Source organism: Acrocarpospora corrugata, assembly GCF_009687845.1.
GTDB lineage: Bacteria > Actinomycetota > Actinomycetes > Streptosporangiales > Streptosporangiaceae > Acrocarpospora > Acrocarpospora corrugata.
In genome coordinates, this window is record NZ_BLAD01000036.1 from 1 (window position 1) to 113,337 (window position 113,337).

108 protein-coding genes and 1 riboswitch (1 of these 109 only partly in view) are annotated in these 113,337 nt (G+C 70.0%); of the genes, 36 read left to right on the forward strand and 72 right to left on the reverse strand.

The annotated features are described in order from the left end of the window. Both Acor_RS46095 and Acor_RS01790 read right to left on the reverse strand, forming a co-directional pair. A partial coding sequence (locus tag Acor_RS46095) for an arsenate reductase/protein-tyrosine-phosphatase family protein (RefSeq protein WP_479688455.1) occupies positions 1–103 on the reverse strand: 103 nt, incomplete at its 3' end. Positions 104–348: 245 nt separating this feature from the next. Beyond that, the gene (locus Acor_RS01790; RefSeq protein ID WP_155334729.1) at positions 349–1,569 is read right to left on the reverse strand and encodes an ABC transporter ATP-binding protein; all 1,221 of its coding nucleotides are present in this window, start codon (positions 1,567–1,569) and stop codon (positions 349–351) included. 201 nt (positions 1,570–1,770) lie between these two features. Between Acor_RS01790 and Acor_RS01795 the strand changes: the two genes are divergently transcribed. Beyond that, positions 1,771–2,784, forward strand: coding sequence for a LacI family DNA-binding transcriptional regulator (locus Acor_RS01795; protein WP_155334730.1), 1,014 nt, complete (start codon positions 1,771–1,773; stop codon positions 2,782–2,784). On the opposite strand, the gene Acor_RS01800 is transcribed toward Acor_RS01795, so the two are convergent. The 3 genes from Acor_RS01800 to Acor_RS01810 all read right to left on the reverse strand — a co-directional run bounded on the left by Acor_RS01800 (position 2,756) and on the right by Acor_RS01810 (position 6,116). Beyond that, positions 2,756–4,567 (reverse strand): DUF4012 domain-containing protein, encoded by a 1,812-nt coding sequence (locus tag Acor_RS01800; RefSeq protein ID WP_155334731.1) that lies wholly within the window; start codon positions 4,565–4,567, stop codon positions 2,756–2,758. The two genes, Acor_RS01795 and Acor_RS01800, sit on opposite strands and share 29 nt — an antisense overlap. Positions 4,568–4,572: 5 nt before the next feature. Next, on the reverse strand, positions 4,573–5,475 hold the full coding sequence (locus tag Acor_RS01805; protein ID WP_155334732.1) for a hypothetical protein: 903 nt from the start codon (positions 5,473–5,475) through the stop codon (positions 4,573–4,575). Positions 5,476–5,648: 173 nt separating this feature from the next. Then, a complete protein-coding gene (locus Acor_RS01810; RefSeq protein WP_155334733.1) occupies positions 5,649–6,116 on the reverse strand; it encodes a glutathione peroxidase in 468 nt (155 codons plus the stop codon). Positions 6,117–6,504: 388 nt separating this feature from the next. Between Acor_RS01810 and Acor_RS43030 the strand changes: the two genes are divergently transcribed. After that, positions 6,505–7,008: an aggregation-promoting factor C-terminal-like domain-containing protein gene (locus Acor_RS43030; protein ID WP_218034086.1), complete on the forward strand. Its 504-nt coding sequence runs from the start codon at positions 6,505–6,507 to the stop codon at positions 7,006–7,008. A gap of 81 nt (positions 7,009–7,089) precedes the next feature. Here the strand turns inward: Acor_RS43030 and Acor_RS01820 are convergent, their stop codons facing one another. The 10 genes from Acor_RS01820 to Acor_RS01865 form a co-directional block, all read right to left on the reverse strand. Next, entirely contained in the window at positions 7,090–7,485 is a 396-nt protein-coding gene (locus Acor_RS01820) for a hypothetical protein (protein ID WP_155334734.1), read from the reverse strand. Positions 7,486–7,560: 75 nt separating this feature from the next. Next, a complete protein-coding gene (locus Acor_RS01825; protein WP_155334735.1) occupies positions 7,561–7,881 on the reverse strand; it encodes a DUF202 domain-containing protein in 321 nt (106 codons plus the stop codon). Then, complete coding sequence (locus Acor_RS01830; protein ID WP_155334736.1) at positions 7,878–8,213, reverse strand: YidH family protein; 336 nt, start codon at positions 8,211–8,213, stop codon at positions 7,878–7,880. The genes Acor_RS01825 and Acor_RS01830 overlap by 4 nt, the downstream gene beginning before the upstream one ends. Positions 8,214–8,250: 37 nt before the next feature. Further along, positions 8,251–8,634 (reverse strand): hypothetical protein, encoded by a 384-nt coding sequence (locus Acor_RS01835; protein ID WP_155334737.1) that lies wholly within the window; start codon positions 8,632–8,634, stop codon positions 8,251–8,253. A 70-nt stretch (positions 8,635–8,704) separates the two neighbouring features. Then, complete coding sequence (locus Acor_RS01840) at positions 8,705–9,991, reverse strand: ABC transporter substrate-binding protein (RefSeq protein ID WP_155334738.1); 1,287 nt, start codon at positions 9,989–9,991, stop codon at positions 8,705–8,707. A gap of 10 nt (positions 9,992–10,001) precedes the next feature. Then, the gene (locus tag Acor_RS01845) at positions 10,002–11,132 is read right to left on the reverse strand and encodes a branched-chain amino acid ABC transporter permease (protein WP_218034087.1); all 1,131 of its coding nucleotides are present in this window, start codon (positions 11,130–11,132) and stop codon (positions 10,002–10,004) included. Beyond that, positions 11,129–12,007 carry a branched-chain amino acid ABC transporter permease gene (locus Acor_RS01850; protein ID WP_155334739.1) on the reverse strand — a complete coding sequence of 293 codons (879 nt, stop codon included), beginning with the start codon at positions 12,005–12,007 and terminating at the stop codon, positions 11,129–11,131. The genes Acor_RS01845 and Acor_RS01850 overlap by 4 nt, the downstream gene beginning before the upstream one ends. After that, entirely contained in the window at positions 12,004–13,836 is a 1,833-nt protein-coding gene (locus Acor_RS01855) for an AMP-dependent synthetase/ligase (protein WP_155334740.1), read from the reverse strand. The genes Acor_RS01850 and Acor_RS01855 overlap by 4 nt, the downstream gene beginning before the upstream one ends. Then, on the reverse strand, positions 13,833–14,594 hold the full coding sequence (locus Acor_RS01860; protein ID WP_155334741.1) for an ABC transporter ATP-binding protein: 762 nt from the start codon (positions 14,592–14,594) through the stop codon (positions 13,833–13,835). Before Acor_RS01860 ends, Acor_RS01855 begins: the two co-directional genes overlap by 4 nt. After that, positions 14,591–15,376: an ABC transporter ATP-binding protein gene (locus Acor_RS01865; RefSeq protein WP_155334742.1), complete on the reverse strand. Its 786-nt coding sequence runs from the start codon at positions 15,374–15,376 to the stop codon at positions 14,591–14,593. Before Acor_RS01865 ends, Acor_RS01860 begins: the two co-directional genes overlap by 4 nt. 101 nt (positions 15,377–15,477) lie before the next feature. Between Acor_RS01865 and Acor_RS01870 the strand changes: the two genes are divergently transcribed. Continuing rightward, positions 15,478–15,735 (forward strand): ubiquitin carboxyl-terminal hydrolase 14, encoded by a 258-nt coding sequence (locus Acor_RS01870; protein WP_155334743.1) that lies wholly within the window; start codon positions 15,478–15,480, stop codon positions 15,733–15,735. Here the strand turns inward: Acor_RS01870 and Acor_RS01875 are convergent. After that, a complete protein-coding gene (locus Acor_RS01875; RefSeq protein ID WP_155334744.1) occupies positions 15,732–17,321 on the reverse strand; it encodes a Na+/H+ antiporter in 1,590 nt (529 codons plus the stop codon). The two genes, Acor_RS01870 and Acor_RS01875, sit on opposite strands and share 4 nt — an antisense overlap. 47 nt (positions 17,322–17,368) lie before the next feature. Beyond that, a complete protein-coding gene (locus Acor_RS01880) occupies positions 17,369–18,247 on the reverse strand; it encodes a hypothetical protein (RefSeq protein ID WP_155334745.1) in 879 nt (292 codons plus the stop codon). A gap of 317 nt (positions 18,248–18,564) precedes the next feature. Here Acor_RS01880 and Acor_RS01885 point away from each other — a divergent pair, with 317 nt between their 5' ends. Continuing rightward, entirely contained in the window at positions 18,565–20,559 is a 1,995-nt protein-coding gene (locus Acor_RS01885) for an ATP-dependent DNA helicase (protein WP_155334746.1), read from the forward strand. 7 nt (positions 20,560–20,566) lie between these two features. On the opposite strand, the gene Acor_RS01890 is transcribed toward Acor_RS01885, so the two are convergent. The 15 genes from Acor_RS01890 to Acor_RS01955 all read right to left on the reverse strand — a co-directional run bounded on the left by Acor_RS01890 (position 20,567) and on the right by Acor_RS01955 (position 34,001). After that, entirely contained in the window at positions 20,567–21,391 is an 825-nt protein-coding gene (locus Acor_RS01890) for an MOSC domain-containing protein (RefSeq protein WP_155334747.1), read from the reverse strand. Between the two features lie 112 nt (positions 21,392–21,503). Further along, positions 21,504–22,292 carry an SGNH/GDSL hydrolase family protein gene (locus Acor_RS01895; protein ID WP_155334748.1) on the reverse strand — a complete coding sequence of 263 codons (789 nt, stop codon included), beginning with the start codon at positions 22,290–22,292 and terminating at the stop codon, positions 21,504–21,506. Between the two features lie 51 nt (positions 22,293–22,343). Further along, positions 22,344–22,778: a type II 3-dehydroquinate dehydratase gene (gene aroQ, locus Acor_RS01900; RefSeq protein ID WP_155334749.1), complete on the reverse strand. Its 435-nt coding sequence runs from the start codon at positions 22,776–22,778 to the stop codon at positions 22,344–22,346. 255 nt (positions 22,779–23,033) lie between these two features. Continuing rightward, positions 23,034–23,168: a hypothetical protein gene (locus Acor_RS45310; RefSeq protein WP_281353132.1), complete on the reverse strand. Its 135-nt coding sequence runs from the start codon at positions 23,166–23,168 to the stop codon at positions 23,034–23,036. A 442-nt stretch (positions 23,169–23,610) separates the two neighbouring features. After that, the gene (locus tag Acor_RS01905) at positions 23,611–24,837 is read right to left on the reverse strand and encodes an epoxide hydrolase family protein (RefSeq protein ID WP_155334750.1); all 1,227 of its coding nucleotides are present in this window, start codon (positions 24,835–24,837) and stop codon (positions 23,611–23,613) included. A gap of 82 nt (positions 24,838–24,919) precedes the next feature. Further along, positions 24,920–25,996, reverse strand: a complete 1,077-nt coding sequence (gene aroB / locus Acor_RS01910) for a 3-dehydroquinate synthase (protein WP_155334751.1) — start codon at positions 25,994–25,996, stop codon at positions 24,920–24,922. A gap of 179 nt (positions 25,997–26,175) precedes the next feature. Further along, complete coding sequence (locus Acor_RS01915) at positions 26,176–26,703, reverse strand: shikimate kinase (RefSeq protein ID WP_155334752.1); 528 nt, start codon at positions 26,701–26,703, stop codon at positions 26,176–26,178. Positions 26,704–26,714: 11 nt separating this feature from the next. Next, a complete protein-coding gene (aroC, locus tag Acor_RS01920) occupies positions 26,715–27,893 on the reverse strand; it encodes a chorismate synthase (RefSeq protein ID WP_155334753.1) in 1,179 nt (392 codons plus the stop codon). Between the two features lie 72 nt (positions 27,894–27,965). Beyond that, positions 27,966–28,628: a prepilin peptidase gene (locus Acor_RS01925; protein WP_155334754.1), complete on the reverse strand. Its 663-nt coding sequence runs from the start codon at positions 28,626–28,628 to the stop codon at positions 27,966–27,968. A gap of 104 nt (positions 28,629–28,732) precedes the next feature. Further along, positions 28,733–29,389 (reverse strand): hypothetical protein, encoded by a 657-nt coding sequence (locus tag Acor_RS01930; protein WP_155334755.1) that lies wholly within the window; start codon positions 29,387–29,389, stop codon positions 28,733–28,735. A gap of 69 nt (positions 29,390–29,458) precedes the next feature. Beyond that, on the reverse strand, positions 29,459–30,016 hold the full coding sequence (locus Acor_RS01935; RefSeq protein WP_155334756.1) for an SseB family protein: 558 nt from the start codon (positions 30,014–30,016) through the stop codon (positions 29,459–29,461). 85 nt (positions 30,017–30,101) lie between these two features. Beyond that, positions 30,102–31,199, reverse strand: a complete 1,098-nt coding sequence (gene bar / locus Acor_RS01940; RefSeq protein ID WP_155334757.1) for a barbiturase — start codon at positions 31,197–31,199, stop codon at positions 30,102–30,104. Continuing rightward, on the reverse strand, positions 31,200–32,114 hold the full coding sequence (locus Acor_RS01945; protein ID WP_246238353.1) for a carbamate kinase: 915 nt from the start codon (positions 32,112–32,114) through the stop codon (positions 31,200–31,202). Between the two features lie 76 nt (positions 32,115–32,190). Then, positions 32,191–33,264: a C45 family autoproteolytic acyltransferase/hydrolase gene (locus Acor_RS01950; RefSeq protein WP_155334758.1), complete on the reverse strand. Its 1,074-nt coding sequence runs from the start codon at positions 33,262–33,264 to the stop codon at positions 32,191–32,193. A 56-nt stretch (positions 33,265–33,320) separates the two neighbouring features. Beyond that, positions 33,321–34,001, reverse strand: a complete 681-nt coding sequence (locus Acor_RS01955; protein WP_155334759.1) for a hypothetical protein — start codon at positions 33,999–34,001, stop codon at positions 33,321–33,323. 170 nt (positions 34,002–34,171) lie between these two features. Here Acor_RS01955 and Acor_RS01960 point away from each other — a divergent pair, with 170 nt between their 5' ends. Further along, on the forward strand, positions 34,172–34,960 hold the full coding sequence (locus Acor_RS01960; RefSeq protein WP_155334760.1) for an SAM-dependent methyltransferase: 789 nt from the start codon (positions 34,172–34,174) through the stop codon (positions 34,958–34,960). Here Acor_RS01960 and Acor_RS01965 read toward each other — a convergent pair. Together Acor_RS01965 and Acor_RS01970 are read right to left on the reverse strand one after the other, a co-directional pair. After that, a complete protein-coding gene (locus Acor_RS01965; RefSeq protein ID WP_155334761.1) occupies positions 34,957–35,508 on the reverse strand; it encodes a peroxiredoxin in 552 nt (183 codons plus the stop codon). The two genes, Acor_RS01960 and Acor_RS01965, sit on opposite strands and share 4 nt — an antisense overlap. A gap of 59 nt (positions 35,509–35,567) precedes the next feature. Next, the gene (locus tag Acor_RS01970; RefSeq protein ID WP_155334762.1) at positions 35,568–36,707 is read right to left on the reverse strand and encodes a pyridoxal phosphate-dependent aminotransferase; all 1,140 of its coding nucleotides are present in this window, start codon (positions 36,705–36,707) and stop codon (positions 35,568–35,570) included. A gap of 37 nt (positions 36,708–36,744) precedes the next feature. Here Acor_RS01970 and Acor_RS01975 point away from each other — a divergent pair, with 37 nt between their 5' ends. From Acor_RS01975 to Acor_RS01990, 4 genes are read left to right on the forward strand one after another with little or no spacing between them, the layout of a single operon-like run. After that, on the forward strand, positions 36,745–37,644 hold the full coding sequence (locus Acor_RS01975) for a DUF418 domain-containing protein (RefSeq protein WP_155334763.1): 900 nt from the start codon (positions 36,745–36,747) through the stop codon (positions 37,642–37,644). Next, positions 37,574–38,353 carry a carbon-nitrogen hydrolase family protein gene (locus Acor_RS01980; protein WP_155334764.1) on the forward strand — a complete coding sequence of 260 codons (780 nt, stop codon included), beginning with the start codon at positions 37,574–37,576 and terminating at the stop codon, positions 38,351–38,353. Before Acor_RS01975 ends, Acor_RS01980 begins: the two co-directional genes overlap by 71 nt. Positions 38,354–38,363: 10 nt before the next feature. Continuing rightward, positions 38,364–38,822: a hypothetical protein gene (locus Acor_RS01985; RefSeq protein WP_246238354.1), complete on the forward strand. Its 459-nt coding sequence runs from the start codon at positions 38,364–38,366 to the stop codon at positions 38,820–38,822. Then, positions 38,819–39,235, forward strand: a complete 417-nt coding sequence (locus tag Acor_RS01990) for a hypothetical protein (protein ID WP_155334765.1) — start codon at positions 38,819–38,821, stop codon at positions 39,233–39,235. Before Acor_RS01985 ends, Acor_RS01990 begins: the two co-directional genes overlap by 4 nt. A gap of 4 nt (positions 39,236–39,239) precedes the next feature. Here the strand turns inward: Acor_RS01990 and Acor_RS01995 are convergent, their stop codons facing one another. Together Acor_RS01995 and Acor_RS02000 are read right to left on the reverse strand one after the other, a co-directional pair. Beyond that, entirely contained in the window at positions 39,240–40,763 is a 1,524-nt protein-coding gene (locus tag Acor_RS01995; protein WP_246238355.1) for a carboxyl transferase domain-containing protein, read from the reverse strand. Then, positions 40,760–41,938 (reverse strand): CaiB/BaiF CoA transferase family protein, encoded by a 1,179-nt coding sequence (locus Acor_RS02000; RefSeq protein WP_155334766.1) that lies wholly within the window; start codon positions 41,936–41,938, stop codon positions 40,760–40,762. Before Acor_RS02000 ends, Acor_RS01995 begins: the two co-directional genes overlap by 4 nt. Before the next feature lie 92 nt (positions 41,939–42,030). Here Acor_RS02000 and Acor_RS02005 point away from each other — a divergent pair, with 92 nt between their 5' ends. After that, a complete protein-coding gene (locus tag Acor_RS02005; protein ID WP_155334767.1) occupies positions 42,031–42,621 on the forward strand; it encodes a uridine kinase family protein in 591 nt (196 codons plus the stop codon). On the opposite strand, the gene Acor_RS02010 is transcribed toward Acor_RS02005, so the two are convergent. The 7 genes from Acor_RS02010 to Acor_RS02040 all read right to left on the reverse strand — a co-directional run bounded on the left by Acor_RS02010 (position 42,616) and on the right by Acor_RS02040 (position 49,262). After that, positions 42,616–42,801 (reverse strand): DUF397 domain-containing protein, encoded by a 186-nt coding sequence (locus Acor_RS02010; RefSeq protein ID WP_155334768.1) that lies wholly within the window; start codon positions 42,799–42,801, stop codon positions 42,616–42,618. The two genes, Acor_RS02005 and Acor_RS02010, sit on opposite strands and share 6 nt — an antisense overlap. Next, entirely contained in the window at positions 42,798–43,640 is an 843-nt protein-coding gene (locus Acor_RS02015; RefSeq protein WP_246238356.1) for an SAM-dependent methyltransferase, read from the reverse strand. Before Acor_RS02015 ends, Acor_RS02010 begins: the two co-directional genes overlap by 4 nt. A gap of 32 nt (positions 43,641–43,672) precedes the next feature. Continuing rightward, positions 43,673–44,536, reverse strand: coding sequence for a helix-turn-helix domain-containing protein (locus Acor_RS02020; protein WP_155334769.1), 864 nt, complete (start codon positions 44,534–44,536; stop codon positions 43,673–43,675). A gap of 1 nt (position 44,537) precedes the next feature. Then, a complete protein-coding gene (locus Acor_RS02025; protein WP_155334770.1) occupies positions 44,538–44,729 on the reverse strand; it encodes a hypothetical protein in 192 nt (63 codons plus the stop codon). A gap of 148 nt (positions 44,730–44,877) precedes the next feature. Continuing rightward, complete coding sequence (locus Acor_RS02030) at positions 44,878–46,695, reverse strand: hydantoinase B/oxoprolinase family protein (protein ID WP_218034088.1); 1,818 nt, start codon at positions 46,693–46,695, stop codon at positions 44,878–44,880. Beyond that, a complete protein-coding gene (locus Acor_RS02035; protein WP_155334772.1) occupies positions 46,682–48,727 on the reverse strand; it encodes a hydantoinase/oxoprolinase family protein in 2,046 nt (681 codons plus the stop codon). Before Acor_RS02035 ends, Acor_RS02030 begins: the two co-directional genes overlap by 14 nt. A 157-nt stretch (positions 48,728–48,884) precedes the next feature. Beyond that, positions 48,885–49,262, reverse strand: coding sequence for a hypothetical protein (locus Acor_RS02040; RefSeq protein ID WP_246238357.1), 378 nt, complete (start codon positions 49,260–49,262; stop codon positions 48,885–48,887). Positions 49,263–50,103: 841 nt separating this feature from the next. Between Acor_RS02040 and Acor_RS02045 the strand changes: the two genes are divergently transcribed. Both Acor_RS02045 and Acor_RS02050 read left to right on the forward strand, forming a co-directional pair. Next, positions 50,104–52,977 (forward strand): ATP-binding protein, encoded by a 2,874-nt coding sequence (locus Acor_RS02045; protein ID WP_170316758.1) that lies wholly within the window; start codon positions 50,104–50,106, stop codon positions 52,975–52,977. A 75-nt stretch (positions 52,978–53,052) separates the two neighbouring features. After that, positions 53,053–54,993: a vWA domain-containing protein gene (locus Acor_RS02050; protein WP_155334774.1), complete on the forward strand. Its 1,941-nt coding sequence runs from the start codon at positions 53,053–53,055 to the stop codon at positions 54,991–54,993. Here the strand turns inward: Acor_RS02050 and Acor_RS02055 are convergent, their stop codons facing one another. The 6 genes from Acor_RS02055 to Acor_RS02080 all read right to left on the reverse strand — a co-directional run bounded on the left by Acor_RS02055 (position 54,994) and on the right by Acor_RS02080 (position 61,201). Next, positions 54,994–55,893, reverse strand: a complete 900-nt coding sequence (locus Acor_RS02055) for a hypothetical protein (RefSeq protein ID WP_155334775.1) — start codon at positions 55,891–55,893, stop codon at positions 54,994–54,996. A gap of 59 nt (positions 55,894–55,952) precedes the next feature. Then, on the reverse strand, positions 55,953–56,603 hold the full coding sequence (locus Acor_RS02060) for an SRPBCC family protein (RefSeq protein ID WP_155334776.1): 651 nt from the start codon (positions 56,601–56,603) through the stop codon (positions 55,953–55,955). A 96-nt stretch (positions 56,604–56,699) separates the two neighbouring features. Beyond that, entirely contained in the window at positions 56,700–57,476 is a 777-nt protein-coding gene (locus tag Acor_RS02065; RefSeq protein WP_218034089.1) for an XdhC family protein, read from the reverse strand. Positions 57,477–57,504: 28 nt separating this feature from the next. Further along, entirely contained in the window at positions 57,505–59,874 is a 2,370-nt protein-coding gene (locus Acor_RS02070; RefSeq protein ID WP_155334777.1) for an aerobic carbon-monoxide dehydrogenase large subunit, read from the reverse strand. Continuing rightward, positions 59,871–60,338, reverse strand: a complete 468-nt coding sequence (locus tag Acor_RS02075) for a (2Fe-2S)-binding protein (protein WP_155334778.1) — start codon at positions 60,336–60,338, stop codon at positions 59,871–59,873. Before Acor_RS02075 ends, Acor_RS02070 begins: the two co-directional genes overlap by 4 nt. Next, positions 60,335–61,201 carry an FAD binding domain-containing protein gene (locus Acor_RS02080; RefSeq protein ID WP_155334779.1) on the reverse strand — a complete coding sequence of 289 codons (867 nt, stop codon included), beginning with the start codon at positions 61,199–61,201 and terminating at the stop codon, positions 60,335–60,337. Before Acor_RS02080 ends, Acor_RS02075 begins: the two co-directional genes overlap by 4 nt. 142 nt (positions 61,202–61,343) lie before the next feature. On the opposite strand from Acor_RS02080, the gene Acor_RS02085 reads away from it, so the two are divergent. Then, positions 61,344–62,309, forward strand: coding sequence for a LysR family transcriptional regulator (locus Acor_RS02085; RefSeq protein WP_155334780.1), 966 nt, complete (start codon positions 61,344–61,346; stop codon positions 62,307–62,309). Here the strand turns inward: Acor_RS02085 and Acor_RS02090 are convergent. Continuing rightward, positions 62,295–62,822 (reverse strand): creatininase family protein, encoded by a 528-nt coding sequence (locus Acor_RS02090; RefSeq protein ID WP_155334781.1) that lies wholly within the window; start codon positions 62,820–62,822, stop codon positions 62,295–62,297. The genes Acor_RS02085 and Acor_RS02090 overlap by 15 nt on opposite strands. A 236-nt stretch (positions 62,823–63,058) precedes the next feature. Here Acor_RS02090 and Acor_RS02095 point away from each other — a divergent pair, with 236 nt between their 5' ends. Further along, on the forward strand, positions 63,059–63,904 hold the full coding sequence (locus Acor_RS02095; protein ID WP_155334782.1) for a polysaccharide deacetylase family protein: 846 nt from the start codon (positions 63,059–63,061) through the stop codon (positions 63,902–63,904). Positions 63,905–63,907: 3 nt separating this feature from the next. Here the strand turns inward: Acor_RS02095 and Acor_RS02100 are convergent, their stop codons facing one another. Next, positions 63,908–64,234, reverse strand: coding sequence for an FG-GAP repeat domain-containing protein (locus Acor_RS02100; RefSeq protein ID WP_155334783.1), 327 nt, complete (start codon positions 64,232–64,234; stop codon positions 63,908–63,910). A 574-nt stretch (positions 64,235–64,808) separates the two neighbouring features. On the opposite strand from Acor_RS02100, the gene Acor_RS02105 reads away from it, so the two are divergent. The 7 genes from Acor_RS02105 to Acor_RS02135 all read left to right on the forward strand — a co-directional run bounded on the left by Acor_RS02105 (position 64,809) and on the right by Acor_RS02135 (position 72,581). Then, positions 64,809–66,269, forward strand: coding sequence for a cytochrome ubiquinol oxidase subunit I (locus Acor_RS02105; protein WP_155334784.1), 1,461 nt, complete (start codon positions 64,809–64,811; stop codon positions 66,267–66,269). 10 nt (positions 66,270–66,279) lie between these two features. Beyond that, complete coding sequence (gene cydB, locus Acor_RS02110; RefSeq protein WP_155334785.1) at positions 66,280–67,188, forward strand: cytochrome d ubiquinol oxidase subunit II; 909 nt, start codon at positions 66,280–66,282, stop codon at positions 67,186–67,188. A gap of 91 nt (positions 67,189–67,279) precedes the next feature. Further along, the gene (locus tag Acor_RS02115) at positions 67,280–68,245 is read left to right on the forward strand and encodes an acyl-CoA desaturase (RefSeq protein WP_246238359.1); all 966 of its coding nucleotides are present in this window, start codon (positions 67,280–67,282) and stop codon (positions 68,243–68,245) included. After that, on the forward strand, positions 68,242–69,471 hold the full coding sequence (locus tag Acor_RS02120) for a cytochrome P450 (protein ID WP_155334786.1): 1,230 nt from the start codon (positions 68,242–68,244) through the stop codon (positions 69,469–69,471). Before Acor_RS02115 ends, Acor_RS02120 begins: the two co-directional genes overlap by 4 nt. Next, complete coding sequence (locus Acor_RS02125) at positions 69,468–71,015, forward strand: peroxidase family protein (RefSeq protein WP_155334787.1); 1,548 nt, start codon at positions 69,468–69,470, stop codon at positions 71,013–71,015. The genes Acor_RS02120 and Acor_RS02125 overlap by 4 nt, the downstream gene beginning before the upstream one ends. Next, on the forward strand, positions 71,002–72,381 hold the full coding sequence (locus Acor_RS02130; protein ID WP_155334788.1) for a hypothetical protein: 1,380 nt from the start codon (positions 71,002–71,004) through the stop codon (positions 72,379–72,381). The genes Acor_RS02125 and Acor_RS02130 overlap by 14 nt, the downstream gene beginning before the upstream one ends. After that, the gene (locus Acor_RS02135; RefSeq protein WP_155334789.1) at positions 72,378–72,581 is read left to right on the forward strand and encodes a hypothetical protein; all 204 of its coding nucleotides are present in this window, start codon (positions 72,378–72,380) and stop codon (positions 72,579–72,581) included. Before Acor_RS02130 ends, Acor_RS02135 begins: the two co-directional genes overlap by 4 nt. A 34-nt stretch (positions 72,582–72,615) precedes the next feature. Here Acor_RS02135 and Acor_RS02140 read toward each other — a convergent pair whose 3' ends face one another. The 6 genes from Acor_RS02140 to Acor_RS02165 form a co-directional block, all read right to left on the reverse strand. Beyond that, positions 72,616–72,825: a hypothetical protein gene (locus Acor_RS02140; RefSeq protein WP_155334790.1), complete on the reverse strand. Its 210-nt coding sequence runs from the start codon at positions 72,823–72,825 to the stop codon at positions 72,616–72,618. A 455-nt stretch (positions 72,826–73,280) separates the two neighbouring features. Further along, positions 73,281–75,671 (reverse strand): aerobic carbon-monoxide dehydrogenase large subunit, encoded by a 2,391-nt coding sequence (gene cutA / locus Acor_RS02145; RefSeq protein ID WP_155334791.1) that lies wholly within the window; start codon positions 75,669–75,671, stop codon positions 73,281–73,283. Next, positions 75,668–76,144 (reverse strand): (2Fe-2S)-binding protein, encoded by a 477-nt coding sequence (locus tag Acor_RS02150; protein ID WP_155334792.1) that lies wholly within the window; start codon positions 76,142–76,144, stop codon positions 75,668–75,670. The genes cutA and Acor_RS02150 overlap by 4 nt, the downstream gene beginning before the upstream one ends. Next, positions 76,137–76,985, reverse strand: coding sequence for an FAD binding domain-containing protein (locus tag Acor_RS02155; RefSeq protein ID WP_155334793.1), 849 nt, complete (start codon positions 76,983–76,985; stop codon positions 76,137–76,139). Before Acor_RS02155 ends, Acor_RS02150 begins: the two co-directional genes overlap by 8 nt. 38 nt (positions 76,986–77,023) lie before the next feature. Next, on the reverse strand, positions 77,024–78,361 hold the full coding sequence (locus Acor_RS02160; RefSeq protein WP_155334794.1) for a uracil-xanthine permease family protein: 1,338 nt from the start codon (positions 78,359–78,361) through the stop codon (positions 77,024–77,026). Positions 78,362–78,518: 157 nt separating this feature from the next. Beyond that, a complete protein-coding gene (locus tag Acor_RS02165; protein ID WP_155334795.1) occupies positions 78,519–80,150 on the reverse strand; it encodes a PucR family transcriptional regulator in 1,632 nt (543 codons plus the stop codon). A 151-nt stretch (positions 80,151–80,301) separates the two neighbouring features. On the opposite strand from Acor_RS02165, the gene Acor_RS02170 reads away from it, so the two are divergent. The 4 genes from Acor_RS02170 (at position 80,302) to Acor_RS02185 (ending at position 88,047) form a co-directional block, all read left to right on the forward strand. Next, positions 80,302–81,198 (forward strand): oxamate carbamoyltransferase subunit AllH family protein, encoded by an 897-nt coding sequence (locus Acor_RS02170; protein WP_155334796.1) that lies wholly within the window; start codon positions 80,302–80,304, stop codon positions 81,196–81,198. A 28-nt stretch (positions 81,199–81,226) separates the two neighbouring features. Then, positions 81,227–84,031 carry a bifunctional FdrA/YlbE family protein gene (locus tag Acor_RS43955; protein WP_246238360.1) on the forward strand — a complete coding sequence of 935 codons (2,805 nt, stop codon included), beginning with the start codon at positions 81,227–81,229 and terminating at the stop codon, positions 84,029–84,031. A 202-nt stretch (positions 84,032–84,233) separates the two neighbouring features. Then, entirely contained in the window at positions 84,234–86,591 is a 2,358-nt protein-coding gene (locus Acor_RS45315) for a serine/threonine-protein kinase (RefSeq protein ID WP_281353135.1), read from the forward strand. Between the two features lie 85 nt (positions 86,592–86,676). Then, positions 86,677–88,047 carry an MFS transporter gene (locus Acor_RS02185; RefSeq protein ID WP_155334797.1) on the forward strand — a complete coding sequence of 457 codons (1,371 nt, stop codon included), beginning with the start codon at positions 86,677–86,679 and terminating at the stop codon, positions 88,045–88,047. A 43-nt stretch (positions 88,048–88,090) separates the two neighbouring features. Here Acor_RS02185 and Acor_RS02190 read toward each other — a convergent pair whose 3' ends face one another. From Acor_RS02190 to Acor_RS02200, 3 genes are all read right to left on the reverse strand, one after another. Beyond that, positions 88,091–89,716: a bifunctional 3'-5' exonuclease/DNA polymerase gene (locus Acor_RS02190; RefSeq protein WP_155334798.1), complete on the reverse strand. Its 1,626-nt coding sequence runs from the start codon at positions 89,714–89,716 to the stop codon at positions 88,091–88,093. Positions 89,717–89,865: 149 nt separating this feature from the next. Continuing rightward, positions 89,866–91,374, reverse strand: coding sequence for a metallophosphoesterase family protein (locus Acor_RS02195; RefSeq protein ID WP_155334799.1), 1,509 nt, complete (start codon positions 91,372–91,374; stop codon positions 89,866–89,868). Between the two features lie 19 nt (positions 91,375–91,393). Then, on the reverse strand, positions 91,394–92,959 hold the full coding sequence (locus Acor_RS02200; RefSeq protein WP_155334998.1) for an FAD-binding oxidoreductase: 1,566 nt from the start codon (positions 92,957–92,959) through the stop codon (positions 91,394–91,396). A gap of 83 nt (positions 92,960–93,042) precedes the next feature. On the opposite strand from Acor_RS02200, the gene Acor_RS02205 reads away from it, so the two are divergent. The 3 genes from Acor_RS02205 to Acor_RS02215 all read left to right on the forward strand — a co-directional run bounded on the left by Acor_RS02205 (position 93,043) and on the right by Acor_RS02215 (position 95,972). Beyond that, positions 93,043–94,542, forward strand: coding sequence for a glycerol-3-phosphate dehydrogenase/oxidase (locus Acor_RS02205; RefSeq protein WP_155334800.1), 1,500 nt, complete (start codon positions 93,043–93,045; stop codon positions 94,540–94,542). Positions 94,543–94,637: 95 nt separating this feature from the next. Next, positions 94,638–95,543 (forward strand): sucrase ferredoxin, encoded by a 906-nt coding sequence (locus Acor_RS02210; protein WP_155334801.1) that lies wholly within the window; start codon positions 94,638–94,640, stop codon positions 95,541–95,543. A 114-nt stretch (positions 95,544–95,657) separates the two neighbouring features. Beyond that, positions 95,658–95,972 carry a WhiB family transcriptional regulator gene (locus tag Acor_RS02215; RefSeq protein ID WP_081898622.1) on the forward strand — a complete coding sequence of 105 codons (315 nt, stop codon included), beginning with the start codon at positions 95,658–95,660 and terminating at the stop codon, positions 95,970–95,972. Positions 95,973–96,015: 43 nt separating this feature from the next. Here Acor_RS02215 and cydB (Acor_RS02220) read toward each other — a convergent pair whose 3' ends face one another. Beyond that, positions 96,016–97,014, reverse strand: a complete 999-nt coding sequence (gene cydB, locus Acor_RS02220; RefSeq protein WP_155334802.1) for a cytochrome d ubiquinol oxidase subunit II — start codon at positions 97,012–97,014, stop codon at positions 96,016–96,018. Positions 97,015–97,021: 7 nt separating this feature from the next. Then, entirely contained in the window at positions 97,022–98,401 is a 1,380-nt protein-coding gene (locus Acor_RS02225; protein WP_155334803.1) for a cytochrome ubiquinol oxidase subunit I, read from the reverse strand. A 63-nt stretch (positions 98,402–98,464) separates the two neighbouring features. Between Acor_RS02225 and Acor_RS02230 the strand changes: the two genes are divergently transcribed. After that, entirely contained in the window at positions 98,465–98,818 is a 354-nt protein-coding gene (locus tag Acor_RS02230; RefSeq protein ID WP_155334804.1) for a DUF1304 domain-containing protein, read from the forward strand. On the opposite strand, the gene Acor_RS02235 is transcribed toward Acor_RS02230, so the two are convergent. From Acor_RS02235 to Acor_RS02255, 5 genes are all read right to left on the reverse strand, one after another. Continuing rightward, positions 98,796–99,437: a phosphoribosyltransferase gene (locus Acor_RS02235; protein WP_246238361.1), complete on the reverse strand. Its 642-nt coding sequence runs from the start codon at positions 99,435–99,437 to the stop codon at positions 98,796–98,798. The genes Acor_RS02230 and Acor_RS02235 overlap by 23 nt on opposite strands. Before the next feature lie 67 nt (positions 99,438–99,504). Then, complete coding sequence (gene rsgA / locus Acor_RS02240) at positions 99,505–100,611, reverse strand: ribosome small subunit-dependent GTPase A (protein ID WP_155334806.1); 1,107 nt, start codon at positions 100,609–100,611, stop codon at positions 99,505–99,507. Between the two features lie 231 nt (positions 100,612–100,842). Continuing rightward, entirely contained in the window at positions 100,843–102,108 is a 1,266-nt protein-coding gene (glyA, locus tag Acor_RS02245; protein ID WP_155334807.1) for a serine hydroxymethyltransferase, read from the reverse strand. A gap of 27 nt (positions 102,109–102,135) precedes the next feature. Beyond that, a riboswitch (ZMP/ZTP riboswitch) is annotated at positions 102,136–102,238 on the reverse strand. Positions 102,239–102,267: 29 nt separating this feature from the next. After that, positions 102,268–103,239, reverse strand: coding sequence for a YihY/virulence factor BrkB family protein (locus Acor_RS02250; protein WP_246238362.1), 972 nt, complete (start codon positions 103,237–103,239; stop codon positions 102,268–102,270). Positions 103,240–103,378: 139 nt separating this feature from the next. Beyond that, entirely contained in the window at positions 103,379–103,780 is a 402-nt protein-coding gene (locus Acor_RS02255) for a YccF domain-containing protein (protein ID WP_155334809.1), read from the reverse strand. Positions 103,781–104,311: 531 nt separating this feature from the next. On the opposite strand from Acor_RS02255, the gene Acor_RS45320 reads away from it, so the two are divergent. The 6 genes from Acor_RS45320 to Acor_RS02275 all read left to right on the forward strand — a co-directional run bounded on the left by Acor_RS45320 (position 104,312) and on the right by Acor_RS02275 (position 108,158). Then, positions 104,312–104,446 (forward strand): hypothetical protein, encoded by a 135-nt coding sequence (locus Acor_RS45320; protein WP_281353137.1) that lies wholly within the window; start codon positions 104,312–104,314, stop codon positions 104,444–104,446. 177 nt (positions 104,447–104,623) lie between these two features. After that, entirely contained in the window at positions 104,624–104,707 is an 84-nt protein-coding gene (locus tag Acor_RS46100) for a putative leader peptide (protein WP_372453654.1), read from the forward strand. A 134-nt stretch (positions 104,708–104,841) separates the two neighbouring features. Further along, complete coding sequence (locus tag Acor_RS02260) at positions 104,842–106,524, forward strand: nitrite/sulfite reductase (protein ID WP_155334810.1); 1,683 nt, start codon at positions 104,842–104,844, stop codon at positions 106,522–106,524. Next, positions 106,521–106,673 (forward strand): Insertion element protein, encoded by a 153-nt coding sequence (locus Acor_RS02265; RefSeq protein WP_155334811.1) that lies wholly within the window; start codon positions 106,521–106,523, stop codon positions 106,671–106,673. The genes Acor_RS02260 and Acor_RS02265 overlap by 4 nt, the downstream gene beginning before the upstream one ends. Before the next feature lie 28 nt (positions 106,674–106,701). Continuing rightward, positions 106,702–107,430: a phosphoadenylyl-sulfate reductase gene (locus tag Acor_RS02270; RefSeq protein WP_155334812.1), complete on the forward strand. Its 729-nt coding sequence runs from the start codon at positions 106,702–106,704 to the stop codon at positions 107,428–107,430. Next, the gene (locus tag Acor_RS02275; protein WP_155334813.1) at positions 107,412–108,158 is read left to right on the forward strand and encodes a sirohydrochlorin chelatase; all 747 of its coding nucleotides are present in this window, start codon (positions 107,412–107,414) and stop codon (positions 108,156–108,158) included. Before Acor_RS02270 ends, Acor_RS02275 begins: the two co-directional genes overlap by 19 nt. Positions 108,159–108,289: 131 nt before the next feature. Here Acor_RS02275 and Acor_RS02280 read toward each other — a convergent pair whose 3' ends face one another. Continuing rightward, the gene (locus Acor_RS02280; RefSeq protein ID WP_155334814.1) at positions 108,290–109,081 is read right to left on the reverse strand and encodes a DUF1707 SHOCT-like domain-containing protein; all 792 of its coding nucleotides are present in this window, start codon (positions 109,079–109,081) and stop codon (positions 108,290–108,292) included. A 110-nt stretch (positions 109,082–109,191) separates the two neighbouring features. Between Acor_RS02280 and Acor_RS02285 the strand changes: the two genes are divergently transcribed. Continuing rightward, complete coding sequence (locus Acor_RS02285; RefSeq protein ID WP_246238363.1) at positions 109,192–110,778, forward strand: ankyrin repeat domain-containing protein; 1,587 nt, start codon at positions 109,192–109,194, stop codon at positions 110,776–110,778. A gap of 51 nt (positions 110,779–110,829) precedes the next feature. Here Acor_RS02285 and Acor_RS02290 read toward each other — a convergent pair whose 3' ends face one another. The 4 genes from Acor_RS02290 to Acor_RS02305 all read right to left on the reverse strand — a co-directional run. Next, complete coding sequence (locus Acor_RS02290) at positions 110,830–111,297, reverse strand: SRPBCC family protein (protein WP_218034090.1); 468 nt, start codon at positions 111,295–111,297, stop codon at positions 110,830–110,832. A 4-nt stretch (positions 111,298–111,301) separates the two neighbouring features. Beyond that, on the reverse strand, positions 111,302–111,883 hold the full coding sequence (locus tag Acor_RS02295; RefSeq protein WP_218034091.1) for an ArsR/SmtB family transcription factor: 582 nt from the start codon (positions 111,881–111,883) through the stop codon (positions 111,302–111,304). Between the two features lie 75 nt (positions 111,884–111,958). Next, entirely contained in the window at positions 111,959–112,843 is an 885-nt protein-coding gene (locus tag Acor_RS02300) for a maleylpyruvate isomerase N-terminal domain-containing protein (RefSeq protein ID WP_155334815.1), read from the reverse strand. A gap of 10 nt (positions 112,844–112,853) precedes the next feature. Further along, positions 112,854–113,337, reverse strand: partial view of a sigma-70 family RNA polymerase sigma factor gene (locus Acor_RS02305; protein WP_218034092.1) — the 3' portion only. Its footprint extends 68 nt past the window's final position; 484 of the gene's 552 nt are visible here — the last part of the coding sequence; its start codon lies beyond the right edge, outside the window — the gene reads right to left on this strand; the stop codon is at positions 112,854–112,856.

Below are 113,337 nucleotides of genomic sequence, written 5' to 3' on the forward strand. Positions count from 1 at the left end.
CCTCCACCCCCGGCACAGCCCCCAACGCCGCCCTCGCCAAACACTCCGCAATAGGCGACCGACAAATATTCCCCGTACAAACAAACAAAACCCGAAACCCCATCCGGCACCCCCACCGAAAAGATTACGAGCCCCACCCCGCCACCCCCGCCCCATAAGTCATATGTCCCGGCTTGGCCGCGCCTGTGTCTGGACTGACGAACGCAGGGAGCGCAGCGACCGGAGAGAGGAGGGAAGACACAGGCTCCCCAGCGGCCAAGCCCGCCGAGCCGGAGGCGCGGCCATAAGCACAGAACCCTCGCCGTCGGAGGGGGGAGACGGCGAGGGTTCGTTCTGAGGAGCTGGTCTTTAGCGGCCGATGTTCGCTTCGTGGCCGATCGAAAGGCCCGACTCGACGTCGAAGAAGTGCAGGTTGTGGGTGTCCACCACGAGTTCGATGTTCTGGCCGGGGCGGACGTGGCTGCGGGCGTTGACGCGGGCGGTCCAGAGGGACTTGTCGCCGGTCAGCGGGAGGGTGACCTCTTCCTCGTCGCCGTCGTTGGCGGCGGCGACGGTGTCCTTGTGCTCGACCGGCGGGGCGTCGATGGTGAACAGGACGTTGATCTCGGAGCCGAGTTCCTCGGTCACGTTGGCGCGGACGGGGATGCGCACCCAGCCGGTGGAGTTGCCGTTGGCGGCGACCGAGTCCTCGAAGTCGGACGGGCGGATGCCGAGGATGATGCGCTTGCCGATGTAGCGGTCGAGGCCGGGCTTCTCGGCGAAGGTGGAGTCCGGGACCGGCAGCTTGTAGCCGGCGAAGGACACGGCGGCGCCGTTGGCGTCCCTGACCATCTCGGCGGTGACGAAGTTCATGGACGGCGAGCCCATGAAGCCGGCCACGAACAGGTTGACCGGGGCGTCGAACAGGTTCTGCGGGGTGTCGACCTGCTGGAGCAGGCCGTCGCGCAGCACGCAGACGCGGTCGCCGAGGGTCATCGCCTCGACCTGGTCGTGGGTGACGTAGACGGTGGTGACGCCGAGGCGCTCGTGCAGCTGGTTGAGCGAGGCGCGCATGGAGACGCGGAGCTTGGCGTCCAGGTTGGAGAGCGGCTCGTCCATTAGGAAGGCCTGCGGCTCGCGGACGATGGCGCGGCCCATCGCGACACGCTGGCGCTGACCGCCGGAGAGGGCGGCCGGCTTGCGCTTGAGGTACTGCTCCAGGCCCAGCATCTTGGCGGCCTCGTTGACCCGCTTGGCGATCTCGGCCTTGGGCATCTTGCGGAGCTTGAGACCGAAGGCGAGGTTCTCCTCGACGGTCATGTGCGGGTACAGGGCGTAGTTCTGGAACACCATCGCGATGTCCCGGTCCTTCGGGGGCAGGTGGTTGACCACCCGGTCGCCGATCGAGATCTCGCCGCCGCTGATGTCCTCAAGACCGGCGATCATCCGCAGGGCGGTGGACTTGCCACATCCCGACGGGCCGACGAGGACCATGAACTCGCCGTCCTTGATCTCAAGGTTGAGGCCGTTCACGGCCTTCACGCCGCCCGCGTAGATCTTGTCGACGTTGCTCAGAACGATAGATGCCATGCCAGTCCTTAACGCTGCCCGAGGACCGGCACGGAACCCCCGAAGCCGGTCTCCACTAGGGGAAAAGTGGATACGTTTTCATGCATCTCACCCGAACCGGACATCCCTGTCAAGCGATTCCCCTAGTTTGCGCCTGTCATGACATTCCCGTTATCGAGTTGAGACTGGCGGTAACGATGGAATCCTGATGGAATCGTTTCCATGGGAAGTCCAGTGCAGCGCCGTATCACCATCAAGGACGTCGCGGAGATGGCCGGGGTCGGGGTGGCGACGGTGTCGCGGGTCCTGTCGGGCGGATCGGCGAGCGCCGAGACCCGGGAACGGGTGCTGGACGCGGCCACCAAACTCGACTACCGGCCGAGCGCGCTCGGCCGGAACCTGCGCCAGCAGCGGAGTGGCGGGATCGCGCTGCTGGTGCCGGACATCACCGACAGCTTCTACGCGCGCCTCACCGACGGCGTGCTCTCCTGCGCCCGTTCCTACCGTGAGCCGGTCACCATCGGCGTCACCGGCGACGACCCCGAGCAGGAGGCCGACCTGGTCGGCGCGCTGCTGGAGCAGAGCATGGACCGGGTGATCGCGGTGCCGTCGGGGGACGGCGAGATGTGGGCGCCCGCGCTCCGGGCCGGGCTGAGCGTGGTCTTCGCCGACCGGCGGGTCTGGCGCGACCCCGCCCCCGGCCAGCGCCGGGTGCTGGACGAGGTCCCGGCCGTGCTCGCCGACGACCGGGCCGGGGTCCGTACGGCGGTCGAATACCTGACCGGCCTCGGCCACCGCAAGATCGGTTTCCTGGCCCGGCACGGCCAGTCGTACCGCATGGAGGCGTTCCGCGCCGCCGTCGGGGACGCGCTGGACGAGGAGCTGGTGGCGCCCGCGCGGGCCAGCCGGGACTCCGCGTACGCCGCCGCGGCCGGGCTGCTCCAGCGGCGGCCGGACATCACGGCCGTGCTGACCGGCGACAACATGCTGGGCGAGGCCGCGGTGCTGGCCGCCAGGGAACTGGACGTGCGGATCCCGCGCGACCTGTCCCTGGTCATGTTCGACGACGTGCCGTGGGCCGAGCTGTGCGCGCCCCCGCTGACGGTGGTCGCGCAGCCGGCCCAGGACATCGGCTACCGGGCGGCGGAGCTGGTGATGCGCCAGGGCCGCCGCCCGCGCACGGTCACCCTGCCGACCCAGCTGATCATCAGGGGCAGCTGCGGCCCGCGCAGGTGACGGTGGAACGCTGCGGGCGCACCAGCGGCTGGACCGGGATGTTCGGCCGGGCCTCGCTGTAGGGCTCGCGCAGCTCGAACTCGATGGTCACGCTCTTGCGCGGGCCGATCTCGATCAGCTTGGAGTAGACGGGGTGGGTCCGCTCCGTCTCCATGATCATCTCGGCGGGCGCGCCGTCGATCCTGGCCGCCTGGAGGCTGGCGCCGACGGGCGCGTAGTAGGAGACCCAGAGCCGGTTCGTGCCGACGGGCGGCTGATTCTCCTTGGCGTCCATCCGGTAGGTCACGTATTTCGGCAGATCGCCGCCCGGCACGTCGTTGGTGAGCTTGATCCGGACCCGGCTGGTGCGCGCGTCGCCCTCCCGCGCGCCGAGGTCGTAATGGAGCTCGCGGTCCAAGTAGTAGTCGAGCTTGGTGCCGCCGGAATTGTTGACCACCAGACCGGCGTACGGGCCCCGGAACGGCGGCAGCGTCCCGCCCAGCGGGGTCGCGGCGAGCCGGGCCTGCTGGGCCTCGTGCCGGCTCCAGATCCGCAGCCGTCCCTCGTCCACCAGCTGGAAGAGCACCGGCAGGGCGTCGGCCCCGGACAGGTTGGTCAGCGCGTCGCTCACCGTCCGCGCGATGGTGACCAGGAATCGCTTGCGCTCGATCGGGTCCGGATAGCGGGCGTAGGCCGCCCGTTCGGTGAGATCGACGACGTTGGCGGCGGTGACCTGCTCACCGCCGGGCAGCGTGACCGGTCCGGCCAGGCCGAGCAGCCGGGCCAGGCCGACCGGGTCGGTCGCGATCGCGCCGTCCAGGCGGCGCCCGGTCTGCCGCTGCCACAGCCGGGTCCACGTCTCGGCCGCGTACGGGAAGTGCGGCGACAGGTTGGAGTTGGACAGCAGCTCCAGCGCGCTCGGGCCGTACCGGGCCAGGAAGGCGTGCCCGTGATCGGTCACCGGCGTGGTCGTGTTGGCCAGCCCCGTGTTGGCCGCCAGCTTCTCGATCGAAAGCTTGCCGCCACCGGCCGACAGGATGCCGAAGGCGCCGACCAGCCCGCCGGTCCCCCGGGCCTCGGCGTTGGTCTGGAACGCCAGGAAGTAGCGGCTGGGCTCGGTCCGCCCGAACAGCGCGGGAATCGTGGCGACGACGGCCGCCTTGTCGACCCACCGGCGCAGCTGGTCGATCTCCAGGATCGCGTTCGCCCGCGCGGAGTCGATCGACCCGATCCCGGTGCTCGGCACCCGGGCCAGTTCGGCCCGCGCCCTGGCCAGCCGGATCCTGGCCCGGTCCACCACCCGGCCGACGTCGATGCCGGTCAGCTTCGTCAGCAGCTCCGACAGGCCGCGGATGCCGCTCGCGTCCACGCCCTTCATGGCCACCAGGACGTGCTGCAGCTCGTCCAGGGCGGCGGTCAGCTCGTCGGCCGCCCGGGAGATCCCCCGGACCGCCGCCGCCTGGTCCCCCACCAGCGGCAGATGGGTGAGCAGATCCCAGTCGGCGCCGCCGGTGTGCTGCCGGGCCGCCGCCGCGTGCGCCCGCGCGTCCGCGAGCGCCGCGGCGAGGGCCGGCAGCGACTCCGCCAGCGCCCGCGACAGTGAACCCAGCGACGACACCCGCCCGGCGCTCGGCCGGGCGGGAGTCAGCGCCGCCGAGAGGTCCTCGTGGGCCCCGGCGAGCGCCGATCGGGTCTGGGTGAGGTGGTGCCAGGTGGTCAGCCCCAGGTAGGCCGACCACCCGGTGGCCAGGGCGGGCACCGCGCCGATGATCGCGATGCCCGCCAGCAGGCGGCGTTTGTTCACTGGTCTTACTCAGCTGCGGTCGTCCGGCGGCGGCGGACCGCGATCAGGGTGCCGGTGACGCCGGCGGCGAGCAGGCCGCCGCCGATCGCGGCCACGGCGCCGACGGGCGCGCCGGTCCACGGCAGCTGCGGCCCGGACGGGCCGGTGCCGACCCCGCCCGCGTGACCCCGGCCACCGGGTCCGATGAAGGGCCCGGAGTCACGGAAGTCCATGATGTCGCCGTAGTCGCCGCCGCCGTCGACGAAGTCACGGGGATCCAGGTCGTGGTAGTCACCGTGGTTGTGGTGATCGCCCAGGTCGTGGTGGTCCACGTCATGGTGGCGGCCACGACCGCCCTGGTCGCCGTGGTCGCCGTGGTCGCCGTGGTCGCCGTGGTCGCCACGGTCCCCGCGGGGACCGAAGTCGCCGTTCAGGACTACCGGCCGCACCACGGCGGCGGCGGCGCCGCGGTCGCGATCCTCGGCGTCGTTTTCGTTTTCGTTCTTGTTTTCGTTTTCGTTCTTGTTGTCGTTCTTGTTTTCTTTGTCTTTGTAGTCACAGGGCTTCGCGGGTTGGCAGGTCGACTTGGGGTTCGGGTCGCGGCCCAAGAGGCCGTCCCGGAAGCCGGCCGCGGCACCGTCCCGCCAGCCCAGCAGCCAGCCGGCGACGTAACTGCCCGGGCGGCCGGCCGCGGCTCCGGCCGCGGCTCCGGCCGTCGCGGCGGTCGCCCCCGCCTCCGCGTCACCGTCGGAGTAGCCCGAGGCGTATCCGGCGGCGTAGCCGTCGGAGTAGCCCTCGATGAAGGTGCCCCCTGGCGGCGGCGTGGGCGGGTACGGCTGGGCGATCGCTGCCGCCAGGTACCCGGTGGTGGGTAGTGCCGCCGCGTTCGCCGCGGCGGTGATGGTAAATCCGCTCAGAGCGACGCCCACGGCCGCTCCGAGTAGAATGGTGATCTTATTTTGTGCGGCCATGTCCGACTCCCCGGCGCCTTATGTGCTGAGCCCCGCATTCGGGTCACATGGCCTATTCCACGGTGAAGTCAGCGGAAGAATCCGGCGGGACGCGCCCGCTTCACCTAAAGATCACTAACAGTTGACCCAGGTCAGAGGGTCTTCTCCAGGGCCGACACGAGCTCGGGGTCGTCCGGCTGGACCTTCGGCGCGAACCGGGCCACCACCTCGCCGTCCGCGTTCACCAGGAACTTCTCGAAGTTCCACTGGATGTCGCCGCCGTCGCCGACCAGCTCCAGGTAGAGCGGGTGCCGGTCCGCGCCGTTGACGTCGGTCTTGGCCAGCAGCGGGAAGTCCACGCCGTAGGTGGTGGAGCAGAACTCCTGGATCTCCGCCGCGGAGCCGGGCTCCTGGCCCATGAACTGGTTGCACGGCACGCCGACGACGGTGAAGCCGCGCTCGCCGTAGGCGCCCTGAAGCTGGACCAGACCGCCGTACTGGGGGGTGAGGCCGCAGCGGGAGGCGACGTTCACCACCAGGGCGGCCTTGCCGCCGAGTAGCTCGCCGAGGGTCGTCGGGACGCCGGCCAGAGTGGTCACAGGAATGCCAAGGATGCTCATAGGCCGACTCTACCCAGAACATGATTCGGCCTTCGCTTCCGGAGGCGTGTCCCGTGCTCGTCCCCGGGCCCGGATCTCAAACCCCATGGGCGGATCATCTTCCGGTCGGCCAGTGCCTTGATCGTCTTCGGGCCTCGCCTGGCAGGCCCCGCGAGACGGCACGTGTTCGGCCTCTGCTCGGCAAACATCCGCCCGCAGCGTGTCGAACTCGGCCCGGGAGGCCGGGTCGGCGTACTTCAATCCGCGCTATGGACCCGTCGCGGAGCCGCCGGAAGAAGGAGTCCGGCGCATGGCCGAGCGGACGGCCACGCCCACGCCATGGGCGCGGTCCGCGTACGGGCGCACCTGTGCGCCCGGCTCCGCACGCGACCCGGAGAAGAGGAGCGTCTTGGACAGACAGCGCGCCATGCGCACCACCACGGCCGCGGCGGTACTCGCGGTGGCGGCTCTAGGTTCGACCGCGGCGCACGCCGGGAGTAGATCCGAGCGGACCGGGGCAGATCACTACGGGGAGTGGAGGATCCACCAGCGCACCTGGCAGACCACCGCCCGGCTGGGCGTGAAACGGCTCAGCCACCCGGTGTCGATGCGGGTCCGCAGCCGGGCCTTCGCGTCGCGGCTGGTCAGCCGGCGGCTCTGGTCGAGCGACCAGTTCCGCTGCCTGGACAGCCTGTGGACCCGGGAGAGCAACTGGAACCATCTGGCCTACAACCGCTGGTCCGGCGCGTACGGCATCCCGCAGGCGCTGCCCGGCGACAAGATGGGCCTGGTCGGCTGGGACTGGCGGTCCAACCCGCGGACCCAGATTCGCTGGGGGCTGAAATACATTAAGGGCCGATATGGCTCACCATGTGGTGCGTGGGGCCACTTTAGGTCGCACAATTGGTACTAGAAGAGAACCCAGGGGAAGGGGTCACTCTTCGGTGAAACGCCCGGGGCACCGCAGCCCCGGGCGTTTTGCGTACGGCCGGCGCTAGACGCAGACCTTCGCCACCTTCTCCATGCTGCCCGTGCCGCCCGCGATCGCGGTCTGGGTGGCGGCCACCGCCGACGCGCGGTCGGTCACCTCGATCTTCTTCAGCTCGTCGGCGAAAGTCTGCACGGCTTCCTTGATGGTGGCGTCCTCGATGCCCGCGACCTTCGCCGCGACCTCGGTGGCCGCGCCGGCGATGCTGGCCTTGAGCTCCTTGGGCTTCTCCGCCAGGGCGCTGAACTCCGACAGCTTGCCGCCGATCAGGATCGGCACCTCCGAGCACTCCTTGGGCAGGTCGGCGCGCGGCTGGGCGGGCGCGGTCACCGGGGTGGCGCAACCCGCGACCAGGACGGCCGCGAGCAGCGTCAGGGGGAGCGCCAGGGAGAGGGTTCGCATGGGCGGCACCCTAGCGACGGGCTCGGGGAACCCACACGTCCGCGGCGTATCGCCGCAGGACAGCTCCTGAAATATTCAGAAAAGCGTGACGACCAGCGACCCGGATCCGGCGACCACGGCCAGCGTGCCCGCCCAGGCCAGCAGCGCGTCGAAGGTGTCGTGCAGCGGCAGGCCGTCCCGCAGCGCGCGCTGCACCCGCTGGAACCTGAGGCCGGTCCTGGCCAGCAGCACGGCTCCGGTCAGCGCGGCCAGCAGGAAGAGCACGCCGGTCACCGGGCCGGCGTCGTGGCGGAGGGCCGCGCCGCCGCCGCCCAGGCCGAGGGTGGCCAGCGCGGTCGCGGTGCGGACCCAGGCCAGCCGGGTGCGTTCGCTCTGGAGGCCGGGACCGCCGATCATGCGCTGACGACGATCAACACCAGGGCGAGGAGGGCGACCAGCGCGACGCCGTACCCGAAGACGGGGGCGAGGCGGGGCGGCGGGAGGGGTTCGGCGCGGCGCAGGGCGCGCTGGATCTGGCGCCAGCGCGGGTAGGCGGCCAGGGCGGCGAACGCGGCGAGGGTGACGAGCACCAGCGCGAGCATGGTGCGCACCCAGGGCACGAACAGGTTCTCGGGGAGGGCAGCGATGGCGACCCCGCCCGCGCAGAGCGCGAGCGAGGTGCTCAGCCAGGTCAGGAACGTGCGTTCGTTGGCGAGAGTGAAGCGGGGGTCAGGCTCATTGCCTTCCATGGGAAATAGGATATTTCACCACATTTCCCCTAGGTATTCAGGCGCATGCCTTCGTGAGGGTGTCCACCCACGCGATCGAGTCCGTCGCCACCTTCTGCAGCGTGTCGACCGCGTCGTTGGCGTCCTGGACGTTGTATCCGTCCAGTTTCGCGGCCACGCCGTCGGCGGCCTCCTTGAGCGAGGTGTTGGCCGCGTCGTCGGCCAGGGTGGTCAGCTTGGTCGCGCCGTCGTTGAGTGCCTTCTCCACCGCGGCCGGATCGGAGGCCACGCTGGTGATCTTGGAGACCGTCTCGGTGACGATGCCGGCGGCCTCGATGCACTGCTGGGTCTTCTGAGCGGCTCCGGTGACTTCCTCGATCGCGCCACAGCCAGTGACCAGAATTCCTGCCAGAGAGAGCGTGAAGACGGGGAGAAGTCGCATGCCCGCGACTCTAATGCACGGATCCCGATGGCGGCGGGCCCGCCATTACGGCCGGCCCGCCGCCGGCCGGTCAGAGTTTCGTGAAGCAGGGCCCGTCCAGCGTGTACGCCTGGGCGGTCGGTCCGGTGTAGAAGTCCTTGCTGGTGGTGACGCCGGTCGGGGCGGCCTGGTCCACCTTGTTGATCAGGGTCTGCCGGAACACCGCCGAATTCGGGTCACCGGAGTAGTTTCCGGCCTCCGGCGGCAGCATGCCCTCGTAGTCGACGGTGGTCAGCGACTTGACGGCGGCCAGCAGGCCCGCCCGGCTGATGTCACCGCCCGCCACCATCTTCTCCAGCGCGGCCTTCATCGGGTACGACCAGGCCCAGCCGGAGGTGTACCCGTCGTTGGGAGTGACCGCCCCGAGTGCGTCCCGCATCGCCTTGTGGCCCGGCGTGTCGGAACCCCAGGGCTTGCCGGGGGCGGACTGCTCGTACAGTGCCGTGAGCGCGGGCCCGGCCGGGCTCTGCGCCAGGGCCACGTTCCAGGTCGGCCCGGTGCCGATGAACCGGCCCTTGAATCCGGCGGCGGCGCTCTGGCCGACGATCGCGGCCAGGTCGGCGGGGCCGGTGGTGACGATCACCACGTCCGGCTTCTCCTTGGTGATCGCGGTGATCGCGCCGCCCTGCGCGGTCGCCCCTGACGGCGTCTCCACCGCCTTGAACGCCACGCCGTTCTTCTCGGCGGCGATCTTCGCGCCCGCCGCGGCGTCCGCGCCGTAGTCGCCTGGATAGTAGACGGCCATGATCGCCTTCGGTTGGTACGTCTCCACCGCGTAGTCGACCGCGTTCATCGCCTCGATGCAGTACGGCGCGCCGCTCTCCAGGATCACGTCCTCGAACTCCCACGCCGACGTCCAGGAGGCCGGCGCGGCCACGATGCTGTTGGCCTTGAGATCGTCCAGGATCGCGGCCGTGGTCGGCGAGCCGAGGGTCTGGGCCAGGCCCAGCACCTTGTCCTTGATCTCGTTGTAGACCTGCCGGTGCGTCTCCGGGTTGTACTTGTTGTCGCGGACGTAGGTGTCCACGTCGACCTCGTACTTGCCGCCGACGCCGCCGGCCTGGTTGACCCGGGCCCAGAACACCGACTGGGCCTTGGTGATCGGCACGGCCTGGGCGGCGAAGGGCCCGGCCGTGAGGTCGGAGACGGTGCCCAGGTAGATGCAGCCCTTGGCCTGGTCGACCGCCTTCGGGCACGGCTCGCGGGTGACTCCCGCCGTGACCGGGCCGCCGGTGGCCTCCTCCTCGTTCCCCCGGACGACTCCACACGAGGTCAGCAGCAGCACGGCTACCGCCCCGATCGCGATGTACCTGTTCATGTCGCCCCTTTCAGTAGGAGAACGGCCAGGATTTCCAGTAGGTGCGGACGCGCAGCCAGAGGCCGAACAGGCCGCGCGGTTCGAAGACCAGGAACACGATGATCAGGAGGCCGTAGAGCACGGTCTCGACCTGGAAGACGTTGGGGGTCTGGGTGGAGTCGCCGCTGATGAACGGCAGCAGCGCGGGCAGCTCCCGGGTGACCGGGGAGAGCAGGGTGATGAACAGCGCGCCGGCGATCGACCCGGAGACCGTGGCCACGCCGCCGATCAGCACCATCGCGATGTACTGCACCGACAGCAGCAGGCTGAACGAGCCCGCCTCGAAGTAGCCGCCGCTCACCGTGTACAGCAGGGCCCCGGCGCAGCCGGCGTAGAACGAGGACACGCCGAACGCGAGCACCTTGTACCTGGTCAGTGGCACGCCCATGACTTCGGCGGCGATGTCCCTGTCCCGGATCGCGGCGAACCCCCGGCCGATCCTGGACCTGGCCAGGTTCCTGGCGCCGACCGCGAAGACCACCAGCACGACCAGGACCAGCAGGTAGAGCTGCTGCTCCCGGGACCCGAGCGGCCCCGGCCGGTCCAGCCGCCAGCCGAACAGCTCCGGCGCCGCCGCCGGACGGCCCACCCCGGGCCCGCCGGTCAGGTCGTCCCACTCCTTGAAGACGTGCTCTCCCAGGAAGACCAGGCCGAGCGTGACGATGGCCAGGTAGAGCCCGCGCAGCCGGGTGGCCAGCGGCGCCACCAGCACCCCGGCCAGCGCGGCCACCAGCCCGGCCGCGGGGAGCCAGATCAGCAGGTTGGTGACGCCGAAGCCGAGCGTGCGGCCGGCCGGATCGCCGGACAGGGCCGCCGCCGTGTACGCGCCGATGGCCAGGAAGAACGCGTGCCCGAGCGAGACCTGCCCCGCGTAGCCGGTGACCAGATTGAGCCCGATCGCGCCGATCGCCGCCACCAGCGCGGTGGCCAGCAGCTCCAGCGTGTGGTCCACCAGCACCTGGGACAGGGCCAGCGCGAACAGCACCAGGCCGCCGCACCACAGCTTCTTGGCCCGGGTGTCGAACAGGGCCATGTCCTGCGCGTAGGAGGTGTAGAGCAGCGGCCTCCCCCAGATCCGTACCTTCCGGTCGGTATGTGTCATACCCGCTCAACCTCCGGGGTGCCGAACAGTCCGTACGGCCGCACGAGCAGAACCACCAGCATCACCGCGTACGGCGTCACGACCGCGAAGTTCTGCCCCAGCCAGGGCGCCACCTCGCCCTGGTAGGACTGGGCCAGCGACTCCACCACCCCGATCGCCAGCCCGCCGAGCACCGCGCCGCCGAGCGAGTCGAGCCCGCCGACGATGATCGCGGGGAGCGCTTTCAGGGCGATGATCCAGGTCAGCTGGTCCACGCCCTGGCCGGTGCCGACGAAGGTGCCGGCGATCGCGGCCAGCCCGCCGGCCAGCCCCCAGGAGAGCGCGAACACCATGCCGACCGAGACGCCCTGGGCCAGCGCGGTCTCCTGGTCGTAGGCGGCGGCGCGCATGGCCAGGCCGTACCGGGTGTGCCGGAAGAACAGGAACAGCAGGCCGACCAGGACGGCGGCGGTCAGGAACATCGCGATCCAGCGCTGCTGGACGGCGACCCCGGCCACGGTGACCAGCGAGAACCCCCACGGGTCGCCGACCTGGCGCACGTCGGTGCCGATGAAGCCGTTGGCGACGACGCGGACCACCACGTCGATGCCGAGGCTGATGATCGCGATGACGAAGACCGGGCGGCCCACCATCGGCCGGATCGCGATCCGCTCGATGACCAGGGCTATCCCGGCGACCAGCAGCGCGGCGCAGAGCACGGCCAGGTAGAAGCCGGTGAGCTCGGCCAGGTAGCTGACCGCGACGGCTCCGGCGATCATGAAGGCGGGCTGAGCGAAGCTGATCACCCGGGTGGCCTTGTAGATGATCACGAAGCCGAGCGCGAGCAGCGCGTAGACCGAGCCGTTGCCCAGGCCGCGGACCAGCGTCTCGATCATCGGTACAGCCCTTCGACGAGGTCCGCGAACAGCGCGGCGACCGCGCCGCGCCTGACCTTCTGGGTGGCGGTGAGCTCGCCGTCCTCGTGGCCGAGTTCCTTCGGCAGGAAGGCGAAGCGTTTGATCCGCTCGGCGCGGGCGAAGCGGGTGTTGACCGCGTCGACGACGCCCTGCACGAGTTCCCGCACCTCGGCCTTGCCGGACAGGTCCCGGTAGGTCGTGTAGGGGAGGCCGCGGCGGCGGGCCCACTCCCCCACCGTCTCCAGCTCGATCCCGATCAGCGCGGCCAGGTAGGGCCGCCGGTCGCCGACGACCACGGCCTCCTTGACGTACGGCGAGGCCTTGAGCGCGTTCTCCAGCTCCGACGGCGCGACGTTCTTGCCGCCGCCGGTGATCAGGATGTCCTTCATCCGGTCGGTGATCTTGATGTGGGTGTCCTCGACCCAGACCCCGACGTCGCCGGTGTGCAGCCAGCCGTCCTCGTCGAGCACGGCGGCCGTGGCCCGGGGGTCGCGCCAGTAGCCGGCGAAGTTGCCGGGGTGCCGGGTGAGGATCTCGCCGGTGAACTCGTCCAGCCGGAGTTCGACGCCCTCGTGCGGTTCGCCGACCGTGCCCAGGCGGACCCGGCCGGGACGGTTGCCGGTGGCCACGGCGGAGTTCTCGGTCATGCCGTACACCTCGTGCATGGGCACGCCGATCCCCATGAAGAACTTCAGCACGGCGGGGGCGATGGGCGCGGCGCCGGAGGCCGCGTAGCGGACCCGGCGCAGGCCGAGGCGCTCCCGCAGCGAGCGGTAGCAGAACAGCCAGCCGATCGCGTACGCCGTGCGGGTGGCCGTGGTGTGCCGCCCTCCGGTGCGGGTCAGCGTGTCGCCGATCCGGTCCGCGACCCGCAGCCAGAAGCCCAGCACCAGCCGTTTGACCGGCGACGCCGAGTCGAGCCTGGCGTTCACCCCGGCCAGGACCTTCTCCCAGATCCTGGGCACGCCGAACAGGATGGTCGGCTGGACCTCGCGCAGGTTGGCGGGCACCGTCTCGATCGACTCGGCGAAGTTCACCTGGACACCGGCGGCGGCGTTGAACCAGACGGTGAACGCGCGTTCGGCGACGTGGCAGAGCGGCAGGTAGGACAGGACCAGGTCGCGCGGGGACGGCGGCGGTTCCGCGACGCCGACCAGGGTGGTGACGGCGAACTCGACGTTGGCGATGGTGAGCATCGCGCCCTTGGGCGGGCCGGTGGTGCCGGAGGTGTAGATCAGGGTCATCAGGTCGCCGGGGCGGGATCCGGCCATCCGGCGTTCGACGGCGCCGGGGTGGTCGTCGCGGTGGCTACGCCCGAGTTCGAGGAAGTCCCGCCAGAAGATCAGCCGATGGTCGTGGTAGCTGGTGATCCCGCGAGGCTGGATATAGACGATGTGCTCAAGTTCCGGGCATTCGTCCAGGACGGCGAGGGCTTTGTCGACTTGTTCCTGATCCTCGGCGATGAGGATCTTCGCTCCGGAATGCACGAGCAGGTAGGAGACCTCCGCCGCCGGATTTGTCGGATATAGGCCGACAGTGACGGCGCGGACGGCGACGATGCCGAGGTCGGAGTACAGCCATTCGCGCCGGTTCTCCGCGTGCACCGCCACCCGGTCGCCCGGCTCCACGCCCAGCGCCAGCAGCGCGTGCCCGACCAGCTCGACCTGCTCCCAGTACTGCGCCCAGCCGACCTCCTGCCAGATCCCGAACGCCTTCTCGCGCAGCGCCACCCGGCCGGGCGTGGCCAGCGCGCGATCCCGGACCCGGGTCACCACCGAGGTGGTGGCCGTCCGCGTGGCAACCGTCATGTCTCCCCCAGATACGCCTCGATTACCTTGGGATCGCGCTGCACCTGCGCCGGGGTGCCGAGCGCCACCTGCCGCCCGAAGTCGAGCACCAGCACCCGGTCGGCCAGATCCATCACCAGGCCCATGTCGTGATCCACCAGCACCAGCGGAATGCCCAGCTCGTCCCGGATGTCGAGGACGAACCTGGCCATGTCCTCGGTCTCCTCCAGGTTCATCCCGGCCACCGGCTCGTCCAGCAGGAGCAGCCTCGGCTCCATCGCCAGGGCCCGGCCCAGCTCCACCCGCTTCTGGATCCCGTACGGCAGGAGCCGGACCGGGTGGCGGCGCCAGGCGGCCAGCTCCAGGAAGTCGATGATGTCCTCGACCTTGGCGCGGGCCGCGAGCTCCTCCCGGCGGGCGCGGCCCAGCCACAGGAGGGCGGCCGGCGTGCCGTACCGGAAATGGCAGTGCCGGCCGAGCATCAGGTTGTCCAGGACGGTCAGGTTGTGGAACAGCTCGACGTTCTGGAAAGTCCTGGCCAGGCCCATGGCGGCGATGCGGTGCGGCCGGAGCCCCAGGATCGGCTGGCCGAGGAAGCGCACCGAGCCGCGCTGCGGCCGGTACACGCCGGACAGCACGTTGAAGATCGAGGTCTTGCCCGCGCCGTTCGGCCCAATCACCGCCAGCAGCTCGGCCGGGCCGACGTCGAAGGAGACGCCGTCGATGGCCGTCACCCCGGCGAAGGAGAGCCCGACGTCGCGGACCGAGAGCACGCTCACGACAGCCACCGCTTCCGCCGCCGGTAGTGCTTGACGTCGCGGAACGACCGGGCCGCGCCCTCCGCGCCGAGGCCCAGGTAGAACTCCCTGATGTCCTCGTCGGCGAGCAGCTCGGCGGCCGGCTTGTCCATGACGACCTTGCCGGTCTCCAGCACGTACCCGTGCGCGGCGATGGACAGCGCCATCCGGGCGTTCTGCTCGACCAGCAGCACCGTCACGCCCTGCTTGTTGATCTCCGCGATCAGGTCCCTGATCTGCCGGACCAGGGTCGGGGCCAGGCCCAGGCTCGGCTCGTCCAGCAGCAGGTAGCGCGGGCCGGACATCAGCGCCCTGCCCAGCGCCAGCATCTGCTGCTCGCCGCCGGACAGATAGCCGGAGACGCCTTTGCGGCGGGTCTTCAGCACCGGGAACAGCCCGTATACCCGGTCCAGGTTGGCGGCCAGGTCGCGGCGCGCGGTGTGGCCGCCGACCCGGAGGTTCTCCTCCACGGTCAGCTCGGCCAGGATCCGCCGCCCCTCCATCACCTGGCCGATCCCGCGCCGGACCACCTGGGCCGGGCGCAGCCCGTGGATCGGCTCGCCGTCCAGGAGCACGGAACCCTTGGCGATCACGCCGTCGTGCACGTCCAGCAGGCCCGACAGGGCCCGCAGCAGCGTCGTCTTGCCGGCGCCGTTCGCGCCAAGCAACGCCACGACGGAACCCTCCGGCACGCGCAGGCTGACGCCGCGCAGGACCTGCATCACATCGTCGTAGACAACTTCGAGGTTGCGGACTTCCAACATGGAGGCTCCTCACCCTGTGAAGCGAGAGTCTCCCGGGGGTCCCGCCGCATCAATAGGTGGTTGCCAAATCGGAATAATGCTCTGGACGTACTATCGGGGCCATGGGGATCTGTGAGCATTTGATAGCGGCCGGTGATCCGCCGGCCAACACGCCAGAAGGCTGCGAGGAGTGCCTGAAGGAGGGGCGGCGCTGGGTCCATCTGCGCCGCTGCCTGAACTGCGGGCACATCGGCTGCTGCGACTCCTCGCCAGGGAGGCACGCCACCGCGCACTACAAGGAAACCGGCCATCCCGTGATGGCCTCGTACGAACCGGGTGAGTCCTGGCGCTGGTGCTACGACGACAATCTGATGGGCTAGTCGCGCTCCAGGATCGCCTCTTCGAAGTCCAGTTCGGCCATCACCCGGCGCAGCACCTCGTCGTCGATCCGGCGCTGGTTGCGCATCTGAATGAACACCATACGCTCGGCGGCGAGCATCTCGCGGCGCAGCCGCTTGTAAACCGTGGAGGGGGTCTCCTCGCCCTCCTGCCCGGTGCCGCCGCCGAGCCGCTCCCACGCCTGCAGCGCGACCCGCTCCGAGCGGGTGCGGAGCTGCTCGACCACCTGCTCGTGCACGTCCGGCACGCCCTCGGCGACCAGCTCGTCCAGCCGGGCCAGACCGGCCGCGGCGGCCGCCTGCTGGGCCGCCGCCTCGGTCAGATTGTCCTGGAACCGCTCCTGCGCGTTGCTGACGCCCAGCTTCCTGATCAGCCACGGGAACGACAGGCCCTGGATGATCAGGGTGCCGATCACCACCGCGAAGGTCAGGAACAGCAGCAGGTCGCGCTGCGGCAGGTTCGTGTGCGGCAGCGCGAACGCCGCCGCCAGCGAGACCACGCCGCGCATCCCGGCCCAGGCCACCACCACGACGTGCGGCCAGGGCACCCGGTCCTCGCTCCCGCGGATCTTCTTGGACACCAGCCAGGGCAGGTAGGTGCCGGGAACCAGCCAGAGCACCCGGGAGGTGATGGCGACCAGGAACAGAACGACCGCGTAGCCGGCCACCTGCCAGGGGTTCTGGCCGGCCAGACCTTCGATGAGCGGGAGCAGCTGGAGGCCGATCAGCGCGAACACGATCGCTTCCAGCAGGTAGTCCACCACCTGCCAGACGGCCCGGGACAGCAGCCGGGTGCCGTAGGCGGTGTTGCTCATCTGGTGGCCGAGATAGATCCCGACGATCACCACCGAGATCACGCCGGAGGCGTGCACCACCTCGGCGGCCAGGTAAGCGACATACGGGATCAGCAGCGAGAACGCGTTCGCCACCAGGGCGTCGGTGAGCCTGGTCAGCACCCAGCCGGCCAGATAGGCGATGACCATGCCGATCAGCAGGCCGATCCCGGCCGCGTACAGGAACTGGCCCGTCCCGAACAGGAAACCGGCGCTGCCGCCCGCGATCACGCCGACCGCGACCCGGTAGACGGTCAGCGCGGTCGCGTCGTTGAACAGACTCTCCCCGATGAGCAGGGTCATCAGCCGCCGGGGCAGGCCCAGCTTGCGGCCGATCGCCGCCGCGGCCACCGCGTCAGGCGGGGCCACGATCGCGCCCAGCGCCAGCGCCGCGGCCAGCGCCAGGCCGGGAATCATCAGGTACGCCGTGAGGCCGATGGCCAGCGCGCTGAACAGCACCAGGCCCACCGACAGCAGCATGATCGGGCGCTTCAGTTCACGCAGCCGCAGATAGGAGCTGTCCAGCGCGGCCGAGTAGAGCAGCGGCGGCAGGAAGACCAGCAGCACGAGTTCCGGGCTGAGGTTGTACGCGGGCACACCCGGGATGACCGAGACGATCAGACCGGCGAGCACCAGCAGCAGCGGCGCGCTCCAGTCCATCCGGCGGGCGAACCCGGCGACGGCGAGCGCGCCCGCGGGCAGCAGAAGCAGCTGGAGTGCCGAGATCGCGTCCATCAGGCGATCATCGTAACGTGCCGGATCCGGTCAGGCCCGGCGGCCCCTCACCAGTCCCGCTGGTCGTCGCGGTCCGGCGGGCGGAGCCGCTCGCCGGTCGCGTAGATCTGCTCCGGCGGCACGTACGGCCTGGCCACCGGGCCGAGACCGAGCGGGTCGTTCGGGTCCACCTGGGGGGGCTGCTGCTGTTGCTGCTGGTACCGGGGGTCCCTCGGGTCCTGGTACTGCGGCTGGGGTTCCTGCTGGTAGTGGTACTGAAGTTCCTGCTGGTACTGCGGCTCCGGGTAGCGGGGCTCCGGCTGGTAGGTCTGGTACAGCGACGGGTCCGGGAACTGCTGCGGGTCCGGGTACTGCGGGTCCGGGTACTGGGGTTCCTGGTACTGGACCTCTTGGTACTGCGGTTCCGGCTGGTACTGCGGCTCCGGCTGGGGTTCCGGGTCGAAGCGGTAGGCCGGGCGGCCCGGGATGGGCGAGGGGAACTGGTAGACCGGCTCGGCCGGGGCCGTCGGTTCGTACGGCATCTGCTCGCGGGGGGCCTCGCGCTCCCGGGGGACCGGCACCCGCTGGGGGCCCGAGTCGACCGCGACCAGGCGGTCCCGGTTCGGGTTGCCCCGGGCGACGAGCACGTCGTTGGGGCCGAGCGCGGCCGGGACGGGGGCGGGCTGGCCGTACGCCGGGGTGTCCTGGTAGCCCTGCTCGTATCCGCCGGGGCCCGGCCGAGAGTACTGCCCTGTGCCGGGATAGTCCTCCAGCAGCTCGGGCTGGGGGAACGGCCCGGTCGCGTCCACGACGTTGGCCTGTGGCGCCTCCACCGCCCCGCCGGCCTCCGCGTAGCCGACGTCGAGGGTCTCCAGGAGACGCCCTACATCGTCCATGGGCATGCGGAAACTGGCCGTGCACATCTCGCCGCGCCAGAGGCTGAGCACGAGCGTTCCCTCATGCCAGGTGACACGCAAAACACGGTCCTGACCTCTAGCGTCAAAGAAAACCTCGCCGAACGACGGCAGCGGGACGACTTCCGACATGAGAGACATAGTGCCTTTACCTGCCCTTATCCGTCCACTCGACCTCTAGAAACACTACCGAAACGCGTATTCCGGCCTTGCCGGACCATCACCAGAACACCCGAGGTAGATCGTCTTTGACCTAGTGCCCGCCGGGCCAGTGTGCCATGGGATCCCGATCCCGGACTCCCGAACTTCGGGATGTGGTCCATCGGTCACGGACCGATAACACGACACGGATGTCAGTGCCAGCGGGTACGGTTTTCCCCGTGCCGAAAACCGACCTGCCATCTGTGGAAGACCTGCTCACGACCGCCGTGAAGGAGCTCGGCGGCGCCGAGCGGCCGGGGCAGGTGGCGATGGCGCGAGCGGTGCGGGACGCGCTGGAGAAGTCCGAGCATCTGGCCGTTCAGGCAGGCACCGGCACCGGGAAGTCGCTGGCCTACCTGGTGCCCGCGATCCGGCACGCGGCCGGTTCCGAGCACGCCGTGGTGGTGTCCACGGCCACCATCGCGCTGCAGCGGCAGCTGGTGGACCGCGATCTCCCCCGGCTGACCGAGGCGCTGGCGGCCGAGCTCCCGAAGCGGCCGGAATTCGCCATCCTGAAGGGGCGGCGCAACTACCTGTGCCGCTACAAGGCCACCGTGGGCATGCCCGACGACGAGGGCGACCAGCTGTTCGACCCGCGTGAGGTGAGCGCCACCGGGCGGATGGTGCAGAAGATCCAGGAATGGGCCGAGGAGACCGAGACCGGCGACCGGGACGAGCTGGTGCCCGGCGTCAGCGAGCAGGCCTGGCGGCAGTTCTCGGTGACCGCCCGGGAGTGCCTGGGCGCGCAGCGCTGCCCCAGCGGCGCCGAATGCTTCGCCGAACTCGCCAGGGAACGCGCCGGGCTGGTGGACGTGGTCGTCACCAACCACGCGCTGCTCGCCATCGACGCGATGGAGGACTTCGCGGTCCTGCCGGAACACGACGTGGTCGTGGTGGACGAGGCGCACGAACTGGTGGACCGGGTCACCTCCGTCGTCACCGACGAGCTCTCCGACGCCGGGGTGGGCATCGCCGCCCGCCGGGCCGGGCGGCTGATCGAGCAGGGCGTGGCCGACCGGCTCCAGTCCGCCGCCGAGGACCTCCAGTCCCTCCTCGCCGTCGCGCCCGCCGGCCGGATCGACGACCTCCCGCAGTCCCTCGGCATGTCCCTGGCCCTGGTCCGCGACGCCGCGTTCGGCTGCATCACCGCCCTCGGCTCCCGCCACGCCGACAAGGACAACCCCGAGAACTCCAGCCTGCGCAAGGCCGCCTTCAACGCCCTCGACGAGGTGCACGACACCGCCCAGCGCATGCTCGACGCGTTCGGCGGCGACTCCGAGGTGGACCGCGCCGAAGTGGTCTGGCTCGACGCCGGCCACGGCCGCGTCCCGCCCACCCTGCGGGTCGCCCCCCTCTCCGTCGGCGGCATGCTCCGCGACAAACTCTTCGGCGACCGGACCGTCATCCTCACCTCCGCCACCCTCGCCCTCGGCGGCACCTTCGACGGCATGGCCGCCCAGTGGGGCCTCGGCTCCGACGGCTGGACCGGCCTGGACGTCGGCTCCCCCTTCGACCACACCCGCAGCGGCATCCTCTACGTCGCCAAGCACCTCCCCCAGCCCGGCCGCGACGGCCTCCCCGAGGCCTACCTCGACGAGATCACCGAACTCATCGAGGCCGCCGGCGGCCGCACCCTCGGCCTCTTCTCCTCCACCCGCGCCGCCAAGGCCGCCACCGAGGCCCTCCGCGACCGCCTCACCGTCCCCCTGCTCTGCCAGGGCGACGACTCCACCTCCCAGCTCGTCAAGAAGTTCGCCGCCGACCCCGCCACCTGCCTGTTCGGCACCCTCTCCCTCTGGCAGGGCGTCGACGTCCCCGGCCCCTCCCTCACCCTCGTCATCATCGACCGCATCCCCTTCCCCCGCCCCGACGACCCCCTTTCCTCCTCACGCCAGCGCCATGTCGCCGCCAAGGGCGGCAACGGCTTCATGACCGTCGCCGCCACCCACGCCGCCCTCCTGCTCGCCCAGGGCGCAGGCCGCCTCCTGCGCTCCACCACCGACCGCGGCGTCATCGCCGTCCTCGACCCCCGCCTCGCCACCGCCCGCTACAGCTCCTTCCTGCTGAACTCCCTCCCTCCGTACTGGCGCACCACCGACCCCCAGAAGGTCCGCCAGGCCCTCCAGCGCCTGACCGCCTCCTGAGTTTCGGTCAGGCGAGGATGGTGACCGGGTCGCCTAGGTGGAGTGCGCCTGGGGTGCGGGGGACGAGGCGGATGCCGAACCAGGTTTTGCCGTCCCAGCGGCGGTGGCGGGCGAGGGTGCGGATGGGTTCCTTGCCTTTTTCGAGGGTGGCCGGGTCGTAGGTGGTGGTGACGCAGCGGTCGCAGAGTTCGGTGACGCGGAAGTCGAGGGGGCCGATGCGGATTTCGCGCCACTTGTCCTCGGCGTACGGGGGTGCGCCGTCGATGACGAGGCTGGGGCGGAAGCGGGCCATGTCGAGCGGGGCGGGCGGGTCTTCCTGGCGTTCTAGGGCGCCTTCGAGGATCCAGTCGTCCAGTTGGCGGAGGGACGAGCGGGAGGTGAGCAGGAAGGGTGCGTCCCCGGCGAAGCTGACGACATCTCCGGGGAGGCCGCCGTGCGCCGGGGAGACAGGGAGACGGCGCGGGTCGTCGAGCCAGATCAGGCGGGCGGGCTTACCGAGGAGGCGGGAGAACCAGGCGTGCGCTGCGCCGTCGGCCAGGTGCGCGGTGCCCAGGTCGAGGAAGTTCACGGGAGCGCTCTCTCCGGTGGTCGCCGGGGGCACCTTCAGCTGAGGTAATCCGGGAGCGTCGAGCAGTAGGCCGTCTTCGTCCGTGACTCTCGCCACGACGGACAGCAACTTCGGGTGCTCCCCGACCCAGGGATTGTTGCCGTTCTCGTCCACCACGGCCCACCGGCGATCCCCGTCGAGCCCCCAGGGCTTCACAACCGCGGAATCCACCACCAACCCCGAAACCGACTTAACCGGATATTTCCGGATTTCAGCAAGCTCCATCCGGCCACCGTACGCCCGAGAGAGCGCTTTCACGAGGGTCACCGTCGGTTCGGTCGGATCACCGTCAGATCAGCGCGGAGCCACCATCGGACCACCGTCGGACCACCAGTGATCACAGCTGGCGCGGATCCCCCGCCTGCTCGTCGAAAACCGTCAGCTCAGGCCGCTTCGCCATGACATCGTCCCCCGATGACGTCCCCCGCAGCCGCCGCCCGATCCACGGCCCGAAGTGCTCCCGAAGCCACTGGGCGTCCTCACGGCTCTTCGCTGAAAGGTTCACTCGCTCCCGAGGCGGCCAGACCTTCCGCCAGTCCTCGTCACCCGGCACCCCGAGCACATCCAGCACTCTGGCCGCGACCATCCGATGACCGTCCTCGTTCATGTGCAGACGATCGTCACTCCACGCCCGCCAGTCCCGCAGCCCCTGCATCGACCACATATCCACCATCCGGCATCCGCACAGATCCGCGATCGACCGCAGATGCAGGTAGTAGGTCGCGAACTTCCCCCGGGCCCGCCGCATGATCGGCGTATCCCGCGGATCCACCCCGGTGAACATCAGCACATCGGCCCCGGTCGCCCGCAGATCCCGTACGGCCGCCGCCACCTTCTTCGCCATCCGATCCGGATCACTCCCCGGCCGGAGCAGGTCGTTCCCGCCCGCGCAGAAACTGATCAGATCCGGCCGCATCCCCACAGCCTCCGGCACCTGATCGGCGACGATCTGATCGATCAGCTTCCCGCGCACCGCGAGATTCGCATACCGGAACCCCGGCTCCAGCACCGCCAGCCGCTCCGCCACCCGATCGGCCCAGCCACGGAACCGCCCATCCGCCCCCGGGTCATTCAACCCTTCGGTGAAACTATCCCCCAGCGCGACAAAAGACCGATACCGCGTCATCTCACCATCCCCATATCCGCCCGTAACAACCTAGCGGGGGGCATCCGCGTGTCAGCTGCCACCCTCCGCGATAGCCCGCAACGCCAGCACATACGACTGGAACCCAAACCCCGCGATCGTCCCCGACGCCACCGCCGCCACCACAGACGTGTGCCGGAACTCCTCCCGCGCGTACGGATTGGAGATATGCACCTCGATCAACGGCGCGGTCCGCTGCGAGATCGCGTCCCGGAGCGCGTACGAGTAGTGCGTGAAGGCCGCCGGATTCAACACCACCGGCGTCTTCCCATCGGCGGCCCCATGAATCCACCCCACCATCTCCGCCTCATCGTCGGTCTGCCGAACCTCAACCGACAGCCCCAGCCCCCGCCCGGTCTCCTCACACAACGCCACAAGATCATCAAAACTATGAGCCCCATAAACATCAGGCTCCCGACTCCCCAGCCGCCCCAAATTCGGCCCATTCAACACCAAAACCGACCGCACCGCAGCCTCCTGCCCGACCCTCCGACGCACCACCGCACGCCGCCCGCTTCCCCGCCACCCAACTTCGTGGCGAGCAAGACCATACTCGCCAGACCAACCCCACCACACCACCGACAACCATGAACGCCCTCCCCGAACCACATGCTCAACGGAAGACGCGCTAATGCCGAACCGCCATACGTAGGACCGCCCACAACGGCTCCAGATCCGCACAGGCGGCCGGTCGAACGTAGTCCGACTCCTGGCGGAATCGATTTACTCGCCCGGCCTCGACGATGTGGCGCCGTAGACCACGCCGCGCGCGCCGGCCTCGACGGCGCCGGCCTCGACGGCGCCGGCCTCGACGGCGTCGGCCGCGACGGCGACGGCCGCCAATTGCAGGGCGTGCACGAGGTGGGCTTCATCGAGCCGCCGAGGGCGAGCAGCATAAACCGACTCCTGGCGGAATCGGCAGAGTGGGAGCACACTCGAAACAACGGCCACCATGCACTCCGAGAACTCGGTCGTACTCGGAGCACCGCGGGGTGGCCGTTCCAGATCGAGGACTTGGTCGTCCACGGAGCAGTGCGCCAGGCCACCGCAGCCGGCTTCCGGCTTCCGGCTTCCGGCTTCCGGCTTCCGGCTTCAGCGTGAGTGGCGACGCGTGACCACGACAACGATCGCGCGGCACAGCAAGGCCCCGCGCGCCACCTCGGGCGGGACGCGGTCCGAACTCGCCGCCATCCGCGCCATCCTCGAGGCCCCGGCCCTTCACGGACCGCCTCACCGCCATCCTCACCCAGGACCGCTGTTGGATCGCCTCCGCCAGGTGGCCAGCGGGGTAGAAGGCAGTTCAGCGTTGGCTGCGGAAGGTGTGGCGTAGGTCGGTGACCCAGGCGTCGGGGATTTCCCAGGGGATGAAGTGGCCGCCGTCGTGGTGTGCGGTGAGGTTGACGTGGTTGTACCAGGGTCCGCGTTCGGAGTTGATGAAGTCCTGGACGCGCTGGTCGGTGGTGATGCCGGGTGGGTTCTCGTATCCGACGAAGGTGATGCCGGTCGGGGCTTCGATCACCGGCCAGCGGTCGTGGGACGGGGTCCACGGGTAGCGGTTCGCGTTGGCGTAGTAGCGCACGGAGGTCCCGATGGCGTTGTTGACCCAGAAGATCATGGTGTGGGTGAGGATGTCGTCCTTGGTGAAGACGGTCTCGACGTCGCCGTGGTTGTCGCTCCACTTGGTCCAGCGTTCCAGGATCCAGGCGAGCAGGCCGGCGGGTGAGTCGCTGAGGCCGTGGGCGAGGGTGCTGGAGCCGAGGACATGGGCGGCGAGGTGCACGGCGAAGCGGCGATCCAGCTCGACGATCCGGCTGTGCACGCTCTCCGGCAGGCCGTCCGGGATGGGACGGCCACCGCTGAGGTCCCAGGCGCGGTCACCGTTGAACATGGTGAGCTTCTGGCCGGAGCCGATGTGGATCGCGTGCAGCTCTTCGGCGTACTTGTGCCCGAGCTGGCCGGTGACCAGCGCGCCGATGTCACATCCGGCGGCGGCGTACTTCCGATGGCCGAGTACGTCGGTCATCAGCGTGTGCCACAGGTCCGCGACCTTCCAGAAGTTCATGTCCGGGTTGTCCGGCAGCGGCGTGGAGAACCCGAAGCCCGGCAGGCAGGGCACGATGACGTCGAACGCGTCGGCGGGGTCGCCACCGAAGGCGGCAGGGTCGGCGAGCGGGTCGATCACCTTGGACCAGTGCCAGAAGGTCCAGGGCCAGCCATGGGTGAGGATCAGCGGAACGGGATCGGGGCCCACACCCGGCTTGCGCATGAAATGAACGGGAACGCCGTCCACAGTCACCCGATAGTGCTCATACGCGTTGATCGCGGCCTCGGCCTTGCGCCAGTCGTACTCGTGGAGCCAGTAGTCGACCAGCTCTTCCAGGTAGGCGCGACTGACGCCGTAGCGCCAGTCCTCGTTGCCCACGTCAACGGGAAGGCGAGTGAGCCGCAGCCGCGACTTGAGGTCGTCGAGCACATCATCGGCTACGTGGATCGGCGTTGGTTCGAACGGGATGTTCATATCTGCCATGGGGGTTACCTTTCGCGAGTTATGTTCCCGCGCTCACGATCCGGATGCAGTCCGCACAGCCGTCCGTGCTTTCGAACAAAGATCATCTGGCGATCTGGTGGAAGGCCGATTCCAGGAGATCCTCGGACGGATCTTCAAGGCGGGACACCTTGGCGAGGCCGTCCAGCACGACCAGGCGAAGTTTGGCCCCACGGCTCTTCTTGTCGATGCGCATGTGTTCGCGGAGCTGCGGCCAGGCGTCCCTGCGATACGAGGTCGGCAGACCCACCGAGCTGAGGATGGACCGCGTGCGGTCCACGATGTCGTCGCCGATCCTCCCGTCCAGGCGGGACAACTCGGCCGCGTAGACCAATCCGATCGAGACGGCCTCGCCATGGCGGATGTGGTAGTTCTCGACGCGCTCGATCGCATGGGCCAGCGTGTGCCCATAGTTGAGGATCTCCCGCAGGCCGCTCTCCTTCAGATCCGCCCCGACCACGTCGGCCTTGATCTGGATCTTGCGCTCGATCAACGCCCGCGTGTGCGTCCCTTCCGGCACCCGAGCCCCCGCGGGATCGTCCTCGACCAGCATCAGGATCGTCGGATCCGCGATGAACCCACCCTTGATGATCTCCGCCAGCCCTGCCACGTAGTCGTCACGCGGCACACTCACCAGCGTCGCCAGATCGCAGAGCACCCCCTTCGGCGGATAGAACGCCCCGACGAGGTTCTTCCCCTCCGGCGTATTGATGCCCGTCTTCCCACCCACGGCGGCATCCACCATCGCCAGCAACGTGGTCGGAACCTGAATCACCTTGATCCCACGCAACCAGGTCGCCGCCACGAACCCCGCCAGATCGGTAGTGGCCCCCCCACCGACCCCGACCACCGCATCCGACCGAGTAATCCCATACCGCCCAAACGCCGACCACAACTCCGCGGCGACATCCGACGTCTTCGCCTGCTCCCCATCCGGCACCGGCAGCGCCACAACCTCATACCCGGCAACCGTCAGCACATCACAGACCGGCCGCGAGATCTCCGGCAAACTCGCCGGACAGACCACCGCGACAGTCCTGACCCCGTCCCCCACCAGCCCAGGCAACTCCGCGAGCACCCCGGTCCCCACCACCACGTCGTAGGGCTCGTCACCACGCACATGAATCCGCGAAATAGTCACAACTACCTCTCCCTCGCTCCACCCAACGACTCACACTCACCAACAGCCATTTTTCCACCGGCCTGAACCTCGTAGGAGGTCATTCAGCTCGGTGGAGGATCAGAGCCGGACCACCGCCCCACCTTCGTCAGAGGCCATGCGGGCCGGGCCACCGCCCCGAAGGAGGTCGTCCGCGCGGTCTACGGGCCGGAATTGGTGAGGGTGGTGGCGATTTCGGTGGCCAGGTCGGCGGGGTCCCGGTCGTCGGTGGGGAAGGTGTGGGTGGCGAGGGATTCGTAGAGGGGGCGGCGTTCCTCCATGAGTTTGCGGAGTTGGCTGCGGGGGTTGAGGACGAGGAGGGGGCGGGCGGAGGCGAGGCCGACGCGTTTGACCGCCTGGTCGAGGGCGACCCGGAGGTAGATGACGGTGTGGGTGGCGAGGAGGGCCTGGGTGGCGGGGTTGAGGATGGCGCCGCCGCCGACGGAGAGGATGCCGGTGTGTTCCGTGAGTGCCGTGCTCACGGCGGCGGCTTCGAGGGTGCGGAAGTGGGCTTCGCCGTCTTCGACGAAGATGTCGCCGATGGGCTTGCCGGCGGTGGCCTCGATGTCGGCGTCGGTGTCGCGGAAGGGGACGCCCAGGTGTTCCGCGAGCAGGGTGCCGACGGTGGTCTTGCCGGAGCCGGGAGGGCCGATGAGAACGGCCAACGGTGCGCGCCGTACCGAATTCATGATCATTTACCTTACTTGATGACCATCGAGGAGAGGTAGCCGGAGAGGTTGCGGGCGACCTCCTCGACGGAGTCGCCGCCGAACTTCTCCAGGGCCGCGTCGGCGACGATCAGGGCGACCATCGCCTCGGCGACGATGGCGGCGGCGGGGACGGCGCAGACATCGGAGCGTTCGTGGTGGGCCTTGGCGGCTTCGCCGGTCAGGACGTCGATCGTGGCCAGGGCACGGGGCACGGTGGAGATGGGCTTCATCGCGGCGCTGACCCGGAGCGGTTCGCCGTTGGTCATGCCGCCTTCGACGCCGCCGGCCCGGTTGGTGATCCGCCGCACCCCGGACGCGGTGTTCTCGATCTCGTCGTGGGCGCGGGAGCCGGGGCGGCGGGCGGTCTCGAAGCCGTCGCCGAGGGCGACGCCCTTGATCGCCTGGATGCCCATGAGGGCGCCCGCCAGGCGGGAGTCGAGGCGGCGGTCCCAGTGGGTGTAGCTGCCGAGGCCGGGCGGCAGGCCGTAGGTGACCACTTCGACGACGCCGCCGAGGGTGTCGCCCTCCTTGTGGGCCTTGTCGATCTCCGCGATCATGGCGGCGCTGCCGTCGGGGTCGAAGCAGCGGACCGGGTCCTCGTCGATCGCGGCCAGGTCGGCGGGGCTTGGCAGGTCGATCGAGGGGCTCGCGGCGCCGCCGATGGACAGGACGTGGCTGACGATCTCCACGCCGAGCGCCTGCTTGAGGAAGTTCTTGGCGACCTGGCCGAGAGCCACCCGGGCCGCGGTCTCGCGGGCGCTGGCCCGGTCCAGGACGGGGCGGGCGTCGTCGAAGCCGTATTTCTGCATGCCGGCGAGGTCGGCGTGGCCGGGGCGGGGGCGGGAGCGGGGCGCGTTACGGGCGACGCCTTCCAGCAGGGCCGGATCGACCGGGTCGGCCGACATGACGGTCTCCCATTTCGGCCATTCGGTGTTGCCGATCCGGATGGCGACGGGTGAGCCGAGGGTCCGGCCGTGCCGGAGCCCGCCGACGACGGAGACCTCGTCCTGTTCGAACTTCATCCGGGCGCCGCGCCCGTAACCGAGCCGGCGGCGGCGGAGGGCCTCGGCGAGTTCGGCCGTGGTCACCTCGACCCCGGCGGGCAGCCCTTCGAGGATCGCGACGAGTTCGGGGCCATGGGACTCCCCGGCGGTCAACCAGCGCAGCATGACACCAAGTCTTCCATGCGTCCCAGACTGCGACCGCCGTTCCTCTCACCTGTCAAGACAGTCGAATCTTTCCTACGCCTCGACAACCACGGCCACGAACGCCGCAATGATCATGAAAGGCCCGAAAGGGAACTCGCTCTTGCGGTCGCCCTTCTTCGTCACCAGAAGGCCGATCGCGTACAGCGCTCCCAGCACGTGCGCCCCCACCCCGGCGACGATCGCCGCGTTGACGCCCACCGCCCCAGTCACGATCCCCAGCACGCCCGCCAGCTTCACATCCCCCAGCCCGATCCCCGTGGGCCGCCCAAGCCAAAGAATGAGATAAATCCCACCCAGCGCCAGCCCACAGGCCAGCCCCACCAGCAACTGCCCGGTCGGCGCCAGAAGCCCGATCACCACCAGGTACGACGGCAGGGTCACCGCATCCGGCAACCGCCAGGTCCGCCAATCCACTACCGCGAGCACAACCCCCATGAACGCGGCATAGACCATCGCGAACAGCAGCGGACTCCCCCCGAACCGCCACCCCAGAACCCCGAAGACCAGCCCCGTCGCCGCTTCGACCAAATAGGGCGCCCGAGGCACCGGCCACCCCCGGACCGCCCCCAGCACGGCTTCCCTGGCTTCCCCCCGCACATCCTCGGTCGCCGGCTCGAACCCCTCCGCCAGCGCCCGCGCGTACCCACCGGCGACCACCCCGGCCACCGCCAGCCCACCCGCAACCACCACCGACACCCGGCGACCTTAACCCGCCCCGCACCGACGATGTCACCGATCCCCATCAACAAGAAACCGCCCCCGGCCACAAGACCGGAGGCGGTCACGCCCACATCTACGCGCTAAGCGCTCAGCCCCGTGCCTTCGGACCGGGCCAGCAGCTTCAGAAACCGCGGATGAAGCTCCTCGCGCCACGCCTTGAGCCCGTCGACCTCCCCGAGCACGACGTTGACGCCGGACCGGAGATCCTCCTGGCCTTCCCGAAGCTCGGCCACATCGGCCCGCAGCCCCGTCATGCTCTGCCGAAGCTCGGTCTGACCCCGATAGAGATCCGCCTGACCCTGCCGAAGCTGCACCACGTCGGTGCGAATCTCGTTGACGTCGGCTCGAAGTTCGGCCTGACCCTGCCGGAGTTCGGTTACTTCCGCTCGGAGTTCGGTCTGACCCTGCCGGAGTTCGGTTACTTCCGCTCGGAGTTCGGTCTGACCCTGCCGGAGCTCAGCCTGACCCTCGCGAAGCTCTGTTACGTCGTTCCGGAGGTCGGCCACCGCCCCTCGAAGCTGGACCTGACCCTGGCGGAGTTGGGTCACGTCGGAGCGGATGTCGACCTGGCCCTGGCGGAGTTCGGCCTGGCCCTGGGTGAGGTGGTCGAGGCGGGTGCCGATCTGGCCGAGGTTCTCGTTGATGTTGACGAGGACGGTTTTGATGTCGGCCAGGTCGGAGGTGGTTTGGACGGCGAAGCCCTCTAGGGCCGTGACGCGGCGGCGGAGGGTTCTCATGGGGACGATGGTACTTAGTCTACTCATGGGCGAGAGCTTGACACAGGCTTTGACAAATGCGCAGCGAAATCAGTCAAATACTCTACGGAGCCATTTAGGGGGCCATTTCGGGCCACGGGAGGCCATCTTGGCGATAGTAACGTCTGATACGAGTGGAGACAAGTCGTTGAGCGAAGATGGGTCTTCCAGGGCGGTGAGGACGTGCAGGAGGGAGCCTTCGATCGGGAAGGGGATCGGGCCGGCCACGTCGATGATCACGGCGGCGGCGGATTCGTGCAGGGCCGCTTTGCAGACCTGGGGGGTGGTGGCCTGGATGGGGCGGGCGTCGGGGCGCCAGAGCCGGAGGGCGGCGGAGCTGGTGAAGGCGAGGACGGCTTCGCGGCCGTCGGCGCCGATCAGTTTGGGGAGGGCCATCTCGCTCTGCTTGTCCTGGCGCAGGCCGTACGCGCCGATCTCCGACTCGGTCAGCAGGGCGACGACGGGGACCAGCAGCCGGGCCGTGCTCAGCGCCGTGAGGACGTCGGCGGCGGTGGCCGTACCGGACTGGAAGGCGGACAGGGCCGCGGTGACGGCGGGGTCGGCGCTGCCGTCGTCGTGCGGGGCGAGTGGGTTCGGGATGCTGGGCACGCTTGGGGAGCCTACCCGCCTGGTCAGGCGGCCCGGCTGAAGCCCGGCCGCCCCGCGGGACGGGGGTGGCCGGGCGGCGGGGAGGTCAGCCGAGGTCGGCGATGGCGATGACGGGGCCGCCGCCGCTGGGACCCTGGTGGACGGCGGCGACGCTGACGAAGACCGCGGGGTCGCCGGTGACGCTGGCGGCGACGCCGCCGACGGTGGCCTTGATCTGGCGGTGCCAGTGCACGTCGGAGTCGTCGAGCATGATGTTGCGGCGGCCGCGCACGCTGCCGGTGGGGTCGGCCTCGCACTTCATGAACAGGTTGACCAGACGTCCGCCGAGGTCGCTGGGGTGCGGGCGGTCGGGCAGTTCGAGGCCGCTGTCGCGGATGGCCTCCCAGATCCCGTCCGCGTCGAGCGCGTCCTTCATCACCGAGTGCCCGGCCCGGTAGCGCCCGCCGATGCCGCGCACGTTGCCCACCACGACGATCTGCGCCTGGTCGAGCTCGACGCCGCTGGAGCAGGACGCGACCGAGGAGAACAGGGACAGATCCTTGTGGATCTGCTCGGCCGACGGCATCTCGATCTCGCCGAGGGCGACGGCGACGCCGAGCGCGGTGGTCGAGTTGGAGATGTCCATGGAGAGGCCGGTCTCCTCGGTGATCACCTCGTGGCCCCGGGACTTCGCGTCGTTGATCGTGGACAGGGTCAGCAGCGGGGTCTTGGTCTGGACGTAGTGCACGTCCGCCGGGTCGTCGATGCCGGCGATCTTCATGGCCTCCCGCACCCCGGCCGCGACCTTCTCCACCATGGCCGGCCGCCCGATGTCCTCGGGCAGGATGACCTCGCTCATCGCGATGCCCACGCTCACCCTCGGCTCGTCGCTCGGTACGGCCAGGGCCGGATCCACCGTCGCGAAGATGGTGGCATGCGGGCTGAGCACCCCGTCGGTCCCGCCGGACCACACCAGCGGCACGTTCTCCGGCGCGGGATGCCCCTTCGCCGCGAGCACCTCCCGGAACGCCCGGTCGGCCAGGATCCGGGTGTAGTCGTTCACCCCGCCGTTGCCCTCGGTCTTGCCGATCACCGCGAGCACGCGGCCCGCCTCGATCACCCCGTCGTCGATCAGCTTCGCGAGACCCGACGCGTCGGTGACACTCTCGATGGCGACCTTGCGTACCTCAATAGGATCCGGCATCTAACTCTCCGTTACCGTTGTCCCAATATTTCCTGACAAAGCGTCGCTGATGTGGTCTAGCGAGGTGATGACCGCCCGCTGCCCCCCGTCTTCGACGAAACGCAGCGCCGCTTCCACTTTGGGGCCCATGCTGCCGCTGGCGAAGTGCCCGGCCGCCTGGTGCTCCCGGAGTTCCGCGACCGTGACGGCCCCGATCGGGCGCGGTTCAGCGGTGCCGTACCCCAGGATGGCGTTCGGCACGTCGGTGGCGATCACCAGCACCCCGGCCCGTACGGCTCGCGCCAGCACCGCCGCCGCGTGGTCCTTGTCGATGACCGCCTCGACCCCGCCCAGCCGCCCGTCGGCCCCCCGGGCCACCGGCACTCCCCCGCCTCCGGCGGCGACGATGGTGTACCCCGCCTCCATCAGCGTGACCGCGGTGCCCGCGTCCAGGATCTCGATCGGCCGGGGCGAGGCGACCACCCGCCGCCAGCCGCGATCGAACTTCCGCCAGCTCTGCCCGAGCTGCTCGAACCGCCGGGCCTCGTCCTCGGGGAAGTACTGCCCGATCGGCTTGACCGGATCGGCGAAGGCGGGATCCGCCGGGTCGACGAGGGTCCTGGTGACCACCACCGCGACCGGGATCGGATCGAGCGCGTTCATGATCATCATGCCGATGGTGCCCTGGGTCTGCGCCCCGCACCAGTCCAGCGGCACCGGCGGCACCACGTGCGCGGTCAGCTGGTTCTTCAGCAGGATGTTGCCCACCTGCGGCCCGTTGCCGTGGGTGAGCACCACCTGGTGCCCGGTCCCGATGAGGGCGGCGACGTGGCCCATGGCGAGTCCGACCGCCCGCAGCTGGTCGGCCGGGGCGGCGCTCCCGTCGGCCGCCGTCATCGCGTTCCCGCCGAGAGCGATCAGTACGCGTTCACCCACATGGCGAAACTAGCCGGGCCCCTACCGGCCCGCATGGGCGACTCTCGCCCACCACCGGCATTTCCCTCGGCAAGATTCACCAAGTACGGCTGCCGCAGGGCCCGCCGTCCATGGCCACCAGCTCGCCGTTGGGCAGATCGAGCTCCACCGTGGCCAGCGTGATGTGGTCGTCGTCGTGGCCGGGCGCGGTGTGGTGGCAGACCCCGCCGGCGTGCCGGGACATGACCTCGCGGACCCCGTCCGCGTCCGGTTTGGCGGTCTGGCCGCGCAGCCCGCGCCTGAGCAGGTCGCGCCGGATCAGCGTGCCGGGGTGCTGACGCGGAAAAGGGTCGTAGGGGGCCACTCTCGGGTCGAGGAAGTGGTTGGTGTGCACGAGCATGCCGTCGTCCTCGGGCGTGCTCCAGCCGGGGCCGCCCGGGTGCAGCTCGGCGGTGATCGCGGCCTTGCCCTCGGCCACGCCGTAGGAGACGAGGTTGAGCGAGGAGGAGGCCGACACGTCCGCGCTGGCCAGCAGGTAGGCGGCGGAGGTGACGGTGACGCACTCGTCCAGCACCCGGCGGGCGGCCACGTGCACCGGCAGCCCGATGGTCTCCTGGACGCCGTCGTCCTCGTGGTGCAGCCGGGTGAACAGCAGCCCGAGCCCGGCCGAGTTGACACCGATCTTGCCGACCACGCCGTACTCGGTGAGGGTGTGCACGGTCTTGCCGTCCGGGTGCTCGATCGTCCAGACCAGCCAGCCCTCCGCCATCTCCCTGGTCCAGTCCCAGGTCTGTACGGCCACCGGCGCGCTGTCCGGATCCTCGCCCAGCAGCACGACGGCCGAGCACTCGCTCCGCGGCCGGCCGTCCAGCATGGCCAGGATCTCGGTCCGCGCGTTGATGGCGGCGATGTCGGTGACCGGGAGGTGCGCCCCCTCCGCGATGCCGGTGATCTCGTCGGCCAGTTCCGGCGCCCACGCCTCGATGGCCTTCAGTGCTTGGGTTCCGAGGTCCACGAGGTCGATGTTGGTCCCGCCATGGCGCTGGAACATGTCCCGGTAAATGCGCACATTTGTGGCTACCTGGGTGGCGTGGACCTGGCCGAACTCGTGGCCGCGATCGAAGGGGTCGTTATCTGAGGACGTGTAGGCGCGGATCACATCTCTCAGCATCCCATCTAGTTACATTCCGTACGGGCAGTGAAATGTGATCCTCATCACGATCAGAATCAGCCGGTCATCTCGATCCAGGTGGCCCGGCTGGCGGCCACGAGCCGTCCGGAGGGCTCGTAGATGCCGGCGGAGGCGTGCAGTTTCCGGCGTTCCCTGCCCTCGGTCCTGGCCACGATCAGGTAGGTGGCGTCCGGGAAGATCGAGCCGTAGACCCGGCCCGTGAGGCGGCCGAGCAGGGCGGCGCCGCCGGAGGTGAGGTGGGCCCAGCCGGTCGGGCAGTCCAGCGCGCCCCACACGTGGCTCAGCGGCAGGGTGGCCGACCAGTCGGCCAGGGCGGGGTGAGCGTGCCAGAGCATGGCGACCTCGCCGGGGCGGCCGGTGGGCGCCGGGTGGATGCGCATGCCGTCGCCGGGTTCGCGATGGCCGCAGACGAAGCAACCGGGGAAGGGATGGTCGGCGGCGCCCGCGAAGGCGCCGCAGATCCGGCCGGGTTCTATGGCCGGCGGCGGGACCGGTGCGTCGTCCACCGGGCGGGCCTCGACCAGCAGGGTGTCCTCGTCGTACAGACGGACCAGGGCGGGGGTCTTCTCGATGCGGATGTCGGCGTCCAAGGGGGTGGGGGCGCGCAGCGTCACTTCGACGGTGCGTCCTGGCGGCAGGTAGCTCGCCGCCAGTCCGGCGACCCAGCCGCCGTTGGCCATGCCGTCGGGTCCGCGAAATCGTTCGGAAATCTTCATGCCACTCAGGTTCCCCCTTCCTCCTTTCAGCGCGCTTACACGGCGACTTCATCGCAAAACAGCGCCAACTTAGCGAATCCCCCTTGTTTTCCGGCGTGGAAGCGCTCCCACACCTCCTGCTATTGGCTAAGATCTCGGCAAATATCGCCACAGATTCGGGGGCCCCGCGCATGACCACTCCGAAGATCGACACGTCGGTTCCGCATCCGGCCCGGGTGTACGACTACTGGCTCGGCGGCAAGGACAACTACGCCGCGGACCGCCAGGTGGCCGAGGCCGTCGTCGCCGCGACCCCGGGCGTGGTCGTCGGGGCCAGGGAGAACCGCGCCTTCCTCGGGCGGGCTGTCCGGTTCCTGGCCGAGCAGGGCATCGACCAGTTCCTCGACATCGGCACCGGGATCCCGACCGCCGGGAACACGCACGAGGTGGCCCAGTCGGTCAATCCCGCCGCCCGGGTGGCGTACGTGGACAACGACACCATCGTGATGGTGCACGCGCGGGCGCTGCTGACCAGCACCCCGGAGGGCCGCACCACCTACATCGAGGCGGACCTGCGGGAGCCGCGGACGATCATCGACCACCCCGACGTGAACAAGGTCCTCGACTTCTCCCGGCCGGTGGCGGTGGTCATCATCGGGACCCTGATGCACATCAAGGACGAGGACGACCCGTGGGGCGCGGTCAAGCAGTTCACCGACGCGACCTGCCCCGGCAGCTACCTCGCCATCACCCACCTCACCGCCGACTTCGAGCCGGACGCGATGGGCACGCTGGCCAAGAACTACAACACCGGCCCGCTGCTGATGACCAACCGCACCGCCGAGGACGTCACCCGCTTCTTCGACGGCTTCGATCTGGTCGAGCCCGGCCTGGTGTGGGCATCGGAGTGGCGCCCCGACAAGCCGATCCCCGCCGAGGCAGTGCGCGGCGGCTACGGCGCGGTCGGCAGGAAGCTCTAACCGGCCAGCAGCTTCTCCGGGTCCAGCCCGGCGTCGCCCCTGTTCCAGTTGCACGCGCACAGCTGCTCGGACTGGAGCGCGTCCAGCACGCGCAGGACCTCCTCGACGTTCCGGCCGACCGAGCCCGCCGTCACCATGGTGAAGCGGATCTCGTTGTTCGGGTCGACGATGAAGGTGGCGCGCTGGGCGACGCCGTCCTCCCCGAGGATGCCGAGGGCCTCCGACAGCTCCCGCTTGAGGTCGGAGAGCATCGGGAACGGCAGATCCCGCAGGTCGGGGTGGTCCTTGCGCCAGGCGTGGTGGACGAACTCGGAGTCGGTCGAGACGCCGAGCACCTGCGCGTCCCGGTCGGCGAACTCGCCGTTCAACCGGCCGAACTCGGCGATCTCGGTCGGGCAGACAAAGGTGAAGTCCTTCGGCCAGAAGAACACGATCCGCCAGCGGCCCTCGTAGGTCTTGTGGTCGATGGCGGCGAACGCCTCGTCGGCGTCGAGCGCCACGCAGGCGGTCAGGTCATACTCGGGGAAACGGTCACCGACAGTAAGCAAGCCGATCTCCTTAGTGAGGATGCGGTGCGAGCATAGACGCCCGCGGCCGATCCGGGAAATCAGCCGAGCCGGCTCAGCCGCGCGATGGCCTCGTCGATGACCGCGTCCTTCTTGCAGAAGGCGAATCGCACGTAATGGCGGCCCATTTCGGGTTCGTCGTAGAAGACCTGGGTCGGGATGGCGACGACTCCGGCGAGTTCCGGCAGGCGGCGGGTCAGGTCCAGGCCGTCGGCGAAGCCGAGCGGGCGGATGTCGGTCTGCACGAAATAGGTGCCGGACGGGCGGAGCACCTCGAATCCGGCGGCGGCCAGGCCGGCCATCAGACGGTCGCGCTTGCCCTGGAGCGCGCCCCTGAGCGTGCCCACCCAGTCGAGTTCGTGCCGCAGCGCGTACGCCACCGCGAGCTGCCAGGGCGCGGCGGCGGTGAAGGTCAGGAACTGCTTCACCGTCTGAATCGCCCGGATCAGCTCGGGCGCGGCGCAGATCCAGCCGGTCTTCCAGCCGGTGACGGAGAAGGTCTTCCCGGCCGAGGAGATCGTCACGGTCCGCTCCCGCATGCCGGGCAGGGTGGCCAGCGGCACGTGCGGGATGTCGTCGAAGGTGAGGTGCTCGTAGACCTCGTCGGTGATCGCGATCAGGTCGTGCTCCCGGCACAGTGCGGCGATGGCCGCCAGCTCGGCCGGGGTGAACACGGTCCCGGTGGGGTTGTGCGGGGAGTTGACCAGGATCGCCCGGGTCTTCGGGGTCACCGCCGACCGCAGCTCCGCGGGGTCGAACGCGAACCGGCCCGCCTCCACCCGAAGCGGTACGGCCCTGCGCACCGCCCCGGCCATCGCGATCGCCGCCGGATACGAGTCGTAGTACGGCTCGAAGACGATCACTTCGCTGCCCGGCTCGCAGAGCGCCAGCACGCTGGCGGTGATCGCCTCGGTGGCCCCCACGGTGACCAGGATCTCGCTGTCGGGGTCGTAGGCCAGGCCGTACCGGACCTTCTGGTGGTCGGCGATGGCCTGCCGGAGTTCCGACACGCCCGGCCCCGGCGGGTACTGGTTGAGGCCGCCCCTGATCGCCTCGACGGCGCGGTCTAGCATGGCGGGAGGCCCGTCCTCGTCCGGGAATCCCTGGCCCAGGTTGATCGCACCGGTTCGCACGGCCAATGCCGTCATCTCGGCGAAAACGGTTGTACCGAATTCCCGCATCCGTCCCACAAGCACGATCACAACTTACTCTGGTCGGATGGCCACCCGAATTCGTGAGCTTGACGCGCTCCGCGGTTTCGCGATCTGCGGGATCATGCTGGTCAACACCTGGCAGCATTCCCCCCGCCCGCCCGAACTCGACTGGGCGATGTCGAACATCGTGCAGGGCCGGTTCTATCCGATCTTCTCCTTCCTGTTCGGGATGAGCTTCGCGCTGTTCGTGCGGGCGCACCCGAACCGGCTGATCATGCTGCGGCGGCTCGCCGTGCTGGCGCTGTTCGGCGCGGCGCACTGGGTGTTCAATCCGGGCGAAGTGCTGGTGCCGTACGCCATCTTCGGGGCGATCGCCCTGGTTCCGGCGAGCTACCTGCCGCGGCTGGCGCAGCTGCCGCTGGGGATCGCGGTCACCCTGGTGTCGCTGGTCACCGGCGATCCGTGGACGCTCATCGCCGGGCTGTTCCTGCTCGGCCTGGCCGTGGTGGAGTTCGACGCGGTCCGGCCGAACGTGGTGTTCTTCCTGGTCTGCGCGGCCCTGGCGGCGCTGTTCGCCTGGGCGGACGTGAGCTACCTGGCGGCGTGCGTGTTCGGGGCGGCGGCCTACGCGAGCGCGTTCCTGCTGCTGCGTCCCCGGGTGTTCGAGCCGCTGGGCAAGATCGCGCTGACCGCGTACCTGTCCAGCACGGCCGTGATCCTGCTGGCGCGCCCGCAGACGGCGGCCGGCATCATCATCGTGACCGTGGCCACGCTGGCCGTGCAGTGGGTGTTCGCCTACTGGTGGCTGGCCCGGTTCCGGTATGGGCCGCTTGAGTGGATCTGGCGGTGCCTGACCTGGTGGGAACTGGTCCCGAACGGGCACACTCAGGCACGTGACCCGCGTAGCGCTCTGCCAGATCTCGATCGACCACGACCCCAAGACCAATCTGGAGTCTGTACGTGACGCCCTGGCGTCAGCCCCGGAAGCCGACCTGGCCGTCTTCCCCGAAGCCACGCTGACCCGGTTCGGCCGGGGCATCCTGGACCGGGCCGAGCCGCTGGACGGCCCGTTCGTGCACGGGCTCAGGGAAGCCGCCAGGGACGCCGGCACCGCGCTGATCGCGGGCACCTTCGAACCGGCCGGGGCGCGGGTGCGCAACACGGCGGTGGCAATCGACGCCAACGGCGAACTGGTCGCCGCCTACCGGAAGATCCACCTGTTCGACTCCTTCGGCGCCCGCGAATCCGACGTGGTGGAGCCCGGCGACGGCCCGGTGGTGGTGGAGCTCGGCGGCCTCCGGGTGGGGCTGATCACCTGCTACGACCTGCGCTTCCCCGAACTCGCGCGGGCCCTGGTGGACCGGGGCGCGGAGGCGTTCGCGGTGATCGCCGCGTGGGCGAACGGGCCGTTCAAGGAAGAGCACTGGGTGACGCTCAACCGGGCCCGCGCGATCGAGAACACGATGTGGACGATCGCGGTCGGGCAGCCCCCGCACGAGGACGGCTGGGGCGTCGGCCGGAGCCTGCTCATCGACCCGCTCGGCGTGACCGCGCACGATCTCGGGCCTGCCGCCGGCGTCCGGACCGGAAAGATCGACAAGGTACGGACGGAAAGTGTGCGTAAGACCCTTCCGTCCCTTGAACATCGCAGACTTGGGGTCACTGGATCGTAAACTAATCGTCATGAGCGAGCCTGGGAACAGCACGTGGATGCAGAAGGTGATCCCGCCGCGTCTGCTCGTGCCGTACCTGGCGGGCAAGCGGACGATCATCTCGGGGTATGTCTACCGGGTCCAGGACTGCGAACGGCTGACCTCCCCGCGCGCCATCGTGGACGCCCTCGACCTGACCTTCGAGGGCTCCGAGCTGACCTCCGCCGTGCCCGAGCTCTACCTCATGCGCTGGGTGGCCCGCGATATCGACACCTACGTCGTTCCGTACGGATCGCACATGGGTGGTGACTGGAACGATTCACCCCCATTCGCCGGGAACGGCTTCACCGCCTCACGGGAGCATGTCGTGCCGCAGTTCCACACGATGCCGATGCCGATCCCGGCGGGCGCCGAGATCGTGCACATCACCAAAGCCGGGGAACGGCCGTTCGCGGCCTTCGACGGCCTCTCCTGGCGGCCGGCGGCATGACCGACAACGACCTCGAACCGGCCGGTCTGGGCTTCGTCGCCCGGTACCGCGCGCAGACCTATCCCGCGGCCATCGGCCCAGGCGGGGACGACGTGGTGCTGTTCAGCGAGACGCCCGCGGAGGGCTTCGAGCGCGGGCGCGGCTACTGGCGGCTGGCGGTCAACGTCAAGGACCTGGAGCAGCTGACGCTGCTGCGCACGGTGGGCGCCTTCGGCGGCGAGCCCTGCCTGGTCCTGGACGAGGACGAGAGCGCGGAGAACGGCGGCCTGCACATCGCCTACACCGGGCACAGCGGCATCAAGGCGGAGGCCCTCGGCTACTGGCTGGTGGATCACGGCGCGTACGAGGTGGTCGTGCCCAGGGACGAGGTGCAGGCCATCCGGGTGGAGCGCATCTCCATCCCGTGCGGCTGAACCGCTACGGCGAGCCGAGGTTCCGGTAACGGGCGAGGCGGATCGCGAGCCGGTCAGCCGGGTCCTGCGCGAGCAGGCCGGTGATCTCGTACTCCAGCGTCCTGGCCACCCGTTCGCAGAACGCCTGCTGCTCGTAGGCGGCGTCGGGCGACTCGGGGATGATCCGGTCCACGATGCCGTCCCGCTTCAGATCCATCGCGCGCACGCCCTGGGCCTGGGCGATCTCCGGGGCGAAGTCGACCGTGCGGTAGAGGATCGCGGACGCGCCCTCCGGCGGCAGCGGGGAGAGCCAGGCGTGCTGGGCGCAGAGCACCCGGTCCGCCGGCAGCAGGGCCAGCGCGGCGCCGCCCGCGCCTTCGCCGAGCAGCAGGCAGACCGTGGGCGCGTCCAGCATGACCAGGTCGGCCAGGGATCGGGCGATCTCCCCGGCCAGGCCGCCCTCCTCGGCCGCCTTCGACAGCGCGGCCCCGGCGGTGTCGATCACCGTGACCAGCGGCAGGCCGAGTTCGGCGGCCAGGTGCATGCCCCGCCGCGCCACCCGCAGCCCCGCCGGGCCGAGCGGCCCGCCCGCCCGCTGGCTGCGCCGGTCCTGCCCGAGCACGACGGCGGGCGCGCTCCCGAATCTGGCCAGCGCCAGCAGCAGCCCCGGGTCGTTCTCCCCCGCGCCGGTGCCGTGCAGCGGCGTGACGTCCGTCGCGGCGCATCTGAGCAGGGTACGGACGCCCGGCCGGTCGTCCCGCCGGGAGCTCATGATCGCCTGCCAGGCCCCGACGTCGGCGCGCGATTCCTCCGGTTCCGGCAGGATCCCGTCGCGTTCGGACGGGCAGAGGACCGCCAGCGCGCGGATGGCGATCTCCCGGGCGTCGGCCGCCGACACGACCGCGTCGACCAGACCGTGGGCGAACAGGTTCTCCGCGACCTGTACGCCTTCGGGGAACGGATAGCCGTACAGCGACTCGAAGACCCGCGGCCCGAGGAAACCGATCATCGCGCCCGGTTCCGCGGCGGTGACGTGGCCGAGCGAACCCCAGGAGGCGAGCACGCCCCCCGTCGTGGGGTGCCGGAGATACACGACATAGGGCAGCCGCGCCGCCCGGTGCGCCGACACGGCGGTGGTGATCTTGACCATCTGGATGAACGCGAGCGCCCCCTCCTGCATCCGGGTGCCCCCGCTGGCCGGAGCCGCGAGCAGCGGCAGCCGTTCCGCGGTCGCCCGCTCGATCGCCCGGACCAGCCGATCCGCCGCCGCGACCCCGATCGAGCCGGCCAGGAAGGAGAACTCGCACGCCACCACCGCGACCCGCCGCCCGCCGAGCAGGCCGGCGCCGGTGATCACCGCCTCGTCGTAGCCGGTCTTGGCCCTCGCCCCGGCCAGCTCCTCCGCGTATTCGGAGCCCGGCGGCGCGGTGTCGGTCGGCGGCTCGTCCCAGGAGGTCCAGGTCCCGGGGTCGAGCACGGCGGCGATCAGCGCGCGGGCGTCGGGCCGCGCGACTCGCTGAGTCTCTTTGTCCGGATGCCGGTTGATCACGTAGGCGAACCTCCCGCGCCGGTCTCCTGGGCTTCCAGCCAGGTGAGAACGGTCGCGTTGTCCTGGCCGAGGGCGGGCGGCGGGGTGTGGTCCCGGGCGGGGTGGCCGTCGAAGCGGAGCGGCGGGCCGGGCAGCGTGATCGGGCCGAGGGCGGGGTGGTCGACTTCGACGAGCAGGCCCTGCGAGCGGACCTGGTCCCAGCCGTAGACCTCGTCGATGGTGCGGATGGCTCCGGCGGGAACGCCTAGGGCGGCGAGCGCGGACAGCCAGTGTGCGCGATCGTGTGCGGCCAGGGCCTTCTCCATATCGGAGATCAACTCATCCCGATGCGCAAATCTTTCCCTGTTGGTCGCATATTTCGGGATATTGGGTTCTATGTCTAGTAGCTGGGCGACCTTGCGCCACTGTCCGTCGTTCGCGGCGGCGATCTGGAGCATGCCGTCGGCGCAGTGGAAGGCGCCGTAGGGGGCGATCGAGGCGTGGTGGTTGCCGTTGGCGACCGGGAGTCTGCCGCCCACCGTCCAGGATGTGCCGTGGTAGGAGTGCACGCCGACGACGGAGGCCAGGAGTGAGGTGCGCACGACGGTGCCCCTGCCGGTGCGGCCGCGTTCGTGGAGTGCGGCCAGCACGCCGTACGCGCCGTGAATGCCGGCGAGCAGGTCGGCGATGGACGCGCCGACCCGGTACGGCTCGCCCGGCGTGCCCGTGAGCGACATCAGGCCGGCTTCGCCCTGGGCGATCTGGTCGTAGCCGGGCCGCCCGCCCTCGGGGCCGTCGTGGCCGAACCCGGTGATCGACAGCAGGATCAGGCGGGGGTTGAGCTCGCGCAGGCGGTCGTCCCCGAAGCCGAGCCGGGCGAGCACCCCGGTGCGGAAGTTCTCGATGAGCACGTCGCTGCGGCGCACCAGCCGCTCGACCAGGACCCGGCCCTCGTCGGTCTTCAGATCGACGGTGATCGACTGCTTGTTCCGGTTCGCCGCCAGAAAGTATGTCGAAATATCGCCTTCCGGGCCGACGAAGGGCGGGCCCCAGCCCCGGGACTCGTCCCCGTCCGGGTGCTCCACCTTGATCACGTGTGCGCCCAGGTCGCCGAGCATCTGGGCCGCGTGCGGTCCGGCCAGCGCGCGGGACAGGTCGAGCACGACGACGTCATCGAGAGGTCCCTGCACGGTCATCACTCCTGGAACACGTTCCGGTCTTTCCGGTCAGCCTGTCAGGCCGATCTGCCCCGGCCACCGGCAGGTCCCGGTGCTGGGACGATCAGGGTATGCCGACAGTCATGTCCTTCGCCGACCTGGCCGCCAGGATCCGCCCGCTGCCGCCGTCGTGCGGGCCGGTCCGGATGGTCGCGGTGGACGGTCCCGGCGGTTCCGGCAAGACCACCTTCGCCGGGCGGCTGTCCCGGGCGCTCGGCCGGGCCCAGGTCGTGCACAGTGACGACTTCCCGGTGCCGTGGGACGAGGAGCCTGGCGCCTGGTTCGCCCGGGTCGAGAGCCAGGTGCTCGCCCCGCTGCGCCGGGGCGAGCCTGGCCGGTTCCAGCGCTACGACTGGCCGGAGAACAACTACGCCGAGTGGATCGACGTGCCGCCCGCCCCCGTGCTGATCCTCGAAGGCGTCAGCACCGCCCGCCCCGGCTGCCCGGCCGCCTTCCGGGTCTGGGTGGAGACGCCCCGGGACCGCCGGTTGGCCAGGGGCCTGGAACGGGACGGCGCCGGCTACGCGCCGCAGTGGCACGCCTGGATGGCCGAGGAGGATCACTGGTTCGCCGGGAACCCCACCCGCGAGCGCTCCGACCTGCTGGTGAACGGGGATCCGGCCGCCGCCCACGACCCGGAGACCGAATTCGTGACCTTATGACGCCGGGTCGATCAGATCGTCGAACTCCCCGTCCTTCACGCCCAGGATGAAGGCGGTGATCTCGGCCGCGGTGAAGCACAGGACCGCGCCGTCCGGCTGCCCGGAGTTCCGCATCGCGAAGCCGTCGCCCAGTCCGGTCAGCTCGACCGCCGAGCCGTGGCTGGAGTGGATCCAGGTCATGGCTTGACCCCGACCGCGCCGAAGATGGGGACATCCGGGTCGAACCTGAGCACCAGGTCGTCCGGCCGCCAGTGCTTGAGGCGGACCAGGCCGGGCTCGACCATGGTCAGGCCCTCGAAGAACGCCGCCACCTCGGCCGCCGACCGCAGCACGGCCGGCGAGCTGGCCCTGGTGTACGCCCTGACGGCCCCCTCCAGGCGTTTCGTCCGCTCCACGTGGGAGATCACCAGACAGGAGCCGGGGGCCAATCGCGCCATCAGGGACTCCACCGCGCCGTACGGGTCCTCCGCGTCGGTGACGAAGTGCAGGACCGCGACCAGCAGCACGCCGACCGGGCGGGACAGGTCGAGCAATTCGCGCAGTTCGGGGTTGGACAGGACTTCCAGCGGTTCGCGGGCGTCGCCGGGGATTGCCACCGTCTGGGGGTCGCGGGCGAGCAACGCGCGGGCGTGCACGAGGACCACCGGATCGTTGTCCGCGTAGACGACCCGCGCCCGCGGGTTGGCGCGCTGCGCGACCTGGTGCACGTTGTCGCGGGTCGGCAGTCCTGCCCCGATGTCGACGAACTGGTCGAGGCCCTGCTCCCCGGCCAGGAAGCGGACCGCGCGGCCGAGGAACCGCCGGTTCGCCCAGGCGATGTCGCGAGTCTGCGGGACCTGCCGGATCACCTCTTCCGCGCACTCCCGGTCCGCCAGGGTGTTGTCTTTTCCGCCCAGGTAGTAGTCATACATGCGAGCCACGTTCGGGACCTTCACGTCGATCGTGACGGGTGGCTCGGGGCGTCGATGCCGGCGGAGGTCCGCGTCGGGCGGCTCCATCGGCAGTCCGTGAGAGGTCATGGCTTCACGCTAGGAAGCCTGATCAACGGCGTCTACGATGTTGCCGGATGTTGCACGAGAGCCTCGATCTGGCGGTCGATGAGGGCGACGGCCTGGTCGCCGTGGACGGCTGAGCGGGCCAGACTGTCGAAGACTTTGGCGTACATGGCGACTTCGCCGGGCTGGGTGACGCGGATGAACGCGGTGTAGGTCTCGGTTTCCGCGGCGGTGTCGTCCAGGATCCAGAAGTCGCAGAGCGGCGGGTAGTGCGGGGTGCCGAGCGGGATGACGCCGAGTTGCACGGTGCGCAGGCGGGCCACGTCGGCGAGGTGGCGGAGCTGCTCCAGCATGACGTCCGGCGGCGCCATCGCGGAGAGCAGGGCGGTCTCGCACAGGACGAGGTGGAACAGGGACTTCCCGGTCAGCAGGAGTTCGGTCCGCTCCATCCGGGCGTCCACCGCCGACTCCACTTCCTGCCCGATGCCGGACATTTCCGTGAATTCGGTGAATCGGACGGTGGCGTAGGCGCGGGTCTGGGCGGCTCCGGGGATGAGGAACGCGGAGAAACTGCGAATCGAGCGGGTCTGGGCTTCCCGGTCGCGGAGTTCCTGCTGGTAGGCGGAGGAACCGACTTTCTGCAGCCGCCGCAGCTCGACATAGAGCCTCTCGGTGTTGTCGCGCATCGCCAGCAGGTCGGTCAGCGAGGCCAGGGCGTGGCAGTGGAAACACCACAGGCGCAGGTCCTCCTCGCTCGGCATGATCCGGCCGTGCTCCAGCTTGGACACCTTGGTGAAGTGCCAGCCGGCCCGCCCGGCCAGGTCCCGCCCGGTCACCCGGGCCGCGGCCCTGATCTCCCGCAGCCGGGTGCCCAGCGCCTCCCTGGCCTGCTGTGCGGCACTCACATCGCTGTTGCTCACATCACGTCTCCTTGAGCAGAAACGTCATCAAGCCCTTCGGGACCCTGACGACGGTTTCCCCATCCGGTACGGATAGCGATGCTAGCTCCTGCGGGGTGAGCAGGTAGCCCTGGACCAGGTAATCGTCACCCTCTTCGTACAGGGTAGGGCTGCCCTGATTGCCACTCGGCCCGCCGATCAACCGGAACGCCACGCGAGAAGCTCCCCTCCACGATGTTGCACGTGTTGCACGATGATCAGGAATCGTGGAACAGACGTGGTGGAGCGTCAACTCGATGGATGACGGAACTCCCTCGTGAAGGGGCTGCTCTTACTTCCGGTGACGGAAATATCCCCCGGGGTCAGCGGAGGTCGACCTCCGCGTACGCCTGGCCGCCGGACAGCTTCGGATATCCAGGACCGCGGTCGAAGAAGGCCTCCGAGGGGGCGGGCATGCTCGCCCGGAGCTCCTCGGTGGCCGCCGTGTCGACGGTCAGGTCGGCGGTGAGGACTACGCCGTAGTCGTGCCGGGCGGCGTCCAGGGACACCTTTCCGGCCCGCACGTCGTCGGCGACGCGCTGTGGCTCCCGCTCGAAGGGGGAGCCCCAGCCGCCGCCTCCGGTGGTGCGAATGCGGACGATCTCCCCTTCCTTAACGGGGAAGTCGTCTACAAGGCCGTCCATCTCGACCCCGTTGACCGTGACCACGAACGGGCGGCCGGCCCGGCCGCCGTTGACGCCCCAGCAGCTGAGGATCGAGCGGTCCGCGATGGACATGAAGGAGGCGTCTCGCAGCATCCGGAGGTGTTTGTCGTAGCCGAGCCCGCCCCTGAACTTGCCCGGCCCGCCGCTGTCCACGGCCAGGCCGAGGCGTTCCACCCGGAACGGCCAGCGCGCCTCGGCGAATTCGACCGGGATGTTCCGGGAGTCGGGGACGACGTGGATGGTGTCCTCGCCGTCGGCGTACCAGCGTCCGCCGGAGCCGCCGCCGAGGACCTCCCGCATCAGGTAGTCATTGCCGTTCTGGTCATGTCCGTACACGCCGGTGTAGCGAATCGTCTCCTGGTCGGCGGGCATGCGCCCGCCGGTCGCCTTGGCCAGCACACCCGCCAGCACGCCCAGCAAGCGCAGGATCACGAACGTGCGCGCGTTCGTCGGCGCGGGAAAGATCGGCGTCAGCAGGGTGCCCTTCTCCGGGAACACCATCTTGATGAGCGGGACCACGCCCTCGTTGACGTCGAGTTCCGCCATGCGTTCCGGCGTCTCGGCCAGGTTGCGCAGGATCGGCGCCAGCCACTTCTTCAGGAACACCCCGTCGGCGTAGTCGCCCGCGTGGTTGATCGGGCCCTTCGCCTGCGGCGACGTGCCGGTGAAGTCGATGATCAGCGGTTCGGGCGCGGCGTGGTCGACGGTCAGCGTGATGCGCTGCGCGTGCAGCCGGGGCTCGTCCACGCCGTCGTGCTCGGCGTAGTCCTCCCAGACGTGCACGCCCTCCGGGATCTTCGCCAGCAGTTCGCGGCGGAACGTCTCGGTGGTCTTGGCGATGATCGCGTCGAAGCAGGCGTCGACGGCGTCCCGGCCGTACCGGTCGAAGAGCTCGCCGAGGCGGCGGGCGCCCATCAGGCAGGCCGAGCACTCCGCGTCCAGATCGCCGGCCAGCGAGTCGGGCATCCGCGAGTTGCGCGTCATGATGCGCAGCGCGGCGTCGTTGGGCACGCCCTGATCCCAGAGCCGGATCGGCGGGACCATCAGCCCTTCCTCGAACACGCTGCGCGCGCCCGACGGCATCGACCCAGGGCAGGCCCCGCCGATGTCGTCGTGATGCCCGAAAGCCTGCACGAACGCGACCACCTCACCGGCGTGGAACACCGGGACGGTCACGCACAGGTCCGGCAGATGCCCGATGCCGCCCTCGGACAGGTACACGTCGTTGTGGAAGAACACGTCCCCTGGACGCATCGTGCCGACCGGGAAATCCCGGACGATCGGCTGCACCAGCGCCGAATAGGACCGCCCGGTCAGTTTGCGCAGTTTCACGTCGTGGATGCCCGCGCGGAAGTCGTGCGCGTCCCGGATCATGGGCGACCTGGCGGTCCTGGCGATGGCGGTCTCGACCTCCATCTCGACCGAGGCCAGCGTGCCCTCCACGATCTCGATCAGAATCGGGTCAGCCGAGCTCACGCCGGACCTCCAGGTTGCCGTAGTCGTCCATGGTCGCCGTGAAACCGGGATGGATCGGGAGCGTCGAACCGTACTCCTCGATGACGGCGGGCCCGGTCACCATCGCGCCGGCGCCCAGCTCGTGCCGGCGGTAGATCACCGTGCGGGCCCAGCTCTCGTAGAAGACGTCCCGGGTGCAGACCGGGCTCGGCTCCTCCGGCTGGTACGGCTTGCGCGCCACCGTCGGCCGGGTGATCGGCCCGATGCCCGAGACGCGCAGGTTGACCCATTCCACGGCGTGCTGGGGGTCGTCGCGGTAGCCGTACCCGTAGAGCTTCTGGTGGGCCTCGTGGAAGCGCTCCAGGACCGCCTCCCGCCAGGCCGGCGTGAGCGGGCCGTCGGAGGCGGCCACCCGCACCTCGTAGGCCTGGCCGTAGTAGCGCAGGTCGACGCTGCGCGCGTACACGTGGTCGGCGAAGCCCTCCCGGTCCAGCGCCTCCGCGGCCTGCCCCTCCAGCTCGGCGAAGATCCCGGCCATCGCCTCCAGAACCGGATCCCTGGTCACGTGGGTACGGACATAGTCGTTCTTGACATCCACCGTGAGCAGCCCGAACGCGGACACGTTGCCCGGCTCGGGCGGGATGATCGCGGCCTTGAGGCCGAGCACGTCGATCAGGCGGCAGGCCAGCAGCGGCCCGGAACCGCCGAACGCGACCATCGGGAAGTCACGCACGTCGAGGCCGCGCTTGACGGTGATCTGGCGGATCGCGTTGGACTGGTTGAACGCGCTGATCTCCAGGATGCCGGTCGCGCAGCGCTCCGGGGTGAGGCCCAGCTTGGCCGCCAGACCCTCGATGCCCGCGCGGGCCGCTGCCGCGTCCAGCGGGATCTCCCCGCCGAGCAGATGCGGCGGAACCCGGCCGAGGAAGACGTGCGCGTCGGTGACGGTCACCTCGGTGCCGCCCTTGCCGTAACACATCGGCCCCGGGTCGGCTCCGGCGGATTTGGGGCCGACCTTCAGCGTGCCCTCCGGCGAGATCCAGGCGATCGACCCGCCGCCCGCGCCCACCGTCACTATGTCGATCATCGGGATCTTGCAGGGGTAGCGGCCGATGCTGCCCTCGGTGGTCTGCGACGGTTCCCCGTCCACGACCACGGCCACGTCGGTGGAGGTGCCGCCGCCGTCCAGGGTGATCACGGAGGGGTGCCCGGCCGTGCTCGCGATCAGGGCCGCCCCCAGGGCGCCCGCCGCGGGTCCCGACAGGACCGTGGTGATCGGCTGGTGCACCACCTCGGTCGCCGACAGCACGCCGCCGTTGCTCTTCATCACCGAGAACCCCCGCCCGAGGCGGTCGGAGAGGTTGTCGATGTATTTCCGCATGATCGGCTTCACGGCCGCGTCCACCAGGGTGGTCACCGAACGCTCGTACTCCCGGTATTCGCGCAGCACGTCGCTGGAGAGCGAGACGACCGCGCCGGGATGTTCCAGGGTCAGCACCTCCCGCATCCGCCGCTCGTGGTCCGGGTTCGCGTACGAGTGCAGGAAGCACACTCCGATCGCGGTCACCCCGTGCTCGCGGAACCAGCGCGCCGCCTCGGTCGCCGCGGCCTCGTCGAAGGGCCGCACCTCCGCGCCCAGATGGTCGAGCCGCCCGCCGACCGTCCGCACCCGGTGCACCGGCACGATCCTGGGCGGCTTCACCCAGAAGTAGGAGTTCCCGTATCCGTCCGGCACGCTCTGCCGGGCGATCTCCAGGATGAACTCGAACCCCTCGGTCGTGACGAACCCCAGGTGGGCGGTCCCGTCCGGCCGGTCCTCCAGCAACTGGTTGGTGGCCACCGTGGTGCCGTGCACGAGCGCGGACACCGCCTCAAGGCCGACCGTGTTCCCGTGTAACCCAAGAACCTTGTGCACCCCTGCCAGAAATCCGTCGGCGGGGTTGGCAGGAGTAGAGGGAGTCTTGGTCGTGACGATCTGGCCGGAAGCCTCATCCACCAGAACCACGTCGGTGAATGTGCCGCCGGTGTCGACCCCGATACGGACGCTGTGCATGCTCCAGTTTCTACCGACGACCTGCGAGGCGTGAAATCAGCGCTATATGCCGAAGAATCTGGAAATCGTCGTCAGAGCCTGCCTGCCGCCGTCCTCTAGCGCCCTACCAGGCCCGATACAGCTCACTTCGGGGGCCTCCCGCCGGTGCGGCCAGGGTTCATCCCCGGCCGGACCGCCGCGCCGGACCCATGATGTGGTCGATGTTCTGCGGGCCCACGTAGGCGGCCATCCGGGTGGCGCGGTCGTTGGCGCGGCGCAGCTCCGCCTCGGCCCTGTCCTTGCCGGACTGGCCCGCCTGCACGCCGAAGTACGCGCCGATGATCGTGCCGACCACGCCCGAGAGCCCGGCGAACAGCGTGCCGGCCTCTCCGGTCCGCAACACCGCCACGGCGAAGCCGACCAGGATCACGACCAGGCCGGTGAGCACGACGTAGAACCCGTAGCGCCAGCGGGCGGCATCCGACTGCGCCTCGGTCATGTCATCGGCGACCATCATCGCGTCCAAGTCGACGGGGGTCTCGCCTGGTGTGGCCACGGTTCCTCCTGGGGCTCTCGGCTACTTAGGGAGCAATCTCCCACGAAGGCCACATCCAGCCAACACCCAGGGCAAACTCCCTGCGACCGGGAGGGGTGCGCTCAACCGGAGAGCCCCCGTCCTTTACAGCCGGAGGCTCTCCTGAAGTTACGATTCTGAGCTATGGGCGGCCGCCATGTCAGAACATGAACATCCACACGGTCATGAGTACTTCGGCAACATATGACACCATTGTCATGCTATGCACCATGTGCTTTCGTGGTCATTTAGGACATGCGTTGCCACATGTCCCTTTTTGGTACGTTACGGCCGCGGCTATGCCCGATTTTAGTGGGGTCCATAACGAGCGAGAAGGGATAGTGGCCCACTAGTTGATCACGATTCTGTAGCCATGAGAACGACGCCGCGTAGGAGCAAACGCTCTCTGACCTGTGGATCGTTCCTGTGACGCCGGCGCCATCGCCATGACCGCGATCCTTACAGTTCACCGCGCGTAGCCCCGATTCCTGGATTTCGCTATGTAATGGTGCGAAACTCGCAGGTGGAAAGTCCTGTCCCCCACAAAGGGGTTCACGTGGAATTCCGGATACTCGGGCCGATCGAAATCTGGCATGGACAGACACGCCATAACCCCGGATATGCCAGGGCGCGTCATGTGCTGGCGGCGCTGGCGGTCACGCCAGGCGAACCGGTCCCGACCGAAACGCTTGTCAACCGGATATGGGACGGCAATCCGCCGAATAAAGCGCGGGACGATTTGTATATCAATGTCAACCGGCTCAGAAATCGGCTGCAGGATATCGGGGCCGACGCCCAGTTGGTCAGTCGCGCGGGGACGTACATGCTGGAGACGAATCCCTGGAACGTGGATTACTACCGCTCCGGGCAATTGCGCGCACAGGCTCGGGCCATTGCGGATAGCGGCGACATTCAGCAGGCCGTGCGGTTGTTGAACGAGGAGTCGGCGCTGTGGCGTGGGGAGCCGCTGGCGGGGCTGCCCGGGTCCTGGGCTGCACGTACCAGGAAGAACATGGAGGACGAACGGCTCAGGGGTGCGATCGACCGGGTGCAGTTCGAGCTGCATCTCGGGCGGCACGCGGACCTGGTGGTGGAGCTGTCGGATCTGGTCGACGGCAATCCGTACAACGAGAAGCTGGTCGAGCTGCTGATGACGGCGCTCTATCGGAGTGGGCGTCAGGTGGAGGCGCTGGAGGTCTATCGGCGGGTCCGGCAGCATCTGGTCAACGGCTTCGGCACCGAGGCCGGCCGGCAGTTGCAGGAGTTGCACGGGCGCATCCTGCAAGGTGACGCGTCGCTGTTTCTGCCGCCGGGGTCGGGCATCGGCACCGGGCGGCCGAAGAACAATCTGCCGCGTGACACCTCCACTTTCACCGGGCGCACCGGGGAACTCGCGCGGCTGCTGGACATGGCCACGCCGCACAAGACGGCGGTCACCGTGCTGGCCATCGACGGAATGGCCGGAGTGGGGAAATCCGCGTTGGCCGTGCATCTGGCCCATCAGCTCACCGGGCAGTATCCGGATGGGCAACTCCATCTGAAGCTCTACGGCCATGACCCCGAGAACGCTCCACGCGAACCGCTCGCGGCGCTGGATCTGCTCCTGCGGATCCTCGGCATACCGGCCGCCCGGATCCCGGAGGGCCTGGAGGAGCGCGCGACGCTGTGGCGGGCGGAACTGACTCGGCGTAAGGCGCTGGTCGTGCTGGACGGAGCGGCGGGGCACGAGCAGATCAGTCATCTCCTGCCGGGTGCGCCCGGGTGCCTGGTTCTGATCACCAGCAGGCGGCGGCTGACGGGGCTGGACGATGTCCAGTCGCTTTCGCTGGACGCGCTGCCGCCTGATGACGCCGCCAGCCTGTTCCGCCGGATCGTCGGCCACGGCCGCGCCCGCGAGGCGGATGCGGTCGCCACGCTCATGCGGCTGTGCGGTTACCTTCCGATGGCCATTCATCTGGTCGGGAACCGATTCCGGCACCGGTCTTCGTGGCAGGTCTCGGATCTGGTGGCGCGGCTCAGTGACAGCAATCGCCGGCTGGCCGAGATCCGGGGCGACAACCGGGAGATCAGCGCGGCTTTCGAGCTCTCCTACCAGGGGCTGGATCGTCCGCACCAGGAGGCTTTCCGGCTGTTCGGGCTACACGCGGGAGCGGAATTCGGCGTCGAGGGTTCGGCGGCCCTGCTGGAGGCGGATCGGCACACCACCGAACGGATCCTGGACGACCTGCTCGACCACCACCTCATCGCCGAACCCCGGCGCGGCAGATACCAGTTCCATGACCTCATCCGGGACTACGCGCGGCAGCTCTCCGCCGACCGGCCCGAGCTGGAGCGCCGCGCGGCCCGAGCCCGGCTGCTCGACTTCTATCTGCACACGGCGGACCGCGCGGATCGGCTGCTCCATCCGCAGCGGGCACGCCCACCGATCGAGATCAGCGACCCGCCGGGGGTTCTCCCCCGGCTGGAAACCGCCGAGGACGCCCGGAAGTGGTTCACCGAGGAGCTGCAGAATCTCATCCACCTCGCCGGGCACGCCGCCGACGAGCACTGGCCACGGCACGCGGCCCTGCTCCCGGGCGTGCTCAGCGAGTTCCTGGACGCCTCCGGCCACTGGATGGACGCCGCGACACTCCACAAGCGGGCGATCAACGCATGGGACGAGCTCGGCGACGAGGCCGGTGCGGCCCGCGCCCGCGGGGACCTGGCCCGCGTGCTGTGGCGGACCGGCGATCTGGATGACGCCCTGGCGCAGGCCACTCAGGCGCTGGCCGTCCAGCGCTCGCTCGACGACCAGCAGGCCATGGCCGACCTGCTCGATCTGATCAGCATGATCCACATCTACCTCTCCGAGTTCACCATCTCCCAGGAGTACGGTCTGCTCGCACTCCAAACCCGGCGCACGGTGGGCGACCGGCACGGCGAGGCGGAGAGCCTCAGCCATCTCGGCATCGCCTGGTGGCATCTGGGCGACTATCCGGCGGCCGGCGAACGGATGCGGGAAGCCCTGGCCGTGTTCCAGGAGATAGGCGACCTACTCGGCCAGCAGAAAGCGCTGAACAACATCGGTGACGTCGAACTCCGGCTGGGCGATCCCGCCGTCGCGCTCCAGTACTTCGAGCAGGCCATGGCCATCGGCCCGGAAATGGGCCCGCAGCATCAGGCGATCTGGTTCAACAATGTCGCCAATGTGCGGCAGCGGCTGGATGACCTCACCGGGGCGAACCAGTACTACCGCAATGCCGTGAAGCTCTACCAGGAGATCGGCGACCGGCGCGGCGAAGCCGACGCGCTCACCAATATCGGCAGCTGTTACGCGCGGATGGGCCGGGACGGGGAGGCGTTCATTCACTACCAGAAGGCCCGCAATATCGCCGTCGAGATCTCAGAAAGGCATATAGAGGCGCAGGCGCTCCGGCATATCGGCGACGTCCACCAGGCCGCCGGGCGGCATGACCACGCCCTGGGGAATTACGCCCGCGCGCTCGAACTGGCCGGCGCCATCGGCGACCTGTACGAGCAGGCCAAGGCCCTCGACCAGATGGGCCTGTCACTGCTCGGAACCAACCTCGTCCGGGCGGAGAAATGCTGGCGGCAGGCCCTCGCCCTGTACGCCAGGCTGGGCGTCCCGGAAGCCGACGATATCCGCGCCAGACTCGACACGGTGCAGGCCCCTGACCGTACGGACTCGACGGCCTGAAATCGGCCGCACCGCAGGACATAATGCACTCAGGGTGGATATTCTGCGGCGGCGAGATCAGGGGAGATCAAAGGCGTGGATTCGAACGTTCTCGGCCAGCTGATCGGCGCGGGAGCCGCGGTCCTCGTCGCGTTGATCGGCCTGATCGGCGTCATCCTGAATATCGTGCTCCCGCGCCGCCTGGACAACGACCGCGCGGCGCGCCCCCGGCGGAGCCGAATCTGGTCGCCCAGGACCTGGAAACGCCGCACCGCGATCATCTGGGTGCTGGTCCTGACGACGGCGCTGGGCGCGACGGGCGGCCTTTCTTTAGTGAACACGCTCACCAGACTCTGCCAGGAGCCCATCCAGCTCCGGCTGCTGGTGAGTATCGAGAAGGACCGGCTGCTCGGGGAACTGGCCGACAGGTACAACCGTGCCGAACGCCAGTGCGCCGACGTCTCGGTGGCCGACAAATCATCGGGGGCGGCCCTGAAGGCGCTCATCGACGGCGACTGGTCGGCTGGTGACGGCCGGCGTCCCGACGTCTGGCTGCCCAGCGCGTCCCTGTGGCCCGACCTGCTCAGAAACAATCCGAAGGCGAAGGACAGGCCGGCCGGCGAGTGGCCGTCCATCGCGCACAGCCCGCTGGTCATCGCGGTGCCGGCGAAGGTGGCTGCGGTGCTGGGCTGGAATTCGCGGGAGATCGGCTGGCACGAACTCCTGGAGTTCGCCAGGAATCCGGTGGCCTGGGACGAGTACCGGCAGGGCCGCGCCGACCTGCCCAGGAACTTCGTCCTGGCGAAGGAGAATCCGATCAACTCGACGTCGGCCTTCGCCGCGACGGTCTCCTCGTATCTGGCGATGGCCGCCAAGCACAACGGCGCGAGCGCCGAACTCACCGTCGCGGACGTGCGCGACCGCCGGATCAGCAACGACGTACGCAACGTGGAGTCGTCTCTCCAGTATCTGACCGACAGCGTCATGGACCTGCTGAAGAATTTCGGCGACGAGGACGCGCTGAACCGCGCCTCCTCGTATCTGAGCGGGCTGGTCATCCAGGAGGAGCTGGTCTACCTCTACAACAGCGGCGACCCGGAGATCTTCGAGCGTTCGGCGGGCCCCGGCCGGGCCGAACCGCTGCGCGTGTTCTATCCGAACGACGGCACGATCATGATGGATCACCCGCACGTGATGCTCCCTGGCCTGGACCCGGCCAAACGGGAGGTGGCCGAGGACTTCCTCGAATTCCTGCTGGCGCCCGAGCAGCAGCGGAGTTCCCACGAGAAAGGCTTCCGCGACCACGAAGGCGGCATGTCCGACGAGAAAGTGGCCGCGCTGGCGGGATTGCCGGCCAAACGCCCGAGCGCCTTTCTCCCGGTGCCCGCCGCGGCCACCCTGCAGGCCATCTACGACCAGGCGGACAGCCTGCGCCGGCGGGTCGACGCGTATGTGATCGTGGACCGTTCGGGTTCGATGGGCGAGTCCGAGGGCCGGTTCCAGAGCGGGCTGGAAATCGTCAAGGATCTGCTGCGCGACAAGATGCCGGACCAGCTCGGCGACGAGGACCGGCTCTCGGTCGCCTCGTTCGCCGACAGTTATCACCTGGACGTCCCGGCGACCTCAGGCCGGCAGCTCAAGAACGACCAGGACTGGTTCAACCGCCGGATCGAGAACATCACCGCGGGCGGCACCACCGGCCTGTACGCCGCGGTGCTGACCACGACCAGGAAACTGACCAGGGAATCGAGCAGGTCAGACGATCGGGTGCCGGCGATAATCCTGCTGTCCGACGGCTATGACACCCAGAAGAAGCTCAGCCTGAAGAAGTTCCTGGAGCAGCTGAAGGCCGAGGGCCGGGAGACGGCCGTCCCCCGGATCTACACGATCGCCTTCGGCGTCATCGACGAGAACCGGGACCGGGCCGCGAACGCCCTCCAGGAGATCAGCGACGCCACCCGGGGCGTCGCGTTCAACTCCAAGAAGGACCCGGTGGATCTGGATCACGTCTTCGACGAGATCCTCGGCCATCTGTGATCAGCCCATCAGGTAGGCGATCCGGCGGGCCAGCTGGTCGGTCTCGGCGTCGATGAGGGCGGAGGCGGCGCGCCACCAGGCGAACCATTCGGCGCTGCGCCACATCCAGTCGACCCGCTCGACGGCGGCGATCACGTCGCCCCGGTTCTCCCACGCGGGCCCGGCCAGGGTGTCGGTCGCGCCGTGCCGGATCGCCCAGTCGCGCAGCAGGGTGGCGGCGGCCGGGTCGACGGGGTCGCCGTAGGGGTCGCCCGGTTCGTCGGGGAGCGGATGCGGGCCGAGGCCGGCGGCCACGCCCCAGCTCCACTGGGCTTCGGCGGGCCGGGAGTAGCGCAGCGAGGAGAAGTCCAGGTTGGAGCCGAGCGCGTCGTCGTCCTTGCGGGCCACGACGACGGCGTCCAGGCGTCCTCCGGCGTCGAACGCGACGACCAGCCGGGTTCCGGCGCGTACGCCTTCGGGCAGGGCGACCCGGTCTTCTGCCTGCCAGGAGTTGAGGTCGGCGGAGCCCACCGGCGGTCCCCAGATGGCGTCGGCGACGTCGTCCGAGATCCACGCGGCCAGCATCTCCAGGACGGTCAGATCCGTCCAGGGATCCAGCGAGGCCGCTTTGACCAGCACCTCCTCCGGCGGTGGCAGCGTTCCGCCCCGGCTGACCGTCCACCAGCCCGCGCCCAGCTCGCCCGTACCGACGAAGAGGGCCGCGATGGCGGCGAGTTCGGCCGAGCGGCGGGTGAGCGGAGCGCCGCGGGCCAGTTCGGCGGCGCGCCGGGTGCGTTCCCGGCCGAGCACAGAGTGCGCCTCCTTGAGCAAGGTCCCCGCTGTGGGTCGTTCCTCGCCCAGGAGGTCGAGTATCAGTCGCTTGGCCTCGGATCGTGCGTCCTCCGCGTGAGCCTCCCGCATAGGGCCAAACCTACGCCCAATGATCGCCCTCTGCGATAGGGGTCCAGCGAGATGTCCCGCTATCGCCGGCCCGAGCGGCCGAGCAGCCAGCCGATGACCGCGCTGCCCAGCGCGATGCCCGCGCCCATGCCGAACGCGGTGATGACCGCCCACGGCGGAGCACCCTGCTTGGCGGTTGTTTGCGCAGTTCGGGTGAAAACTTGACCGGCCTCGGGCTGAAGCACCTCATGCGGAATTATGCCGTTCAACGCGGCCGCGGGCACCACGGCGGGACCGGACAGGAGGTGCTCCTCGACGGCGGAGAAGAACTCACCCGCCGTCTTGCGGGCGACCGAGCCGAGCATGCGCTGCCCCACCCCGCCGATCATGCCGCCGACCACGGCCTCGGCGTCGTAGTCGATCCGGGTGCCGCCCTCCACCTCGCTGAGCCGCACCGTGACCGTGGCGTCCACCGTCCCCGGCGCGCCTTGGCCGCGCGCCCGCAGCACGAAGCTCTCCGGCTCGTCGGGCTCGGCCAGGGCGACCTCGCCCTGGTAGACGCCCTTGATCGAGGCCACGCCCGCGCTGACCGTCATCCGGTAGGTGTCGACGCCGATGGCCTCCAGCCGTTCACAGCCCGGAATGGTCCGGACGAGCACGCCGGGATCCTGCAGGGCGGACCACACTTTCGCACGTTCCACCCCGAGCAGAGCGCTGCCGATGACCTTCATGGCTCCCACCTCCGATGCCGAGCACACTAGAGAATCTAGAGGAGCGAGGATAACGGCAAGATCTGCCCCCTCCCGGCGGGGTGCGCTTGCAGATCTTCACATCCGGGCGGCGAGGATCTCCGCGTACACGGTGAGCGCGATCTCGGCGGGGGTTCTGGCGCCCAGGTCGAGCCCGGCGGGGCTGTGTACCCGGCCGGAGCCGGGGATCCCGGCCAGCACGGCCGCGCCGCGCCTGCGGCTGGCCACCAGGCCGATGTAGGGGACGCCGGCGTCGACGGCGCGGGTCAGCAGCGGGACCTCGCCGACGCCGTGCGAGGCCACCACGACGGCGGAGGTGTCGGGCGCGAGGGTCGCCAGGGGGTCGTCGGTCAGTTCGGTCGCGTAACCCATGGCGGTGCCGATCGCGTCGAGCGCCCGCGCGATCGGGCCCTGGCCGTACACCAGGACCAGCATGGGCGGGATCACCGCTTCAAGAAAGATCTCCAGAGTCCCGCCGGACAGGCAGGGCTGCCCGACGGCGACCAGCCCCTCCTCCTCGTACGGCTCGGCCGCCTCCGGCGTGATCCGCAGCAGCGTGGAACTGCCGTCGGCGAGCAGCCGCAGGCCCTGGGTGCGGACCGCCGCGAGCGCGCAGTGCCCGCCGACGAAACCCTCGATGGTCCCGTCGGCCAGCACCAGCGCCCGGTCCCCCGCCTTGGCGCTGGTCGGCCGGGCGGCCCGGACGACCGTCGCCAGCACGTACGGCTGCCGCCGCGCGCGCAACGCGTTCGCCCGCTGCCCGAGCCCGCCCGGCGCCTCCCGCGGCGGCGGAACCGGCGCGCGGTGGAGCTCCGGCATGCCGAGAAACTCCGGGTGGACCGCGGATTCGTGCATCGGATCTCCTCTTCCCCCGATCTGCCGGTCAGGTGATAGCCAGGTCGGTTCTGATGGGGTTGCCCTGGATCGCGCGCCAGACGGCGGCGGGCGTGAGGGGCATGTCGGCGTGCCGTACGCCATAGGGCCGCAGGGCGTCCAGGACGGCGTTGACCACGGCGGGGGGCGAACCCACGGTGGCCGACTCGCCGACGCCCTTCGCGCCGATGGGGTGGTGCGGGGAGGGAGTGACGGTTTCGCCCAGTTCCCAGGAGGGGCATTCCATCGCGGTCGGGAGCAGGTAGTCCATGAAGGACGCGCCGAGGTGGTTGCCGTCCTCGTCGAAGGCCATCAGTTGCATGAGGGCCATGCCGACGCCGTCCGCGAGGCCGCCGTGCACCTGCCCTTCGACGATCATCGGGTTGATCCGGACGCCGCAGTCGTCGACGGCGATGAAGCGGCGGACCTTGACCTGGCCGGTGCCGGGGTCGACGTCGACCACGCAGATGTACGCGCCGAACGGATAGGTCAGGTTGGGCGGGTTGTAGACGCAGGTGGCGTCCAGATGCCCCTCGACGCCGTCCGGGAGTTCCAGGTTGGAGTGGGCGGCGAGGGCGATCTCCTGGATGGTCTTGCCCACGCCGGTCCCGGAGACGGTCCAGGAGCCGCCGGACTCGCTGACCGTCCATTCGAGGTCCTCGGGGGAGGCTTCCAGCATGGCGGAGGCCACCTGGCGGGCGCGTTCCCTGACTTTGCGGGACACCATCGCGGCGGCGGCTCCGGAGACGGGGGTGGAGCGGGAGCCGTACGTGCCGAGGCCGAAGGGGGTCTGGTCGGTGTCGCCGTGCACGACGTCGACGTCGTCGGGGGAGATGCCCAGTTCGGCGGCGACGATCTGGGCGAAGGTGGTCTCGTGGCCCTGGCCCTGGGATTGGCAGGAGACGCGGAGGACGGCCTTGCCGGTGGGGTGGACGCGGAGTTCGGCGCCGTCGGCCATGCCCAGGCCGAGGATGTCCATGTGTTTGCGGGGGCCGGCGCCGACGGCTTCGGTGAAGAAGCTGAGGCCGATGCCCATGAGTTCGCCGCGTTCGCGTTTCTCCGCCTGTTCGCGGCGGAGCGCGTCGTAGCCGGCCATGTCCATCGCCAGTTGCAAGGTCTTCTGGTAGTCGCCGGAGTCGTACTCCCAGCCGGTCGGGGAGGTGTAGGGGAACTGCTCGGAGCGGAGCAGGTTCTTCATGCGGAGTTCGGCGGCGTCCACGCCGAGTTCCAGGGCGAGCACGTCGATCATGCGTTCGACCAGGTAGACGGCTTCGGTGATGCGGAAGGAGCAGGCGTAGGCGACGCCGCCCGGGGCTTTGTTGGTGTAGACACCGGTGACTTCGCAGTGGGCCGCTTGCAGGTCGTACGAACCGGTGAAGACACCGAAGAATCCGGCCGGGAACTTGGTCGGCTGGGCGGTGCCGTTGAACGCCCCGTGGTCGGCGAGGACCTTGACGCGGATGGCCTGGATCTTGCCGTCCCGGGTCGCGGCGACCTCGCCGCGCATGTGGTAGTCCCGGGCGAAAGACGTGCTCATCAGGTTCTCGGAACGGTCTTCCATCCACTTGACCGGTTTTCCGGTGACGATCGACCCGACAATCGCACAGACATATCCCGGATAAATCCCGACCTTGTTGCCGAAGCCGCCGCCGATGTCGGGGGAGATCACCCGGATCTTGTGTTCGGGGAGTCCGGCGACCAGGGCGTAGAGGGTGCGGTGGGCGTGCGGGGCCTGCGTCGGGCACCACACGGTCAGCTTGCCGGTGACCTTGTCGAAGTCGGCCACCGCGCCGCACGTCTCCAGCGGCGCGGGGTGCACGCGCGGGTAGAGCATGTCCTGCGCGACCGTCACCTCGGCACGCTCGAACAGCGCGTCGGTGGCGGCCCTGTCCCCGGCCTCCCAGTCGAAGATCTTGTTGTCGGCGCGGCCCTCGTGGTCGTCCCGGATGAGCGGGGCGTCCTCGTCCAGCGACTTCTTGGCGTCGATGACGGAGTCCAGGGCCTCGTACTCGACGTCGATCAGTTCGAGCGCGTCCCGGGCCGAGTAGCGGTCCTCGGCGACGACGAAGGCGACCTCCTGGCCCTGGAACCTGACCTTGTCGGTGGCCAGCACGGCCTGGGTGTCGGCGGACAGGGTCGGCATCCAGGCCAGGTTCAGCCCGGCCAGCGTCTCCCCCGTGATGACCGCCCGCACCTTCGGATGGGCCAGCGCCGCCGAGGTGTCCACGGACACGATCCGGGCGTGCGCGTGCGGGCTGCGCAGGATCGCGCCGTGCAGCATGCCGGGCAGGTTCACGTCGTCGACGTAGTTGCCCCGGCCCCGGATGAAGCGGGCGTCCTCTTTGCGGTGCATGCGGCCGAATCCCATCGGAGTGCTCATACCGACGCCTCCTTCTCCGCGGCCCAGCGGACCGAGCGGACGATGTTCTCGTAGCCGGTGCATCGGCAGAGCTGCCCCGAGATGGCCTCGCGGATCTCGCCCTCATCAGGGTCCGGGTTGCGGTCGAGCAGCCAGCGGGCGGTCATCAGCATGCCGGGCGTGCAGAAGCCGCACTGCAGGCCGTGGCACTGGACGAAGCCCTCCTGGACGGGGTCGAGTTCGCCGTCCTTCTCCAGGCCCTCGACGGTGGTCACCTCGTGGCCGTCGGCCATGACCGTAAGGACTGTGCACGACTTGACCGGCACCCCGTCCAGCTGGACCACGCAGACGCCGCAGTTGGAGGTGTCGCACCCCCAGTGCGTCCCGGTCAGCCTGAGCTCGTCCCTCAGAAAGTGCACCAGCAGCAGCCGGGGCTCCACATCACGCACGAAGTTCTCGCCGTTCACGGTGACGCTGACCCTCATGACCCGCTCCTCTCAGCGGCGCGGCTGAGCGCGCGGTAGGTGAGTTCTCCGGCGAGATGCCGCTTGTAGTCGACCGGTCCGCGCTGGTCGGCCTGCGGCGCGCAGCCGTCGGCCGCGATCCGCGCCCCCTCCCGCAGCACGGCCTCCCCGGCCGTCTTCCCGATCAGGTACGCCTCCGCGAACGGCGCCGCGAAATGCTCCGCCCCCACCGCCGTCAGCCCCAGCCCGACCTCGGCGATCACCCCGCCGTCCAGCCGCAGGTACGCCCCCGCCGCCGCGACCGGCCAGTCCCCCACCCGCCGCTCGACCTTCTCGTACGCGCTGCCCGCCCCCGGCCGGATCCGCACCCGGAGCTCGATGAGCATCTCCCCCGGCCCGACCACCGTCTCGTACGGCCCGACATGAAACTCCCGGATCGGCACGGTACGCCTCCCGCCGGGCCCGGCGATCACCGCCTCCGCCCGGACCGCCGCGAACGCGGCCGACAGATCCTCGGACGGGTCCGCCTGGCAGAGCGACCCGCCCACGGTCCCCCGATTCCGGACCACCGGATCCGCGATCACCCGCTCCGCTTCATGAAAAATCGGGAAATATGCGCCGACGGCCTCGTCGGCGAGCAGGGCCGCGTGCCGGACCAGGGCGCCGATGACGAGCGTGTCCCCCGTCACCTTCAGATGGGACAGCTCGGCCAGCCCGTTGATGTCGATCAGCGCGTCCGGCTGGGCCAGCCGGAGCTTCATCATCGGGATCAGGCTGTGGCCCCCGGCGACCAGCCGGGCCTCTGGGCCGTACCGTTCGAGCAGTTCGAGAGCGTGCTCCACGCTCTCGGCCCGCTCGAACTCGAAGCTGGCCGGAACCTGCATGTCGACCTCCTCGCGCGTGACCCCCGCCCGTGCGACGGCGCGCGGAACGGCAGGCCCTTGCCACTCTGTCCCGATGCGGCATCCGGCCACAATCGGGAAATAAGGGGTTACTTAATACGGAGGGCCGGTCTAGAAAGGACAGGTGACCCTGACCCAGCTGAGCGCGTTCGTGTTCGTCGGCCGGCTCGGGTCGGTGAAGGCCGCGGCGCGGGCGCTCGGCGTGAGCGAACCGGCGATCTCCCAGGCGCTGGCCGCGCTCCGGGTCCACCTGGGCGACCCCCTCGTCGTACGGTCCGGCGACCGCATGCTGCTCACAGAAGGGGGGCGCCGCCTGTTCCCCATCGCCTCCCAGATGGTCGCCCTGGGCGCCGAGGCCGAGGCCGCGATCCAGACGGTCCGGGCCGACCGGCTGCACCTGGTCGCCTCCGGCGCGATCGCCGAGTTCGTCGCCTCGTCCCTGACCGACGTCTTCGGCCGCCGCCGCGCCATGGAGACCACCTGCGGCGAGGCCGCCACCGACGAGATCCCGCTGCTGCTCACCAGCCGCGTCGCCGACGTCTCCCTCGGCCCCAGGATCACCGGCGACCGCCTGGTCAGCGACCCGGTCCTGCGCTGCCGCCTGATCGCCGTGGGCTCGGCCGCCGGCAACCGCGACACCTGGCTGGTGGACCCCTCGGTCGAGGACCCCGCCAGCGACACCAGCCGGTTACTCCGCCTGCTCCGGGTGCCGGAATCCCGGATCCGGGTCTACCCCAGCCAGACCGCGGCCTGGGACGCCGCCGCCACCGGCACCGGCGTAGCGCCCGCCGTCGGCCACCTGGTCGCCCGGCACCTGCGCCGCGGCGACCTCACCGTCATCGAGACCGCCGCCACCCCGATGGACGTGAACTGGTACGCGACGACGCTGGAACCCACCCTCCGCTCGCCCTTGGCGAGCCGGTTCCTGGAGTTCCTGGGCACCCCGGCGGCCACCCAGCTGATGCACTCGCCGGAGGCGGGCGTCCCCCGCGCCAGGTTCCGCCCGGCCGTGCACGTCTCGATCTGGAACGGCGAGATCGGCGGCTCCTACGGCCGTTCCTCCGGGTCGAGAGGCTCAGCCGCTCTTTAGGCTCACGCTCCGGAAGCTGCGCATCAGCGAGCTGAGGATCAGCCGGCCCTTCTCCGCCCCGCCGGCGGGGTCCTCGTCCGGTGGCCGGTGGCCCTGGGCCGACAGGTAGGCCGCCTCCCAGTCCCGCTGGGTCGGGAAGACCTCGATCCGCCGCCCGTGCGCGCTGGCCTCCCGCGCCACGGCGACCAGGTCGTCGTCCACCTCCCCTGCGTTGACCAGCACGAGCGAGCGCACGCCGGATTTCGCCACCGAGTCGTACACGCCGCTCAGCAGCGCCCCGAGCGCCAGCGCGCCGAACCCGACCGGCCCGACGGGGCCGCAGACCGTTATCGGGGGCAGGACCCGCAGCGGGTAGTTCTCGGCCAGTTCGCGGACGATCGCACCGGCGATGAGCACGTCGTTCCTGGGGACGAGGGGATCGCCTCTGCCGATCGGCACGATCGCCGTGTTCGTGTTCTCATCTCGTCCGCCGGTCGCGACGGGCCTGGACATGAGCTGATGCAAGAGGCTCACGGCTCCCTCAATTGTGGTGGAGACTCGCCGCGCTCATTTTGCGGACATGTTCCGAAATGTGTCAAGAAAAATAAGAAACATTTCGCTTTCATTAACCGCTTAAGCGGTCTATATCCTGCATTAACTTGGCTCGATCGCTTTGAAACATTTCGGTGTTCATCAAGCAGCCGAACGGAGTGAAGCGGCTGAAGTGAATATCGATCACTCTCGGTGCGGAACTGGCAAGATGATGCGCCATGACTCGGGGGACACTGCGGCGGATCATCGTGACCGGTGGGGCGATCGGGGCCTCGGTGAGCTGCGCCGCCGGCGGGGTGGCGGCCCCGCAGGCCGCGCATCGGGTGCTCGAAGCGCCGCCGATGGTCGTGTCGTCGCCCTCGCCCTCACCGACGCCGCCGCGGCCGATCGGCGTGCTGCCCATCCCCGGTGAGGTGAAGAAGATCGAGGCGGCCGAGCTGCCGCCGGTGATCAGTTCGATTCCGACCGCCAGGAAGGTCGTCTTCCTCACCATCGACGACGGCTGGGAGCAGGATCCCGGGTTCGCCCGCCAGGTGCGGGACCGGCGGATCCCGATCACTGTGTTCGCGATGCGGGACGCCGTCGAGGCCAAGGGCCCGATCGACCCCTCGGCCGCCGGAGGCCGGTACGTGGGCGCGGGCGGATGGTCGTACTTCCAGGATCTGGGGGCGCCGGTGGAGAACCACACGCTGACCCATCCGAACCTGCGGGCACTCGGGTTCGACGGGCAGAAGGCCGAGATCTGCGGGGCCTCACGCGCGATCAAGCGGCGGATGGGCGTGCGGCCTGCGCTGTTCCGGCCGCCGTTCGGGAACTACAACACCGACACGCTGCGGGCCGCGAAGGCGTGCGGGATCGAGACGGTCCTGCTGTGGACGGCGAGCGTGCAGCCGGGCGGCAAGATCGCCTACCAGACGCCCGACAAGAAGCTGCACCCCGGCGACATCCTGCTGCTGCACTTCCGGCCGCACCTGTCCAGGGACTTCCGGATCCTGGTCAACAAGATCGAGCGCCGGGGGTTCGAACTGGGCAACCTGGCGGCCTACCTCGCCGCCCTCACCTGACGGTCAGGCGATGTCCTCTTTGGTGAAGTCGTACCCGCCGCCGGGACGGCCGAAGGCGACCTCCACCGTCTGCCAGCCGACGCCGCCGGTCAGGACCACGTCGGTCAGGCCGTCGTCGTTGAAGTCGCCGACGACCGGTTTGGCGTGCTCGTCCCTGACCTTGACGGGGAACTCGCGCAGCCGGTGATCCGCCACGGGAGAGAAGCTGCCGTCGCTGTTGGAGAACGCCACCGGGGTGTAGTCCTCGCCGCCGAGCAGGGCCAGGTCGTCGCGGCCGTCGTTGTCGAAGTCGCCGGCCAGCAGGGTGGCGTCGGGGTCCTGGACCCACAGGTTTCCACTGGCTGACCGGGCCCTCCGGCGGGGGCATGTCCGCCCGGGCCGCGCCGGTTCCCGCGGTGACCATCGCCGCGGTGAGCAGCAACGTTCCCACGCGTCCTGTCCATCGACTGCGCTTCATCGGCCTGCCTTCTCTGAATGATCATCCTCGGGCCCCAGGTCCAGCAAAGGCCGGGTGGCGCGCGTGGGACAGATCCACTGAAGGGCCGAATGAGCGCCTGAGTGGTCATCGACAACAGGTCACCCGGGAGGCGTACCCCGGAATCAGCCCTGCGGCGGACGCCCCGGGCCTGGCTGTTTGCCCATGATTGGTCCCGTAAGCACTCCCGGGAAGTCGGGGCGGCGGTCCCTACGAACCGGGACATCTCCTCCGGCATTCTCGAGTCAGCACGGGGTTCGGTGCCGGGATCCGAGGCGGGGATCCTCGGGTCTCCGGCCTGCCGGCAGGCAGGCGGCAACTGATGTGACGAAGATCGCAGGCACTCGGCCCCCCATTGCTCTACAAGCGGTAGTACTACTTGGAGTAGAACTACGTCTTGTAGAGCTCCGGCACACCCCGGAGGGGGATATGGACGCACTTGACCTGGCACGGTGGCAGTTCGGGGTCACCACCGTTTACCACTTTCTCTTCGTACCCCTGACGATCGGCCTGGGCGTGTTCGTGGCGGGGTTGCAGACCGCCTGGCTCCGTACGGGCAAGGAGCACTACCTCACGCTGACCAAGTTCTTCGGGAAGATCTTCCTGATCAACTTCGCGATGGGGGTGGTCACCGGCATCGTGCAGGAGTTCCAGTTCGGGATGAACTGGAGTGAGTACTCGACGTTCGTCGGTGATGTCTTCGGGGCGCCGCTGGCGCTGGAGGCGCTGCTGGCGTTCTTCCTGGAGTCCACGTTCCTCGGGTTGTGGATCTTCGGGTGGGACAAGCTGCCCAAGAGGGTGCATCTGGCCTGCCTGTGGATCGCCGTCATCGGGTCCAACCTGTCGGCGTACTTCATCCTGGCGGCCAACGCCTGGATGAAGCATCCGGTGGGCTACGTGGTGGTGGACGGCCGGGCCCAGATGACCGATCTGTGGGCGGTGCTGACCAACTCGACCGCGCTGGCGCAGGTGCCGCACGTGGTGGGGGCGTCGTTCGTGGTGGCCGGGGTGTTCGTGCTGGCGATCAGCGGTTACCGCATCCTGAAGGAGCGCGGCGCGACGGGCCTGCTGCCGCGGAAGAGCGACTTCACCACCCCGCGCGACCGGAAATCTCCGGACATGTGGCGGACGAGTCTTCGGGGTGCGCTGGTCATGACGGCGATCGCGGGGGTGGTCGTCGCGGGGACCGGGGACCTGTCCGGGCAGTTGCTGCACGAGCAGCAGCCGATGAAGCTGGCGGCGGCGGAGGGGCTGCGGCACGACACCGCGGGCGCGCCGTTCTCGCCGCTGCCCGGCGTCGAGATCCCGCACCTGCTGAGCCTGCTGGCCGCGCACGACCCGAACGCCGTCGTGCAGGGCGTCGACGACATCCAGCGGCGGTTCGAGGCGCAGTTCGGCCCGGGTGACTATATGCCGAACCTGCCCGTCGTGTTCTGGTCCTTCCGGGTGATGGTGATGCTGGGCTCCGCGGCCATCGGCCTGTCCGTGCTCGGCCTGTGGCTGACCAGGGGGCGTGGCCGCCGGGCCAGGAACGTGCCGACCTGGTTCGCCAAGGCGTGCCTGCTCGCGCTGCCGCTGCCGGTCCTGGCGATGATCGCGGGCTGGCTGCTCAGCGAGATCGGCCGCCAGCCGTGGACGGTGGCCGGCGAGCTCCTCACCGCCGCCAGCGTCTCCCCCGGCGTCACCGTCACCGAGATCGCCATCTCCCTCGCCGTCTTCACCGGCCTGTACGGCCTGCTCGCCCTCGCCGAGGCAGGACTCATCCTCCGGCACGTCAAGGCCGGCCCCGAGGCTCCGGCCCAGGACCCCCGGAACCCTCGCGACCCCGACGAGACGGTGCTGATCCCCCGCCAGCTACAGGCCGAGTCCCGGCCGACCCTGATGTACTGAGGATCCCGCCATGACTACTTTCTGGTTCATCGTCATCGCGTTCCTCTGGACGGGCTACTTCGTCCTGGAGGGATTTGACTTCGGCGTCGGCGCGCTGCTGCCGCTGGTGGCCCGCGGCCCGGCCGAGCGCCGCCAGGTCCTCGGCACGATCGGCCCGGTCTGGGACGGCAACGAGGTGTGGCTGATCTCCGCGATCGGCGCCATGTTCGCCGCCTTCCCGGCCTGGTACTCCGGCTTTCTGAGCGAGTTCTACCTGGCCATGGTGCTGGTCGTGGCGGGCCTGGTGATCCGCGGCGTCGGCCTGGAGTGGCGCGGCAAGGTCCGCTCCGGGACCGAGCTGGCGCTGTGCGACGCGGGGATCGTGACCGGCAGCGTGCTGGTCGCCTTCCTGTGGGGGGCGATCTTCGCCAACCTGCTGTTCGGCACCGGACTGGCCACCGTACTCGGCGGCGCGCTTTCGCTGTCGCTGGCGCTGCTGCACGGCGCGGTGTTCCTGACCCTGAAGACCGAGGGCGCGGTACGGTCCCGCGCCCGGCTGGCGGCCCTGCTGGCCTCGGCCGGCACCCTGCCGATCGCGATCGCGGGTCTGTCCGCGCTGCCGAGCGGCGCCGACTCGGAGCTGCTCTGGGTGGCGTCGGGGACGGCGATGGCCGCGCTCGCGGCCGGGGTGGCCCTGGTGTGGCGGCGCCGGGAGGGGTGGGCGTTCGTGGCCACCGCGTCCGCGATCGTGCTGGCCACGGCGTCGCTGTTCGGGGCGCTGTATCCGGCGCCGCTGCCCGGTCTGACGGTGGCGGAGATGGCGTCGGCGCCGTACACGCTGACGGTGCTGACCTGGATCGGGTTGGTGGCGTTGCCGGGGGTCATCGCCTATCAAAGCTGGACTTACTGGGTCTTCAGGAAGCGGTTGACCCGGGTGTGAGGGGTGGGCGCGGGGTTGCGATCTAGTCCCTAGCTGGGGAGACTACTCATAGTCAGATCGTATCGCCTTGGGTAACCATCGAGGAGCGCCCTTGTCTGCCGTCGCCGGGCTCGTGCCCGCCCCCCGCTCGGCCAGTTACCGGATCTCGATGGTGCTGCTGTTCGGGGCGCTGCCCCTGATCGGCCTGGGGGTGGCCGTCCCGGCCGCGTGGGGGTGGGGGCTCGGCTGGCGGGATGTGGGCATCGCCGCGGCGATGTACACGATCTGCATCTTCGGCATCGGCGTCGGCTTCCACCGCCTGTTCACGCACCGGGCCTTCAAGGCGTCCCGGCCGCTGCGGATCGCGCTGGCGGTGGCCGGGTCGCTGGCCATGGAGTCGCCGCTCACCTCCTGGGTGTCGGAGCACCGGCGGCACCACAAGTACGCCGACCGCGAGGGCGATCCGCACTCCCCCTGGCGGTATGGCGAGGACTGGAAAGGCCTGGCCAAGGGCCTGCTGTTCGCGCAGGTGGGCTGGTTCATCGTCGGCACCGAGCGGGCCGACCCGCGTCACTACGCGCCCGACATCCTGGCCGACCGGGACCTGCGCCACTTCTCGATGCGCAGCTACGCCGCGTTCGCGCTGGCCTCGATGGCACTGCCGCCGCTGGTCGGCGGCCTGCTCTCCTGGTCCTGGCACGGCGCGCTGACCGCGTTCGTGTGGGGCTCCCTGGTGCGGTACGCGCTGGTGCACCACGTGACCTGGCTGGTCAACTCGGTCTGCCACACCTTCGGCGACCGCGACTTCGCCACCGCCGACCGGGCCGGGAACGTCGGCTGGGTGGCGATGCTGACCTTCGGCGAGGGCTGGCACAACTACCACCACGCCGACCCGACCTCGGCCAGGCACGGCGTGCTCAAGGGCCAGTGGGACGCCAGCGCCCGGCTGATCTGGCTGTTCGAACGGCTCGGCTGGGCGTTCGACGCGCGCTGGCCGGATCAGCAGAGGGTCAGCGCGAAGCGGGATGGGGAGAAACAGCGTGGGGAGAAGCGCGGGGCGAAACGGGGGGTTCGATGAGTTATCTGGAACGTTACGACGAGCTGCGGGCGGCGGATCCTGGGCGGGCCGCGGGGGCGGTCGCGGAGTGGATCGCCGGGGAGTGGCGGCCGTTCTTCGCCGAACTGCGCGCCGCCAGGCCGGTGCTGGCCACGCCCGCGTTCACCTTGGTCACCCGGTTCGCGGACGTCACCGAGGTGCTGTCCCGCGAGCAGGTGTTCACGGTCCGGCTGTATGGGACGCCGATGGAGGCCGTGCTGGGCGGGCCCTACATGCTGACCCAGGACGCGACGCCGCTGCACTGGGCGGAACGGGGGCTCACCCAGGCGGTCCTGCCGGCGCACGACATCCCGCGGGTGCGGGAACTGGCGGGGCGGTATGCGGACGAGGCGCTGGACGCGGCCGCGCCCGCCGGGCGGATCGACGCGGTCGAGGAACTGGCGCGTCAGGTGCTGCTGCGGATCTGCGGCGACTACCTGGGCGTGCCCGGCCCCGATCCGGCCACGCTGTCGGAGTGGTCGCGGGACTCGATGCACGACATCATCAGGAACCTCCCCCGTGACCCGAACGTGCACGCGACGGCCTGCGCGGCCGGGGCTGGGCTGCGGGCGCACGTCAACGAGCTGATCGCGGAGCGCAGGCGGGCCCCGGGCGAGGACGCGCTGTCGCGGCTGATCGCGCTCGCGCCGCCCGCCTCGCTGGGCTTCGACGACCTGCGGCTGACGGTCAATGCCGCCGGGCTGCCGCTCGGCCTGGTGGAGAACGCCGCCCAGTCGATCGTCCAGATCATCCGGCACCTGCTCGGCCGTGAGGACGGCGTCCGCGAGGAAGCCGTCGCCGCCGCCAAGGCCGGCGGGCCCTTCGACGGCTACGCCTGGGAGGCGCTGCGCTTCGCGCCGTTCAACCCGCTCATCTTCCGGTTCTGCGAGCGCGACCACCGGCTGGCCTCGGGCGCGTTCATCAAGGCGGGCACCCCGGTCTTCGCCTGCACCTCCTCGGCGGGCATGGACGAGGAGGCGGTGGCGGCGCCGGAGGAGTTCCGGATCGACCGTCCGGGCTTCGTCCGGCTCCAGTTCGGCTACGGCGCGCACGAGTGCGTCGGCAAGCACGTCGGCGTGGCCGTCATCCCCGAGGTGGTCCGGCGCGTGTTGCGGCGGCCGGGGGTGGCGCTGCCGCCGGGCGCGGCGATCGAGTTCGACGGCGGGCCGTTCCCGCGCCGGTTCCCGCTCACGCTGGGGGCGTCGTGAAGCCGAGCGCCCGGGTCGGCCGGCGCAACTACCTGGAATTCTGGGCGCTGACCAACCTGGCGCCCCTCTGGCGGCTAATCCGGCTGGTCCGGCCGCTGCACGCCGCGGTCAACAGGTTCCTGGTGAACCGGCTGGTGATGAAGCTGCCCGTCCGGCCCAATCCGCTGAGCACGAAGGCCAGGTACACCTCCTGGGAGTCGCTCACCGACCGCACCTTCGACAGCCGCCACCTGCCGCCGGTGCCGCCGTCCACGTCGGCGCCCGCGCCGGCCGAGGTCGCGGAGCTGTTCCGGCGCGACGGCCGGACAATGAACTGCCCGCGCTCGACCGTGCTGTTCGCGTATTTCGCGCAGTGGTTCACCGACGGCTTCCTGCGCGGCGACATGAGCATCCCGCGCGATCCGCGCAAGAACAGCTCCAACCACGAGATCGACCTCAACCAGCTGTACGGGCTCACGCCGGCGGTCACGGCCGCGCTGCGGACCGGGTCGGGGGGCCTGCTCAAGAGCCAGGTGGTGAACGGGGGCGAGTTCCCGCCGTACCTGTGCGAGCTGGGGCGGATCAAGGACGAGTTCGCGCCGCTGAACGTGATCCGGTTCGACGACATCCCGTTCGGGGCGCGGGACGCGCTGTTCGCCTGCGGCAGCGACCGGGCCAACCTGCACATCGGCTTCACCATGCTGACCACGCTGTTCCTGCGCGAGCACAACCGGGTGGCCAGGCTGCTGGCGGAGCGGTATCCGGGCTGGGACGACGAGCGGCTCTTCCAGACCAGCAGGAACATTCTCGTGGTGCTGCTCATCAAGATCGTCCTTGAGGAGTACATCAACCACATCACGCCCACGCTGTTCCGGGTGGCGCTGGATCCGGCCGTGTCCAGGAAGGCGATCTGGACGCGGACCAACCACATGGCGATCGAGTTCAACCTGCTGTACCGCTGGCACAGCCTGATCCCGTCGGTGCTGCTCGCGGGTGGCCAGGAGCGTCCGCTGGGCGACACGATGGCCGGGAACCGGCTGCTGCCCGAGTGCGGGATCGGCCCGCTGTTCGAGGACGCGGCCAGCCAGCGCGCGGGGCGGATCGGCCTGTTCAACACCGATCCCGACCTGCTGCACGTCGAGGTGATGAGCGTCGCGGAGGGGCGGGCGGTGGAGCTGGCCTCCTTCAACGACTACCGCGCGTACTGCGGTTTCCCGCGGTTGAAGTCGTTCGCGGAGGTGTCCGCCGATCCGAGGGTGCAGCGCGGGCTGGCGGCGCTGTATCCGAGCGTGGACGACATCGACTTCTATACCGGGATCTTCGCGGAGGATCCGCTGCCGGGGTCGCTGCTCTCGCCGGTCATGCAGCGGATCATCACGGTGGACGCGTTCTCGCAGGCGTATGCGAATCCGCTGCTGTCGCCGCAGGTGTTCGGGCCTGAGACCTTCTCCCCCACCGGGATGGAGATCATCGGGGCGACGGGGTCGCTGGCGGACGTGCTGAACCGCAACCTGCCGGAGGCGACCCGGCGTTACCAGGCGCGGATGACGCATGAGCGGAGCTGACGAGCCGAAAGACCGGCGGCGGCTGCTTCAGGTCGCCGCCGAGCTCGTCGCGGTGGCCGAACAGATCGAAGCCGTCTCGGTCCGGGCCACGGCGGCGCTGACGCGGGAGCTCAGGCCGGGCGCGCTGCTGCGGGCCGTGCCGGGGTTCCGGCCGCAGCGCCGTCTGTTCCGGGCGCTCACGCGGCGTGCTGGGCTGGGGATCGCCTTCTCCGGGGGGCCGCTCGGGCGGCCGATCGCCAGGCTCTCCGGGCTGGCGGGGCCTGGCAGGCTGGCGGTGCACGTGTTGGTGCTGTCGCTGCGCCTGCGGATCGCGGCGGTCGAGCTCAGTCATCCGGAGGTGGCCCGCGATCCCGTGCTACGGCGGCTGATCGAGGCGATCTCCCAGGATCGGGATGTGGCGGCGGCCCGCGCGCTGCGCGCCCTGTTCAAGGATCGGGGGGCCGAGGACGCGCTGAGCGCGATCGCGCCCATGTTCGGCGAGATCCTGGCGCTGCGCGCCCTGCTGGACGAGAACCCGTTCAACGACGCCGTCGGCTGGGCGATGGCCACCGGGAAGTGCGTCATGAACACCGACCCCATCCTCGGGATCACCACCCGCGTCATGTCCTCGATGGACCGGGGCGTCGGGGCCGCCCTGCCCACGGAGCCCACCCCCGAGGAGATCGCCCGGCTCCGCACCGGGCACTCCATCGTGGCCATTCTCCGCAACATCGACGCCATCGGGACCGACGGCCGGGTTCTCCTCCAGAGCGTGCTGGGGCCCGACGACGTGGTGAGATATGTAGTTCAAGCGCCCGGTATGCGGCCCGGCGGCCCTCGCAACGACTCCCCGCAGGACCTGGTGGGGGCCTTCCGGAACACCGTGCTGCACGCCTCGCCGTACACGGGGGCGCTGAAGGACGCGATCGACCAGTTCGGCGTCCCGGACGGGGCGGAGATCGCCCTCGTCGGGCACAGCGCCGGCGGCTCCGCCGTCATGAACCTCGCCCAGGATCCCGGCTTCTGCGGCCGCTACCGCGTCACCCACGTCATCGCGGCCGGCTCCCCCATCGACTTCAAGACCCCCGCCGACCCGCGCACCTGGATCTCCTCCATCACCAACCAGCACGACCTGATCCCCGTCCTGGACGGCCAGGGCTCCGGCACCTGCTTCGACCTCCACCCCACCTGGTACACGGTCGACTACGCCGACGCCACCCACCGTTTCCCGCTCTGCCACAGCGTCGCCCAGTACGCCGCCAACCTGGCCGGCGACCTCCCCGAAGCCCGCGGCCACATCGACGCCCAGCTCACCCCCTACCGGGGCTCCCTGATCCGCTCCCAGCTCTACCTCATGCTCGACCACCCGCCGAAGGACCCGCCATGACCCACGACGCCGACACCCTGGAGACCTGCGCCACCACCCTCACCACCCTGGCCGACCGCCTCACCGAGGACCCGGCCGTCCCCCCATGGCTCCAGACCGCCATCCGCGCCTACGCCACCCGCTGCCGCATCGCCGCCGCCGACCTGACCGCGGCCGAGTCGCCAGGCGACCTCAATGGCGCGCAAGAAGAGGGCCGATAACGCTGAACACGGGAAGAGAAACCCGCCGGCCGGTTCACTCCATAATCTTGTGCAGTCCCATGGCGACCGCGCCGGCCGCGGCCAGTCCGGTGACGGCGGCGAGCGGAATCGGAATACCGCCGAGCGCGCAGAGGCCCGCGATGATCAGTCCTATGACAACGCTGGCAAGCAAAATCACAACGGCCCTGGAGGTTAACAACGGGCCCGGCTGATGAGGGCGATCATCGCCACTGGGTAGCGTCACGGAGGGCTCCTCTCCATTTCGATCGAGTGCTGGCAACGGGGCAACCTCCCTGCCAGGGAGCGTTGCCCACCAAGAACCGCGGCTGAAGCACGCGAAGACACTTGGACCGGCGACGTCATCGGCGCGCAGCCGTGCCGCCCACATCCTTGAGGACAGGCCGGATTCTAACAGCGTGATCGGACCGCCGATCAGGCCCTAGAGGTCCAGCACAACTTTCTATTTGCACGTGCATCCTCACATGCATCCGCAAGCACGGAAGATAGCACAGATTCTGCTATTTCGGCCTAGACAAGAGAAAAATAAAGATTCTTTACATTTGAAGCTTAAACGGAATTAGGTTTCCGACCCCGACCATGAGAAATGCGGCGAAAGCGGCCTATGGGATTAATCCGCTCGAATTTCGGGCAGCCGATTCTCATAACTCCCTGGCACAGCCGCAGAGATCGAGCCATTAATTAGCGCGGTGAGCGCAGGCGGAGGTCGTACAGGTCGGAGGGGGAGATGGGCATTCGGTCGATCGGGAAGCCTTCGGCGTCCTCGATGGCGGCGGCGATGACGGCGGAGACCGGGATGACGCCCGCTTCGCCGGCGCCCTTGATGCCCAGGGGGTTCAGGGGGGACGGGGTTTCGAGGTGGTCGGTCTCGATGTGCGGGATCTCGGTCGCGTACGGCATGAGGAAGTCCATGAACGAGGCGTTCAGGAGCTGGCCGTGCTCGTCGTAGACCATCTTCTCGTAGAGGGCGCCGCCGACGCCCTGGGCGACGCCGCCGTGGATCTGGCCCTCCACCAGCATGGGGTTGATCATTTTGCCGCAGTCGTGGACGACGGCGTAGCGGAGGATGCGGATCTCGGCCGTCTCCGGGTCGGTTTCGACGATGGCGGCGTGCATGCCGGAGGCGAAGGTGGAGCGGATGGGTGAGTAGTAGCCCTTGCCTTCGAGGCCGGGCTCCTCGCCCTCGGCGACGGGCGGGCGGTCCATGCTGCCGGTGGTCGCGAACTGGGTGGCGCGTTTGGCCTCTTCGTCGAAGGCGTACCTGAGCGGGTTGGAGAGGACGGCGACGGTGGCGAGCGGGATGGAGGCGGCGGGTGAGCCGACGACGTGAACCACGCCGTCGGTGATCTCCAGGTCGCGGGGGTCGGCTTCGAGGGCGTCGGCGGCCACCCGCAGGGCCTTCTCGCGGACCTTGCGGCAGGCCAGGGCGATGGCGTTGCCGCTCATCACGGCGGCGCGGGAGGCGAAGGTGCCGACGGCGTAGCCGAAGCGGCGGGTGTCGCCGGTGACGACGGAGACGCGTTCGATCGGGACGCCGAGTTCGGTGGCGGCGATCTGGGCGAAGACGGTCTCGTGGCCCTGGCCCTGGGAGGTGAGCCCGGTGGAGACGTGCACCCGGCCGTCGGAGGTGATCTGGATGTGGCCGCCCTCGTACGGGCCGACGCCGGTGCCTTCCACGTAGCAGCCGAGCCCGATGCCGAGCCGCCGCCCTTCGGCCCGCGCGGACTCCCGCAGCGCGGGGAACTCGTCCCAGCCGATCAGGTCCTTCAGCTTGCGCAGCGATTCGGGATAGTCGCCGCTGTCGTAGATGAGCGGCCGGCCGTCCTGGAAGATCAGCCCCTGGTCGTAGGGGAACTGGTCGGGCTGGATGAAGTTGGCGGCCCGGACGTCGGCGCGGTCGAGCCCCAGCTTCTGGGCGATCTTGTCCATCGTGCGTTCCATGCAGAACACGCCCTGCGGCCGCCCGGCCCCCCGGTACGGCGTCACCTGCACGGTATTCGTATAGATCGAGGAGAACTCGACCCGATAGGCCCCGATCCGGTACGGCCCCAGCAGCTGCGTCGACGTGATGATCGGCACGATGATCCCGTACGGGGTGTACGCGCCGTGATCATGCAGAATCTCGACCGACAGCCCCAGCACCCGCCCGGCGTCGTCGAACCCCACCTGGACGTGCTGGATCTGGGCCCGCTCGTGCGCACTGGAGATGAAGTGCTCCCGCCGGTCCTCCGTCCACTTGATCTCCTGGTTGAGCAGCCGGGCGGCCCACGGCACCAGCACCTCCTCCGGCCACGGGTGCACGATCTTGACCCCGAACCCGCCGCCGACGTCGGGCGCGATCACCTCGACCTTGGGCAGCGGCAGCCCCAGCTTGGCGGCGATCGCCATCCGCACGCTGGTGGAGGTCTGGGTGGAGGAGTACACGCGGAGCGATTCGTCGTCGGCGTCCCACCGGGCGTACACGCCCTTGCCTTCCAGCGGCATGCAGGCGCTGCGCTCGATGTCGAGGCGGAACGCGAGCGTGTGCGGCGCGGCCGCGATGGCTTCGGCGGCGGACTGCCCGCCGGCGGAGGGGACCTCCTGGACCAGGTGCGCTCCCACGTTGCCGGGCACGTCCTGGTGCACCAGATGGGTGCTGGAGACGGCTTCCTCCAGGCCGACGACCGGCTTGAAGTACTCGTAGCCGATCTCGATCAGCGAGCAGATGTCCTCGGCCAGGTAGCGATCGCGGGCGACCACCATCACGATCGGCTCGCCGACGTGCCGGACGATGTCGCGGGCCAGCGGGTAGGCGGTGCGGCCGTGGGTGAGCGCCGGATGCGGGATGAGCAGCGGCAGCGGCTCGGCGACCCCGGCGGGCAGGTCCTCCCAGGTGTAGATGGCGACCAGGCCCGCCACCTCCAGCGCGGCGTCCACGTCGATGCTGGTGATCCGGGCGTGCGCGTGCGGGGAGCGGACGAAGGCGGCGGCCAGCGCCTGCTGCCCGAGGTCGTCCAGGAACCGGCCTTCGCCGCTGACCAGGCGGGCGTCCTCGCGCCGCCGGACCGGTTCGCCGAAGAGCTTGGTGGTCACGTGGGCTCCTCCGCGAGCAGTTCCGCCGCGCGGTGCACGGACTTGATGATGTTCTGGTACCCGGTGCACCGGCACAGGTTGCCGGAGATGCCCTCCAGCACCTCCTCCTCGGTGGGGGCCGGGTTCTCCCGCAGGAACGCGGTCGTGGTGCACAGGAAGCCGGGCGTGCAGAAGCCGCACTGCAGGCCGTGGCATTCGGCGAAGGCCCGCTGCACCGGCGAAGGCCGCCCGTCGGTGGCCAGCCCCTCGACCGTGGTGATCTCGCGCCCGGCCACGGTGACCGCGAAGGTCAGGCAGGAGCGCACCGGCTCCCCGTCCAGCAGCACCGTGCAGGCGCCGCAGACGCCGTGCTCGCAGCCGACGTGGGTGCCGGTCAGGCCGAGGTCGTGGCGCAGGCAGTCGGACAGCAGCCGCCGCGCCGGCACGCTCACCTCGCGCGGGATCCCGTTCACATACAGCGTGATGTCATGCATCGGCCGCCGCCTTCAGCGCGCGTTCCACCAGCACCCCGGTCAGGTGCCGCCGATAGTCCGCCGTCGCGTGAATGTCCGCCTCCGGTTCGATCCGATCCTGTACGGCCGCCACCACCGCCCGCCAGTCCACCGAGGCCACCGGCCGGTTGCCGCACTCGCCGGTGACCTCGACCACCACGGGCACGGGGCCGACGCTGACGCACACCACCTTGGCGGCGGTGATCCGCAGGTCGTCGAGCCGGACGGCGGCGGCCACCCCGGCCATCGCGTAGTCGCCGTGCCTGCGCGCCACCTCGATGAAGGAGGTGCCGCCGTCCCAGGCAGGGAAGAAGGCGGAGACGGCCAGTTCGCCCGGCCGGGTGGCGGACTCCATCGGGCCGGTGAAGAAGTCGGCGGCGGCGACCTCGCGCTCGCCGGTGGCGGCGGCCAGCCGTACCGAGCCGCCGAGCAGGGCCAGCACGGCCGGGAGTTCGGCGGAGGGGTCGGCGTGCACGAGGCTGCCGACGATGGTGCCGCGGTTACGGATGACCGGGTGCGCGACCAGTTTGAGCGCCTGCCGGAGCAGGGGCTGCGCGAGGCACGCGGCGGCGGAACGCTCCACCTGGGCGTGCCGGGCCAGCGCCCCGACCCGGACGCCGGTCGCGTCCGTCTGGATCTCGCCGAGCCCGGCCACCCGGTTGATGTCGACCAGGTGGGCCGGGGCGGCGAGCCGCATGTTGAGCAGGGGGATCAGGCTCTGGCCTCCGGCCAGCACCTTTCCGTGCGCGCCCACCTCGGCGAGGACCTCTACGGCCTCCCGCACCGAGGTGGGCGCGTGATAGTCGAACGGCGGCGGTTTCACGAAAGTCGTTCTACTCCGATCGCGTTACGGATAAAGGCTCAACCCGTGGAATTTTTCGCCACCTCCGCGGGCGACAGCGCGCGCAGCAGGTGGTAGCCGCCGAGCACGACGATCGTGCCGAGGGCGATGCCCGCGAGCGAGAAGTCCCCGGTGATCGCGTGGCTCACCGGGCCGATGGCCAGGATGATGCCCGCTCCGATGGGAAGCATGTTCACCGGGTCGGCGAAGTCCACCTTGTTCTCCACCCAGATCTTCGCGCCGAGCAGGCCGATCATGCCGTACAGGATGACCGTGATGCCGCCGAGCACGCCGCCGGGGGTGGCGTAGACGAGCGCGCCGAACTTGGGCACCAGGCCGAGCAGGATGGCGATGACGCCGGCGATGTAGTAGGCGGCGGTGGAGTAGACCCGGGTCGCCGCCATGACGCCGATGTTCTCCGCGTAGGTGGTGGTGGGCGAGCCGCCGACGGCCGAGGTGAGCGCGGTGCCCACGCCGTCGCCGATGATGGCGCGGCCGATGTAGGGGTCCACGTCGGTCTTGGTCATCTCACCGACCGCCTTGACGTGGCCGATGTTCTCGGCGATCAGCGCGATCACCGCGGGCAGCACCAGCACGATGGCCGACACCTGGAAGGTCGGCGCGTGGAAGCTGGGCAGCCCGAACCAGTCGGCGGTGCCGACCGAGTCCAGGTTGACCCGGGGGTGGGTGTCGACCTGGCCGGTGGCCGCGTTGAGCGCGGTGATGTTCCCGAAGACCTGGTCGGCGACCCAGGACAGGACGAAGCCGAAGACCAGGCCGAGCAGGATGCCGATCCGGCCGAGGAAGCCGCGGAACAGCGCGATGATCATGAAGGTGGCGATCATCGTGATCAGCGCGATCCAGTGGTCCTGCGGCCAGTAGACGTCGGCCACCACGTACGCCAGGCCGAAGCCGATCAGCATGACCACCGCGCCGGTCACCACCGGCGGGAAGATCTTGTGGATGATCTGGACACCGAGGTAGTGGATGGCCACCCCGCACAGCGCCAGCACGACGCCGGCCACCAGAATGGCGCCGGTGACGGTCGCGCTGTCGCCCTGCGCGGCCCGGATCGCGATCACACCGCCCACGAACGACGCCGAGGTGCCCAGGTAGCTGGGGACCTTGCCCTGCACGATCAGCAGGAACAGGATCGTCGCGACACCCGACATCATCACCGCGACGTTCGGGTCCAAGCCCATGATCACCGGGAACACGAACGTGGCGCCGAACATGGCGATCACATGCTGCGCGCCGAAGCCGAGCATGCGTGGCCAGGACAGGCGTTCGTCCGGCTTGACGACCTCACCAGGGGCGAGGCCGCGTCCCTCGCCGTGCACTTTCCAGCCGAAAGCCATGTGAGCCCCTTTACTTGCCTGGGCCGACGTCCGGTGGCCACCCCGCGGGCATCCCAGCGCGGCATTTCTGGTTCACGGGCCTCCTACCAGGCCCGTTGCGGGCACATTAGGACTGTGATCGCCGTTGCACACGGGCATCATCTGCCAAACCGCGTGGTCAGATACCACGCATGTTCAGCACATGGAGGGCGAGGGTCAGGTTCAGCCGGAGGTGCGCGTCCTCGGTGAAGTTGCCGAGCATGCGCTCCAGTTTGCCGATCCGGTAGCGCAGCGTGTTGTAGTGGAAGTGCAGCCGGCGCGCCGTCTCGGCCACGTTGAGGTTGGTTTCCAGGAGCACGTGCAGCGTTCGGCGCAGGTCCGCGTTCTCGGCGTCGTCGTCGCCGGCCAGGCCGCCGAGCGTCTCGCGGACGAAGGAGTGCAGTTCCGCGGTGTCGTCGACGAGGGAGAGCAGGCGGTAGACGCCGAGCTGGTCGAAGTGGGCGACCGCGCCCGAGCCGTGCAGCTGGCGGCCGACCCGGGCGGCCTTGAGCGCCTGGCCGTACGCGTCGGCGAGTGCGTCGGCCCCGGGCGCGATCCTGCTCATCCCGGTGGAGAAGGTGCAGTCGGCGAAGGCCGAGGAGGCGGCCGAGGCGAGCCTGGCGGTGTCCACGCCCGCGCCGACGACGGCGACCACCTCGTGCGAGAATCCGGCGACGGCGCCGCGCGGGTCGTGCCGCCGGACCGCCGCCTGCCAGGCGGCCAGCAGCCGGTCCTGGGCGGTGCGCTCGTCGCTCTCCGGGTCGAGTTCGGCCACCAGCACCGAGACCGGGCGTTCCAGGTCCCACCCGAACGCCTTGGCGCGCTCGGCGATCCGGCTGCCGCCCCGGCCGGTGAGCACGTCGCGCAGGAAGTCGGCGCGGTACTTGCTCTCGACGGCGGTGACGGCCTCCTGCTTGGTGACCACCAGGGCGGCCACGGTGGCGGCCCGCTCCAGGATCCGGATGTCGCTGTCGCGGAGCGTGCCGGCCTGGCTGAAGGCGGCGATCCGGCCGTGGTGGTGGCCGCCGGCCACGATCGGGACGACCGCGTAGTGGCCGTCGGCGCGGACCAGCGGGTCGGCGTCGGCGCGGGACGGCTCCGACCTGCCGGTCAGATTGCCGCTCAGCACGTACGCCTCCCGCAGCATGGCCACCTGCTCCGCGCCCCCCGCCGAGGCCAGCACGTGCCCGGACACGTCCACGGCGGCCACGGCCACGTCCAGCAGCCCGGCCACCTCGGCGGTGACCTCGCGCATGCCGCCCCCCGCCAGGATGATCTGCACCAGCGCGCGGTGCGCCTCCTCGGCCCTGGCCAGGGTGGCGGCCTGCCTGTTCAGGATGTCGGTGAGCACCTGGTTGAGGATGTCGTCGAAGCCGACGTCGTTGGGGAGCAGGATGAGCGGGAAGTTGAGCCGGTCGGCCTGCTCGACCATCTCGTCGGGCAGTTCGTCGAGGTAGCGGCCCAGCTTGATGGCCAGCGCGGAGAGCCCGCGTTCGTCAAGATCCGCCACAAGCCGGCCGAGTGACTGGGGAGTGTTCCTGAGCGGATAGCCCGTAGTGAGCAGAAGCTCGTTCGGTTTCACCCAGGCGAGAATGTCGGGGACTTCCATGACGTTGAGCCGCTGGACGATCCGGTCCAGTCCGCCCTTGCCCGCGATCAGCCGGGCCCCGGCGAGGGTGGAGACCCCCAGCACCTCGCCGACGGCCACGCCATGGATGATCGTTCCGGTGCTGGCCAGGCGCATGGCGGGGGCTGCGGGGTCACTCGTCATCGTCTGCTCCGGGGGGTTGGTGCATCTCCCGCCGATTGTGCCCGACTATCCGACTGTCAGGAAGAGCCAAGCATTTGGCCGACTGTTGGCAGTTTTCCCCGTACGGCCTCTGGGGGGCTCGTTCTAACGTCACCCTGATGAGGGAGGTCTGGTGACCGTAGGCACCCGCCCCAGAGCGCGCCGATCCGCGGCCCGCTCTGCCGGAGCGACCCTTGACCGTACGTTCGTGCCCGGCGCGGCCAGCATGGCCGTGCGACCCGCGCTGGAGACCCCCCGGCGCCCGGCCAGGGTGCTGGCGGCGTTCCCGTCCGCGGTCTACCTGGAACTGAGGACCGAGGTCGAGCCGCACGTCATCGCCCTGGTGACCGGGGAGGCGACCCGGCTGCCCAACGCCGTCGTGCTGACCGACCCGCTGGACGGGTTCGCGGCCGGCGACGAGGCCTGGGTGGGTGACGGCTTCATCGAGGTCGGCGGCCTGGCCATCCGGATCCGCCGCTGGTGGGATCCGGCGCCGGCGCTGCCGCTGGCCGGCCACTCGCGGCTGGCGGACGGCCTGGCCCAGCTCGGCGAGCTCTGTGACGCCTCGGCCCGGCGTCCCGGCCTGACCGGCGGCGCGTGCGAGCTGCTCGCCGACGGCTGCCACTCGGGGTCGCTGGTGAACGCCGTGACCTCGGCCGAGCAGCTGATGGGCCTGGGCCCCGGGCTCACCCCGAGCGGCGACGACATGCTGGCCGGGCTGCTGGTGGCGCTGCGCCAGCTGGGCGCGGCGGCGGGCGTGGACCGGGCGGTCTGGCTGGCCGGCTGGCTGGCCGCGGCCGTCACCTTCGACGCCAGGACCAGGACCACGCCGATCGCGGCCACCCTGCTGCACTGCGCGGCGCGCGGCGAGGCGAGCATGGAGGTGCTGGCCGTGCTGCGCGCGCTGGCCGGCGGCCAGCCGCTGGAGCCGTCAGTGCATCGGCTGCTGCATCTCGGTCACACTTCGGGCGCGGATCTCGCCTGGGGCATCAGGACCGGGCTGTCGGCCGTCCTCCACCTGTCGAACTAATCCGGCTCTGAATCTTCAGGGGGCGTTCTTGAATCTCGTCGAGGTGCGTAGCGGGGTCTACCACGACTCGGTCAGCCTGATGCGGGTCAGTCAGGCGCTGTCCGGCCGGGCCGGGGTGTCGGTGGCGATCGTCGCGATGGCGACGGAGCTGAACGTGGACCTGGCCAGGGACGCGGGCTTCGACGTGCCCGCCGCCACGCCCGGCGACCTGCTGGTCGCGGTCCGGGCCGAGTCGGCGGAGGAGCTGGCGGCGGCTTCGGAGGAGCTCGAACGGCAGCTGTCGGCGCGGGCCACCTCGGGGAGCGCGCGGGAGGAGGCTCCGGCGCGGACCACCAGGACGGCCGCGCGGGACGCCGACGCGAGCGTGGTCCTGGTCAGCGTGCCGGGCGAGCACGCCTTCGCCGAGGCGATGGACGCGGTGGACGCCGGTCTTTCGGTGATGATCTTCAGTGACAACGTGCCGGTGGCGCGCGAGGTGCTGCTCAAGGAGCGGGCCGAGGCGGCGGGTGTGCTGGTGATGGGCCCGGACTGCGGCACGGCCGTCGTCGGCGGGGCCGGGCTGGGGTTCGCGAACGTGCTGCGGCCTGGGCCGGTCGGGATCGTGGCCGCGTCGGGGACGGGCGCGCAGCAGGTGTCCAGCCTGCTCGACCAGGCGGGCGTCGGCGTCAGCCACCTGCTCGGGGTCGGCGGGCGGGACCTGTCGGCGGCGGTGGGCGGGCGGTCGACGCTGCGGGCGCTGGCGGCGCTGGACCAGGAGCCGGGGACAGAACTGATCGTCGTCATCTCCAAGCCCGCCGATCCCGCGGTGGCGGAGGTGGTGCGGGCCGCGGTGGAGCGGTCGGGGACGCCGGTGGTGATGGCGCTGCTCGGTCCGGGGCAGGACGATCTGACGGCCGTGACGGAGAACGTGCTGAGGGCGCTCGGGCGGGAGATCCCGGTCTGGCCTACTTGGGGGGCTTCGGCGGGCTCGGAGGGCGCTTCTGGGCTCGCGGGGCTGTACTCGGGGGGCACGCTGTGCACCGAGGCGAAGCTGATCGCCGGTGGGGGCACTTTTACCGACTTCGGCGATGACGAGTACACGGTCGGGCGGGCGCATCCGATGATCGATCCGGCGCTGCGGCTGGAGGCGCTGGCCGGGGTGGAGTCCGGGGTGGTGCTGATGGACGTCGTGCTCGGGCACGGCTCCGACCCCGACCCCGCCGACCGGCTGGCTCCCGCGATCACCGACGCCGTCGCGCGCGGCGTCGCCGTCGTGGTGGCCCTGGTGGGGACTGAGGGCGATCCTCAGGGCCTGCGAGCGCAGGGGGAACGCCTGGCGGGGGCCGGGGCGGCGGTGTTCGCCTCGAACGCCGCGGCGGCCCGGCACGCGGCCGTGCTCGCCGGTCTGACGCCCGCCGTCCCGTCCGGTGTGGGGGCCGCACCCCGGGCGGGGACGGGCGCTCCGGCCGGGAGCCCGCTGCTGTTGCTCGTGAACGAACCGCGGGTGATCTCGGTGGGGACGTCCGTACTCGCCGAGGCGCTGGACCAGCAGGCGGTCCCGCAGACCGTGGTGGACTGGCGCCCGCCGCTGGCCGGGACCGCCGAGGCGCTCGCCAAGGTGCTCGCCGACCCGCGCAGGGCCGCCGCCAACGCCCGCGCCGTCGACAGGCTCGTCTCCGCCCGCCCCCAGCTCGTCGGGGTACGGCGGGCCGGCGACGTCCTGGACCTGCCGCCCGGCACCTTCTTCCACGCGGGCCCGCCGATCGACTGGGAGCGCGCCTCCGGCCCGATGCGCGGCGCGCTCATCGGCGGCATGCTCTTCGAGGGCCTGGCCGCCACCCCCGACGAGGCGGAGCAGAAGCTCGCCACCGGCTCGATCCGGCTCGACTCCTGCCACCATCACCGGACGGTCGGCCCGATGGCGGGCGTGGTCAGCCCGTCCATGTGGATGCTGGAGGCCCGCGACGCCGAACACGGCGGAACGGCCTACTGCTCGCTCAACGAGGGCCTCGGCAAGGTCCTGCGGTACGGCGCGTACGGGCCTGAGGTGGTCGAGCGGCTGCGCTGGATGGGCGAGGTGCTAGGGCCTGTCCTCCAGGCCGCCCTGAACCTCAACGGCCCGCTGGACCTCCGCAACCTGATCGCCCAGGCGCTCCAGATGGGCGACGAACTACACAACAGGAACCGGGCGGCCACCTCGCTCATGGTCCGCGAACTCGCCCCCGCCATCGTCGACGCCGCCCCCACCCAAGCGGGGGAAGTGCTGCGATTCATCAACGGAAATGATCATTTCTTCCTGAACGCCGGAATGGCCGCGGGAAAGGCCGCCGCCGACGCCGCCAGAGATGTGCCGGGATCCAGCCTCGTCGTCGCGATGGCCAGAAACGGAACCGATTTCGGCATCCAGCTCTCCGGCTGCGGCGACCGCTGGTTCACCGGCCCCGCCGGCGTGCCCGACGGGCTCTACCTCGGCGCGTACGGCCCCGGCGACGCCAACCCCGACATCGGCGACTCGACCATCACCGAGACGGTCGGCCTCGGCGGCTTCGCCATGGCCGCAGCCCCCGCGATCGTCCGCTTCGTCGGCGGCGACGTGGCGGACGCGGTGGCGGCCACCAGGTCGATGTACGAGATCACGCTGGCCGAGCACCCCGCGTACCAGATTCCCGGGCTCGGTTTCCGGGGCACGCCCGTCGGCATCGACGTCACGCTGGTCGCCCGCACCTCGGTGCTGCCGGTAGTCAACACCGGCATCGCCGGGCGCGTGGCCGGAACAGGCCAGGTCGGAGCCGGTCTGGTGAGCCCGCCGCCGGAGGCTTTCGTGGCGGCGATCAACGCCTTGACGGGCGAATGAATGCGCATTGACCTCTGATTGACCTACTATCAATCCCCAACCTCACATATCGCGTGGAATTGTCGCGCGAACCGATCGAGGAGAATTGGGGATCCCGCCTATGACAACCGACCGCCTCCTCGGTATGGTCCCCCCTATGCCGGAGGGTCAAGGCGGTGCCGGAGCCACTCCTGGAGGGGCGCCGGAAGGGCAGGGGCGACTGGTGGGCAGGCGATACCGCCTGCTCTCGCCCGTCGGCCGTGGCGGCATGGGCATGGTCTGGCACGCGCACGACGTCCTGCTCGACCGGGACGTCGCGGTCAAGGAGCTCATCCTGCCGTACGGGCTCGACCAGGCGGGCCGCCAGGTCGCCCATCGCCGGATGCTGCGCGAGGCGCGCTCCGCGGCCCGGTTAAGTCACCCGGGCATCGTCACCGTCCACGACGTCGTGGAGGAGGACGGGCGGCCCTGGATCGTAATGGAGCTGGTCCGCGCCTGGTCCCTTGAGCAGGCCGTGCGGCAGAGCGGGCCGCTGCCCGTGAGCCAGGTCGCCGAGATCGGCATCCGGGTGCTGGACGCGCTCAGGCACGCGCACGCCGCCGGGATCCTGCACCGGGACGTCAAGCCCGGCAACGTGCTGCTCACCACCGACCGGGTGGTGCTCACCGACTTCGGCATCGCCGCCATCGAGGGCGACGTCACGATCACCCAGACCGGGCTGCTGATGGGCTCCCCCGCGTACATTCCGCCGGAGCGGCTGCAGGGGCGGACCATCACGCACGCGGCCGACCTGTGGTCCTTCGGTGCGACGCTGTACGCGGCCGTGGAGGGCCGCCCGCCGTACGAGGGGCCGGACGCGGTGGCCGTGCTCGGCGCGGTGCTCACCCAGGAGCCGAACCGGCCCCAGCGCGCCGGCGTGCTGCTGCCGGTGATCGAGGGCCTGCTCCGCAAGAACCCCGCCGACAGGATCGGCGCCCCCCAGGTCGCCGACATGCTCGAACGCGTCCTGCACACGACCGGCAACGGCCTGCGCGTCGCGCCGGCCATGCCGCACCCCGCGCCGGTCGACGGCACCCCCATGCAGATGCTCCCGCCCCTCGACTCGCCGTCGGGCCCGCTCCCTTCGCGCATCATCGAAACCCCCTCGGGACCGGTACGGGTTCCCTACACCAACCCGTCCGGCGGGTACGCGATGGCGTCCTTCCAGCCGTCCGCCTCCGACCCCCAGCTCCAGCCGCCCGGCGGCTACGACGCCCTGGCCAGCACCTCCGGCATGTTCAACGCGCCCGGCATGGCCGACAAGGCCAAGCCCGGCTCGAACACACCCGGCTCCGGCGTGCAGGGTCCCGGCGGGTCCGGTCCCGCGTCCTCCGGCCCCGGTTTCGCTCCGTTCAGCCCGGGGGCTTCCGGTCCCGGGGCTCATGGTCCCGGCGCTCATGGTCCTGGCGTTTCGGGTCCCGGGGCTCATGGTCCCGGAACCCATGGTTCGGGTGCTCATGGTCCTGGCGGTTCCGGTTCGGGTGCTCATGGGTCGGGGGCGAACGCGGACCAGGCGAACCGGCCGATTCCGCAGCGGGCGCTTGGCGGGCAGTTCGGCGCGCCCGTGGTCGAGAGCGGGCCCGGCGCGGCGTTCTTCAACGCGCCGCCCGGCGCGCACCGGGACGCCCAGCGTGACCCGATGTTCGATCCGCTCGACGCGCTGACCAGCCCGTCCGGTTCGTCGCACGCGCCGGAACGGCCCACCGGCGGCGGTCGCTGGCCGACCCCCGGCCCCACCGACCTGCCTGGGCAGCTGGCCCGTGACCTCGCCCGCGACCTGGCGCTGGACCCCGACGACCCGTTCACCACCGGCGGCAACCCCCGGTCCAGGTCGGCGGCCTCCACCACCGGCGAGCACGCGACCAGGAGCGGCAGCCGCCGCCGTACCAAGGACGACGACGACAGCCCCGGCCGTGGCGGCGCCATGGTCGTGGTGGCCGCCGTCGCCGTGATCGCGCTCATCGTGCTGGTGCTCCTGATCATGGTCCCCGGCGGTGACGACGACACGCCGCCCACCACGACGAGCGCCGGCAACCCCGCCCTGACCACGCCCGGCACGGACTCCGACTCCGGCACCGACTCCGGCACCGGCTCCGGCACCGGCTCCGAGCCCGGCCCGATCCCGAAGGGCTTCAAGCGCCAGACCCTCGGCGGCGTGTCCGTGGCCGTCCCGCTGACCTGGAAGGTCACCGCCGAAGACGACGGCGTCCGCCTCACCGGCCCGCCCGACAGCGCCCAGACCGGCCTGATCGAGAAGATCCCCGACGGCAGCCTCCCCGCCCTCCAGCAGGTCGCCAAGAAGGCCGCCGGCTTCGACGAGTACACCCAGGTCACCCTCGGCCCCGTCAGCTACCGCTGGCCCGCCGCCGAATGGGAGTACACCTACCGCGACGCCGCCACCGTCACCATCCGCACCGTCACCCGCTACATCGAAACCGAAGACCAGGCCTACTCGGTAACCTTCACCGCCCCCGACTACGAATGGGCCGAAGCCGCCGCCACCATCCGCCAGGTCCTCTGGAGCAGCTTCTCCCCCGCGTAACCGCCCCAGCGACGCCTTGTGGGGCGGTGTTCGCCCTGCGGATACTCGGTTGGGTTGGCGTAATGAGTCATGGCAAACTTCGCGCATGACATCGGCCCCCCACATCTCACCCGTCACCGCTGTCGATCTACGCGCCGCCCAGCGCCGGACCCTGAGTGTGCTCTCGCTGGCGCAGGTCATCAGCGGTGTCGGGGTGGCGGTCGGTGTCGCGCTCAGTTCGTTGTACGTGGCCAAGCTCTCCGGGTCGACGGCGATCAGTGGCCTCGCCGGGACCGCCACCGTTCTCGGCGCCGCCCTGCTGGCGCTGCCGACCGCCCGCACCACCGGGCGCAGCGGACGCCGGGCGGGCCTCACCCTGGCGTACGGCGCGGCGGTGGCCGGCTGTCTTCTCGCCGTCGTGGCGGTGGCCCTCACCTCCTGGCCGCTGCTCCTGGTGGCCCTGGTGCTGATCGGCGCCGCCAGCGCGGGAAACCTGTCCGCCCGCTACTCGGCCACCGACCTGGCGCCCGAAGGCCACGCCGCCCGCCACCTCTCCCTCGTCGTCTGGTCCGCCACGCTCGGCTCGGTGACCGGCCCCAACCTCGCCGAACCCGCCGCCGACCTGGCCGAGACCCTCACCCTCCCCCGCGCCGCCGGCCCTTTCGTCCTGGCCGGGATCACCTTCGCCATCGCGACCCTCATCATCAACCTCGGCCTCCGCCCCGATCCACTCCTCCTGGCCAGAGCCACTCAGCGGCCCCCCACACCCCATGACCTCGACTTCGCTCCCGACCCGACGGAATCCCCCGCGACGAAACCTGCCGCGAAGCCCGCGACAACTCCCGCCACGGAGAAGCCCGCGGCGAAAGCATCGCTAGCGGACACCCTGCGCGAGGCCTGGGAGACAATCCGGGTGATTCCGGCCGCGCGGCAGGCGCTGATCGCGATCGCCGTCAGCCATACCGCGATGGTCTCGATCATGTCGATGACCCCCGTTCACCTGGACCACGGCCACGCCGAGATCTCCGTGATCGGCATCGTCATCAGCCTGCACATCGCCGGGATGTACGTCCTCTCCCCCGTCGTCGGCTGGCTGGCCGACCGCCTCGGCCGCGTCCCCGTCCTGATCGCCGGCATGATCCTGCTCCTGATCTCCGCCGCCCTGGCCGGAACAGCCGGCTACGGAGTCCCCCAGATCGCCGCCGGCCTCTTCATCCTCGGCCTCGGCTGGTCCTGCGGCCTGGTCGCCGGCTCCGCGCTCCTCACCGAATCCGTCCCCCTCAACCGCCGCCCCGCCGTCCAGGGCCTCTCCGACCTCATCATGAACATCTGCGGCGCCACCGGCGCCCTCCTCGCCGGCGCGGTCGTCGGAGCCGCCTCCTTCGCCGCCCTCAACACCGCCGCAGCCATCATGGTCGCCCTCACCACCCTGACCCTCCTCCGCCGCCGCCCCCCAACCCCCACCCAATCCGCCTAACCCCTCCCGAAAACCGCCCAAGGCGGACACCCGCGCGGAAGGGCTATTTGGCGTCGGCGTAGCAGGTGACGGCTATGGCTTCCATGGGGAAGCGGACGGGGGTGTCGCCGAAGAGGAGGCGGGTGGCTTCGTCGGCGGCGGTGGCGATGGCGGATCGCACGGTGGTGGTCTGGTCGAGGGGGCAGTGGACCATGACCTCGTCGTGTTGGAAGAAGACGAGTTTGGCGGGGTCGGGGAGGTGGTGGCGGAGGATGGCCATCAGGGTGGTGGCCCATTCTGCGGCGGTGGCCTGGACGACGAAGTTGCGGGTGAAGCGGCCCCGGTCGCGGGAGGCGCGGGTGCCTTCCGGGCCGGAGACGAGTTCGCGCCAGCGGGCGGAGGGCGGGGGTGAGGTGCGGCCCAGCCAGGAGCGGACCAGCTGGCCTTCCTCACCGGCTCGGGCGGCGTCCTCGACGAACGCGTACGCCTGGGGGAATCGTTGCCGCATGACGGCGAGGAGTTTGGGGGCGTCGCCGCTGGTGCCGCCGTACATGGCGGAGAGCATGGCGATCTTGGCGGCGTCGCGCTGGCCGCCGAAGGCTTTGGCCAGGGCGGCGTAGAGGTCGATCTCGCCGGCGGCGCGGGCGAGTCCGCCGTCTCCGGCCATGGCCGCCAGAACGCGCGGTTCCAGTTGCGCCGCGTCGGCCACCACGAGCGTCCAGCCCTCGTCGGCGACGACGGCCCGGCGCATCAGCTTGGGAATCTGCAACGCGCCGCCCCCGCTGGTCGCCCACCGCCCGCTGACCACACCCCCCACGACATATTCCGCCCGGAACCGATCCTCCTTCACCCACTGATCAGCCCAAACCCACCCGTGAAAGCTGTAGAGCCGAGCCAGTTCCTTGTACGCCAGGAGCGGCTTCACACCCGGATGATCAACCTCCTTGAGCACCCAGGACCGTGTCGACGGCACGGTCAGCCCCGCCGACTTGAACGCCTTGATGATCTGCTGCGGCGAGTCCGGATTGACCGCCTGCCCGAACGCCGCCGCCACCTCGTCCGCCAGCGCCTGCAACTTCGACGGCCGCATCCCATGCGCGGGCCGTCCTCCCAGCAGCTCGGTCAGCAGAGCATCATGCACGCTCTCCCGCCAAGGCATCCCGAAGAACCCCATCTCGGCCGCGATCAACGCCCCCGCCGACTCGGCCGCCACCAGCAACCGAAACCGCCCCGGCTCCTTCAACCGCCCGATCCGCCCCAGCTGATCCTGATAGACCGCCGCGACCAGCTCAGCCTCACCGACCCCGAACCCAGCCTCCCGAGGCTCCGCCTCGAACAGCGTCCCCTGACCCCCCTCAACCACGGCCTCCCGATCCTCCGGCACCGCGAACCCATGCAACCGCGCATAAGCCGCCTCCGCCGACCGAGGCTCCCCATACCGCCCTTCAGCCCCCAGCAACAACCCTTCGGTCAACGCGACATCGTGACACCGCCCAACCCGCACCCCCCTCCCCAGAACCCCCGGATAAACCCTCCGCGTATCCCCCCAAACCCACCGAACCTCACGGTGGTCGCTCTCCGGCCATGACCCGATCGCTTCGGCGAGGTCCGGAACGTGGGTGACGGTGCCGTTCTCATGACCCAGGGTTCCGCCTGGGCCTTCCGGGTCCTCCGTCACCACCACGTGCATGCCCCCAGCGTGCCAGGTGGGACTGACATTTCGGGGGCCTGAACAGGGGGGATCACGGACCAAGCGCTCGCCGCACGGCAGCATCAGGACGCCGCCTTCCTCGCGTAGCCGCCGGATCAGCTCGTCCCCCCTGACGGAACGCGAGTAGGTCAGGCGGGGAGGGGGATCACGATCTCGTCTTCCAGGGGTGGGTTGAGTTCCTGGGCCAGGCAGCCGGTGGCGGCGAAGCAACGGATGCGGAGTTCGTCACCCGCTACCGAGATGTGCAGGAAGCTCTTGAAGAAGGGCGGAGTGTCCCAGTCGGAGAGTTCGGAGAGGAAACGGTGGAAGACGCGGCCGACGGGAAGGCGGAGCGGGAAGGGCCAGGCCCCGAGGATGCGGGCGGCCCACTTCATCCGGCTGGTGATGGGGGTGGATTCGGTGAGGTCGCGGGGCGGGGCGTTGCCGACGCGCGCTGACATGAGGGCCAGTCCCTCGTCCGGCGTCAGGTAGAGCCATTTCATCCGGAAGCGGCGGCTGTAGAGCAGGCTGTAGAAGGACAGGGAGTCGCCACGCAGGGGATAGCACTTGAAGGCGTCCTCGGGGACGCGGGTGACCCGGGGAATGGTGTGCGTGTCGTGCATGAACGCGCCACCGCCACCCGAGACGATGTACTGGATGACCCGGTCGCCGACCTTGACCGGGAAACGCTGGTAGTTGTGCACGTCACCGCCGATCGCGGCCAGGTAGTTGTGCTCGGGATCGGTGACGATCTCGTCCACGGTGCCGCCGCCCTCGATCGGGCAGGGCTTGTGATCGTCGCGGACGTAGATGGGCTTGCCGGTGATCAGGATCTTGGGCCGGGGATCGGCGGAGACGTGCTTCAGCCATTCGCCCTGCTCGCGGTCGAGACTGCCGCGAATGCCGGTGTCGATCCCCACGACCAGCAACCGGCCGAGATCCAGCACCCAGTACGGCGCCGGCTGGACGGCCTGCTGGGACGGCCGGCCACGGAACTCCCAGGCGTCCGCGAGGGCGGCCTCGTCGATCGGCTCCGGCTTCTTCCAGAGCAGCCCGCGCAGCCCGTGCGGAGACAGCCGGAAGCCCTCCCGCTGCACCGCCAGCGGTTTCGACCCGCAGAACACGCGCATGAAGCCGCCGAGGCCGTCATACCAGTCATGGTTGCCGGGAATGGCGTAGATGGGCGCGTCATAATCCTTGAACGGGCGGAAGAACTTGTCGCAGTAGTCCGCGGCGGCGCCGGTCGGGTAGATCACGTCGCTGGCGATGACCGCGAACGAGGTGTCCGCGCCGAGCCTGAGCAGGCCGGGGACGACCGCGTACTGGGAAGCGTCGCCTTCGCCGGTGTCGCCGATGACCAGGAAGGAGAAGTCCGGGCCGAGCTCCTTGACGATGCGGAAGTCCGCGTCGGCGCCGTTCTCCCGCTGGGAGGCCACCCAGCGGCGGCGCACCTCCGCGGAGGGGTCGCCGAGCAGGCCGGCCAGGATCTCGTTCCTGGAGCGCCAGAGCGTGCGCGGATTGAGCCAGGTGAAGGATTCCTTGTTCGGGCGGAGTCCCTGGAAGGCGCCGACCTGCTGGCCCTCCCAGCCCGCGCCCTCCTCGGACACCCGGGACGAACTCTGTTTACCCCGCGCCGCCGCGACATCGACCGTGACCATGAACCAATCTTTACGCTTCCTAGGGGATCAGGACACCCGGGTTCAGAATCCCGTACGGATCGAGCCTGCCCTTGATCGCCCGGAGGATCTCCACACCCAGGTCGCCGATCTCGCTCGCGTACGCGGTCCGGTGGTCGCGCCCGACGCCGTGGTGGTGCGAGATGGTGCCGCCGGTGAGCACGATGGCCTTGTTGACAGCACGCTTGGCGTGTTCCCACTGAGCCAGCGGATCCTCGTCCTGGGCGGCGACGACGGTGAAGTACAGCGACGCCCCGGTGGCGTACACGTGGGAGACGTGGCACATCACCAGCGGGTCATCCAGGGTGGCCCGCAGCGCGAGGCGTACGGCGTCGTAGAGGCGTGGGAGGTCAGACCAGAACCCCGCGGTTTCCAGGGTCTCCACGGTGGCTCCGGCGGCCAGCAGGGAGTCGCGCAGGTAGGGCGCGGAGTAGCGGCCCTCCTCCCAGCGCTCGCCGGGCTCGGTGCCCCGGTAGGTGCCGCCCAGTTCGGACAGGAGCGCGGCGACGGCTTCCCGCCGGTGCGCGACGTCGTCCTCGGACCCCTCGAACCCGGTGATCATCAAGCAGCCGGCTTCGGCCAGCGTCCCGAGCTCGGCGGGCCGGGACAGCCCGATCATGCTCTCGGTCTCGTCCGCCAGCCGCAGAACAGTGGGCAGCGGCCCTTCCTGGGCGATCCGCCGCATCGCCACCTGACCCGCCGCGAACGACTCGAACCGCCAGCCTTCGTACACCTTCGACCGGGGCGCGGTCCTGACCCGCAACTGGAGCGCGGTGATCACACCGAACGCGCCCTCGGAGCCGAGGATGACCTGCCTCAGGTCGGGCCCGGCCGCCGACTTGGGGGCGCGGCCGAACTCCAGGGTGCCGCGCGGGGTGGCCACCGTCAGGCCGACCACCATGTCGTCGAAGCGCCCATACCCGGCCGAAGCCTGCCCGGAGGAGCGGGCGGCGGCGAAACCGCCCAGGGTGGCGTACTCGTAGGACTGCGGGAAGTGGCCGAGGGTGAGGTCGTGCCTGGCCAGGATCTGCTCGGCCTGGGGGGCGCGCAGTCCCGGCTCGAACTCGGCGATCATGGACACCTTGTCGACCGAGAGCACCCGGTTGAGCCGGGCCAGGTCGAGGGCGATCACGCCGGTGAAGTTGCCCCGGGAGGCGACCAGGCCGCCGACCACGGAGGTGCCGCCGCCGAATGGGACCACCGCCACCCGGTGCTCCGCGCACAGTTTGAGCAGGTCCAGGATCTCGCTGTGGGAGCCGGGCAGCACCACCGCGTCGGGGGCGTCATCGCCGTCGCCGGCGCGCATCCGGAGCAGGTCGGGGGTGGATTTGCCGCGGGTGTGGCGGATCCTGGCGTCCTCGTCGCAGCGCACGTGCTCGTCGCCGACCAAGGTGCTCAACCGGGTCATGACGGGCGCGGGCAGCGCCGAGATGGGCAGCCGCACCTCACCGAAACTGGCGGCCGCGGATTCCGGATCGGTGACGCCGAGCAGGTCGCGGAGGAGTTTCCGGACCGACGACGGCAACTCCCGGGCTTTGGCCGGATCGCCCCATCCCGACCAGAGCATGGGTTCTGCGGCGGAACTGGGAGTTTCCACGGGGGTCCGGCCTTTCGGTTAGGTTACCAAAGAGTAATACGCGCGATTGAGGGATGACCATGGACTCCTCGCTCAACGCCGCCCGCCGGGCCAGGGAAATCCAGGAGGCGCCGGACCGGGCGGTGGACGTGCTCGTGGTGGGCCTCGGCGCCACCGGGGCAGGGGCCGCCCTGGACGCTGCCTCGCGCGGCCTCTCCGTCGTCGCCGTGGACGCGTTCGACCTGGCCTTCGGCACCTCCCGGTGGAGTTCCAAGCTGATTCACGGCGGGCTGCGGTACCTGGCCAGGGGTCAGGTCGGGATCGCCAGGGAGAGCGCGATCGAGCGGGGCGTGCTGCTCCGGCACACGGCGCCGCATCTGGTGCAGGCCTATCCGTACCTGCTGCCGCTGACCCCGGCCGTGTCCCGCACCCAGGCCGAGGTGGTGATGACCGGCTACCGGCTGGGCGACGCGCTGCGCACCGCGGCGGGCACGCCGCGGCGGCTGCTGCCGGGGCCGGCCCGGATCCCGGCCGGGCGGGCGCTGGCTCTCGTGCCCGCGGTGGAGCCGGCCGGTCTGCGCGGGGCGCTGCTGTCCTGGGACGGGCGGGTGGCCGACGACGCTCGGCTGGTGGTGGCGATCGCCAGGACCGCCGCCGCGCACGGCGCGCGGATCCTCACCCGCTGCCGGGCGCTCACGCTGGCCGGCGACGGCGCGCGGGTACGGGACGAGCTCACCGGGTCGGAGTTCACCATCCGCGCCAGAGCGGTCATCAACGCCACCGGCGTGTGGGCGGGCGGCCTGGTGCCCGGCGTCGACCTGCGGCCCTCCCGGGGCACTCACCTGGTCCTGCGGCCCGGCACGCTCGGTCCGCTCAGGGCGGGCCTGCACGTGCCGATCCCGGGCGCGGGCCACCGGTACGCGCTGGTGCTCCCGCAACTCGACGGGCGCGTCTACGTCGGCCTCACCGACGAGCCGGTGGACGGACCCGTGCCCGACGTCCCGGAGGCCCCCGAGAGCGACGTGAGCTTCCTCCTGGACGTCCTGGGCTCCGTCCTGGCCGAACCGGTGCGCCGGGACCAGGTGGCGGGCGTGTACGCCGGGCTGCGCCCGCTGCTGGCCGGTTCCGGCGGCGGCACCGCGGACCTGTCCAGGCGGCACGCGATCCTGCGCTCCCCCGACGGCGTGGTGACCGTGGTCGGCGGCAAGCTCACCACCTACCGGCGGATGGCCGAGGACGCCGTGGACGCCACCGGCCTGCCCGCGCCGCGCAGCAGGACCGCCCGCCTCCCCCTGGTGGGCGCGGCCCAGAGCGGCGACGGCGCCCCGCTCCGGCTGATCCGGCGGTACGGGTCGGAGGCGACGGCCGTACAGGATCTGGTGGCGCGCGATCCCGAGCTGGGCCGGGCGGTGTCCGGGGAGACCACGATGGCCGAGCTGGTCTGGGCGGTCCGGCACGAGGGCGCGCTCGACCCGGATGACCTGCTGGATCGCCGGACCCGGATCGGCCTGATCCCGGAGGATCGCGCCGCCGCGCTGCCCGCCGCGCGGGCGGCCTTCACCCTCGCCGATTAAAACCCGGACCGAATATCGGGATGCGGGAGGTTTGACAGGGGTGGCTAAGGTTAGGATTACCTAATTCCGAACCGCGGCGCAGGGGGCAGACGAGCATGGCCAATGGATGCGAGCATCTTGCCGGGCTGCATACCGGCGACGTGCCCATCCTCGCGAGCGCGACGGTGGGCGCTCGATTCTGGCTGCTCATCGAGCATTCCGGGCCGTGGGCGGCGTACCTGGACGAGTGCCGGCTGCCGGTCAAGGTGCGGGCGCTGATCGACCGTGCGACCGCGCTCGGGGTGCGCCCGCAGCTCATTCGCAGGACCGGTCGCAGGGAACGCTCCGGGGGTCCGCTGCACGTATTCGTGGGCTCCTCGACCGGTAAGGACCCCTGGCTGGCCGAGGGCCGTTTCGACGACCCGGACGATCTTGACCTGGACGCACTCGTGCACGGAGTGCTTCCGGAGTCCTGCATACTTGTGAGTGAGCCGGTATTTCTGGTCTGCACGCACGCCAAGCGCAACGCGTGCTGTGCCCGCATTGGACTGCCGCTCGCGAGATTTCTCGACGAGCAACTGCCCGGCCAGGTGTGGGAAACCACGCATGTTGGCGGCGATCGATACGCCGCTAACCTCGTGTGCTTGCCACACGGGCTTTACTACGGCAGCATGTCTCAGGCTGCTGCGATCGCGGCGGCAAACGCGTACCGGCACGGTGAGGTCGTCCTCGACCGCTTCCGGGGGCGCGCGGGTATCCCTGAGCCATCGCAAGCCGCTGAGCATTTTGTCCGGTCCCACACGGGCGAGCGCTCGGTCGGCGCAGTGGCCGTGGAATCCTCCCGGTCGGATGGCGACACCACGGAGTGCATTGTCGTGTGCAATGCCCCTGTTGGATCGTCGCGATTTCGGGTAGTGGTCGAGCCTGCGGTGTTCACGGCACCGTGTGGTGTCGCCTGCGCCGAAGATGTCTCGACCTACAGGTTGGCCGAGCTGAGCTTGCTCACCCCGGCCCTGACCTGAGGCTCCGCAAGGAGCTGGGAACACCACGGGCAGCTATTGCGTTGGATGCAGGGACGCCATAAGCGTCCAATGCGGCACAAACTCTGAAATACCTCTCACCAAAGGTGGTTTCTCATGTCTCAGGTACGTCGGCAGCTCGCCCGCCCCCGCCCCAGTTGGGGTTGGCAGGATGATGCCGCGTGCCGGGGAGAGGACCTTGTGCTGTTCTTCGGCCCCGACGGCGAGCGTCAGCCGGAGCGTGACATCCGTGAGCGCAAGGCCAAGGCCATCTGCGCCGGTTGTCCGGTCCGCGCCGAGTGCCTCGACTACGCTCTGTCCCGGCCGGAGAAGTACGGCACGTGGGGCGGCCTGAACGAGGACGAGCGCGCCTCCGAGCGTCGCCGTCGCATGCGGCGCGCCGCGAGCGCCGGTATCAGCGCCGTCGCGTAAGAACCCTGGGTCTTTCTCCAACCCTCCCCGACACGTTCGCAGGTCAGTGGCCCGCTGGGATGTTCCGTACGCCGATCCGGCGGCGGAACACCCAGTAGGTCCATGACTGGTAGAGCAGCACCAGCGGCAGGAAGAACACCGCGGCCCACGTCATGATCCGCAGGGACTTGACGGTGGACGCGGCATTTGTCGTTGTAAGGCTGTTGGCCGGATCGACGGCCGGCAGCACGTTCGGGTAAAGCACCGCGAACAGCGTCAGCGTGGCGACTCCGATGGCGACCGCGGACGCCGTGAACGCCCACCCCTCCCGCCCTGCCGCGATCGCCGCCACCGCCAGCCCCCAGGCGACCACCGCGACGACCCCCAGCGCCACCGACACCGCGGACCCGCCGTGGAACTGCCCCCACCCCAGGAACACGGCCACGAGCACCCCCGCCACGACACCCGCCTTCCAGGCGAGCGCCCTGGCTTTCCGCCGGATGTCCCCTTCCGTCTTCAACGCCAGAAATATCGCCCCATGAGTGACGAATAGCACTAGCATAGTCAGCCCCCCGACCAGCGCGTACGGGTTGAGCAGCTCCCAGAAGCCCCCCACGTACTCATGCCGCGCGTCCAGCCGGACCCCCCGCACCATGTTCCCGAACGCCACCCCCCACAGCACCGCGGGCACGATCGACCCGGCGATCAGGCACCGATCCCACCCCCGCCGCCACCGCGCGCTGTCCTGCTTGGTGCGATACTCGAACGCCACCCCGCGCACGATCAGCGCCAGCAGGATGACCAGCAACGGCAGATAGAACCCGCTGAACAGCGTCGCGTACCACTCAGGGAAGGCCGCGAACAGCGCCCCCGCCGCCGTGACCAGCCACACCTCGTTGCCGTCCCAGACCGGCCCGATCGTGTTGATCATCACCCGGCGTTCGGTGTCGTCCGAGGCCAGGACCGGCAGCAGCGCGCCGACCCCGAAGTCGAAGCCCTCCAGGATGAAGTAGCCGGTCCACAGCACCGCGATCGCGGCGAACCAGACATCGGTGAGTTGCATGGCGCTCCTAGTACGCGAAGGCCAGCGGGCCGTCGTCCTCGGTGGCGGGTTCCGGTTCCGGCGGGTCCTGGCGGGCGTACTTCAGCAGCAGGCGGACCTCGATGACGGCGAGCACGCCGTACAGGAGGGTGAAGGCGGCCAGCGAGGCCGCGACGTGGCCGACGCCGTTGGTCGGCGAGACGGCGGCGGCGGTCTTCAGCTGGCTGAACACGATCCACGGCTGACGGCCCATCTCGGTGAACAACCACCCGAAACTGTTGGCCAGGAACGGCAGGACGACGGCCCAGATCGCCGCCCGCCATACCCATTCGTTCTCCGGCAGCCGTCCTCTCCTGGTGAGCCAGAGCAGCACCAGGGCCACCAGCACGGCCAGCATCCCGAACCCGATCATGAACCGGAACGACCAGTACGCGAGCGGGATGTAGGGGGCGTAATCCCCCGGCCCGAACCGCTGCCGGTACTGCGCCTGAAGGTTGTTCACCCCCTCGACCTTGCCGTCGAAGCTGCCGGTGGACAGGAACGAGAGCAGGCCGGGCACGTCGATCGAGAAGATCGGCTCCTTGCCGCTCAGGTTGCCGATCGTGAAGAGCGAGAACGAGGCCGGCTGCGCGCTCTCGTAGAGCGCCTCGGCGGCGGCCATCTTCATCGGCTGGGTCCGCACCATCACCTTGGCCAGGTTGTCGCCGGTGAACAGTATGCCCGCGCCCACCACCACCGTGCCGACCAGGGCCAGCCGCATCGGGACGCGGAACACCTCGGCGTTGCGGCGGCGCTTGAGGTGCCAGGCGGCGACGCAGGCCATCAGCACCGCGCCGGTCAGCCAGCTGGCCAGCAGCACGTGCGGGAAGGTGGCCAGCGCGACCTGGTTGGTGAGCAAGGCGCCGAAGTCGGTGAGCTCGGCGCGGGGGCCGCGCACGGTGAAGCCGACCGGCCACTGCATGAACGAGTTGGCGGCCAGGATGAGGTACGCGGACATGGCCGCGCCGATCGCGACCAGCCAGATGCAGGCGGCGTGCACCAGGCGGGGCAGCTTGTCCCAGCCGAAGATCCACAGGCCGAGGAAGGTGGACTCCAGGAAGAAGGTGATCAGGGCTTCCAGCGCCAGGGGCGCGCCGAAGATGTCGCCGACGAATCGGGAGTAGGTGCTCCAGTTCATGCCGAACTGGAATTCCTGCACGAGGCCGGTGACCAGGCCCATCGCGAAGTTGATCAGGAACAGTTTGCCGAAGAACTTGGTCGCCTGGAGGTGCGCGGGATTGCCGGTGCGCAGCCACACGGTCTGCAGGATCGCCACCAGCAGGGACAGCCCGATGGTGACGGGCACGAACAGGAAGTGGTAAACCGTGGTGATCCCGAACTGCCACCGGGCCAGATCCAAAGCGTCCACGAAATCACCGTACGTGACAGTCAGTCACCTAACGTGAAGGCACACCCAATATCGGAGGATGCGTTGAAGCTCGTTGCATATGCCCTGGTAGGGATAGTCGCCGCCATCCACGTCTACATCCTGATCCTGGAAATGTTCCTCTGGACCACCCCACGCGGCCGGGCCGCCTTCGGCACCACAGCCGATTTCGCCGCCCAGTCCCGCACCCTCGCCGCCAACCAGGGCCTCTACAACGGCTTCCTCGCCGCCGGCCTGATCTGGGGCCTGCTCGGCCAGGACCCGGCCGTCCTCACCTTCTTCACCGCCTGCGTGATCATCGCCGGTCTGTACGGCGCGGCCACCGTCAGCCGGCGAATCCTGTACGTGCAGTCGGTGCCGGCCGCACTCGCCCTGATCATGGTCCTGCTGACCCGCTGAGCAGCGCCAGCACGTCGGCGTCGGTGAGCTGGTCGAACGCCATGTAGTGCTGGCCGACGGCCCGGAAGTGCGCGGGCACGGCGAGCACGACGACCTCGTCGGCCTCTTCGGCGAGAGCGCGCGCCGTCTCCCCCGCGGCGACCGGCACCGCCAGGATCACCATGCCGCCGGCCTGCGTCCGCATGCGGCCCCGGACCGCGCGCAGGGCGGCTCTGGCGGTGCCGCCGGTGGCCAGGCCGTCGTCCACCACGATGACGTCGCGCCCGGCCAGCGGCGGCAGTTCCCGCCCGCCGCGATACACCTGGACCCGCCTGGCCAGCTCCCGGCGTTCCCGTTCGACCACCACCGCCAGATCGTCCGGCTCAAGCCCGACATGCTCCAGCATCGCCGCGTCGAACACCGGCTCGCCGCCCTCGGCGATCGCCCCCAGGCCCAGTTCCGGCTGCCCCGGATGACCGATCTTCCGGGTCACCAGCACATCCACGGGCGCCCCCAGCGCCGCCCCGATCGGCACGGCCACCGGCACACCCCCGCGCGGAAGCGCGAGCACGACCGGGTCGGGCAGCCTGAGGCCGACCAGGGCCTCGGCGAGCAGTTCGCCCGCCTCGGCCCGGTCCACGAATGGAAGCGTTATTTCCAGCCGAGCCACAATGCTTGACATACCCGACCCAATCGCCCGGCACTCGTCAGGGCCGGTTGCGCCCCCGGATCTCCTTGGTGATGATCTTCCACTGCCGGGTCGCCTCCGACCGGAGGCGGGCGTCGCTGCGGCGGGCCATCCAGGCGGCCTCCCGCTGCAGCTTGAACCAGCTCTCCAGCCGCCGTTCCGGCAGTTCACCGGAGTCGACGGCGGCCACCACGGCGCAGCCCGGCTCCGAGGTGTGCGAGCAGTCGCCGAACTTGCAGCTCCCGGCCAGCTCCTCGATGTCGGAGAAGACCAGGTCGACGCCGTCGCTGATGTCGTACAGGCCGACGCGGCGGATGCCGGGGGTGTCGATGATCAGGCCGCCGTCCGGCAGCAGGATCATCTCCCGGTGCACGGTGGTGTGCCGTCCCCGGCCGTCCCCGGCGCGGACCTGCTGCGTCTCCATCAGGCCGTCCCCGGCCAGAGCGTTGACCAGCGTGGACTTCCCCGCGCCGGAGGGGCCGAGCACGACGGCCGTCTTCGCGCCGACCAGGTAGGAGCGGACCACGGCCACCCCGTCCCCGGTGAGCGAGGACACCGCGTGCACGTCCACCCCCGGCGCGACCCCGGCCACGTCGGCCAGCAGCTCGCCGAGCCCCCGGTCGAACAGGTCGGCCTTGGTGATGAGCACCACCGGGGTGCCGCCGCTCTCCCAGGCGAGCGCGACCATGCGCTCGATCCGTCCCAGGTCGGCGAAGTCGGTCGCGTGCATGGACGGCTCGGTGACGAAGACGATGTCCACGTTGGCGGCCAGCACGTGCCCCTGCCCGTCCCCGGACAGGCCGCCCCTGGACACCCGTCCGACGCCGCCCCGGACGAACGCGCTCGACCGCGGCAGCACAGAATCGAGCTCGTAACGGCCCTCGGGCAGGTACCTGAGCGCCACCCAGTCGCCCACGCAGGGCAGCTCGACCGGGTTGTCGGCGGAGGCCCGGCGGATCCGGGCTCCGTATTTGGCCTGGTGCTGGCCGTCCGCGGCCAGGACTTCGGCCACGCCGCGATCGACGCGGGCGACCCGGGCCGGAACCAGGCCCTCGGGAAGGTCGGCCGAGTCGTGCCAGCCGAGCTTTACAAGATCAAAAGAACCAGAGAATTCTGGCGAAGCCAATGGAGGAAACCCTTCGGAAACCCGGGGCCCTCAACTCAGAGGCGCGCCCGGAGGCTGTTGGACGGCAGGTTCGTCAGAAAGACCCGCATTGTCCTCACCTCGCATTTCCTCCTGGACCGCCACGACCGGCGGTCAACGGCTCACACATTACCGAAGGGCTCCGCACCCGGGCAACGCGTTTTCACCGCGCCCCGGCGCCGGCACGAGACCGGCGCCGAGGCGGTTCGCTGCCTAGCTCAGGCCCGGAGCCGGGAAGTGCGAGGTCAGCTCGCGGACCTCGCCGTGCACCCGGGTGATCACATGCTTGGCCTCGTCCTCGTCCTTGGCCAGGGCCGACACGACCTGGTCCATCCACGCGGCGATCTGCCGCATCTCGGCCACGCCCATGCCCCGGCTGGTCACCCCGGCGGTGCCGATCCGGATGCCGGACGGGTCGAACGGCTTGCGCGTGTCGAACGGGACCGTGTTGTAGTTGGTCTCCAGGCCCGCCTTGTCCAGGGCCTGCGCGGCCGGCTTGCCGCCGATGCCCTTGGGGGTCAGGTCCATCAGGATCAGGTGGTTGTCGGTGCCACCCGAGACCAGGTCGAAACCGCGGCTGATCAGCTCCTCGGCCAGCGCCTTGGCGTTCAGCACGACCTGGCGGGCGTAGTCGCGGAAGTCGTCGGTGGCCGCCTCGCGCAGCGCCACCGCGATGGCCGCGGTGGTGTGGTTGTGCGGGCCGCCCTGCAGGCCGGGGAAGACGGCCTTGTTGAGCGCGGTGGCGTGCTCGTCGGTGGTGGCCATCAGCATCGCGCCGCGCGGGCCGCGCAGCGTCTTGTGCGTGGTCGTGGAGATCACGTCCGCGTGGCCGACCGGGGACGGGTGCGCGCCGCCCGCGACCAGGCCGGCGATGTGCGCGATGTCGGCGGCCAGCACCGCGCCGACCTCGCGGGCGATCTCGGCGAAAGCCGGGAAGTCGATGGTGCGGGGGATCGCCGTGCCGCCGCAGAAGATCAGCTTGGGGCGCTCCCTGAGGGCGATCTCGCGGACCTCGTCCAGGTCGATCCGGCCGGTGTCCTGGCGCACGCCGTACCGCACCGGGTTGAACCACTTGCCGGTGGCGGAGACCGACCAGCCGTGGGTGAGGTGGCCGCCGAACGGCAGGCCCATGCCCATCACGGTCTCGCCCGGCTTCAGGAAGGCCATGTAGATGGCCAGGTTCGCGGGCGACCCCGAGTACGGCTGGACGTTGGCGTGGTTGACCCCGAACACGGCCTTGGCGCGCTCGATGGCCAACGTCTCAATCTGATCGATGACCTGCTGGCCCTCGTAGTACCGCTTGCCCGGATAGCCCTCGGAGTACTTGTTGGTCAGCACGGTCCCGGTGGCGGCCAGGACGGCCTTGGACACGTAGTTCTCCGAGGCGATCAGCTTGACGGTGTCGGCCTGCCGCCGCTCCTCCGCCTTGATCAGGTCGGCGATCTCCGGATCGACGACGTGCAGCGAGTTATCAGCCATGGCGCCTTCCTTGTCCACATTGACAGCCGCGGTGACCCAGGCGCACGGCCTCCGCAGGTTCGCTCCCCGGTGGTGCCCCACCTAGCGACGCGCCCGCAGGGCGACGTCAGCGCCAGTCGCGACCCTGCCACCTTATCGGAGCCGTCCGCGACGGCGGAATCACTCCGAATCACTCCCGTTCGCCCGGCGGCCGGATCCGGCCAGCGGCCACAGCCGGTCCACCTCGGCGTTGAGGGTGGCGCCGATGAGCACGGCCAGCGCCGTGATGTACAGCCAGAGCAGCACCGCGATCGGGGCGGCCAGCGACCCGTAGATGGACAGCGGCTGGAACCAGGCGGCCAGCACCTCGCGCAGCACGGCGGCGCACAGGATCCAGATGATCAGGGCGAGCACCGCGCCGGGGACCTCGCGCCACCAGCGGGTCCGCATCGGCACGCTGACGTGGTAGAGCATGGTCAGCATCAGCACCGAGCCGACGATCACGACCGGCCAGTAGAACACCCCGACCAGGCCCTCGTAGCCGGGCAGCGCGTTGGCCAGCAGGGTCGGGCCGATCACCAGGATCGGCATCACCACCAGGCCCATCAGCAGGGCGGCCAGGTAGAGGCCGAACGACATCAGGCGGGTCCTGATGATCCCGCGGGTCTCCCCCAGCCCGTACGCGATGGAGATCAGGTCCACGTACACGAACAGCGCGCGGGACCCCGACCACAGCGAGAGCAGGAACCCCACCGAGATCAGCGACACCTCGCCGCCGTCCAGCACGTCGCTGAGCAGCGGCTCGACCACGCTCTTCATCGCGTCCGGACTGAACAGCAGATCCGCGTTCGCGATCACCGAATGCCGGATCGCGACGATCGTCTCCGGCCCCAGCATGCCGCTCAGATGCCCCAGCACGCCCAGCAGCCCGAGCGCGAACGGCGGCAGCGACAGCAGCGCGAAGAAGGCCGCCTCGCCCGCGAGGCCGGTCACCCGGTAGTTGACGCCCGCCATCGTGGTCGCCTTGACCAGCGCCCAGAACCCGGTGCCCGCGAACCGCTCCATCCCGGCCCGCGCCCGCGCCATGCCGAGGCGTGACTTATGCCCCGCCGGATGGCGGGGCCTACGCGACGGCGCGTCCGTGGACGTCATGGCACCCAAACCGGATTAGGGGTCCTGCGCTCAGGACCCGGGTGGTCAACCACGAACTACCCGCTCCGTCGGCGAATAGCACGGATCATTAGCAGCCCAGGATACGGTCCCGGACCGGCCACGGGTATCGCCGCGGCAATCAACGCGCCCCGAACTTCTGGTCGGTCGGCACGACCGCCCGCCCCAGCGGCATCAGCGAGATCGGGATCATCTTCAGATTCGCCCACCCGAACGGGATCCCGATGACCGACAGGAACAGCGGCACACTGGTGACGATGTGCCCGATCGCCAGCCACCACCCCGCGAAGATCAGCCAGACCACGTTCCCCACGAACGACGGCGCCCCCGCCCCGGGCTTCTCCACCGTGGCACGCCCGAAGGGCCACAGCACATATCCGGCGATCCGGAAGGCCGCGATGCCGAAGGGAATGGTCACGATCAGCACGCAGCACAGGATCCCCGCGACCACATAGCCGAGCGCCATCCAGATCCCGCAGAACAGCAGCCAGATCACGTTCAGCACGAACCCAAGGATCTTCACGCCTCCAGCCTCGCATCCGCGGAAGTGAAACAGTATCCCCGGGGGGCAGAAACCGACCATGATCTGCGACGCCTGCAAGGACCGCCACCACGAGGACTGCCGGGGCGGCTCGTGGTGCGACTGCCAGCACCAGACAAAACCCCGCAAACGTGACGAGCCTACCGGATCCGAGCAGGACACAGAAGACGATCATGAGCCAACCATGAACTGGCTGCGACAGGGCTGACCCTGCGTCACCTTCTGGCGTTTGTTACTAAAAGTAGCGGAAATGCTACATTCGGAGTTTCCGGGCGTACAAGGCGTGCGCCCCTGCGGGGAAACGGGGGATGTCGCAATGACGATGCAGGACGACCAGACGAAGATCATCAAAGGTGACGGTGCGGACTCGGGCGCCCAAGTCCTCGTAGTCACCTTTCCCAAGTCGCGTCAGGACGCCTTCGCCTACATCGAGAACTGGCCGGCGCTGCCCATGAATCTCACTGACGAGTGGATCGCGAAGATCATCGCGTATCCCTCCTTTCTCAACGGCCGGTGTGGTTCTACTCCTACAACGCCAACACCTACAACGGCGCGCATCTCGTGCTGCACCCCACCGGCCTTATCACCGCCATCCCCGCCAACCTGGACGCCATGTGCGGAGTTCTCGGGTACCTGGAGAACAACTAGCGCCTCTGACACACCCCGACCGAAGCCCCCGGCCCTCGCGGCTGGGGGCTTTTCGTCGTACCGGTGATGAGAAGGAGCCTCGCAGAACTGGAGAAGACAGGGCTGACCGGAGTGATCGGAGTCCACACTCTGGACCCGAACTTGGACATCTGTGGTACAGGGGGTATCGTTTGATACATGCCTGCGGATCCGATGCTCGTCGTGCGACGCCACGTCGATCTTCTGCGTGTCCGTAGCGCGATCTGTACTGACGCCCGTTGACCGTCGCCCCTTTCTCTTGATCGTGGGCGCGTGAACAGGCGTCTTTTTGTGTGCCCCCGTACTCGACGGCGAGGCGGGAGGAAGCCTGCTCGCACGCCGACCCAGTGCCCCAGCTCCTCGGAAAAGGACCAGCCATGAGCACCCCGGCCCGCCCAGGCAACCGGCATCACAAGCGCCCGCGCGGCGAAGGACAGTGGGCTCTCGGCTATCGGGAGCCGCTGAACAAGAACGAGGAGAACAAGAAGAACGATGACGGGCTCAACGTCCGTCAGCGGATCATCGACATCTACTCCAAGCGCGGCTTCGACTCGATCGACCCCGCCGACCTGCGTGGCCGGATGCGCTGGTACGGCCTCTACACCCAGCGCAAGCCCGGCATCGACGGCGGCAAGACCGCGATCCTGGAGCCGGAGGAGCTGGACGACCGCTACTTCATGCTCCGGATCCGGATCGACGGCGGGCAGCTCAGCCTGGCGCAGCTGCGGGTGATCGCCGACATCTCCAACGAGTTCGGCCGGGGCACCGCCGACATCACCGACCGCCAGAACGTGCAGCTGCACTGGGTCGAGGTGGAGTCGGTCCCGGAGATCTGGCAGCGGCTTGAGGCGGTCGGCCTGTCCACCACCGAAGCCTGCGGCGACACCCCGCGCGTCATCCTCGGCTGCCCGCTGGCCGGCGTGGACGTGGCCGAGGTGATCGACGGCACGGAGCAGGTCGCCGAGATCTACGAGCGTTTCATCGGCGACAAGGCGTTCTCCAACCTGCCGCGCAAGTTCAAGTCGGCGGTCAGCGGCTGCCCCGCGCACTGCACCGTGCACGAGATCAACGACATCGCCTTCGTCGGCGTCGTCAACGAGGCTGGCGAGCCCGGTTTCGACGCGTGGGTGGGCGGCGGCCTGTCCACCAACCCGATGATCGGCAAGCGCCTCGGCGTCTTCGTCCGCCCCGACCAGGTCGCCGACGTGTACGGCGGCGTCGTCGGCATCTTCCGCGACTACGGCTACCGCCGCCTCCGGCACCGGGCCCGGATCAAGTTCCTGATGAACGACTGGGGCCCCGAGCGCTTCCGCGAGGTGCTCCAGAAGGACTACCTGGGCTACGAGCTGCCCGACGGCCCCGCCCCCGAGGAGCCCCGCGGAGGCCGCCGCGACCACGTCGGCGTGCACCCGCAGCGGGACGGCAACTTCTACGTCGGGTTCGCCCCGAAGGTCGGCCGGGTCGACGGCGACACCCTGCACCGCGTCGCCGACATCGCCGAACGGCACGGCTCCGACCGGGTCCGGACCACGGTCGAGCAGAAGATGGTCATCCTCGACATCGCGCCGGACCTGGTCGACTCGGTGGTCGCCGAGCTGGAGGCGGCCGACCTCCAGGTCAACCCGTCCACGTTCCGCCGCCAGACGATGGCCTGCACCGGCATCGAGTACTGCAAGCTCGCCATCGTGGAGACCAAGGCGACCGCGACCACGCTCATCCACGAGCTGGAGAACCGGCTGCCCGACTTCAAGGACCCGCTGACCATCAACGTCAACGGGTGCCCCAACTCGTGTGCCCGCATCCAGGTCGCCGACATCGGCCTGAAGGGCCAGCTCGTCGTGAACGAACACGGCGAGCAGGTCGAGGGCTTCCAGATCCACCTGGGCGGCTCGCTCGGGCCCACCCCCGGCTTCGGGCGCAAGGTCCGCGGGCTGAAGGCGACCGCCGCCGAGCTGCCTGACTACGTGGAGCGCGTGGTCGGCAACTTCGACAAGCAGAAGAACGACGGCGAGCGGTTCGCCGACTGGGTCCAGCGGGCCGACGAGAGCGACCTCAAGTGAGCGAGCGCGCCGTCCCGTTCTACTGCCCGTACTGCGGCGACGAGGACCTGGAGCCGTACGTCTCCGACGAGGAGCCGTACGGCTGGTACTGCCGGGCCTGCGCTCGCGCGTTCCGGGTGAAATTTCTTGGGATCGGCGTGCGTTCGTAACCCCCACGACGTGATGAGGAGTAATGAGATGACATTGGTGGAGATCGAAGCCGGGTTGGAGCGTCAGCGCGGCGTCCTCGACCTGCAGAGCATCGTCGAGTCCGCGGCCGAGTTCCTGGAGGACGCCCCCGCCCGCGAGATCATCCGCTGGGCGGCGGCCACGTTCGGCGACCGCCTCTGTCTCACCTCCTCGATGAGCGACGCCCTGCTGATCGACCTGGTCAGCCGGGTCAAGCCGGGCGTCGACGTGCTGTTCATCGACACCGGCTACCACTTCGCCGAGACCATCGGCACCCGGGACGCGGTCGAGGCCGTCTACCCGGTCAACGTGATCAACGTGACCCCGTCCAGGACGGTCGCCGAGCAGGACCGCGACCTCGGCCCCCGCCTGTACGGCCGCAACCCCGACCTGTGCTGCTTCCTGCGCAAGGTGGAGCCGTTGAACCGGGCGCTGGAGCCGTACCTGGCCTGGGTGTCCGGCATCCGCCGGGACGAGTCGCCCACCCGGGCCGGCACCCGCGTGGTCGAATGGGACGCGAAGCGGCAGATGGTGAAGGTCAACCCGATCGCCCGCTGGACCCAGGACGAGGTGGACAACTACATCTCCGACAACGGCGTCCTGATCAACCCGCTGCACTACGACAACTACCCCTCCATCGGCTGCGCCCCCTGCACCCGTCAGGTCGCCCCCGGCGAGGACCCGCGCGCGGGCCGCTGGGCCGGCCTAGGAAAGATCGAATGCGGCATTCACCTGTAATCCCGCTGGTGGCGGTGGCACACGGGTCCCGCGACCCGCGCGCCGCCGCCGTCGTCACCACCCTGCTCGACCAGGTACGGCTGGCGCGTCCCGACCTCGACATCCGCACCGCCTACCTGGACCACGCCCCGCCCACCCTGGCCAAGGCCCTGGCCACCCTCGACACGGCGGTGGTGCTCCCGCTCCTGCTCACCGCGGCCTACCACACCCGGGTCGACATCCCCGCCGCCCTGCGCGAGGCCACCACCCGCCGCCCGCGCCTCACCATCAGCCTCGGCCCCGCCCTCGGCCCGCACCCGCTGCTCACCACGGCCCTGGAACGCCGCCTGACCGAGGCCGGAATCCCGTTGGGCGAGCCGGAAACCGCCGTCGTCCTCGTCTCGGCCGGTTCCAGCGACGCCCGCGCCAACCAGACGATCACCCGCCTGGCGTCCCAGTGGTCCCGCTCCCGCTCCTGGTGGTCCGTGACCCCCGCCTTCGCGTCAGCCGCCACCCCGACCCCCGAGGCCGAAGTGACCCGCCTCCTCCGAGCGGGCGCACCCCGCGTCGTGGTCGCGCCCTACTTGCTGGCCCCGGGCTATTTCGCCGACAAGGTGACCAAAGAAACCACGGCCGCAGGCGCCCACACCGTGTCAGACGTCCTCGGCGCGGCCCCCGAACTCACCACATTGATCCTGCGCCGCTACACAGAAGCCCTACACGGACAAATCCACGTCGCCTCCGCGTGACCCGCAACGCCGGTCAGTCCCAGTTCCAGAACGCCTGGAGCCGCCTTTGGCGCCGGTGCGGCGAGGGGTGTCGCCTGCGTCAACGGCGCCGGACAACGGCGAGAAGCCGGGCTGGCTACCCGCGGGCGGGGTTACCAGCGGGATGGGTCCGGGGGTGGGGTGTAGGGAGGTGGGGGTGGTTGTGGGGGTTGTGGGGACCGTGGCGGGAGTGTGCCGTGCTGGAGCTGGCGCCAGGCGGCCTGGGCGTCGCGGAGGGCGCCGTGGGCGGCGTTGCCCATTTCGTGGTCGGCGCGGCGGCGGCGATCCAGCCACCAGTCGCTCCAGGCGGCCCAATTGCGTTTGATGGGCTCGGCGCGGGAGTCGCCGATGATTTTGATGTCGCCCATGATGGCGTAGCCGCGGACGCGGACGATGGGGACGTTCTGGCCGGGGGGCGCTTCCACCACTTTGACCTTCTTGTCGCCCATGATGGACATGCCACTGAGCTCGACGTCGACCCCGTCCGGAACGATGATCTTGATGTCGCCCATGATGCTGGTGGCGACGATGTCGACCTCGTTGGTCCTGACCTCGGCCTCGCGCAGGTCGAGCACGACGTCGCCCATCACGCAGACGACCCCGAGTTCCTGGTCGATCCGCCACTTACCGCGCCGCTTGGTGTCTCCCATGACCGCGACGAACCATTTCCTGGCCTTGCCCTTCGCCGGAGCGGCGACCGGGAAGGGGGCGGGACCGGCCGTGGCGCCGGGAAGGTCCGCGGTGACCTGCGCCAGTTCGGCGTGCGTCTGGGCGAGGTAGGCCGCCTCGGTGCGTTCGGTCAGCTCGGCGAGCGTCAGCCGCCCCTCCACCGACGCGTCCCGCAGTCGCTCGACCACGGCTTCGCGCTCCGCGTCCGACGCGCGCATTCCGCCTGGCTCGTTCATGTCCTCGAATCTATCTCTCCGGAGGCCCCGGCTCGATCCTCCCCAGGGACGATTCCGGCCTCACCCGGCCCCCGGCATGAGGACGTTCGCGGGTGTGTGACGATGGAATCGTGACAGGCAGTGAGCTGATGACCGCGGTGACGGAGGACGATCTTGGACGGGTCAGGGAGCTGCTCCACCCTGGCGTCGATCTGAATCCCGCCCAGGGCACGACCCCGCTCCACGAGGCGGCCGTGCACGGCAACGGGGACATGATCCGTCTCCTGCTGGAGTTCGGCGCCGACCCGAACCTGCCCGGTCGCGGCGAGAACGAAGGGCTGCCGCTGAGCGCCGCCGCCTGCCGGAACCACGACGAGGCCGTGCAGGCCCTGCTCGACGGCGGCGCGAATCCGGACGCGGCGGAGGACGGCGGCTGGACAGCGCTGCTTTGGGCTGCCAGCCTGGGTCACCTGGCCGCCACCGACGTGCTCCTGGACGGCGGCGCGGACCCCGACGCGGGCTGCCCGCGCACCCCGCTAACGGCCGCCGCCCGGTTCGGCGCGTTCGGCATCGTGTGGTCACTGCTGGAACACGGGGCCGATCCGGCGAAACCTGATGAAAGCGGCGCGACCGCGCTGGAGATCGCCCGGAAGCTCGCGGGCGCGGACCTGGAGGCGATCCTGATCCACCAGGCGACCCATGGCGCGGATGCCGACCTGGTCACCGCCGGGCAAGAGGCACCCAAGCCGACCGCATCCGCGGGCGAGGCCGCAACCACCACAAACGTCGCAGCCACGACAGCAGCCACCGGTGCCGGCGCAGACGCCGCGGACGTCGTCGTAGTAGTCGGCAGGTCGCACGCCGCCGATGGGACCGAGTTGGTGGAGGTCACGGCCGGTGAGGCGCGGGTGGCCGCGCAGCGTGGGCACGCGGCGGTGGCGACCATCCTGGAGGACGCGCTTGGGGTCCGGGCTTCCATCGCCGAGTTGGTCACGCGGGCGACGCCGTACCGGGATCGGGATGCCGGTGGGGAGACCTGGTGGGCGGCGGTGCGGTCGGCGCAGAACCGGCGGGACGCGGAGACGTTCGGGGCCGCGGTGGAGCTGTGCGCGTCCAGCGATCCGCTGACCAGGGATTTCGGCGTCAACGTGCTGTCCCAGTTCGGGTTCACCGCCGACGACCGGCCGTATCTGGAGCGGGCTTTGCCGGTGTTGCAGCGCCTGGCCGAACGGGAGCAGGACCCGCGCGTCGTGGAGTCGGTCCTGAGCGCGCTCGGGCAGCAGCGGGATCCACGGGCGCTCCCCGAGGTCCTGGCCATCGTCGGCCGACCCGGCCGGGTCTGCACGGCCAGCGACCCCATCGCCCTGTCGGCCGTCCTGCCCCCCGCCCACGCGGAAGGCGTGGCCACCCTCATCGCCCTGTCCCGCGACCCGTCCGCCGAGGTCCGCGACTACGCGACCGCGGGGCTGGCCGCACTCGACCATGACGACCAGGGCATCCGGGAAGCCCTGGCCGCCCGAATCGCCGACACCGACCTGGGCACAGCCGCCGAAGCGGCGGCGGGCCTGGCCGCCCGGGGCGACCGACGCGCCATCCAGGCCATCCACCGCGTTCTCAGCGAAACCGACCCCGACGACCCCGACGACGACTACTCCCGCGACCTGGTCCTCACCGCCGCCCGCCAACTCGACCTGGACCTACCGGACCTCACGCACTGAGCAATCCAGTCCATCTGGGCTCCAGGGCGGCAAGGATGGCTGCCCGCCAGCTCAACCTGAGCTCCGGATCTCACGCGCCGAAGAGGCTGGTCCAGTGGGATTCCAGGGTGGTGAAGGTGGTGTCGTCGAGGCCGTAGGTGGTGAGGACGAGCATGGAGTTGCCGTGGTGGTCTCGGCCGGCGATGAGGAGGCCGTCGCCCCATTCGGTGACGGTGACGCCGAGCTGGTTGGCGGAGCGGTACCAGATTTCGCCGGTGCGGCCAGGAACGGCGTCAGGGTGAGGCGGGTCGAGTCGCCGAGGTCGGTGAGCTCGAAACGGTCACTGCCCTGGAGCTCCAGCCAGTATTCCGCCGCCGATTCCCGCACGTTCTCGGAGTAGATGACCTCGATCTCCTTGTCGAGGCCGTCGAAATGCCAGCCGTGCCAGTTCCGGATCCGCTCGGGGTCGCGCAGCGCCTGCCAGACCATGTCCACCGGCGCGGAGATAGTGACTTCCACCGTGAATCGCTCTTCGCTCATTGTTCTAATCCTCAGGTGTGGACTGACGGGGCGCCGGATGACCACCGGCGACCAACCGGTACGGACGCCCACCGGCGTGGTCGAACCGGGTGACCACCTGAGCGATCGCCGCGGCCAGCTGGTCGGTGAACTCGTGCACATCGCCGGGCTCCGCGAACCGGACCTCGGCTTCCAGCGTGAAGGTGAGCAGCCGCACCCCCTGCCGCTCGGCGGCGGCACTCATCCGGGCCACCTCCCGGACGGTCCCCGCCGCCACCTCGACCAGATGCTCGGCGGCGTGCCGGTCGGCGATCGCGGTGAACGCCTCGTTCGCGAGCACCGAAGGATCCACCAGCAGCGCGTTCGCGCACACCCGCATGATCCTTTCGACGCACCCGCGCCGGGGACGCTCCTCGACGAGCTCGATCAGCCCCGCCTGCTCCAGCACCCGGAAGTGGTAGGCGACCCGCTGCCGGGGCAGGCCCAGCTCGGCGGCCACCTGCGCGGCCGACCCGGGCTCCCGCAGCCGGTCGAGGATCCGGCGGCGCGGCGGCGACAGCGCCACCCGCACCCGCTCCGGCTCGTCCATGAGCACCATCTCGGCCATGCCGCAATGAAAGCATTAGAAAAATAAAACTGTCAATTGACTCCACGCGCACAGACCGAGTGCCTGTTCGAATACTCAGGGGCCGGACAGCGCCGGCGCGGCCGTCAGTAGATCGGCGGCCAGCCCGCCGTCACCGGTGACGTCCCAGGCGAATCCCTCGCCGCGCCCCCCGAGCAGGAAGCAGAAGCCGACGACGTCACAGCTGAGCGCGACGTCCGTGCTCTCCCCCTGGTACGCCTCCGCGACCCGCGACACATCCAGCGGAATGTGCCAGTCGCCGCCACCGGGACCGGTCAGCGTGAGCCGTACCGACCTGGCAGCCGCCTCGAAGCCGGACAGCAGCATGGTCCACGGGACGAGGCGGGCGCAGAAGTCCGCGGTCGGGTGGATGTGCTTGGCGACGGGATGCGGGAGCCGTACCCCGTTGAAGGTGGCGGCGTCGTCGGTGTGGATCCAGGTTTCGAGCATGCGCGCCAGCAGGTGGTCGCGGACCGCGAACGGCGTGCCGCCGGGGTCGATGACGCGGTCGGGGTCGGCCTCCGGGAGGCGGGCGCAGAGCGCGTCCGCCTGGTCGCGCCAGAACCGCCGGGTCTCCCCCGGCTGGCGCTCCCGCTCGAAATCCTGGAGTTCCCTGGTCCGGACGAGCCCGTCGTTGCCGCCGATCGGCGGCCCGAGCACGGGCGCGCCGAGGGAGGCGGCCAGCAGGCTGTCCTTCGCGGCGAGGTGGGCCACCAGTTCCTGCAGCGTCCAGCCTTCGACGATCACCTGATCCCAGCGTTCCACCGAGCCGAGCAGCGCGTCCAGAGCGGCCACCCGTCCCGCGTACGGCGCGGCCCAGGCCGGCACGTCCGGGGCGGGACGGCGCCGGGAGGTCGCGGCGGCCAGCAGCCGGGCCCGGGACACCGGGACCTGATCGGTCGCCTCGGCCAGGGTGTCCAGGTAGAGACGTTCGAGACTCATCGCCACCTCCTCATGGTTGCTCCCCGCCCAGGGCTTCCGCGAGTTTTCGCAGGCCCGAGCGGATCCGGGATTTCGCCGTTCCTTCCGGGATGCCGAGTTCCCCGGCAACCTGACGGTATGTTCTGCCCCGGTAGTACGCGAGTTCGATCACTTCGCGCAGGCCACCCGGCAGGGCGGCCACCGCCTCGCGGACCCGGATCGCCTCGTCGGCGGCGAGAACCGTGTCCTCCATGTCGGCGGGACGCTCGTACACGCGGGGCCCGAGCACGCTCACCTTGCGCCGCTCCTCGGCCCGGACATGATCGACGGAACGCCGGTGCGCGATCGTCGCCAGCCAGGCCCGGAGCGAACCACGCTCCGGATCGAAAGCCAGCGGACGCTCCCAGAAGGTGACGAAAACCTCCTGGGCGATGTCCTCCGCGATGACCCGATCCCGGGTCACGCGCAGGGCCAAGCCGAAGATGAGCGCGGCGAAACGGTCGTAGAGCTCGCCG

What these genes read in the sequence shown, in the direction of transcription:
- Acor_RS01790 (WP_155334729.1), bottom strand. Translation starts at nt 1,569, where the DNA reads ATGGCATCTATCGTTCTGAGCAACGTCGACAAGATCTACGCGGGCGGC.
- Acor_RS01795 (WP_155334730.1), top strand. Translation starts at nt 1,771, where the DNA reads ATGGGAAGTCCAGTGCAGCGCCGTATCACCATCAAGGACGTCGCGGAG.
- Acor_RS01810 (WP_155334733.1), bottom strand. Translation starts at nt 6,116, where the DNA reads ATGAGCATCCTTGGCATTCCTGTGACCACTCTGGCCGGCGTCCCGACG.
- Acor_RS01820 (WP_155334734.1), bottom strand. Translation starts at nt 7,485, where the DNA reads ATGCGAACCCTCTCCCTGGCGCTCCCCCTGACGCTGCTCGCGGCCGTC.
- Acor_RS01825 (WP_155334735.1), bottom strand. Translation starts at nt 7,881, where the DNA reads ATGATCGGCGGTCCCGGCCTCCAGAGCGAACGCACCCGGCTGGCCTGG.
- Acor_RS01830 (WP_155334736.1), bottom strand. Translation starts at nt 8,213, where the DNA reads ATGGAAGGCAATGAGCCTGACCCCCGCTTCACTCTCGCCAACGAACGC.
- Acor_RS01835 (WP_155334737.1), bottom strand. Translation starts at nt 8,634, where the DNA reads ATGCGACTTCTCCCCGTCTTCACGCTCTCTCTGGCAGGAATTCTGGTC.
- Acor_RS01840 (WP_155334738.1), bottom strand. Translation starts at nt 9,991, where the DNA reads ATGAACAGGTACATCGCGATCGGGGCGGTAGCCGTGCTGCTGCTGACC.
- Acor_RS01845 (WP_218034087.1), bottom strand. Translation starts at nt 11,132, where the DNA reads ATGACACATACCGACCGGAAGGTACGGATCTGGGGGAGGCCGCTGCTC.
- Acor_RS01850 (WP_155334739.1), bottom strand. Translation starts at nt 12,007, where the DNA reads ATGATCGAGACGCTGGTCCGCGGCCTGGGCAACGGCTCGGTCTACGCG.
- Acor_RS01855 (WP_155334740.1), bottom strand. Translation starts at nt 13,836, where the DNA reads ATGACGGTTGCCACGCGGACGGCCACCACCTCGGTGGTGACCCGGGTC.
- Acor_RS01865 (WP_155334742.1), bottom strand. Translation starts at nt 15,376, where the DNA reads ATGTTGGAAGTCCGCAACCTCGAAGTTGTCTACGACGATGTGATGCAG.
- Acor_RS01870 (WP_155334743.1), top strand. Translation starts at nt 15,478, where the DNA reads ATGGGGATCTGTGAGCATTTGATAGCGGCCGGTGATCCGCCGGCCAAC.
- Acor_RS01875 (WP_155334744.1), bottom strand. Translation starts at nt 17,321, where the DNA reads ATGGACGCGATCTCGGCACTCCAGCTGCTTCTGCTGCCCGCGGGCGCG.
- Acor_RS01885 (WP_155334746.1), top strand. Translation starts at nt 18,565, where the DNA reads ATGTCAGTGCCAGCGGGTACGGTTTTCCCCGTGCCGAAAACCGACCTG.
- Acor_RS01890 (WP_155334747.1), bottom strand. Translation starts at nt 21,391, where the DNA reads ATGGAGCTTGCTGAAATCCGGAAATATCCGGTTAAGTCGGTTTCGGGG.
- Acor_RS01895 (WP_155334748.1), bottom strand. Translation starts at nt 22,292, where the DNA reads ATGACGCGGTATCGGTCTTTTGTCGCGCTGGGGGATAGTTTCACCGAA.
- Acor_RS01905 (WP_155334750.1), bottom strand. Translation starts at nt 24,837, where the DNA reads ATGGCAGATATGAACATCCCGTTCGAACCAACGCCGATCCACGTAGCC.
- Acor_RS01915 (WP_155334752.1), bottom strand. Translation starts at nt 26,703, where the DNA reads ATGAATTCGGTACGGCGCGCACCGTTGGCCGTTCTCATCGGCCCTCCC.
- aroC (WP_155334753.1), bottom strand. Translation starts at nt 27,893, where the DNA reads ATGCTGCGCTGGTTGACCGCCGGGGAGTCCCATGGCCCCGAACTCGTC.
- Acor_RS01930 (WP_155334755.1), bottom strand. Translation starts at nt 29,389, where the DNA reads ATGAGAACCCTCCGCCGCCGCGTCACGGCCCTAGAGGGCTTCGCCGTC.
- bar (WP_155334757.1), bottom strand. Translation starts at nt 31,199, where the DNA reads ATGCCGGATCCTATTGAGGTACGCAAGGTCGCCATCGAGAGTGTCACC.
- Acor_RS01950 (WP_155334758.1), bottom strand. Translation starts at nt 33,264, where the DNA reads ATGCTGAGAGATGTGATCCGCGCCTACACGTCCTCAGATAACGACCCC.
- Acor_RS01955 (WP_155334759.1), bottom strand. Translation starts at nt 34,001, where the DNA reads ATGAAGATTTCCGAACGATTTCGCGGACCCGACGGCATGGCCAACGGC.
- Acor_RS01960 (WP_155334760.1), top strand. Translation starts at nt 34,172, where the DNA reads ATGACCACTCCGAAGATCGACACGTCGGTTCCGCATCCGGCCCGGGTG.
- Acor_RS01970 (WP_155334762.1), bottom strand. Translation starts at nt 36,707, where the DNA reads ATGCGGGAATTCGGTACAACCGTTTTCGCCGAGATGACGGCATTGGCC.
- Acor_RS01975 (WP_155334763.1), top strand. Translation starts at nt 36,745, where the DNA reads ATGGCCACCCGAATTCGTGAGCTTGACGCGCTCCGCGGTTTCGCGATC.
- Acor_RS01985 (WP_246238354.1), top strand. Translation starts at nt 38,364, where the DNA reads ATGAGCGAGCCTGGGAACAGCACGTGGATGCAGAAGGTGATCCCGCCG.
- Acor_RS01990 (WP_155334765.1), top strand. Translation starts at nt 38,819, where the DNA reads ATGACCGACAACGACCTCGAACCGGCCGGTCTGGGCTTCGTCGCCCGG.
- Acor_RS02000 (WP_155334766.1), bottom strand. Translation starts at nt 41,938, where the DNA reads ATGACCGTGCAGGGACCTCTCGATGACGTCGTCGTGCTCGACCTGTCC.
- Acor_RS02005 (WP_155334767.1), top strand. Translation starts at nt 42,031, where the DNA reads ATGCCGACAGTCATGTCCTTCGCCGACCTGGCCGCCAGGATCCGCCCG.
- Acor_RS02010 (WP_155334768.1), bottom strand. Translation starts at nt 42,801, where the DNA reads ATGACCTGGATCCACTCCAGCCACGGCTCGGCGGTCGAGCTGACCGGA.
- Acor_RS02015 (WP_246238356.1), bottom strand. Translation starts at nt 43,640, where the DNA reads ATGACCTCTCACGGACTGCCGATGGAGCCGCCCGACGCGGACCTCCGC.
- Acor_RS02035 (WP_155334772.1), bottom strand. Translation starts at nt 48,727, where the DNA reads ATGCACAGCGTCCGTATCGGGGTCGACACCGGCGGCACATTCACCGAC.
- Acor_RS02045 (WP_170316758.1), top strand. Translation starts at nt 50,104, where the DNA reads ATGCTGGAGACGAATCCCTGGAACGTGGATTACTACCGCTCCGGGCAA.
- Acor_RS02055 (WP_155334775.1), bottom strand. Translation starts at nt 55,893, where the DNA reads ATGCGGGAGGCTCACGCGGAGGACGCACGATCCGAGGCCAAGCGACTG.
- Acor_RS02060 (WP_155334776.1), bottom strand. Translation starts at nt 56,603, where the DNA reads ATGAAGGTCATCGGCAGCGCTCTGCTCGGGGTGGAACGTGCGAAAGTG.
- Acor_RS02065 (WP_218034089.1), bottom strand. Translation starts at nt 57,476, where the DNA reads ATGCACGAATCCGCGGTCCACCCGGAGTTTCTCGGCATGCCGGAGCTC.
- Acor_RS02070 (WP_155334777.1), bottom strand. Translation starts at nt 59,874, where the DNA reads ATGAGCACTCCGATGGGATTCGGCCGCATGCACCGCAAAGAGGACGCC.
- Acor_RS02075 (WP_155334778.1), bottom strand. Translation starts at nt 60,338, where the DNA reads ATGAGGGTCAGCGTCACCGTGAACGGCGAGAACTTCGTGCGTGATGTG.
- Acor_RS02080 (WP_155334779.1), bottom strand. Translation starts at nt 61,201, where the DNA reads ATGCAGGTTCCGGCCAGCTTCGAGTTCGAGCGGGCCGAGAGCGTGGAG.
- Acor_RS02095 (WP_155334782.1), top strand. Translation starts at nt 63,059, where the DNA reads ATGACTCGGGGGACACTGCGGCGGATCATCGTGACCGGTGGGGCGATC.
- Acor_RS02105 (WP_155334784.1), top strand. Translation starts at nt 64,809, where the DNA reads ATGGACGCACTTGACCTGGCACGGTGGCAGTTCGGGGTCACCACCGTT.
- cydB (WP_155334785.1), top strand. Translation starts at nt 66,280, where the DNA reads ATGACTACTTTCTGGTTCATCGTCATCGCGTTCCTCTGGACGGGCTAC.
- Acor_RS02120 (WP_155334786.1), top strand. Translation starts at nt 68,242, where the DNA reads ATGAGTTATCTGGAACGTTACGACGAGCTGCGGGCGGCGGATCCTGGG.
- Acor_RS02130 (WP_155334788.1), top strand. Translation starts at nt 71,002, where the DNA reads ATGAGCGGAGCTGACGAGCCGAAAGACCGGCGGCGGCTGCTTCAGGTC.
- Acor_RS02135 (WP_155334789.1), top strand. Translation starts at nt 72,378, where the DNA reads ATGACCCACGACGCCGACACCCTGGAGACCTGCGCCACCACCCTCACC.
- Acor_RS02150 (WP_155334792.1), bottom strand. Translation starts at nt 76,144, where the DNA reads ATGCATGACATCACGCTGTATGTGAACGGGATCCCGCGCGAGGTGAGC.
- Acor_RS02160 (WP_155334794.1), bottom strand. Translation starts at nt 78,361, where the DNA reads ATGGCTTTCGGCTGGAAAGTGCACGGCGAGGGACGCGGCCTCGCCCCT.
- Acor_RS02165 (WP_155334795.1), bottom strand. Translation starts at nt 80,150, where the DNA reads ATGACGAGTGACCCCGCAGCCCCCGCCATGCGCCTGGCCAGCACCGGA.
- Acor_RS02185 (WP_155334797.1), top strand. Translation starts at nt 86,677, where the DNA reads ATGACATCGGCCCCCCACATCTCACCCGTCACCGCTGTCGATCTACGC.
- Acor_RS02190 (WP_155334798.1), bottom strand. Translation starts at nt 89,716, where the DNA reads ATGCACGTGGTGGTGACGGAGGACCCGGAAGGCCCAGGCGGAACCCTG.
- Acor_RS02195 (WP_155334799.1), bottom strand. Translation starts at nt 91,374, where the DNA reads ATGGTCACGGTCGATGTCGCGGCGGCGCGGGGTAAACAGAGTTCGTCC.
- Acor_RS02200 (WP_155334998.1), bottom strand. Translation starts at nt 92,959, where the DNA reads ATGCTCTGGTCGGGATGGGGCGATCCGGCCAAAGCCCGGGAGTTGCCG.
- Acor_RS02205 (WP_155334800.1), top strand. Translation starts at nt 93,043, where the DNA reads ATGACCATGGACTCCTCGCTCAACGCCGCCCGCCGGGCCAGGGAAATC.
- Acor_RS02210 (WP_155334801.1), top strand. Translation starts at nt 94,638, where the DNA reads ATGGCCAATGGATGCGAGCATCTTGCCGGGCTGCATACCGGCGACGTG.
- Acor_RS02215 (WP_081898622.1), top strand. Translation starts at nt 95,658, where the DNA reads ATGTCTCAGGTACGTCGGCAGCTCGCCCGCCCCCGCCCCAGTTGGGGT.
- cydB (WP_155334802.1), bottom strand. Translation starts at nt 97,014, where the DNA reads ATGCAACTCACCGATGTCTGGTTCGCCGCGATCGCGGTGCTGTGGACC.
- glyA (WP_155334807.1), bottom strand. Translation starts at nt 102,108, where the DNA reads ATGGCTGATAACTCGCTGCACGTCGTCGATCCGGAGATCGCCGACCTG.
- Acor_RS02250 (WP_246238362.1), bottom strand. Translation starts at nt 103,239, where the DNA reads ATGACGTCCACGGACGCGCCGTCGCGTAGGCCCCGCCATCCGGCGGGG.
- Acor_RS46100 (WP_372453654.1), top strand. Translation starts at nt 104,624, where the DNA reads ATGCCTGCGGATCCGATGCTCGTCGTGCGACGCCACGTCGATCTTCTG.
- Acor_RS02260 (WP_155334810.1), top strand. Translation starts at nt 104,842, where the DNA reads ATGAGCACCCCGGCCCGCCCAGGCAACCGGCATCACAAGCGCCCGCGC.
- Acor_RS02270 (WP_155334812.1), top strand. Translation starts at nt 106,702, where the DNA reads ATGACATTGGTGGAGATCGAAGCCGGGTTGGAGCGTCAGCGCGGCGTC.
- Acor_RS02275 (WP_155334813.1), top strand. Translation starts at nt 107,412, where the DNA reads ATGCGGCATTCACCTGTAATCCCGCTGGTGGCGGTGGCACACGGGTCC.
- Acor_RS02280 (WP_155334814.1), bottom strand. Translation starts at nt 109,081, where the DNA reads ATGAACGAGCCAGGCGGAATGCGCGCGTCGGACGCGGAGCGCGAAGCC.
- Acor_RS02290 (WP_218034090.1), bottom strand. Translation starts at nt 111,297, where the DNA reads ATGAGCGAAGAGCGATTCACGGTGGAAGTCACTATCTCCGCGCCGGTG.
- Acor_RS02295 (WP_218034091.1), bottom strand. Translation starts at nt 111,883, where the DNA reads ATGGCCGAGATGGTGCTCATGGACGAGCCGGAGCGGGTGCGGGTGGCG.
- Acor_RS02300 (WP_155334815.1), bottom strand. Translation starts at nt 112,843, where the DNA reads ATGAGTCTCGAACGTCTCTACCTGGACACCCTGGCCGAGGCGACCGAT.